75 protein-coding genes, 1 pseudogene and 1 riboswitch (1 of these 77 running past the window's edge) are annotated in these 115,343 nt (G+C 45.3%); of the genes and pseudogenes, 29 read left to right on the top strand and 47 right to left on the bottom strand.

The window, feature by feature from the left end; translation table 11 throughout:
• Both GV030_RS00380 and GV030_RS00375 read right to left on the bottom strand, forming a co-directional pair.
• A protein-coding gene (locus tag GV030_RS00380) for an amidohydrolase family protein (protein WP_159578675.1) crosses the window boundary here: on the bottom strand, positions 1-1,772 show its 5' portion. 1,270 nt of this gene lie to the left of the window's left edge; only the first 1,772 of its 3,042 coding nucleotides appear in the window; its start codon is at positions 1,770-1,772; its stop codon lies off the left edge, out of view.
• Between the two features lie 239 nt (positions 1,773-2,011).
• Positions 2,012-3,235 carry an acyl-CoA dehydrogenase family protein gene (locus GV030_RS00375; RefSeq protein ID WP_159578673.1) on the bottom strand — a complete coding sequence of 408 codons (1,224 nt, stop codon included), beginning with the start codon at positions 3,233-3,235 and terminating at the stop codon, positions 2,012-2,014.
• Positions 3,236-3,296: 61 nt separating this feature from the next.
• Here GV030_RS00375 and GV030_RS00370 point away from each other — a divergent pair, with 61 nt between their 5' ends.
• The 3 genes from GV030_RS00370 to GV030_RS00360 are packed head-to-tail and all read left to right on the top strand — an operon-like array spanning position 3,297 to position 6,463.
• On the top strand, positions 3,297-4,238 hold the full coding sequence (locus tag GV030_RS00370) for a tryptophan 2,3-dioxygenase family protein (RefSeq protein WP_159578671.1): 942 nt from the start codon (positions 3,297-3,299) through the stop codon (positions 4,236-4,238).
• Between the two features lie 20 nt (positions 4,239-4,258).
• Positions 4,259-6,091, top strand: a complete 1,833-nt coding sequence (locus tag GV030_RS00365; RefSeq protein ID WP_159578669.1) for a toxin-antitoxin system YwqK family antitoxin — start codon at positions 4,259-4,261, stop codon at positions 6,089-6,091.
• A complete protein-coding gene (locus tag GV030_RS00360) occupies positions 6,092-6,463 on the top strand; it encodes a CoA-binding protein (RefSeq protein ID WP_159578667.1) in 372 nt (123 codons plus the stop codon).
• On the opposite strand, the gene GV030_RS00355 is transcribed toward GV030_RS00360, so the two are convergent.
• Entirely contained in the window at positions 6,464-7,846 is a 1,383-nt protein-coding gene (locus tag GV030_RS00355; protein ID WP_159578665.1) for a hypothetical protein, read from the bottom strand. It abuts the gene before it with no gap.
• A gap of 100 nt (positions 7,847-7,946) precedes the next feature.
• Here GV030_RS00355 and gyrB point away from each other — a divergent pair, with 100 nt between their 5' ends.
• Both gyrB and GV030_RS00345 read left to right on the top strand, forming a co-directional pair.
• The gene (gene gyrB, locus GV030_RS00350) at positions 7,947-9,905 is read left to right on the top strand and encodes a DNA topoisomerase (ATP-hydrolyzing) subunit B (RefSeq protein ID WP_159578663.1); all 1,959 of its coding nucleotides are present in this window, start codon (positions 7,947-7,949) and stop codon (positions 9,903-9,905) included.
• Positions 9,906-10,116: 211 nt separating this feature from the next.
• Positions 10,117-12,003, top strand: a complete 1,887-nt coding sequence (locus GV030_RS00345; protein WP_159578661.1) for a M1 family metallopeptidase — start codon at positions 10,117-10,119, stop codon at positions 12,001-12,003.
• Positions 12,004-12,054: 51 nt separating this feature from the next.
• Here GV030_RS00345 and GV030_RS00340 read toward each other — a convergent pair whose 3' ends face one another.
• Positions 12,055-13,152 carry a DUF1573 domain-containing protein gene (locus tag GV030_RS00340; protein ID WP_159578659.1) on the bottom strand — a complete coding sequence of 366 codons (1,098 nt, stop codon included), beginning with the start codon at positions 13,150-13,152 and terminating at the stop codon, positions 12,055-12,057.
• Between the two features lie 80 nt (positions 13,153-13,232).
• On the opposite strand from GV030_RS00340, the gene trpS reads away from it, so the two are divergent.
• Positions 13,233-14,201 carry a tryptophan--tRNA ligase gene (gene trpS, locus GV030_RS00335; protein WP_159578657.1) on the top strand — a complete coding sequence of 323 codons (969 nt, stop codon included), beginning with the start codon at positions 13,233-13,235 and terminating at the stop codon, positions 14,199-14,201.
• Here trpS and GV030_RS00330 read toward each other — a convergent pair.
• Positions 14,190-14,618, bottom strand: a complete 429-nt coding sequence (locus GV030_RS00330) for a hypothetical protein (protein ID WP_159578655.1) — start codon at positions 14,616-14,618, stop codon at positions 14,190-14,192. The two genes, trpS and GV030_RS00330, sit on opposite strands and share 12 nt — an antisense overlap.
• A gap of 143 nt (positions 14,619-14,761) precedes the next feature.
• On the opposite strand from GV030_RS00330, the gene GV030_RS00325 reads away from it, so the two are divergent.
• From GV030_RS00325 to pgi, 3 genes are all read left to right on the top strand, one after another.
• Positions 14,762-16,486 (top strand): phospho-sugar mutase, encoded by a 1,725-nt coding sequence (locus GV030_RS00325; RefSeq protein WP_159578653.1) that lies wholly within the window; start codon positions 14,762-14,764, stop codon positions 16,484-16,486.
• A gap of 108 nt (positions 16,487-16,594) precedes the next feature.
• Complete coding sequence (locus tag GV030_RS00320; RefSeq protein ID WP_159578651.1) at positions 16,595-17,605, top strand: calcium/sodium antiporter; 1,011 nt, start codon at positions 16,595-16,597, stop codon at positions 17,603-17,605.
• 115 nt (positions 17,606-17,720) lie between these two features.
• Positions 17,721-19,376 carry a glucose-6-phosphate isomerase gene (gene pgi, locus GV030_RS00315; protein WP_159578649.1) on the top strand — a complete coding sequence of 552 codons (1,656 nt, stop codon included), beginning with the start codon at positions 17,721-17,723 and terminating at the stop codon, positions 19,374-19,376.
• On the opposite strand, the gene GV030_RS00310 is transcribed toward pgi, so the two are convergent.
• A complete protein-coding gene (locus GV030_RS00310) occupies positions 19,363-20,109 on the bottom strand; it encodes an RNA methyltransferase (RefSeq protein WP_159578647.1) in 747 nt (248 codons plus the stop codon). The two genes, pgi and GV030_RS00310, sit on opposite strands and share 14 nt — an antisense overlap.
• A gap of 14 nt (positions 20,110-20,123) precedes the next feature.
• On the opposite strand from GV030_RS00310, the gene GV030_RS00305 reads away from it, so the two are divergent.
• From GV030_RS00305 to GV030_RS00295, 3 genes are read left to right on the top strand one after another with little or no spacing between them, the layout of a single operon-like run.
• Entirely contained in the window at positions 20,124-22,583 is a 2,460-nt protein-coding gene (locus GV030_RS00305; RefSeq protein WP_159578645.1) for a BamA/TamA family outer membrane protein, read from the top strand.
• A 2-nt stretch (positions 22,584-22,585) separates the two neighbouring features.
• Positions 22,586-23,509 carry an oxygen-dependent coproporphyrinogen oxidase gene (gene hemF, locus GV030_RS00300; protein WP_159578643.1) on the top strand — a complete coding sequence of 308 codons (924 nt, stop codon included), beginning with the start codon at positions 22,586-22,588 and terminating at the stop codon, positions 23,507-23,509.
• Positions 23,502-24,062, top strand: coding sequence for a phosphatase PAP2 family protein (locus GV030_RS00295; RefSeq protein WP_159578641.1), 561 nt, complete (start codon positions 23,502-23,504; stop codon positions 24,060-24,062). The genes hemF and GV030_RS00295 overlap by 8 nt, the downstream gene beginning before the upstream one ends.
• On the opposite strand, the gene GV030_RS00290 is transcribed toward GV030_RS00295, so the two are convergent.
• Both GV030_RS00290 and GV030_RS00285 read right to left on the bottom strand, forming a co-directional pair.
• Positions 24,049-24,750, bottom strand: a complete 702-nt coding sequence (locus GV030_RS00290; RefSeq protein WP_159578639.1) for a LytTR family DNA-binding domain-containing protein — start codon at positions 24,748-24,750, stop codon at positions 24,049-24,051. The two genes, GV030_RS00295 and GV030_RS00290, sit on opposite strands and share 14 nt — an antisense overlap.
• A gap of 4 nt (positions 24,751-24,754) precedes the next feature.
• The gene (locus GV030_RS00285; protein WP_159578637.1) at positions 24,755-25,342 is read right to left on the bottom strand and encodes a riboflavin synthase; all 588 of its coding nucleotides are present in this window, start codon (positions 25,340-25,342) and stop codon (positions 24,755-24,757) included.
• A gap of 86 nt (positions 25,343-25,428) precedes the next feature.
• Here GV030_RS00285 and GV030_RS00280 point away from each other — a divergent pair, with 86 nt between their 5' ends.
• The 3 genes from GV030_RS00280 to GV030_RS00270 are packed head-to-tail and all read left to right on the top strand — an operon-like array spanning position 25,429 to position 27,101.
• Positions 25,429-26,052, top strand: coding sequence for a protein-L-isoaspartate(D-aspartate) O-methyltransferase (locus tag GV030_RS00280; RefSeq protein WP_159578635.1), 624 nt, complete (start codon positions 25,429-25,431; stop codon positions 26,050-26,052).
• Positions 26,053-26,055: 3 nt separating this feature from the next.
• A complete protein-coding gene (locus GV030_RS00275; RefSeq protein ID WP_159578633.1) occupies positions 26,056-26,574 on the top strand; it encodes an acyl-CoA thioesterase in 519 nt (172 codons plus the stop codon).
• Positions 26,574-27,101, top strand: coding sequence for a hypothetical protein (locus GV030_RS00270; protein ID WP_159578631.1), 528 nt, complete (start codon positions 26,574-26,576; stop codon positions 27,099-27,101). Before GV030_RS00275 ends, GV030_RS00270 begins: the two co-directional genes overlap by 1 nt.
• A 4-nt stretch (positions 27,102-27,105) precedes the next feature.
• On the opposite strand, the gene GV030_RS00265 is transcribed toward GV030_RS00270, so the two are convergent.
• From GV030_RS00265 to alaS, 3 genes are read right to left on the bottom strand one after another with little or no spacing between them, the layout of a single operon-like run.
• Positions 27,106-28,218, bottom strand: coding sequence for a TlpA disulfide reductase family protein (locus GV030_RS00265; protein WP_255465025.1), 1,113 nt, complete (start codon positions 28,216-28,218; stop codon positions 27,106-27,108).
• Between the two features lie 6 nt (positions 28,219-28,224).
• Positions 28,225-29,691, bottom strand: coding sequence for an Asp-tRNA(Asn)/Glu-tRNA(Gln) amidotransferase subunit GatB (gene gatB / locus GV030_RS00260; protein WP_159578629.1), 1,467 nt, complete (start codon positions 29,689-29,691; stop codon positions 28,225-28,227).
• A 6-nt stretch (positions 29,692-29,697) separates the two neighbouring features.
• Entirely contained in the window at positions 29,698-32,331 is a 2,634-nt protein-coding gene (gene alaS / locus GV030_RS00255) for an alanine--tRNA ligase (protein WP_159578627.1), read from the bottom strand.
• 128 nt (positions 32,332-32,459) lie between these two features.
• Here alaS and GV030_RS00250 point away from each other — a divergent pair, with 128 nt between their 5' ends.
• The 4 genes from GV030_RS00250 to dprA all read left to right on the top strand — a co-directional run bounded on the left by GV030_RS00250 (position 32,460) and on the right by dprA (position 36,227).
• Entirely contained in the window at positions 32,460-33,443 is a 984-nt protein-coding gene (locus GV030_RS00250; RefSeq protein WP_159578625.1) for a M23 family metallopeptidase, read from the top strand.
• Between the two features lie 124 nt (positions 33,444-33,567).
• Positions 33,568-34,776 (top strand): CapA family protein, encoded by a 1,209-nt coding sequence (locus GV030_RS00245; RefSeq protein ID WP_159578623.1) that lies wholly within the window; start codon positions 33,568-33,570, stop codon positions 34,774-34,776.
• Positions 34,777-34,787: 11 nt separating this feature from the next.
• A complete protein-coding gene (locus tag GV030_RS00240; RefSeq protein WP_159578621.1) occupies positions 34,788-35,126 on the top strand; it encodes a MerR family transcriptional regulator in 339 nt (112 codons plus the stop codon).
• Positions 35,127-35,129: 3 nt separating this feature from the next.
• The gene (gene dprA, locus GV030_RS00235) at positions 35,130-36,227 is read left to right on the top strand and encodes a DNA-processing protein DprA (protein WP_159578619.1); all 1,098 of its coding nucleotides are present in this window, start codon (positions 35,130-35,132) and stop codon (positions 36,225-36,227) included.
• Here dprA and GV030_RS00230 read toward each other — a convergent pair.
• The 6 genes and pseudogenes from GV030_RS00230 to GV030_RS00205 all read right to left on the bottom strand — a co-directional run bounded on the left by GV030_RS00230 (position 36,224) and on the right by GV030_RS00205 (position 44,042).
• Positions 36,224-38,020, bottom strand: a complete 1,797-nt coding sequence (locus GV030_RS00230) for an SLC13 family permease (protein ID WP_159578617.1) — start codon at positions 38,018-38,020, stop codon at positions 36,224-36,226. The two genes, dprA and GV030_RS00230, sit on opposite strands and share 4 nt — an antisense overlap.
• A 36-nt stretch (positions 38,021-38,056) precedes the next feature.
• Positions 38,057-38,902: a hydroxymethylglutaryl-CoA lyase gene (locus GV030_RS00225; protein WP_159578615.1), complete on the bottom strand. Its 846-nt coding sequence runs from the start codon at positions 38,900-38,902 to the stop codon at positions 38,057-38,059.
• Between the two features lie 27 nt (positions 38,903-38,929).
• Positions 38,930-39,886 (bottom strand): methylenetetrahydrofolate reductase [NAD(P)H], encoded by a 957-nt coding sequence (metF, locus tag GV030_RS00220; RefSeq protein WP_159578613.1) that lies wholly within the window; start codon positions 39,884-39,886, stop codon positions 38,930-38,932.
• A gap of 61 nt (positions 39,887-39,947) precedes the next feature.
• Positions 39,948-42,658: pseudogene (gene metH, locus GV030_RS00215) on the bottom strand (methionine synthase); the annotation flags it as partial.
• Positions 42,651-43,013: a four helix bundle protein gene (locus tag GV030_RS00210; protein WP_159578609.1), complete on the bottom strand. Its 363-nt coding sequence runs from the start codon at positions 43,011-43,013 to the stop codon at positions 42,651-42,653. The pseudogene metH and the gene GV030_RS00210, both read right to left, overlap by 8 nt.
• Before the next feature lie 15 nt (positions 43,014-43,028).
• Positions 43,029-44,042 carry a homocysteine S-methyltransferase family protein gene (locus tag GV030_RS00205; RefSeq protein ID WP_159578607.1) on the bottom strand — a complete coding sequence of 338 codons (1,014 nt, stop codon included), beginning with the start codon at positions 44,040-44,042 and terminating at the stop codon, positions 43,029-43,031.
• A gap of 49 nt (positions 44,043-44,091) precedes the next feature.
• A riboswitch (SAM riboswitch) is annotated at positions 44,092-44,209 on the bottom strand.
• Positions 44,210-44,295: 86 nt separating this feature from the next.
• Between GV030_RS00205 and GV030_RS00200 the strand changes: the two genes are divergently transcribed.
• The 6 genes from GV030_RS00200 to GV030_RS00175 all read left to right on the top strand — a co-directional run bounded on the left by GV030_RS00200 (position 44,296) and on the right by GV030_RS00175 (position 48,643).
• Complete coding sequence (locus GV030_RS00200; protein ID WP_159578605.1) at positions 44,296-45,201, top strand: Ppx/GppA phosphatase family protein; 906 nt, start codon at positions 44,296-44,298, stop codon at positions 45,199-45,201.
• A gap of 42 nt (positions 45,202-45,243) precedes the next feature.
• Positions 45,244-45,486, top strand: coding sequence for a hypothetical protein (locus GV030_RS00195; protein WP_159578603.1), 243 nt, complete (start codon positions 45,244-45,246; stop codon positions 45,484-45,486).
• 17 nt (positions 45,487-45,503) lie between these two features.
• On the top strand, positions 45,504-46,244 hold the full coding sequence (locus tag GV030_RS00190) for an NYN domain-containing protein (RefSeq protein ID WP_159578601.1): 741 nt from the start codon (positions 45,504-45,506) through the stop codon (positions 46,242-46,244).
• Positions 46,245-46,373: 129 nt separating this feature from the next.
• Positions 46,374-47,174: a hypothetical protein gene (locus tag GV030_RS00185; RefSeq protein WP_159578599.1), complete on the top strand. Its 801-nt coding sequence runs from the start codon at positions 46,374-46,376 to the stop codon at positions 47,172-47,174.
• A 228-nt stretch (positions 47,175-47,402) separates the two neighbouring features.
• Positions 47,403-48,167 (top strand): helix-turn-helix domain-containing protein, encoded by a 765-nt coding sequence (locus tag GV030_RS00180; RefSeq protein WP_159578597.1) that lies wholly within the window; start codon positions 47,403-47,405, stop codon positions 48,165-48,167.
• Positions 48,168-48,253: 86 nt separating this feature from the next.
• A complete protein-coding gene (locus GV030_RS00175; protein ID WP_159578595.1) occupies positions 48,254-48,643 on the top strand; it encodes a DUF1398 domain-containing protein in 390 nt (129 codons plus the stop codon).
• 320 nt (positions 48,644-48,963) lie between these two features.
• Here the strand turns inward: GV030_RS00175 and metG are convergent, their stop codons facing one another.
• Complete coding sequence (metG, locus tag GV030_RS00170) at positions 48,964-51,021, bottom strand: methionine--tRNA ligase (RefSeq protein ID WP_159578593.1); 2,058 nt, start codon at positions 51,019-51,021, stop codon at positions 48,964-48,966.
• A 189-nt stretch (positions 51,022-51,210) separates the two neighbouring features.
• Between metG and GV030_RS00165 the strand changes: the two genes are divergently transcribed.
• Entirely contained in the window at positions 51,211-53,061 is a 1,851-nt protein-coding gene (locus GV030_RS00165) for a peptidase M61 (protein WP_159578591.1), read from the top strand.
• Between the two features lie 62 nt (positions 53,062-53,123).
• Here GV030_RS00165 and GV030_RS00160 read toward each other — a convergent pair whose 3' ends face one another.
• Together GV030_RS00160 and GV030_RS00155 are read right to left on the bottom strand one after the other, a co-directional pair.
• The gene (locus GV030_RS00160; protein ID WP_159578589.1) at positions 53,124-53,585 is read right to left on the bottom strand and encodes a hypothetical protein; all 462 of its coding nucleotides are present in this window, start codon (positions 53,583-53,585) and stop codon (positions 53,124-53,126) included.
• A gap of 67 nt (positions 53,586-53,652) precedes the next feature.
• Positions 53,653-53,892, bottom strand: coding sequence for a hypothetical protein (locus GV030_RS00155; protein ID WP_159578587.1), 240 nt, complete (start codon positions 53,890-53,892; stop codon positions 53,653-53,655).
• Between the two features lie 92 nt (positions 53,893-53,984).
• Between GV030_RS00155 and GV030_RS00150 the strand changes: the two genes are divergently transcribed.
• Positions 53,985-54,263: a rhodanese-like domain-containing protein gene (locus GV030_RS00150; protein WP_159578585.1), complete on the top strand. Its 279-nt coding sequence runs from the start codon at positions 53,985-53,987 to the stop codon at positions 54,261-54,263.
• A gap of 49 nt (positions 54,264-54,312) precedes the next feature.
• On the opposite strand, the gene GV030_RS00145 is transcribed toward GV030_RS00150, so the two are convergent.
• From GV030_RS00145 to GV030_RS00120, 6 genes are all read right to left on the bottom strand, one after another.
• Positions 54,313-55,242: an SDR family oxidoreductase gene (locus GV030_RS00145; protein WP_159578583.1), complete on the bottom strand. Its 930-nt coding sequence runs from the start codon at positions 55,240-55,242 to the stop codon at positions 54,313-54,315.
• A gap of 56 nt (positions 55,243-55,298) precedes the next feature.
• Positions 55,299-55,715, bottom strand: a complete 417-nt coding sequence (locus GV030_RS00140) for a DUF6691 family protein (RefSeq protein WP_159578581.1) — start codon at positions 55,713-55,715, stop codon at positions 55,299-55,301.
• Positions 55,712-56,272: a YeeE/YedE family protein gene (locus GV030_RS00135; protein WP_159578579.1), complete on the bottom strand. Its 561-nt coding sequence runs from the start codon at positions 56,270-56,272 to the stop codon at positions 55,712-55,714. The genes GV030_RS00140 and GV030_RS00135 overlap by 4 nt, the downstream gene beginning before the upstream one ends.
• Before the next feature lie 71 nt (positions 56,273-56,343).
• A complete protein-coding gene (locus GV030_RS00130; protein ID WP_159578577.1) occupies positions 56,344-57,429 on the bottom strand; it encodes an SO2930 family diheme c-type cytochrome in 1,086 nt (361 codons plus the stop codon).
• A 2-nt stretch (positions 57,430-57,431) separates the two neighbouring features.
• Entirely contained in the window at positions 57,432-58,664 is a 1,233-nt protein-coding gene (locus GV030_RS00125; protein WP_159578575.1) for a parallel beta-helix domain-containing protein, read from the bottom strand.
• A 47-nt stretch (positions 58,665-58,711) separates the two neighbouring features.
• Positions 58,712-60,031, bottom strand: a complete 1,320-nt coding sequence (locus GV030_RS00120) for an AarF/ABC1/UbiB kinase family protein (RefSeq protein WP_159583526.1) — start codon at positions 60,029-60,031, stop codon at positions 58,712-58,714.
• Between the two features lie 100 nt (positions 60,032-60,131).
• On the opposite strand from GV030_RS00120, the gene GV030_RS00115 reads away from it, so the two are divergent.
• Positions 60,132-62,246 carry a prolyl oligopeptidase family serine peptidase gene (locus GV030_RS00115; RefSeq protein WP_159578573.1) on the top strand — a complete coding sequence of 705 codons (2,115 nt, stop codon included), beginning with the start codon at positions 60,132-60,134 and terminating at the stop codon, positions 62,244-62,246.
• A gap of 6 nt (positions 62,247-62,252) precedes the next feature.
• Here GV030_RS00115 and GV030_RS00110 read toward each other — a convergent pair whose 3' ends face one another.
• The 12 genes from GV030_RS00110 to GV030_RS00055 form a co-directional block, all read right to left on the bottom strand.
• Entirely contained in the window at positions 62,253-62,912 is a 660-nt protein-coding gene (locus GV030_RS00110) for a TetR family transcriptional regulator C-terminal domain-containing protein (protein WP_159578571.1), read from the bottom strand.
• 298 nt (positions 62,913-63,210) lie between these two features.
• Positions 63,211-70,023, bottom strand: a complete 6,813-nt coding sequence (locus GV030_RS00105) for a cadherin domain-containing protein (RefSeq protein ID WP_159578569.1) — start codon at positions 70,021-70,023, stop codon at positions 63,211-63,213.
• A 98-nt stretch (positions 70,024-70,121) separates the two neighbouring features.
• Positions 70,122-71,201 carry a TIGR03032 family protein gene (locus tag GV030_RS00100; protein WP_159578567.1) on the bottom strand — a complete coding sequence of 360 codons (1,080 nt, stop codon included), beginning with the start codon at positions 71,199-71,201 and terminating at the stop codon, positions 70,122-70,124.
• 83 nt (positions 71,202-71,284) lie between these two features.
• Positions 71,285-73,135 carry a T9SS type A sorting domain-containing protein gene (locus GV030_RS00095; protein WP_159578565.1) on the bottom strand — a complete coding sequence of 617 codons (1,851 nt, stop codon included), beginning with the start codon at positions 73,133-73,135 and terminating at the stop codon, positions 71,285-71,287.
• A gap of 18 nt (positions 73,136-73,153) precedes the next feature.
• On the bottom strand, positions 73,154-75,760 hold the full coding sequence (locus GV030_RS00090; protein ID WP_159578563.1) for a tail fiber domain-containing protein: 2,607 nt from the start codon (positions 75,758-75,760) through the stop codon (positions 73,154-73,156).
• A gap of 154 nt (positions 75,761-75,914) precedes the next feature.
• Positions 75,915-86,543 carry a leucine-rich repeat domain-containing protein gene (locus GV030_RS00085; protein WP_159578561.1) on the bottom strand — a complete coding sequence of 3,543 codons (10,629 nt, stop codon included), beginning with the start codon at positions 86,541-86,543 and terminating at the stop codon, positions 75,915-75,917.
• 153 nt (positions 86,544-86,696) lie between these two features.
• Positions 86,697-88,982: a beta-glucosidase BglX gene (bglX, locus tag GV030_RS00080; RefSeq protein WP_159578559.1), complete on the bottom strand. Its 2,286-nt coding sequence runs from the start codon at positions 88,980-88,982 to the stop codon at positions 86,697-86,699.
• Between the two features lie 4 nt (positions 88,983-88,986).
• On the bottom strand, positions 88,987-89,820 hold the full coding sequence (locus GV030_RS00075) for a family 16 glycosylhydrolase (RefSeq protein ID WP_159578557.1): 834 nt from the start codon (positions 89,818-89,820) through the stop codon (positions 88,987-88,989).
• Positions 89,821-89,836: 16 nt separating this feature from the next.
• Positions 89,837-91,036, bottom strand: a complete 1,200-nt coding sequence (locus tag GV030_RS00070; RefSeq protein WP_159578555.1) for a family 16 glycosylhydrolase — start codon at positions 91,034-91,036, stop codon at positions 89,837-89,839.
• An 80-nt stretch (positions 91,037-91,116) separates the two neighbouring features.
• Entirely contained in the window at positions 91,117-92,862 is a 1,746-nt protein-coding gene (locus tag GV030_RS21645) for a PKD domain-containing protein (protein WP_159578553.1), read from the bottom strand.
• Positions 92,863-92,901: 39 nt separating this feature from the next.
• Complete coding sequence (locus GV030_RS00060; protein WP_159578551.1) at positions 92,902-94,518, bottom strand: RagB/SusD family nutrient uptake outer membrane protein; 1,617 nt, start codon at positions 94,516-94,518, stop codon at positions 92,902-92,904.
• Between the two features lie 34 nt (positions 94,519-94,552).
• Positions 94,553-97,624, bottom strand: coding sequence for a TonB-dependent receptor (locus GV030_RS00055; protein ID WP_159578549.1), 3,072 nt, complete (start codon positions 97,622-97,624; stop codon positions 94,553-94,555).
• A 253-nt stretch (positions 97,625-97,877) separates the two neighbouring features.
• Here GV030_RS00055 and GV030_RS00050 point away from each other — a divergent pair, with 253 nt between their 5' ends.
• A complete protein-coding gene (locus GV030_RS00050; RefSeq protein ID WP_159578548.1) occupies positions 97,878-100,808 on the top strand; it encodes a triple tyrosine motif-containing protein in 2,931 nt (976 codons plus the stop codon).
• Between the two features lie 12 nt (positions 100,809-100,820).
• Here the strand turns inward: GV030_RS00050 and GV030_RS00045 are convergent, their stop codons facing one another.
• The 9 genes from GV030_RS00045 to GV030_RS00005 form a co-directional block, all read right to left on the bottom strand.
• Positions 100,821-101,237, bottom strand: a complete 417-nt coding sequence (locus GV030_RS00045) for a response regulator (protein ID WP_159578546.1) — start codon at positions 101,235-101,237, stop codon at positions 100,821-100,823.
• Positions 101,238-101,240: 3 nt separating this feature from the next.
• Positions 101,241-103,583, bottom strand: coding sequence for an ATP-binding protein (locus GV030_RS00040; RefSeq protein WP_159578545.1), 2,343 nt, complete (start codon positions 103,581-103,583; stop codon positions 101,241-101,243).
• Between the two features lie 90 nt (positions 103,584-103,673).
• Complete coding sequence (locus tag GV030_RS00035) at positions 103,674-104,600, bottom strand: type IX secretion system membrane protein PorP/SprF (protein WP_159578544.1); 927 nt, start codon at positions 104,598-104,600, stop codon at positions 103,674-103,676.
• Positions 104,601-104,742: 142 nt separating this feature from the next.
• Positions 104,743-105,564, bottom strand: coding sequence for a PAS domain-containing protein (locus GV030_RS00030; RefSeq protein ID WP_159578543.1), 822 nt, complete (start codon positions 105,562-105,564; stop codon positions 104,743-104,745).
• A 98-nt stretch (positions 105,565-105,662) separates the two neighbouring features.
• Entirely contained in the window at positions 105,663-106,361 is a 699-nt protein-coding gene (locus GV030_RS00025) for a LytTR family DNA-binding domain-containing protein (RefSeq protein WP_159578542.1), read from the bottom strand.
• Between the two features lie 10 nt (positions 106,362-106,371).
• A complete protein-coding gene (locus GV030_RS00020) occupies positions 106,372-106,737 on the bottom strand; it encodes a LytTR family DNA-binding domain-containing protein (RefSeq protein ID WP_159578541.1) in 366 nt (121 codons plus the stop codon).
• Positions 106,734-107,999 (bottom strand): Hpt domain-containing protein, encoded by a 1,266-nt coding sequence (locus tag GV030_RS00015; RefSeq protein WP_159578540.1) that lies wholly within the window; start codon positions 107,997-107,999, stop codon positions 106,734-106,736. Before GV030_RS00015 ends, GV030_RS00020 begins: the two co-directional genes overlap by 4 nt.
• Positions 108,000-108,098: 99 nt before the next feature.
• On the bottom strand, positions 108,099-112,097 hold the full coding sequence (locus GV030_RS00010; RefSeq protein WP_159578539.1) for a PAS domain S-box protein: 3,999 nt from the start codon (positions 112,095-112,097) through the stop codon (positions 108,099-108,101).
• Between the two features lie 775 nt (positions 112,098-112,872).
• Positions 112,873-115,343 (bottom strand): gliding motility-associated C-terminal domain-containing protein (locus GV030_RS00005; RefSeq protein WP_159578538.1); only part of this gene is annotated, 2,471 nt, incomplete at its 5' end.

Here is a 115,343-nt window from a genome sequence, read left to right as displayed (position 1 = left end):
ACCAGTACATCAGCACCTTCCAGCTTACCATCACCTTCCAGCGTCCATACAGTAGCATTTTTAAACAATATGGTTTCCTGTACTGGCTGCTCTGTCCAGCCATAGGCTACAAACGGATAAATCATCTTGCCTAAATCGGGAGTTTGGTCCTCCTCTTCCTCCTTGTCCTCAGCGTCTTTGTCCGCCTCTTTTTCATCAAGATCACCTACTCTGGCGGCTGACCATTTGGTCCAGCTACCATCCGCTAGCTGACCGGTACCCCCAAAGGCCCCCGGATCTACCCAGCCGGTGAGTCGGGTATTCGCTTCCTCCTCTTCTAACTTAAAGATTAGCGTAACGCGGTTTTCCTCTATTTTCAGCTTCACCTTCAGGTCTGTGGAGTCGTTGACCACCACCTTTGCGGAATGACTTCCAGCTTCACCAGAAATCTCAAGTGCATAGGAAGTATCTCCTACTTTCAAATTATATTTTCCGGCATAATCCGGTGTACTGAGATCCGAAATTTCATATTTCCTGCCTTGTACCCAGGTCTGATGAATCTTGGCTTTCTCTTCAAAAATGCTCTCTGATGCCACAAAGAAATTGGCCATCATACCCTGCTTCAATCCTCCTACCCTTTGTTGCATGTTGAAATACCTGGCCGGAGTGTAGGTGAGTGCTTTAAGTGCCTGGGTTTCTGACAGGCCATAAGTCACAGCCTTGCGGATGTTTTTCCAATAGTCATCAGTGTTTTTCAACCCTGAAGGTGTAAAGGAAAACTCAACCCCTGCCTTAGCCAGCATACTTGCATTGATCGGAGCCAGTTCCCAGTGCTTCATATCCTCCAGAGACACATCCAATGCCGCCATCGGGTCTTCCACATCATAAGCCTCAGGATAGGTAACAGGAATAATCAATGAAGCACCGGTCTTTTTGATTTCAGAAATCCGCTGATACTCATCTCCAGTGCCTTTGATGATGTATTGCACTCCAAACTCATCCCCGACTTGATCTGCGAGCAGCACTCTCAATTTACCTCCGTTGGCTTCAAATACCTGGGGCAAGCGCTGCACGTCGTTGAATGCTTTCAGCGAGAGATTGACCTGCTCTGCACTACCCTGCGTGCGATACCACGCGGCATCATAATAGGTTTGTCTGAGCAAGGCCACAACGCCCATAATGGAGCCGGGATACTCCTGCTTGGAAGTCCCCTTGCTAAATGAATAGTGTGCTGCTACTTTATCCGAAAGGACGGCATCCTGCACCGGTGCATCGGACAAGTTGGTAAACAGTGATGTCCCTCGCATGATTCCATCCGGACTAAAGGTGTTCACCGCTCCAAATCCCGCTTTTCTCAACCCCTCCGCTTCTTTCTCATTGAGGGCGAACTCTTCTGAGGCATTGTAGGTGGAGCGTATCGCATCGTTCCAGCCGTACGGCCCCTTGTTGCTGCTTTCATATTGTGGTTTCCCGCGACTCCTGGAGGTGAAGACCTCCGGCAATCCATAGTTTGAATAGGGATCGACTAAAGCCGGGTAAATATATTTTCCTTCCAAATTCACAGTAATGGCCCCTTTGGGAATGGATATACCCGTGCCTACCGCGGTGACTTTGCCATCTTTGATGATCAGCGTAGCATTCTCCAGCTTAGTCTGATAGTCTACAAAAATGGTAGCGTTGGTAAATGCATAATGCCCTGACCGCTCATCCGGAACCCCGTTTACAGGAAAAGTTTCCTGTGCGTAGATACCATGAAAAGCCAGCGCCAGGCAAAGCAAAATCAGTTTCTTCATAGCTTATTTAATTGAATTAGGTAAATGGAATGGCATATTAAGGAGAATATCGATGCTCCTAAGAATATTTTATATGAGCGGTTAATTTGTATTGCAAAGAAGACAATCCAGAAGCGCGGGCATTAAAATCAGTGATTAAATTCTGAAGATGCTTTTGAAGTCCTGGAATGAAGATGATACCACAAAATAAAGGCCACTTAACCAGCGGCCTTTATCAAAAGTCTTCTACTCGCAAAAGCTCATCCAAAAGCAGGGATGCCTGTGATCTCGGCTCCCAGGATCAACAAATGGATGTCATGTGTACCTTCATAGGTAACTACGGACTCCAGGTTCATCATGTGTCGCATCATCGGATACTCTCCGGTAATGCCCATACCACCATGAATCTGGCGAGCTTCTCTGGCAATTTCCAGCGCTACGGCCACATTGTTTCGCTTGGCCAATGAAATCTGGGCGGTAGTAGCTTTGCCCTCATCCATCATTTTACCCAGCTTCCAGTTGAGCAGCTGAGCCTTGGTAATCTCAGTCAGCATCTCAGAGAGCTTCTTTTGTATGAGCTGGAATGATCCGATCGGCTTACCAAACTGAATCCGCTCTGCGGCATACCTTCTGGCGGACTCATAGCAGTCCATAGCTGCACCGATGGCACCCCAGGCAATGCCGTACCTGGCTTTGTCCAGACAGCCCATAGGAGCACCCAATCCATCTTTGCCAGGCAGCATGTTTTCTTTGGGAACCTTTACATCACTAAATACGAGCTCGCCGGTACAGGATGCACGCAGCGACCACTTGCCGTGAGTCTCCGGCGTGGAAAAGCCCTCCATGCCACGCTCCACGATGAGTCCTTTGATCCTGCCGTCTTCATTCTTAGCCCAAACCACTGCGATATCCGCCTGAGGCGCATTTGAGATCCACATTTTAGCACCATTGAGCAAATAGTGATCGCCCATGTCCTTAAAGTGAGTCTCCATGCCACTTGGGTTGGAGCCATGATTGGGCTCTGTCAAGCCAAAGCAGCCTAGCATCTCTCCGGAAGCCAGCTTGGGCAAATATTTCTTTTTTTGTTCTTCGGATCCGTAAGCATAAATGGGGTGCATCACGAGTGATCCCTGTACTGAGGCTGTAGAGCGCATACCAGAGTCGCCACGCTCAATCTCCTGCATGATCAAACCATAGGAGATGTAATCCAGACCTCCACCACCGTAGGTTTCGGGGACCGTAGGGCCGAAGGCACCGATCTCTCCAAACTTCCGAACCATTTCACTTGGGAAATGATTCTTTTCGGTCCAATCTTCAATGTAAGGGGTGATTTCCTTCTTCACAAAATCTCTGATGGAAGATCTGATCAACTTATGCTCTTCGGTCAGTAAGTCGTCAATTTGGTAAAAATCAGGCGATTCAAATTCGTCTTTAAAATTGCGTTTTGTAGCCTGACCATTTGGGGTTAATGTGTCAGTTGACATAGGGTTGTTTTTGTTTTATCAGTTTTATTGGCTCAAATTTACAACAAAGCAGAACGAAAGAATGGGAAACAGAAACTTTAGTGAAGAGATTTTAACTCAACTGGAAAAACTAGAAGCTAAGTACGATGCAATGGGGCAGGATTTATCCGCTTATCTGGATGGGCTACTGCACTCAGACTACCTCACCTACTGGGATTACATCCGACTGGATACCCTGCTTAGCCTGCAAACTCCGAGGACCAGTTTTCCGGATGAGAAAATTTTTATTCTATACCATCAGATCACCGAACTCTACTTCAAACTCATCCTCAATGAGCAGGATCAGTTGATCATGTCTACCGAAACACCAGAACGAGATACTTACCTCAAAAGGGTGAAGCGAATGAATCGCTATTTTGATCACCTCATCGATTCTTTTGATGTGATGATCGATGGGATGGATCCTGAGCAATTTTTAAATTTCAGGATGTCACTCCTCCCCTCTTCGGGGTTTCAGTCCGGGCAATACCGTCTTGTAGAAATCGGCTCCACGGACTTTCACCTGCTGACCTGCTCAGACACAAGAGATACCTATGGTGATGAGAGTGATGTGAATGAAATTTACGAGCACCTCTACTGGAAAAAAGGAGCTACCGAATTAGCTACGGGTAAAAAGACCCTCACACTCAAGCAGTTTGAGAAAAAATACTCAGACACCTTTGTGTCCAGAGCCAGGGAAGTTCGCAAAACCAACCTCAGAAAGCTGTACCACGACTTTTTTGAGGGAGATCAGGAAATAGCTGAAGCCCTAAAAAACCTGGACCACAAAGCCAATGTACAGTGGCCATTGATGCACTATAAGTCTGCGGTGCGTTATCTACAGAAAGACCCCGAAGTGATCAAAGCTACGGGTGGCACCAACTGGCAGAAATATCTTCCTCCAAGAAGGCAACAGGTAATCTTTTACCCTGAGCTTTGGTCTGCGGAAGAGCTAGCACAATGGGGTACCCGCGAAAAGCTGTAACTTAGGTCTATCCTGATGTAATGAGATACCTCCCATGGATCATACTGTTCATAATTATCAGCCCCTTTTGCGCTCTGGGTCAGAAGACCTTCGAGAAAAAGACGTACTACGATGACCAAAAGACCAAATTAAAAGAGGTCATTACCCTGCTGAAAAAGGACAGCACCCTACATGGGTTTTATCACTCCATTTATGAAAACGGGTCGCTCGCAATCTTTGGACACTATAGTCATGGTGAGTCAGACAGCACCTGGATCTATTACTTCGAAAATGGACGGGAAAAGGCCAGAGGTCATTACCAGAAAAACCAACAAGTAGGCTTGTGGAAATATCACTATGAAAATGGTGAACCGAAGGCCGTTGGCTCCTACCAGAACAACATCAAACATGGCCAGTGGACCTACTACTTTGAAAACGGGGAAGAAAAAAGCACCGGCATCTACTACAACAATGACAAAGAGGGCATTTGGAATTACTTCTATGAGGATGGCTCACTGAAGGCTCAGGCCTTTTTTAACGGAGGAAAGGGAATCTACAAAGAATTTTACCCCAGCGGAAAACTAAAAACCGAGGGCCGCAATGAGTTTGATAAAAGTGAGGGCCTATGGACCTACTACTACGAGTCAGGTGAAGTGGAAGCGCGTGGAGAGTTTGTGAACGGACTCAGAAATGGTCTTTGGAAGTATTTTCACAAAAACGGTCAATTGGCTGCCGAAGGTGAGTTCTTGAAGGGTGAAAAATCCGGACCCTGGAAATATTATTTCCCCGATGGAAGCCTCAGTAGTGAGGGTGAAATGAACAGTAACCAAAAGGATGGTTTTTGGAAACTCTACTATCAAACAGGCGAAATCAAAGGAGAAGGCCGCTACGACCAGGGAACCGGAGAATATATTGAGTACTATGCCAGTGGTAAGCAAAAGGCTCGGGGAGCCATGCAGGAAGGCCGACGGGAAGGCCGATGGGTTTACTTCAGCGAAGAGGGACTGGAGGATGGCGCTGCAGTCTTCGAACAAGGCGAAGGGGCCTATACCGGCTATTACCCGGATGGTTCTCTGAAGATGACCGGCACGATCAAGGACGACCGCAGGGTGGGCGAATGGACGCTTTACAATCCGGATGGATCAGTGGCTGGCATCTACCGACCCGTGTACGAAGAACAAAGTCCTATTTTCCGAACCTCCAACGTCAAAGAAAGCGAGGATGTGAAAAAAGCCAGCGACAAACCGGAGTACCGATATAAAAACAAGAAAATCAGGTACTTCAACCCTCGTATCAACGAATACACAGGTTTTATATTAGGCACCAACCCGCTGTGGACGCTGGCTGGTCAATTGCCCATCTCTATGGAATACTACATACAGGAGAGGCTGGGATATGAAGCACAAATCGTCGCTCACAAAAAACCATTTTACAAGGACTTCTCTGACCGATATAACAAAGTGAGTACACTGGGTCTGGATATCCATTTGAAGCAAAAATTTTATCACGAAGATACAGATTTGGGCATGTTTTACTTTGGCCACCAGCTCTCAGCAGGCTATTTACAACACTATGTAAGCACACTAGACAGCCTCTCCGGCCCACCCATCAAGAAGCGGTTCACCTCAGAGCAAATGAGATTCGCCTATGGGTTCTTCATTGGTGATCGATGGATGCAAAGAGCATCTGATTCCGGACTTACCTTCGACCTGAACCTGGGGGTAGCCCTGGGAAGTAGAATTTTCTCCAATCATGCAGAAGCGCCATTTCGTTTTCTCTTCGATGAACTAAATCAGGATAAATTCTATTTACCTATCATTATCACACTCAATATCGGCTATGCCGGCCCAAAACGCAGAAGCACCAGTTTTTAAATGGACAAAAAGAAAACAGTGATCATAGGCGCCACGCCCAATCCCACCAGATACGCCTTTTTGGCGGCTGAGAGACTCACCAATCACCAACATCCAGTTGTGCCCGTGGGCATCAAACGAGGTGAAGTATTTGGAAAGGAAATCCTGGACCTAAGGGAAAAACCCTCAGTGGATGGAGTGGACACAATCACCCTTTACCTCAACCCCACGCATCAGCGTGAATGGGAAGAGTATATTCTAAGCCTGCAGCCAAAGAGAATCATTTTTAACCCAGGCACAGAAAACGATCGACTCGCTGCGAAAGCCGCCGATCAGGGCATTGAAACGCTGAACGCCTGCACCCTGGTGATGCTGAGTGCCAGCACCTTCTGATCATTCGACTTCCTGAGCATATATTCTGGGCACACAGATCACTCCGGCTTCCATCATCCGCACGATCATGGGTGCCAGGTGAGCATTGGCCTGTCCATCAATGGCTATAGGATTCTCCTGAAAAGTAAATAACCTGAGGCTGGGCAAGGCTTCCACTTCATCTGGAATGGTGGTGATTTGGTTATTGGATACATCCAGATCATTCAGATCTTCCATTTCCAGGAACTGACTGGGAAAATCCACCAGGTAATTGTCATTCACCCGGGCAACGGTAAGCTTTTTCAAATCGCTGACCGACTCAGGAAGAACACTCAAGCGGTTGTGATGCACATACATTTCGGTAAGGTTAGACAGCTTGCCTATGCTTTCAGGAAGGGAATAAATTCTATTGTTCGCCAGAAATAATACCTCCAGATTTTTGAATGCTCCCAATTCTTCCGGAATCATCTCCAACTCATTGTAATATAGGTCTATCACCTTCAAGTCCAACTCATAGAAATCCTCTGGTAGTGATTGGAGCTTATTTTTATACAATGACAGTTTCTCTAGTTTGCGCATGCGGGAGATCCCGGGCGGAAGGCTGGAGAGCTCATTTTCCTGCAACTGCAGTTCCTTTAGCCCCTGCATGTTATAAAAGGCAGGATCAATAGCCGTCAGTCGGGAATTATTGGCTTTAAAAACTTCTAAAAAGCTCAATTTCTCATACTTGCCATCAGACAACATCAAGGCATGAGATTTATTAAAAGACACCTGGTTCAGGAAACTCACTTTACTCAACCTACCAATGGGCACTTCTCTGAAAAAATTCTGATCAAGTACCAACTCATTCATCCCCTCCAGTTTTCTGATCCCATTCGGCAATCGCTCGAGAAGGTTATTGCTCAGATCAAGCTTCTTGAGATTTGGAATCCTCTGTATCCGCACCCATAAAAATCGTTCGAGATGATTGGCTCGCCAGTACACCCGCTCAAGATGCTGGAGCTTTCCCAGCTCCTTCGGCAGCTTCCTGATGTCATTATGATCAATGATGAGCACCTTAAGCTTGGTTGCCTCAAAGACAAATTCAGGAATTCTATCCAAACCTGCGTAGCTCAGGTCAATCTCCACCAATGTATCAATCCGGGTATTCGCCTGATAAGCCAACAACTTTTCTTGCCCCTCAGTTTGATGAGCCCGTCTGATGGCTACATTGGCCGAATCCACAGCGGCCCTCGGATCCTCGGCATACATTCGCTCAAAGATTTTTCTTCCCTGCTCAGCCCGTTGCCATCGCTCCATCAGCACCCGCTCTACGCTATCAAGTTCCGGATCTCTACCACCCTCCTGTGCTGCCAAAGGACATGATATCAGCCATGTAAGGAGACAAAACAAAATCAATCTCATAACTAAATATTTAGTTGATAAAACTAATACAGCAAAAGTCCAAATCCAAGGGGTCGGAGAAGCATATTTTATATATTTTTGGGGTTTGAAAAATTGAAATATGGAACAAAGAAAGTCATTGGCCAAAGGAGATTATTCAGCTAATAATATTCAGGTACTTGAGGGATTAGAAGCCGTAAGGAAAAGGCCAGCTATGTACATTGGAGATGTGGGCATCAGAGGCTTGCATCATTTGGTATGGGAGGTAGTTGATAACTCTATTGACGAAGCCCTGGCAGGATATTGTGATGACATCCATGTAGAAATTAATAAAGACAATTCCATAACCGTATCCGATAACGGACGAGGTATTCCTACAGATATACACGAAAAAGAACAAAGATCTGCCCTGGAGGTAGTAATGACCGTCCTACACGCAGGAGGTAAATTTGACAAAGACACTTATAAGGTTTCAGGCGGTCTGCACGGTGTGGGGGTTTCCTGTGTGAATGCACTCTCCACTCACCTGAAAGCCACCGTTCACAGAAACGGTATCATCTATCAGCAGGAGTACGAAAAAGGGATTCCAATGTACCCGGTGAAAGAAGTGGGCAAAACGGATATCAATGGGACCATTATCACCTTCATGCCGGACAGTAGCATCTTTACACATAGTGAATACAAATACGACACGGTAGCTTCCCGTTTGCGTGAGCTCTCATTCCTAAACTCAGGGATCAAACTCAACCTGGTAGACCATAGGGACCAGGACGAGAATGGAGCAGACCTCACCGACGAGTTCTTCTCTACAGGAGGACTAAAAGAATTCGTTCTGTACCTGGACAGCACAAGAGAGCGACTCATCCCTGAGCCTATCCACCTCAACAATGAAAAAGGTGAAATCCCGGTAGAAGTAGCACTGAACTACAACACTTCCTATACAGAAAATGTAGTCAGCTATGTCAATAATATTAATACCATCGAAGGTGGTACACACGTAGCTGGCTTTCGTCGGGCACTTACCAGAACCCTTAAGTCTTACGCTGATAAGTCAGGCCTTTTGGAAAAAGCCAAAGTAGAAATCACGGGGGATGATTTCCGTGAAGGCCTTACCGCCGTTATTTCCATCAAAGTGGCTGAGCCACAGTTTGAAGGACAAACTAAAACCAAGCTCGGAAACTCGGACGCCATGGGTGCTGTGGACACCAGCCTGAGTGAAGCATTGCAGGAGTACTTAGAAGAACATCCCAAAGAAGCAAAGCAAATCATCTCCAAGGTGATACTGGCTGCACAAGCCCGGCAGGCCGCCAGAAAAGCCCGTGAAATGGTACAGCGTAAAAATGTGCTGTCTGGCACAGGCCTGCCCGGAAAACTCGCTGACTGCTCCGATAAAGACCCTGCAGTATGTGAAATCTACCTGGTGGAGGGTGACTCTGCCGGTGGATCTGCCAAGCAAGGGAGAAACCGAAAGTTTCAGGCCATTCTTCCGCTTAGAGGAAAAATCCTCAATGTAGAGAAAGCGCAGGAGCACAAAATCTACGATAACGACGAAATCAAGAACATCATCACCGCTTTAGGTGTCAGATTTGGTATGGAGGATGACGCGCGAGCGCTCAACATGGAGAAATTGCGCTACCACAAAATCATCATCATGACGGATGCTGATATCGACGGTAGCCATATCAGAACCCTGATCCTTACTTTCTTTTTCAGATACATGCGTTCGCTGATAGAAAACGGATACCTCTACATTGCATTACCACCTCTTTATCTGATCAAAAAAGGTAAGCAAGAGCGATATGCCTGGACGGAAGATGATAGATTATCCATTATCAGAGAACTGGCCCCTGAAGGTAAAGAAGACTCTGTGAACGTACAGAGATATAAAGGTCTGGGAGAGATGAATCCTGAGCAACTATGGACAACGACAATGGATCCTGAATCACGAAGCCTAAAGCTCGTAACGATTGATTCTGCAGCTGAGGCAGATCACTTGTTCTCAATGCTCATGGGTGATGAGGTAGCCCCTAGAAGAGACTTCATCGAGAAAAACGCAAAATATGCTAAAGTAGATGTCTAAAACCTCTGCGATCTGAAACTCTCAACGACTACCTGGAAGATTGCTTGTATAAACTTCCATATCATCACAAAAGAGAAGAGGATCGCTGAGCCCAGGGCCAGAACAATTAGCATTACCAATTCGAAAACCTTATCCATTATTTTTTTAGTTGCTTATTAAAATAATATAAAAAACTCCAGACGATTACATTATTCGTAGAAAAGTTTTCCACATGAAATATAATTTTGTGAAGATCACAACATTCCTATCTTTTATTTTCCTTTTTTGCAAAATTTCAAGCGCTCAGGGCTATTGGCAGCAGCGAGTCAATTACGAAATTTCTATCGATTTCAACTCAAAGTCGCATCAGTACACGGGGGAGCAAACCTTAAAATATTACAATAACTCCCCAGATACCCTTTTCAACGTTTACTACCACCTGTACTTCAATGCCTTTCAGCCGAATAGCATGATGGACGTGAGGAGTAGAACCATCTCAGACCCGGATCCTAGAGTAGGTTCCCGCATTGCTCAACTGAGCGATGATGAAATAGGATACCTCAAAGTGATCTCTCTGGATCAATCTGGTACTGAACTCGCTTACCATGTATCTGAAACAGTACTCGAAGTGAATTTGAGTAAACCCATCCTACCAGGTGCTTCTGAAGTTTTCAACATGAAGTTTGAAGGACAGGTTCCCTTGCAAATCAGAAGAGCAGGTAGAGATAGTTTTGATGGCGTGGATTATTCCATGTCACAGTGGTTTCCCAAAATGGCCGAGTATGACAAGATGGGTTGGCACACCCATCCTTATGTAGGCCGTGAGTTCTATGCCCCTTGGGGAGATTATGAGGTCAATATCACCATGGACAAAGATTATGTGATCGCTGCTACAGGCATCCTCCAAAACCCTAATGAAATAGGCTACGGATATGAAGATACCGGGGTGAAAGTGAATAGAAAAGGTCAGAAAATCACCTGGCGCTTCAAAGCTGAAAATGTGCATGATTTTGTATGGGCGGCAGACAAGGATTACATTCAGACAACTGCTCAGGTGCCCGACGGGCCTCTGCTTCGTTTCTTTTACATCCCGAGCGAGGACACCAAGTATTGGGAAGAGCTTCCAGCCTATACCATTAAGACCTTCGAATACATGCAAAAGCGATTTGGAAAATATGGCTGGAGCGAATATGCGGTGATCCAGGGCGGAGATGGAGGCATGGAATACCCCATGGCCACGCTCATCGCCAATAGAAAAAACTCAAAGCTTCGCTCACTCAACTCCCTCATAGGGGTGATGATGCATGAAGTTGCTCATAGCTGGTATCAGGGCATGCTGGCTACCAACGAAAGTTACCTCCCATGGATGGATGAAGGATTTACCACGTTTGCGGATGAATACACAGAAAACTTTGTCTTAAATAAAGGCAGCAAGCAACCATTAGACTATTCGTACAAGAAGTATTTCAGATGGGTTGAGTTTGGTTATGAGGAGCCCATGTCCACCCACTCAGATCACTACAGCAGAAATAGTGCTTATTCTATAGGAACCTACACCAAGGGGGCCATTTCACTTGAGCAATTGGGGTACATTATAGGTGATGCCAATAGGGATGCCGGTCTGCTCCGATATCACCACGAATGGGCCTTCAAACATCCTGATATGAATGATTTTATTCGGGTAATGGAAAAACAAAGTGGTCTTTCCCTGCATTGGTATTACGATTACTGGATAGGCACCACCGAAACCATCGATTATGCCATCTCCTCTGTGTCCGAAGTAAAGAACGGGGTAAAAGTAGATCTGGAAAGGTTGGATAAAATGCCTATGCCCATTGACCTCACCATCACCAAAAAAGATGGAACTGAACTGGAGTACTACATCCCTCTGGGAATCATGCGTGGCGAAAAGCCTAAAGAAACTGCTAACGAAAGATTGGTAGGTGAAGATTGGGCTTGGACACATCCAACCTATTCTTTTAGTCTGGACATCCCCTATTCAGACATTGAAAAAATAGAAATTGACCCTTCGGGCAGAATGGCCGATGTAGATAAAACCAACAATGTAGTTATCCTAAGAAGAGTTCCTGAGAACACTCCTAAAAACATTAGCGAATAGAAATCAAGCAAAGTCTATTGGGAAGAGAAAGGCTCTCTTCCCAATAGACTTCTAATTCACATCAGCTTTGATACTGATCATCTGAGAAGGCGCCGACGGGTCATTGGAAAACACGGTGACCGTTTTATACTGTCGGCCCTGACGACCAGAGGTATCAAACCTCACCTCGAAGCTCACCGTCTCGCCGGGAGCGATGGTCTGTTTTTTCAACCGGGCAACAGTACATCCACAATTGGGCTTCACACTCCTGATCTCAAGATCTTCCATCCCATTGTTGGTTATCTTAAAATCGGTGATTGCCGTCACACCTTTATTCACACTCCCAAAATCATGCTGCGTCTTATCAAAGGAGAGCTTTGGAGCTTTTTTCATTTCTTCCTCGGTCCTGGGCGGAAAGTATTCTGAGATGGTGGCTATCACGTGAAGTTCTTTGACCTCATCTTCAGCTTCATCAGTATACAACCGAATATTATCTGACACGAAACCCAGATCAGCTTTTTTTACAGGATCAAAAGTGAGCCTGATCTCGCCCAGAGTCTTTGGCTCCAGCACCACCGGGTCAAACACCACCTGCACATGCCCGGGCAATGAGCTTTTGTCCTCAAGCCAGCGCACAGCACTGTCTCCTTCATTGTATACTTTGAAAGATTCTGTTACCACTTTTTCAGTAGTCACCCGTCCTATATTCAGGGCTTTATATTTCAGCCTGATCTGCCCCAGCAAAAGCGGCAATTCATCTTCCATAGTTGATGCTCTGGGCGAAACCATCCCTTCTATATATAAAGTAGCCGATGCTGAACCCGACCGCCCCGCTGAGTAGCTTACATTCAGCGACTTCTCAAATTTACCCGGTCGGTTCAAAGGGTCATACTCCGCCACCACAAAGCCGGTATCTCCTGGCATCAGAGCAGAGTCTGTCCAGTCCGGTGTAGTACAGCCGCACGATGCTTCCACATTCTTAATCTCCAAAGGATCAGCACCGGTATTCACAAAGAGAAACGCATACTTCACAGCCCCGCCCTCTTCGTGGATTTCACCAAAATCGTGTTTTTCTTTCAAAAACCGAATGTTTTGTCCTGCTAAAGCGGTTATTGTGAAATACGCACACAAGACCAACATCACTCCTACCCTCAATTTTCTATTCATCATCTAATTACCTGTTTTGCTATTTCCTTGTTTTAAAACCACACAAAGATTCAAATTATTTAGGTTTGCACAAAAAATCCGAAATGGCCAGAATATTAACAGGAATTCAGAGTTCAGGGAAACCACATTTGGGAAACCTATTGGGTGCAATAATACCAGCTATTGAGTTATCCAAGGACAATAAAAACGAGTCCTTTTTCTTTATCGCTGACCTCCACTCCCTGACTACCATTAAGGATGCCGAAACCCGGCGTGAAAATGTGAATGCCGTGGCAGCAGCCTGGATCGCATGCGGGTTTGATACGGAAAAGAACCTCTTTTACAGACAGTCGAGAGTGCCGGCAGTATGCGAGCTGGCCTGGTATCTCAACTGCTTTACACCTTTCCCGATGTTGGCCAACGCCCACTCCTTCAAGGACAAATCGGACCGACTGGCTGATGTCAATGCCGGGCTTTTCACCTACCCTGTGCTGATGGCCGCTGATATACTCCTGTATGACGCCAACATCGTACCTGTGGGCAAAGACCAAAAGCAACACCTGGAGATGGCCCGTGACATGGCCTCATCGTTCAATCACTCCTATGGTGACACTTTCGTACTTCCTGAGGCAAGAATAGACGATAACCTCATGACCATCCCTGGCACCGACGGTCAAAAAATGAGTAAATCGTACGGTAATATCCTTGACATCTTCTTGCCTGACAAGAAGCTCAGAAAGAGTGTGATGTCCATCATCACCGACAGCACTCCAATGGAAGAGCCTAAAAATCCTGATACCTGCAATGTCTTTGCGATCTACAAAACCATTGCTGATGAATCACAAATTAAGGAGATGCGTGCCAACTATGAAGGGGGAAACTATGGTTATGGACATGCCAAACAGGCACTTTTTGAACTGATCGTAGACAAATTTAAAGAGCCCAGGGAGCGTTTTGATTACTACCTCAACAACCTCCCCGAGCTGGAAGAACGTTTACAATCAGGAGAGAAACGTGCCGCGGAAATCGCACAATCTGTCCTGAGTCGTGTGAAAGTAAAATTAGGCTTCTAAAGGTTGTCTGGCCACCCAGACAGTCTCTTTGAAATCCGCATTCAGACCCTGAAGCACCAATCGCGTAGGGCCAGGTACCAATACTAGCTTGGCTTTGATCCCCGGGAAATCATCGGCTTCTACCTCTATGCCTTCTTCGGGATCAACATCATACACTTCATTCCCATTTTTTGGTTCATAGTGCGAAGCCAGATAAGATATCGGTTTCAAAACCTCATTATCCGGACAGTACTCATCATGCACATTGAAGAGCGCCTCTTCAATGTAGGCACCAAAGGTCATTTGAAAATCTTCCTCCAGTCTCCTTACCTCATCCTGAAGCTCCTGATAGGTGCTCCCTTCCTTTGCAAATTGAAAAAGTTGATTCTTCTTTTCAGCAATTTCAACAAATGCTTGATTAAGATTTTTTATATTCATACCCTCTATTATTTTACAGAAAATATTGAGATTGATTAAAGTGCAAATTTTAATACATTTTTAATTAATACAATACTTTATTGTAATTATTATATTTCTAAAAACTTTTCAAATACCAATATTATCAAATTGATAATTTAAACATGGAAGTAACAGCAAAGGCTCAAAAGTGGCTTGCAAGCCAAAAAGTAGATCAGGACACCAAAACCATCATTGAGAAGATGTTGGCAGATGCTGACCAAACTGAATTGACTGAGTGTTTTTATAAAGACCTTGAATTTGGCACCGGAGGGCTTAGAGGCCTGATGGGCACCGGATCCAACAGAATGAACAAATACACGGTGGGAATGGCCACCCAGGGACTTGCCAATTACCTCAATCAAACTTTTGCCGGAGAAGAAATCAGTGTGGCTATCGCCCATGATAGCCGAAATAACAGTCGCTTTTTTGCCGAAACCACGGCAGCTGTTTTCTCGGCCAATGGGATCAAAGTTTATCTCTTTGAAGCGCTTCGCCCAACTCCGGAACTCTCCTTTGCCATCAGACATCTGGGCTGTAAAAGTGGGGTGGTACTCACCGCCTCTCACAACCCTAAAGAATACAATGGATACAAAGCCTACTGGGACGACGGTGCCCAGATGGTACCCCCGCATGATGTGAATGTGATCACTGAAGTAGGTAAAATTTCCTCTATTGATGATGTGAATTTTGATGCCAACGCCTCACTCATACAGTCGATCGGCAATGAAGTGGATGAGCCCTACCTGGACATGATTCAGTCTCTTTCACTTTCACCTGAAGCCATTGCCCAGGAGAAGGACCTGAAGATTGTGTTTAGCGCGATCCATGGCACAGGCACCACCATGGTTCCCCCTATTTTGAAAAGGATGGGTTTTGAAAATGTAACGGAGGTGAAGGAACAAGCCATGGCTGATGGCAACTTTCCTACGGTGATCTACCCTAATCCTGAGGAAGCTGAGGCCCTGAGTCTGGCACTCAAAAAGGCCGAGGAAATAGATGCTGACCTGGTCATGGCTACAGACCCTGATGCCGACCGGGTGGGAATAGCAGTGAAGAATGACAAGAACGAATTTCAGCTACTCAACGGAAATCAGACCGGGTCTTTGCTGCTTTATTACTTACTGAGAAAGTGGAAAGAAAATGGCAAACTGAATGGCAAACAGTATGTCGTGAAGACCATTGTGACTACAGACCTTATAGAAAAAATCGCGGAAAAGTACAATGTAAAGCTCTATAACACCCTTACTGGCTTTAAATACATCGCCGAGGTGATCAGAGAACTGGAAGGAAAAGAGGAATTCATTGGTGGCGGAGAGGAAAGTTACGGTTACCTGATCGGAGATGCCGTGAGAGACAAAGATGCCATAGCCTCCTGTGCCATGATTGCGGAAATGGCAGCATGGGCCAAATCTGAAGGCACTTCATTGTACGAACTCCTTAAGAACATCCATAACGAGTTCGGACTTTATCAGGAGTCGTTGAAATCCATCACCAAAAAAGGAAAAACCGGAGCTGAAGAAATCAACGAGATGATGGTCAAATTCCGCCAGAATCCACCATCCATGCTCGCTCAATCGAAAGTGATGACTATGATCGACTACAAAGCAGGAACCTCAAAAGACCTGACCACCGGAAAAGAGGAAAAAATCAAGTTCCCGGCTTCCAATGTCTTGCAGTTCATTACGGCAGACGGTAGCAAAATATCCGTTCGCCCATCAGGTACAGAACCAAAAATCAAATTTTACTTCTCAGTAAACGAGCAAATTTCAGCTCCTGATAAGTATTACGAAACTATTGGTCTTTTGGATAAAAAGACCCAAATTGTAGTAAAAGACCTTGGTTTATAACTTTTTAGAGGTTGTTGCTTTAATCTTTTGATCTAGTTATCTTGCAAGGAATTTTGAAACGGATTCTATAAATATTTATATTCGTCTTAAACTAACCTAAAAACCGCCTTGACTGTATTTATCAATATTCTATTAGTAGCAGTGGGATTTGTTCTCCTAATCAAAGGAGCAGATTTTTTGGTGAATGGAGCTTCGTCCCTGGCTAAGAGATTCAATGTTTCAGATATTGCCATCGGCCTAACCGTGGTTGCCATGGGCACCTCAGCCCCAGAGTTGGTAGTCAATATCATATCCGGAACAGTAACAACGGATGAAGGCACGAATGACATAGTCTTTGGCAATATCATTGGATCCAATATCTTCAATGTCTTTTTGATATTAGGGATATCCAGTATCATATACCCTCTTACGGTACAACGAAATGCCCTTTGGAAGGAAATTCCCTACTCCCTTCTGGCTACTTTTATATTTTTCATTCTGGTCAATGATGTGCTCTTTTTTGGCGCTGAAAAAAACACACTGAACGTACTTGACGCCAGCATCCTCCTGGTCATGTTTATTCTGTTTCTGGTGTATATCTTCATGAACCTGACCAGAAATCCTGATGAGGGTGAGTTGGTAGAGGATATCGTCATTTTCGGAAGCGTAAAAACCACCATGATGATCTCTTTGGGGATTGCAGGATTGATCTTCGGAGGAAAGATGATCGTGGACAATGCAGTTGAAATTGCGAAAACTTTCAACGTAAGTGAAAAACTCATCGGATTGACCATACTGGCAGCTGGTACGTCTCTGCCAGAGTTAGCGACCTCAGCGGTTGCAGCTTTTCAAAAGAAATCCGATCTGGCGGTCGGGAACATTGTTGGTTCCAACATTTTCAACCTGCTGCTGGTGATCGGTGCCACGGGCCTTATTCACTCACCTCTTGGTTACCCTCCTTCACTTAACATGGATTTATACTTCTGTATGATCGGTACACTGATGCTTTTCATCTTCATGTTCACATTCGCTAAGTATAAGCTGGATCGCTCAGAGGGTGTGCTGTATCTGCTTGGTTTTATCGTGTACATGTATGTGCTTTTCGAAAGAGAAGGAATGGGATTTGGCATTTTCTTCTAATTTTCAGCAGGCTTTTTAGTGACAATTAATTAAATCGCACTCTTGGGAAGATTATGCGGTTGAATTTATTGTAAATGCTCTCCTTTCTTGTGAAGTTTACAAGAAAAACGAACAAATGCTATCAACCATAAATCCTGAAGAATCCAACTCCTGGAAAGCACTTACCAAACACTTTGATACTATAAAAGAAACCCACATGCGGACGCTCTTCGAGCAAGACCCGCATCGTTTTGAAACCTTCTCAAAAACCTTCGAGGATATCCTTCTCGACTTTTCCAAAAACAGAATTAACAGCAAAACCTTCACGTTACTTTGTGAGCTAGCTGAAGAAATGGGGCTTCAGGAAGCCAAAAAACAAATGTTCGGTGGTGAGCCGATCAACCTTACTGAAAACAGAGCGGTTCTCCATGTGGCGCTGAGAAACTGCGGTAAAAAACCCTACTATGTCAATGGTGAGAACATTACTCCTGCAGTAATGAGCGTGCTGGATCGCATGAAATCCTTCACCGAGCGACTCCACCAGGGTGACCTCAAGGGGTATACCGGCAAAAGGATTGAACACATTGTCAATATCGGAATTGGTGGGTCAGATCTGGGCCCATTTATGGTCACAGAATGTCTGAAACCTTACCAGAAAGCAGGTATTCAATCTCACTTTGTGTCCAATGTGGACAGCACGCACATAGTGAATGTGCTGAAAGCTGTAGACCCTGAGACTACACTGTTCATTATCGCCTCAAAGACCTTCACCACGCAAGAGACCATGACCAATGCCCTCTCAGCTAAAAAATGGTTTCTGGATGCGGCTAAGGATGAGAAATATGTAAAAGATCACTTCATTGCCATCTCTACCAACAAGGAGTCTGTTACCCAGTTTGGTATAGACGAGGCAAACATGTTTGAGTTCTGGGACTGGGTAGGTGGCCGGTATTCGCTATGGTCGGCCATCGGGATGCCGATAGCCTGCGCCATTGGTTTTGACCGGTTTTGGGAGCTTTTGGAGGGTGCTGAAGCTATGGACCAGCACTTCCTTAATACGCCTCATGAGGACAACTTGCCTACTATCCTGGCGCTTCTGGGCATATGGTATAACAACTTCTTTGGGGCCGAGACACAGGCCATTTTGCCCTATGACCAATACATGCACGCTTTTGCTCCGTACTTGCAGCAAGGTGACATGGAGAGTAATGGAAAATATGTGGGGAGAAACGGGCAAAAGGTGACTTATCAGACCGGACCCATCATTTGGGGTGAGCCCGGCACCAATGGTCAGCATGCCTTTTACCAGCTGATTCACCAGGGTACTAAGTTGATCCCCTGTGATTTTCTGGCTGCTGCCCAAAGTCAAAATCCACTGGACGACCATCACGAGAAATTGTTAGCCAATTTTTTCGCTCAAACAGAAGCGCTCCTGATGGGTAAATCCAGAGAGGCGGTAGAATCAGAGTTCAAGGCTGGTGGGGCTGATCAGGAGACCATAGACCTGCTCTCACCTTTTAAAGTATTTGAGGGTAACCGTCCGACTAACAGTATTCTCTACAAAAAGCTCACGCCGAGAACCCTGGGGTCGCTGATTGCCATGTATGAGCATAAAATATTCGTTCAGGGAATCATCTGGAATATCTTCAGTTTCGATCAGTGGGGCGTGGAACTTGGAAAACAGTTGGCTAAAGCCATTCTTCCTAAACTTTCCGGTGAGGAGAGCATTCATGATCATGACGCTTCTACTTCCGGACTCATCAATGCTTATAAGCAGCTCAGGAAAGATTAAACCTGAGGTGATGGCAGAGGATCCCCGTGGCAATGGCCACATTGAGTGACTCTGCCATCCCTACTTTCGGGATACTCACCTTGCCTGAGATCACCGCTTTCACCTCCGGACTCAGTCCATGGGATTCACTGCCCATGACCAGCATCACCGGCTCTTGTGTTGACCACCGTGAAGGAGCAATACCCTCCAGGTCTGCCCCAAATGAAGGAACAGGGGCGTCGGAGATAAATCTGGAGATATCAGTGTAAATTACCCTGACACGGGCAAACGACCCCATCGTAGCATTCACTACTTTAGGGTTATAAACATCCGCTGAATCCTGAGAGCAAATGAGGTACTTCAACCCGAACCAATCCATCGTACGAATGATCGTGCCCATATTACCAGGATCACTCACTCCATCCAGTACCACCAGATGATCGTTGAAAGGCACTTCGGCCAATTCCTGCTCGGGCATTTCCACCACTGCGAGACAATCATTGTTGGTCTGAAAGGTACCCAACTCCGTGAGCGTATTGGAATCCACTTTAATAATTACATCTTTAACAATAGTGGATGGCAATGTGTTGTTATGAAGGAAATCATTGGTGGCCAGAAGATACCTAACCGTATAATTTGACTCGATGGCCTCCAATACATTCTTTCTACCCTCTATGATAAAACACTTTTCCTTTGTGCGGTACTTTTTTATCTTCAGTGATTTGATGAATTTTGATTGTTTAATAGATACCATTGGGCGAGCTGGGTTTGAAAATTAAAATTCTCCTTCTATTTATTACTGTTTCCGTTTCTTCCTGTATAGGCACAAAGTACCTAAAAAAGGATGAGACGATCCTGTACAAACAGAACATTAAATCGGTGGGGCCCATTAATGAGGAATCTCTCCAGACTCAGCTGACCCAAACACCCAACTCACGACTCCTGGGCCTCCCTATCGCGCATCTCGTGCACGTCTACAAATGGGGTGAAAGCAACCTCGACTCTGCAAAACTGCTTCGCAAAAGAGAGCGAATCACCCTTAAGTACGACAAGAAAATAGCTGGAGCAAAGTCCGACTCGCGAAAGACCAAACTCACTTCCAAAAAAATACAAAAGACAGAAAAAATCGAGAAAACACTGCGTGAAGGTAATCAGCTCATGCGTTGGGGTGAGCAATTGGCAGTATTTGACAGTACACAACTGATCAATTCTACCATCAACCTTAGAAATTATCTCTTTTCCAAAGGGTATTTTAATGCTAAGATTTCCACGAACGTCACTCACAGAAATCAACGCACGTTTGTGACGTATAAAATTCTGGAAAGCAAGCCTTACACTATTGATTCCATTGTGTACAAGATCCAGGACAAGCAAGTCAAGAGCCTGTTCGAAGCTAACATCAATCAACAAAAAATGGTCGGTAAACAGTACGACCAAGAGCTCTTCGGCAAAGAAAGGGATCGGGTATACGACCTGATGTCCAACAATGGATATTATGACTTTAAGAAGCAGTACGTTCTGTTTGAGGTAGACTCCACCCAACTGGACGACAGAAGATTATTGATACGGGAAAACATAGCCAATCCGCCAGGCAAGTCCCAACACAGAACCTTCAGGATGGATTCAGTGATTTTCTCCAACGAAACAGCTTTGACCAATTCACAAAACAGGCAAACCGAGGAATACCATGATATCACCTATAGCTTCACCAACGACAAGTACCCGGAGCGACTGTTGAGCTGGAGAATTTTCCTGGAAAAGGACAGCCTTTACAGCAAACAAAACACCCTGGAAACCCAAAAACAGCTCTCCTACCTGGATATCTTCAAATTTGTAAACATCAACTACGATAGTAGTGGCGGAGAGTTTATTGCCAATATTTTCACCAGCCCATTGAAAAAATACCAGACTTCCACTGACATGGGATTGAGCGTATTGGAGCATGCTCAGGGGCCTCCCGGTCCGTTTTTTAATTTTAATGCGAAAAGCCGAAACGTTTTTGGAGGCCTGGAAATCATCCAACTGGATGGAAATGCCAGCATTCAGGGTATCAAGAGTGTTAGTGAAGACAATACCAACTACTCGCGGTTTCAGTATGGAGGCCAGCTTTCGGTTACCTTCCCTCAGTTCCTTTTTCCCATGCGGGAGTCTCAGAGGGCCGCCATTGGGCGGTACAACCCTAGGACGAAAATTGCTACTGGGGTTAATTTTGAGGACAGAAAAGATGAGTACACACGTACCACCTTCAATGGAAGTATGTCCTACATATGGCAGGTCAAGGAAAGCACCCAGTTCACCCTGAAACCCTTTGATCTCAGTTATATCAATTCCATAAATTCCGACAGCTTTACAGATACGCTGAAGGCCCTGGAAGACAGTGGTAATCAGTCGTTGGTGAGTTCATTTCAATCTTCATTTGTTAGTTTCACCTCATTCAGCACACAGTTCAATCAAAACAATTATGGTCTCGGTGGCCGCACCAATTCGGGACTTTGGCAGGGCTATATAGAAACCGGGGGAAACCTTCAAAGTATTCTGGGTAAAAAACCCCTCAGTAACTCATTTGACTCGCTGGAGTACTACCACTACGTGAAAGCCAGTGTGGATGTCCGCCGTACCAATCGCCTCAGCTCCAAATCATCGCTGGCTTACCGTCTCAATCTGGGAATGGCGTATGCCTACGGAAGCAATAAGGCACTGCCCTACGAGAAGTACTTCTTTGCCGGCGGAAGCAACAGCATTCGGGCCTGGCAGCCCAGACGTCTGGGACCAGGTGCCTATGCCGTATACAGCACCTCAGATGATGGCGGAGATATAGAGGTGAATAATAGCCGTGAACAGCCGGGAGACATCATCATGGAAGCAAGCGTGGAGTTTAGACGGGATCTGGTAGGGTTCATTGATTACGCCCTGTTTATCGATGCAGGAAACATCTGGCTGTGGAATAGTGAAACTGTCGAAAAGGAGACCGATGGCTACGGAAACGGCACCAATGATGATGGGGTCTTCCGGCTCAAAACTTTCCCTAAGGAGATCGCTGTGGGTGCGGGGTTTGGTCTGCGTTTCGACTTCTCCTTTTTGGTCCTCAGAACGGATATCGCTTACAAGATGGTGGATCCGGCTTATCCGATGGGCCAGCGCTTCATTTTAGGTGATTATCAGTTGAATGATTTGTGGGATTTTAAAAACCGGGCTGCGGTTAATATAGGGATAGGTTACCCCTTTTAGACATGGAACAACGGAAACAAGTTGAAAATTGGTTTAAAAACCTTCAGGATCAAATCTGTGCAGGACTCACCACGCTCGATGGAAAATCTCAATTCAGAGAGGACCTATGGGATCGTGCTGAAGGCGGTGGTGGACGCACCAGAGTGATAACCAATGGTAACCTCATAGAAAAAGGAGGTGTCAATTTCTCGGCCGTTCATGGACCTCTGCCCGAAAAAATCCAGAAGGGTCTGGCATTGTCTCCATCTGAATTTTATGCCACAGGGGTATCCATAGTCCTCCACCCTGTCAACCCATGGATGCCTATCATCCACATGAATGTACGATACTTCGAGACTACTCCTCTGGACCAAAATGAAAAAGGAACCTATTGGTTTGGTGGTGGCATAGACCTCACACCACACTACATCACCCCAGAAGACGGAGGATACTTTCACCATCAACTCAAGGCTGTATGTGATCAAACAGACCCTTCATTTTATCCTAGATTTAAACAATGGGCTGATGATTATTTCTACATCCGCCACCGCAAGGAGACGCGCGGAGTAGGTGGTATTTTCTATGACCGGCTACATCCAGAAACTGAAGAAAAGTCATTTAATACCTTGTGGGCTTTTCAGCAAAATGTAGGAAATGCCTTTCTCCCTCTCTATGAATATTATGCCCACAAGTATCGGGGAAAACCCTACGAAGAGACACACAAAAACTGGCAAATGGTCAGGCGTGGGCGCTATGTAGAGTTTAACCTGGTATGGGATAAGGGCACCAAGTTTGGCCTGGACACCGATGGTCGCACAGAATCCATTCTGATGAGCATGCCTCCACTGGCACAGTGGCACTATGACCATCAACCCCAGGCAAACTCACCCGAAGCTGAGACGCTCAAGTGGCTCAAAAAAGACATCAACTGGCTGGATCATGCTTGAATGGGTGCTGGAACTGGATGAGAAAATCTTTTTAACCCTGAATGGTCTGGGTTCACCCTACCTGGATACATTCATGATCTGGATGTCAGACAAGTACCTGTGGATTCCCCTGTACCTGTATTTGATTTTCAGGCTGTATCAGCAGGAAGGCAAGAAGCTCCTATGGCCTCTGATTACTCTTATCGTTGTGATCATTTGCACCGACCAAACCACTGCAGGATTTATGAAACCCTATTTCGAACGCCTGCGACCCTGCAAAGATCCGGCCCTGGAGGATCTGATCGTCATCATAGGTGAATGCCGTGGGAAGTTTGGTTTTGCTTCCGGGCATGCGGCCAACTCCTTTGGTCTAGCTGCCTTTTTCTATTTTAAGGAACGCTCTCTTTTCAGTAAGGGACTTCTGCTATGGGCCGCCATAGTAAGTTATAGCCGGGTATATCTGGGCGTTCATTACCCGGCTGATATTTTGGTAGGTATGCTGGTGGGAGTTTTCTGGGCTTATGTCCTGTATGCCACTATGAAATCCTTCCGGCTCAGGGCTAAAGCATATTGACCCTGGAAAGAAACTCATCCTTGTAAGAAGCACCTATCGGGATCACCTTATCACTAATGGAGATATTGAAATCCTCAATATTGCTGATCTTGCTCCTGTTGATGATGTAAGACCTGTGCACCCTGCTAAACATGCTCATAGGCAATCTCTTCTCGATTCCCTTCATAGTGTGATGCACAATGAATTTGCCCTTGAGTGTATTGAAGATCACATAGTCTGCCAGGGCCTCCACAAAAAACAAATTCTCAAAAGGGATTCGCACCAGTTTGGAGTCAGACTTCACAAAAATGTGATCCTCCATTTCAGCAAACTTCAGCTCTTTTTCGCGCTCCTCTCTGGCCTTTATCACCGATTTCAAAAACCGGGTATATTCTATTGGTTTGACGAGGTAATCAAGCACATTATCCTCAAAGGCCTCAATGGCGTACTCCTTTTTGGAAGTAATGAAAATAATCGGATAGGTATTCTTGAGTGACTTTGATAACTCAAGGCCAGTCATCTCTGGCATTTCCACATCAAGAAAAACAAGATCCACATCATTGTTTTTCTCTCCAACGAGTATGTTAGAGGCTTCTATGGTGTTATCCAGGACGTGCGTAAGATTGAGAAAGTCAGTTTGTTCTATAAATCTACTTACCAGCAAACGAGACATTTCGTCATCGTCTACAATCATACAGTTCAAGGTCATTTATTTAGGCCGGTTTGGTTTGTAACTTCTTTATATACTTCCCAATAATATCAAATTCAATGTTAACGATGCTCCCTTTTCTCAAATTTCGGAAGTTGGTATGATCAAAAGTATAGGGAATTATCCCAACACTAAAGAAATTTTCGAATATATCGAAACATGTCAGGCTCACACCATTGATGCAAACGCTCCCCTTCTCCACCATCACCTCTTCGGACGGCCCCAGTTCAAACCTGTAGATCCACGAACCATCCTTATCCTCTACCCGCTCCACCACAGCAGTGGTATCCACATGCCCTTGCACTATGTGTCCATCAAAACGGCCATTCATTTGCAGGCATCTTTCCAGGTTAATCTCATCACCCGGGCTCAAAGTCCCAAGGTTCGTTCTTTTCAAAGTCTCATCAATAGCTGTTACCCAGTGGGCACCATCCTGCACTTCAGTTACAGTGAGGCAAATGCCGTTATGATTAACACTTTGGTCTACTTTCAATTCATGACTGATGTCCGAAGAAATTTTCAGATGAAGATTCGTACCATCTCTTTTAGTTTCCTTAAGATTGCCAAGCGACTCGATGATTCCTGTAAACATGGGATTTTCTATGCGATGTCCGATTATATTTTTACATACTGGTTTACAATATTAGCTAATTGGAAGATAGTTACAGGCATAAAGGAATGCGGAAACTTCTGATAAAGGAAGTGGCCTCCAAAGGAATCACAGATGAACGGGTGTTGAATGCTATGATGAAGCTGCCCAGGCACTTTTTCTTTGACGAAATCTTTGTGACTCATGCCTACGAGGATAAAGCGTTTCCAATAGGTCAGGGACAGACCATTTCGCAGCCATACACAGTGGCCTTCCAGACGGAGCTTCTGGAGATCAAGGCCGGGGATAAGATTCTCGAGATTGGCACGGGCTCGGGCTACCAGGCCAGTATCCTACTGGAACTTGGCGCTGAAGTACATACCATAGAGTACAATAAGGTCCTCTACAACCAAACCCGAAAGTTTTTACCACGGCTAGGCTATCGGCCCCACTTCTATCAGGGAGATGGCTCACGTGGGCTTCCTGCACAGGCTCCCTTCGATGGAATCATCGTGACTGCTGGCGCACCATCAGTACCCCAGGACCTTATTCAGCAACTCAAAATCGGTGGAAAGCTGATCATCCCGGTTGGGGACGGAAAAACCCAGGAAATGTACAAATTCACCAAGGTCACCGAAAACAAAATTTCCAAAAAATCATTTAAGAATTTCAGCTTCGTACCTTTGCTGGGCGAACACGGCTGGAAAAAATAACCTATGAGCAAAAAGAAAAAACACTGCAGGGAATCCTTTGTGACCATGACTGAAATGGTCCTCCCCAATGACACCAACACCCTCAATAACCTCATGGGGGGAAGACTCATGCACTGGATGGATATCGTCTCAGCAATCGCCGCGCAGCGTCACAGCAATCGCATCGTAGTAACGGCCTCAGTAGACAATATTTCTTTTTCAAAAGCGATACAGCTCGGCAATGTAGTCACCTTAAATGCCTTTGTCACCAGAGCCTTCAATTCCTCCATGGAGGTATACATAGAGGTGACGGCTGAGGATGTGCCTTCTGGCAGGAAAATAGAAACCAACAAAGCTTTTTTCACTTTTGTGGCCGTAGATCAGATGGGGAAACCCATTGACGTACCAGAGATAGAACCAGAAACCGCCGATGAACAGGAACTGTATGAAGGAGCGCTCCGCAGAAGACAACTCAGACTGGTTCTGGGTAAGCGGATGAAACCTGAAGACGCCAACGAATTAAAATCAATTTTCAAACTGTAATGGAAGACGAGTATCTGCCCTTTTTCATCACTGAAGACCTCTACCTGCTGGACGAGATCATCCCTGAGTCTGTAAAAGAGACACCTCCAGCCCCTGTGGTGGAAGAAAAAGTGGAGACCCCAGCGGCAGTGGTGGAAGAAAAAGTGGAGACGCCAGCAACCGTGGTGGAGGAACCTCCCGCAGCCATCGTCCCACCTACCGTGCATGACCTGGCTATATGGTCACCTCCGCTTACTGCACAGGACAAAGAGCTTCTGGTGAAAATATTGGCTGCCATCAATGAAGATTTCGAAAAGGCCAACTTAATGGAAGGCATCAACGCTTATGAGCCACACTATCACAAGCTCCTTTGTTTTGGATACCAAAAAGAACTGGAATTGAAACTGGGAACCGCTGTGGCTTCTTATCAACCTACCAAAGTATCTGATAGGCAAATCCTGGTGTCAGCCGCTCCGGCAGATTTGCACGCAGATAAAAATGAAAAGGGCCGCTTATGGACGGCCCTTCAGGAAATGTTTTTAAAGTAGGCTATTAGCCAAATATTTCTTTCAACTTGGCTTCCAGCGAGGCTCCTCTCAGACCTTTGGCGATGATTTTACCATCCGGACCGATCAAATAAGTAGCTGGTATGGAGGTGATCTGATATTCAGCAGCAGCCACAGAGTTGAAGTACTTCAGGTCCGACACATGCACCCATGGCAATCCATCCTGCTCTATGGCCCCTACCCATGCAGCTTTGTTTCTATCCAAAGACACCCCGAGTATTTCAAAGTTTTCACCCTGATACTGCTGATAAAGTCTCACCACGTTGGGGTTTTCAGCCCGACAAGGTTTGCACCATGCAGCCCAAAAATCAACCAACACATATTTTCCACGTAAAGAGCTAAGCGTGACCACTTCTCCATCAGGATTGGGTAGTGAAATCTCAGGCGCTTCTGCCCCAATCGCCAGTTTTCTGAGGGCCGAAACCTTTTTGGTCAACTCTTCTGTAAACATATTGCCGGGAAGCTCGGCACTGAACTTCTGAGCTACACTGTCGTAAAAAGGGAAATGCTCCTCCACAGGCAATGACTCCAGCCCGTAATACGCAGCCAATGAAGGGGCGATCTTCCAGATAAATGTTTTCAGCTCCTTCTGACGCAGTTTCATCAGTGCAAAATACTCTTCTGTGAGCCTGGCAAGGGTCTGCTGATCATCCGCCATCCTCGCCTCAATGGCCTGCTGATTGAGTTCCTTCACGTCCGCCTGCTGATCACGCATCATCCCTTCCAGCTGTTGCACGTATTTGGTGTGCTTGGAGCCGGTCACGGAGACTTCTCCACCAGGGTTATTTCCTTCCAGCATGATCACCACTTCCTCTTCCGTGCCATCCAGCACCAGGTTCATCTGCTGGCGATTGTAAAAATTTAGTCGATAAAAAGTAGCCTCAGCCGGCTTCACATAAAACTCAAATGCTCCCGAAGGATCTACCTCAATGGTATCGATAGGTTTCAGTCCGGTAAACTCAAATTGATTGAGCACAACCAACTCACCTTTAATAGGATTTTCAACTTTTCCAGACACATTAATCCCATCTTCTCCAGATTTACCACATCCAAAAACGGACAAAATCAAGCCCAACACCAAGTACTTACTCTGACTCATAATCTTTTATTTGATTGTTTCTAACGACTCTCTTAACAGTCGGTTGGCCAACTTAGGATCTACCTTTCCATTGGTCTTCTTCATGACTTCTCCCATAAACATCCCGATGAGGCCTTTTTTACCCTTTCGGTACTCTGCCACTTTCTGAGGGCTATCGATCAGCACCTGATCAATCACCGGCTGAATGGAAGCTGTGTCCGATTCCTGAAAGATATTGAGTGTTTGGGCAGCTTCCAAGGGAGTAGCCCCAGGATTAGCCACCAGATACGGAAAAAGTTGTTGATTGGCAGCGGAAAAGCTCACCACTCCTTCATCTATCAGCTGAATGATTCCGGATAAATGACTGACCCTGATCACCGAACTTTCAATGGTATTTCCGGTTTCGTTCAGATAGGATTTGAATGGACCCATCACCCAGTTGGCGGCACCTTTGAAATTATTGGTTTGCTGACACAGTTCTTCGAAGAAATAGGCCATCTCCTTTTGATCGGTTAGCACCAAAGCATCTGATTCACTCAGACCATATTCCTTTTCAAACTTGCTTTTGAAATCAGAAGGTAACAAAGGCATTTCAGCCCTGATCTTCTCCAGCCAGTCGCTGGTCACTCTCAGCGGGCTCAGGTCAGGCTCCGGAAAGTATCGGTAATCATTCAACTCCTCTTTGGTGCGCATACCCGAGGAATCCCCCGTATTGGCATCAAAAGTCCTGGTCTCAGAAATAATCTCCTCTCCCGCCTCCAAAAGCGCTATTTGTCTATCCATTTCGTGGTAAATGGCGCGTACCACATTTTTAATGGAGTTCATGTTTTTCACTTCCACCTTTTTACCTAATTGGGTATCGGTGGTTCGCATCACGGATACATTGGCATCACAGCGGACAGAACCCTCTTCCATGTTGCCATCGCATATTCCCAGATAACGCACAAGCTTTCTCACTTCTGTCAGAAAAGCCCCTGCTTCTTCCGGTGTTTTGATCACCGGCTCGGTCACGATTTCTATCAGTGGCACACCCGCTCGGTTCAGATCTATGAGGGTATCGGTCTCACCTTCCAGGTGAATGGATTTTCCGGCATCTTCCTCCAGGTGTATTCTGTTCAGTACTACCTCTGAGTGTTGATTGCCATCATAGACCACCGGCACCGACCCACCTATGCAGATAGGAGTCTTATCCTGAGTGATTTGATAGCCCTTTGGAAGGTCCGGGTAGAAATAATTCTTTCGATCGAAAAACTGGTACTCGCTAATCTTACTCTTACAGGCCAGCCCCATCTTGATAGCATATTCCACAGCTTTGATGTTCAGCTTGGGCATCACACCAGGATGTCCCAGTGAGATGGTGCTCACGTTGGTATTGGGTGCATCCCCAAAGGAATTGCCATCTGACGAAAAAATCTTCGTCTCAGTATTCAGCTGTGCATGCACCTCCAGCCCTACTACAAGCTTGTATTTGGCTTTGACCTCTTCGGAAATCATTTGATCTCAACTTTTCAGTTTCTCATGAATAATTTTCTTCCCAATCTCAAGCGCTTGAGAGAGTCCGGCCAAATTCTTACCACCAGCAGTGGCATAAAATGGCTGACCTCCACCACCACCCTGAATTTCCTTCGCCATGGCTCGCACCATTTCAGAAGCATTGAGTCCAAGCTTTTGGACCAACGCGTCATCCAATATGACACTTAGCATTGGCTTTTCGTTCAGGTTGGCAGCTAAAACCGCTACCAGATTAGGAACTTCATTTTTGAGTTCAAATGAAAGTTGTTTGAGTACATTGGCATCAGGCAATTTTACTTCCTGGGTGATTACTTTGATGCCATCAATATCTTCTACTTTATTGATTAAATCCTTTTTCAGAGCGCTGCCCTGCTGCTGATTGAGCTCATCAATCTGCTTCTGAAGCTGATTTTTCTCCTCAATAAGAGATACAATCGCTTTCTTGGGATCGGCCGGGTTTTTAAGAAGTTCCTTTATTTCTTTAAGTATCTCCAATTCCTGATCCACGAAAGCTTCAGCCTTATCAGCCGTAATGGCTTCTATACGCCGTACACCGGCTGCTACAGAGCTCTCACTTACGATCTTAAACAAACCGATATGGCCAGTAGCTGGCACATGGGTACCTCCGCATAGCTCTACAGAATAATCCCGATCAAAAGTGATTACCCGCACAAACTCACCATATTTCTCCCCAAAGAGTGCCATAGCACCCAATGATTTGGCTTCTTCTATCGGAACATTGCGCCTTTCGTCCAGCGCTATATTTTCACGTATCCTTCTGTTTACAATCGCCTCTACTTTCGCAATTTCTTCTTCTGTCACCTTGGCGAAATGGGAGAAATCAAATCTCAAAACCTCTTCGTTCACCAGGGATCCCTTTTGTTGCACGTGTTCGCCAAGAACGCTTCTCAGTGCTGCATGAAGTAAATGCGTGGCGGAGTGATTGTTTTCGGTAAGCAGGCGCTTCTGCACATTCACTTTTGCCATAAAGGTGGCTGTGAGGTCTTTGGGCAGAGCCTTGGTGTAATGAACAATCAGGTCATTCTCCCTTTTGGTATCAAATACCGCAATGCGCTCTGCATCACTCTCTAAAACTCCCGAATCCCCTACCTGACCACCGCTCTCAGCGTAAAAAGGGGTCTGATCCAGCACAATCTGGTAGAAAGAACCTTTCTTTTGCTTTACTTCCCGATACCTGGTGATCCTGGATTCAGATTCCAGGTGTTCATAACCAAGAAAAACAGAAGCCTCGGCTTCAGAAATCACACTTATCCAATCCCCGGTAGACTGCTCTGCTGCACTTTTAGATCTTTCCTTTTGAATCAGCATTTCAGCCTGAAAAGCTTTTTCATCTACTGAGAAACCATTTTCTCTGGCAATCAATGAGGTAAGATCCAACGGAAATCCGTAGGTATCATATAGTTCAAAAGCCGTTTTCCCATCGATCACTTTGCCCTTGGTCTCAGCTTTGATGATTTCAAATCGTTTCAGCCCTTTTTCCAGTGTTCTGAGAAAAGATACTTCTTCCTCACGAATCACTTTGGCCACAAACACACGCTGCGCGTCCAACTCGGGAAAGGTATCTTTAAACTGATCCGCCAACTGCCCTACCAGGTCCGTGAGGAAAGGTTCTTTAAAATTTAAGAAAGTGTATCCGTAACGCACAGCTCTTCTAAGGATTCTGCGAATCACATATCCTGCCTTTGCATTGCCCGGCAGCTGTCCATCGGCGATGGTAAATGAAATAGCTCTGATGTGGTCAGAAATCACCCTTATGGCAATATCCACTTTCTGGTCTTCACCATAGGTCACACCGGCACGTTTCGCAATAGACTGGATAATTGGCTGAAAAACATCCGTGTCATAGTTGGATTGCTTTCCCTGAACAGCCATAGCCAGTCGTTCGAAGCCCATTCCGGTATCTACATGCTGCTGTGGTAGATTTTTAAGCGAACCATCAGCCAGTCTATTGAATTGCATGAAAACCAGGTTCCAGATTTCCACCACCAGTGGATGGTCATTATTGACAAGGTCTCTACCCGGTACTTTTTTTACTTCATCCTCTGAGCGCAGGTCAATGTGGATCTCGGAGCAGGGGCCACATGGACCCGTATCCCCCATTTCCCAGAAATTATCTTTCTTATTACCATTGAGAATACGGGATTCGGGTATCAGTGCTTTCCAGTATCCCCGTGCCTCCTCATCTGCTTCCAGTTGTTCTTTCTCATCTCCTTCAAAAACAGTGGCATACATGCGATCCTCCGGCAGGCCACATACATCAGTAAGAAACTCCCACGCCCATTCGATGGCTTCTTTCTTGAAGTAGTCCCCAAAGGACCAGTTGCCCAGCATCTCAAACATGGTATGATGATAGGTATCCAACCCTACTTCTTCCAGATCATTGTGCTTGCCCGACACACGCAAACACTTCTGAGTATCTGCCACACGGTTGGAATCAGGGGTCTTATTGCCCAGGAAATAGTCCTTAAACTGATTCATACCGGCGTTGGTAAACATCAGCGTAGGGTCGTTTTGTACGACTATGGGAGCGGAAGGAACTATTTTGTGGGACTTTGACTTAAAAAACTCGAGAAATTGAGCGCGGATATCTTTTGAATCCATGTAACTACTTGAATATTAAATGCTTACAGTTTTGCGTTTGGTTTTATTGGTATAAAAACCGTAATTTGCCGATTAGATTTGCTCTACCAGCCGAGCAAAACTAATTGAAAATAACCTAACATTGATCTATGGCCAGGATTAAGTATTATTATGACACAGAGTCATGTAGATACGAGCGGATAAGAGTTTCATCATGGGATATCCTATGGAATTCGCTTGGTTTTTTAATGCTAGCGATGCTTTTGGCGGGGGGTATAGTGTTTATCTATACCAAATATTTTGAGTCCCCTGAAGAGGCGCTTTTGAGAAAAGAAAACGAGGAGCTCAGAATGTACTACGAGCTCCTAAGCAAGGAAGTAACAGATGCCAATCAGATGTTGGCCTCCCTGCAGGAAAGAGATGACAACATCTACCGGGTCATCATGGGTGCAGAGCCTATTGCCGATGAAATCAGAAAAGCTGGATTTGGTGGAGCTAACCGCTACAGAAACATTCTGGAGCAGGGTCTTGAGCGTGAAGAGCTGGTACTTGAAAACTACCAGCGCATTGATCAGCTCAAAAAACAAATGTACATCCAGACCAAATCCTACGATGAGGTGATGAATCTGGCTTTGGACAAAGAGTTGATGCTGGCTTCTATGCCCGCCATTCAGCCTGTATCCAATGAAGACCTTAAGCGACTATCAAGTGGATTTGGATACCGAATGGATCCAATCCTGAAAACACGACGACCACACCACGGAGTAGACTTCTCTTTGCCTAAAGGAAACCCTGTCTATGCTACTGGAGATGGAGTGGTCAAGTTTACCAAAACCAGCTTTAGCGGTTACGGTAAGCAAATTGAAATCGACCATGGATTTGGATACACCACCAAATATGCTCACCTCAATGAGTTTGTGGTGAAAACAGGCCAGAAAGTGAAGCGTGGTGAGTTAATCGCTTACTCTGGAAATACTGGTAAGTCTACCGCTCCACACCTTCATTATGAAGTAAAAATTGACGGTAAGCCCGTGAATCCGGTACATTACTTCTACAAAGATCTGGACTCTGAAGAATATGAAGAAGTACTCCGATTGGCCTCTATAGAAAACCAGGCCATGGGTTCTTACTAAGCATAAAAACATTCGAACTTGAAAGCGATGATCCATCATCGCTTTTTTTATGTCTAAAACTTGTGGAAAACTACTTTCCATAGACAAGATTATCCTCTTACTTTTGTAGGCTAATCCCAATCGAATGAGGCAGCTCAGCGGATCACTTCTTACGTTCTCAATTTTACTGTTTTTGCTTACCAACTGTAAAGTCAGTCAGCAAACCACTGCCCCACCTCCACCCGACCAGCATACCGTGAGATTAGCGTTGGATTCCATTCCTCTGGAAAAAGAGACTTTTCTGATCACACAGGCGGGAGACACCCTTGACACGCTCTTTCAGGAAGTAGACATCTCCATCGAACGCCTCTTACCGGATACAGTCACCATCATGGCGGTGGGAGACATCATGATGGGTACCCAATTCCCCAACAAGAGCTACCTGCCTTTAAACAACGGTGAATACCTTTGGGATGACACCCGGGACCTCCTCGCATCTGCCGACATCACCTTTGGCAACCTCGAAGGCACCTTATTGGATGGCGAAGGTGACCCCAAAGAATGCAACAACCCCGATGCCTGCTATCTATTCAAAATGCCCACCCGACTGGCCACCAATCTCGTTGATTGCGGATTTGATCTGCTAAGCGTTGCCAATAACCACGCGAATGACTTTGGGCCTGTAGGTAGAAAAGCTACGCGAAAAACCCTGGATTCCCTCGGGCTGACCTCCGCTGGCTCTACAGAGTACCCATATACCGTAGCCAAAATAGGAGACCTGAAAGTGGGGTTTGTGGCCTTTGCTCCAAATAAGGGAACCCTCACCTTCTATAACGTGGAATACGCAAGATCCATCGTGACCATGCTGGACTCCCTGAGTGATCTGGTGATTATCTCTATTCATGGTGGTGCGGAGGGTGCCAAGAATATGCACGTGACCAGAGCCCGAGAATTCTATTTTGGGGAAGACCGTGGCAACATTTATGAGTTTAGTCACGCGATGATTGATGCAGGTGCCGATTTGGTATTGGGGCATGGACCACATGTGGTCAGAGCTATTGAAGTTTATAAAGACAGATTAATTGCCTACTCACTGGGTAATTTTTTGACTTATGGACGTTTTAACCTGAAAGGTGCCAATGGGGAATCCCCCTTACTGGAGGTACAAACCAAATCCAACGGCGAGTTCATTGGTGGGAGAATCCATTCCTTCTACCAATCCTATAGCCGGGGCCCCTTGAAAGACGAGCGAAAGCAGGTCATGAAGAACATTCAAAAATTATCTCGGGAAGATTTCCCCGAAAATGAAATATTGATTGATGATGAAGGTAGAATTATCTATATTCAAAACTGAAAATTTTCACCGTGCCATATAAGGAAAAAGAAATAGAAAAAAAGTACTTCACGATAGGAGAAGTAGCCGATGAACTCGGGGTGGCTACTTCACTCATCCGCTTTTGGGAAGGTGAATTTGATATTATCAAACCAAAGAAAAACCGAAAAGGCAATCGCCAATTCACCAAAGAGGACATCAAAAATGTGAAGCTCATTTATTACCTGGTAAAGGAGAAGGGTTTTACACTACAAGGAGCACGTGATTTCATCAAAAACGATGTGGAGGCCGCTACTAACAAGGTGGAGCTCATCGAATCACTCAAGAAAGTACGGTCATTTTTAGTTACTCTTAAGCAGCAGCTGGACTAATGTATGAACGAGAAGCTGTATCAGGTAGCACTGGAATTCATTCCCGGCATTGGTGATGTCAATGCCAAAAACCTGATCGCTTACTGTGGATCTGCCTCAGCGGTGTTCACCGCCAAAATCAGTCACCTAAAAAAAATCCCAGGAATTGGCCCCAAAACAATCGATCTACTAAGCAGTGCGCAACCGCTCCATGAAGCCGAGCGGGTGATCAAAGAAGCCTCAAAAAAGGGAATCGACATTCATCATTTTACGGATTCCTCCTACCCGGAGAAGCTCAAGCAAACGATAGATTCACCAAACATCATTTATTCAAAAGGCACCATCAACTCCTGGAGTAAGGTACTGGCGATCGTGGGCACCCGCAATGCCACCGATTATGGCCGCACGATCACTGAACGTATTATAGAAGACGCCAGAGACCTTGGATTAGTAGTTGTGAGTGGTCTTGCTTACGGCATTGACATCACTGCGCACCGGGCCGCGCTCAAGGCCAATATCCCAACAATCGGGGTGCTGGCCGGGGGTCTTGACCGAATCTATCCAGCCTCTCACAAAAAGCCGGCAGAAGAAATGCTCGAAAACGGCGGGCTTATCTCAGAAAACCCTCCTGGGATACAGGCTGAAGCCCATTTTTTTCCTGCCCGAAACAGAATCATCGCTGGCATGAGTGATGCAGTGGTGGTGATCGAAGCGGCCAGAAAAGGTGGCGCTTTGATTACGGCAAACATCGCCGACTCCTACAACCGCACCGTTTTTGCCGTGCCCGGTGACCTGGAAAACAGGTTTTCCGAGGGCTGTAACTATCTCATCCGAAATCAGAAAGCCCTCATCTACACCGGAGTAGATGATTTGAAATATCACCTCAACTGGGACACTGAGAAGCCCAATGCGGAAAGGCCAGTCAAACATGATTTCTCCAAACTGCCGGAAGGTGATCAAAAATTACTTAGCACATTGAGTGACCATCCTGCCGGTCTGGCCGTGGACGAAATAGCCTGGCGCACCCAAACTCCCATCAACCAGCTGGCAGGAAACCTGCTCAACCTGGAGTTTCAGGGCCTGATTAAGTCGCTTCCAGGTAAAAAGTATAAGCTCTCTTAAAATCCGTAAAACAATGGAATGAGGAAAGTGGCCAGAATCCAAAACAGGATGTTAAGCCATAGCCCTATCCGGAAAAAATCCCTGAATTTGTACTGACCGGCTGTGTAAACCATCGTATTGGTGTGGTACCCAATGGGGGTCATAAAACTGGCAGACGCGGCAATCATCACCGCGATCAGGAATGGATATGGACTCAACTCCAGCTTATCAGCAGTAGTGATGGCTATTGGTGCAATCAACGCTGCAGCGGCATTGTTACTCATAATCTCCGTGAGCATAGACGTGATAAAGTACATGCAGGAAACGATGGCTATTGGCCCCCAACCGCCCAACTGATCCACAAAGACACTGGCGATCATATCTGCCAAACCACTGTTGTGCATTGCCACACCCAGACTAAGTGCGCCGGCCAAAAGGAAAATGATCTTCCACTCAATAGAGGCATAAAGCTCCCGCATATTGATGGTCTTGCTCAGAACCAGTACCATGGCACCAAGAATGGTCGAGATGGCAATTGGAAGTACATTGAAAGACGCCAGGGCCACTACTCCTGCAATCACCGAAAGTACGGTAATAAACTTCTTGCGATTAAAATCAATAATACCCTCCTCAGAAAGCACAATAAAAGGGCTATTTTGACTCATTTCCTCTCGTTTTAGGCTTTGAACCCGGTGCATTTTGATCTCTGTAAGAATGATGTCTCCAGCATTCAGAATCACACTATGCAAATTTTCGTGAACCACTTTCTCACTATGGAGAATGGCTAAAGGAACCGCCCGGTACCTCCTCCTGAAATCCATTTCCCTTAAGTTTTTCCCCACAAATTCGGAACCAGAAGTAATGATCAGTTCCAATATGGAAGTATCCCCCTTTTGCAGCTCGTTCTCATTGATTCGTAGGGCCGAGGTATTAAAACTCACCTTCAACCGATCCTTCAGCGCTTTTATCTTCTCCACATCACAGCGGATCTTGAGGATATCCCCTGATTTGATTTCAAAATCACCAGCTGGCAGAGTGAAAAGATTCCCGTTCCTTCGTACTTCAATCACATCTATTTCCAGATCCTTTGCCAGGATTGAGTCCATGATGCGCTGCCCGACAAACTCTGAATCCTTCAGAATCTCTATCTCCGTCAAATAGTCCCTTACCGCAAATCGCTCAGAAGGATCAGACTCTGAAATCCTGTCGGGAAGCAGGCGCTTACCGAAAAAGTAGATGTAAATAGACCCAACTAACAAAAAGGTAATACCAATGGGTGCGCTCAGAAACATTGAAAATGGCTCCAAGCCACTCTTTTCAGCAATGCCACTCACGAGTACGTTGGTGGAAGTACCAATGAGCGTACACATGCCACCGAAAATGGAGGCATACGAAAGAGGAATCAATAACTTAGAAGGGCTGATCCCAGATATTTTACCAATACTCACCATCACAGGAATGAACATGGCAACAATGGGGGTATTGTTAACGAAAGCTGATACGATCCCTATGAACACCATCATGATGAGGATCCCCAGGTTGAAATTTCGCTTAAAAATGGGCCCCAGATAAGGTCCAATTCGCTGAAGGGAACCGGTTTTGAGCAAGGCATAGCTCAGCACAAACATAAAGGCTACCGTGATGGTGGCCGGGTTACTAAAACCGGCAAGGCCCTCCTCCGCACTGATCACTCCTGACATGGTGAGGGCCATCATAATCAGAATAGCCACAAGGTCTATGGAGAGCCACTCCGTAGCGAAAAGCACGATCGCCACCACGATCACTATCAATACAATAATTGCGTCTATTCCCATGCTGCTAAAAAATCAGATCTTAAAATTGTCTATTAACTAGTGAAATACCTCATTAGAGATCAAAAGAGACTCGGCCATCGCCTCATCGTTGATGGCTATCTCCGCACTCAATTCACTGAGCACCTTCAGTATGTTTTCTGTGGCCATGTTTCCTACCAGGTCGTCCTTAGCCATGGGGCAACCACCGAACCCACGTAGCGCTCCATCTATACGCCTACACCCCGATTCATAGGCCGCCACTATTTTCTCCCTGGCTGTCGCCGGGTTGGAGTGCAGATGAGCTCCAAACTCAATGTGAGGAAATTTGGGAATCAGCGTTTGGTACAAAGTGGATATCCCCTCAGGTGTGGAAACCCCTACTGTATCTGCCAGGGAGATGATCCCTACTTCCATCTCATCCAACTGATCCACAAACTGCCCGACAAAATCCATCTCGTACGGATCTCCATACGGGTTACCAAACCCCATAGACAAGTACACCACCAACGTCTTTCCATCCATTTGGCAGATCTCCTGTATCTCCGCCAGGTTATCGAAAGCATCATCTATGGACCTGTTGGTATTTCGCTGTTGAAAAGTCTCCGAAAGTGAAAGCGGATACCCCAAATACTGAATTTCCTCATAATCAGCCACCTGCTCAGCTCCCCTCACATTGGCCACGATAGCCAGTAGTTTAGAGGAAGACTCACTCAGATGCAGGCCCTGAAGCACCTCTGCCGTATCCTTCATCTGAGGGATGGCCTTGGGTGATACAAAACTCCCAAAATCGATGGTATCAAACCCTACCCGCAATAGTTGATTGATGTACTTGATTTTAAGTGCTGTAGGCACAAAGTCTGTTAGACCTTGCATGGCATCTCTGGGGCATTCGATGATTTTCATGGGGTAGTTTTTATGAGCAAATATACCTTAGAATAATGCCTTGGCAATTCGATAGACTGAGTCTGACTTGCCCATAGAATAATAATGAAGCACCGGCACACCTTTTTCCATCAGTTCTTTTGACTGCTGAATGCCCCATTCTATTCCCACTTCCTTCACCGCTTTGTTGTCCTTACATTTCTCTATCTCATTGTAAAGATCATCAGGTATGTCTATGTGGAAAATGCTTGGCAAAGCAGTCATGTGACTCTTGGTGGTAATGGGCTTGAGACCAGGTATGATCGGCACATTGATCCCGGCTGCCCGACATTTGTCCACAAACTCAAAATATTTACTGTTTTCAAAAAACATCTGAGTCACAATGTACTCAGCCCCTCTGTCCACCTTTTGCTTCAGGTATTTCAGGTCTGACCTCAGATTAGGAGCTTCAAAGTGCTTTTCCGGATAGCCAGCCACTCCGATACAAAAACTAGTGGGCACAGCATTTTGGAGTTCTTCGTCGAGGTACCTGGCTTCATTCATTCCCATCACCTGATCCACCAGGTCAATGGCGTAAGCGTTGCCATCGGGCTCTGGCCTGAAGGTTTTTTCCTCTGCAATAGAGTCTCCCCTCAACACCAGTACATTGTCTATCCCAAGGAAATTAAGATCAATGAGGGCGTTTTCTGTTTCCTCCTTGGTAAATCCCCCACAAATGATGTGTGGCACCGGATCCACATTGTACCTGTTTTTGATCGCTGCGCATATCCCTACCGTTCCAGGTCGCTTTCTGATGGTCTTCTTTTCCAACAGCCCATTTTCCCGGTTTTTATAAACAAACTCCTCCCGGTGATAGGTCACATCTATAAATGGAGGTTTGAATTCCATCAATGGATCTATGTGTGCAAAAAGTGAATCAATACTATCTCCCTTCTTTGGGGGGATGATTTCGAGTGAAAACAAAGTGCTTTCCGTGGAAGCTTTGATATGTTCGGTTACTTTCATTTTTCTATATAAAAAAGCCAATTAAAACCTGGCTAACGATAATTTATTCTACTCAGAGTAATTAATAATTATAGCCCAAATTGGGTGCAAGCCAGCGCTCCACTACAGACAGCTCCATCTGTTTGCGTCGGGCATAGTCTTCCATCTGATCCTTATATATTTTGCCAAGTCCAAAATATTTTGACTCTGGATGGGAAAAGTAAAATCCACTGACGGAAGCTGCCGGGAACATAGCCATACTCTCCGTGAGCTCCACGCCTATGCTCTCTTCTGCTTTTAGTAAGCCAAAAAGCGGTGGCTTTTCGGTATGATCCGGGCAGGCAGGATAACCCGGCGCAGGTCGGATCCCCTGGTAAGTCTCCTTGATCAGATCATCATTCTGCAACTGCTCATCCTTGGCATATCCCCAGAGTTCTTTCCGCACTTTTTCATGCATCATTTCAGCCAGGGCTTCCGCAAATCTATCCGCCACAGCCTTGATCATGATGGACGAATAATCGTCATGATCTGCCTCATACTTTTCCGCAATTTCTTTGGCGCCAAACACGGACACGGCAAAACCACCAAGGTAATCCTGCTGGCCGGTTTCCTTTGGAGCTATGAAATCTGACAAGCTGATATTCGGCAGGTTGGAGCCCTTCTGTCCCTGCTGTCGCAAAAAGTGGAAGGTCTCCTGCAACTCGCCTGACTCATCATAAATCTCCACATCATCCCCCACTGCATTGGCAGGAAATAAACCTACCACGGCACTTGCACGAAGCTCCCCATTAGCAATCACCTGATCAATCATCGCGTTGGCTTCATTATAAAGCTTCCTGGCCTCCTTGCCAATGGTCTGGTTTTCGAAAATCTGCGGGTATTTTCCTTTCAGCATCCAGGTGGAAAAGAAAGGTGTCCAATCAATGTATTTCCTGATATCGGACAGGCTGACATTTTCAAAAACCTGAAGCCCGGTATGATTTGGAACCGGAACCTGATAGGATTTCCAATCTATTTTCACCTTATTGGCCCTGGCCGCTTCATAGGTAATTCGTGCTTTTTCGGACTGACGACTCTCGTGACTGACCCTCAGCTCCTGATACTCTTCTACCGTTTTCTGCACCAGTGCATCTCTTTTCTCTCCCAGCAGGTCCGAGGCTACCCCCACACTTTTGGAGGCATCCAACACATGAATCACCGGGCCAGAATATTTGGGTGCAATTTTCACGGCAGTATGAATCCTGCTGGTGGTAGCCCCACCTATGAGCAATGGTTTCTTGATCCCTCTGCGCTCCATCTCAGCGGAGACATGTACCATCTCGTCCAGCGAAGGGGTAATCAATCCACTAAGGCCAATAATGTCTGCATTCTGCTTCTCTGCTTCGTCCAGAATGCGCTCTGCAGGCACCATCACCCCCAAATCCACGATATCATAATTGTTGCATCCCAGAACAACGCCCACGATGTTTTTCCCAATGTCGTGCACATCGCCTTTCACGGTAGCCAGCAGGATCTTTCCCTTGCTGGTCTTGGTATCACCGGAGCGCTCCTTCTCTTTTTCCAGATAGGGAATCAGATAAGCCACGGACTTCTTCATTACCCGGGCGCTTTTCACCACCTGAGGCAAAAACATCTTACCCGAACCGAAGAGATCTCCCACCACATTCATACCATCCATCAGCGGACCTTCTATCACGTGCAAAGGCTTATCATATTGCTGTCGGGCCTCCTCAGTATCTTCTTCTATATAGTCCACAATCCCTTTGACCAGTGCATGCTTCAGCCGCTCCTGCACCGATTGTTCACGCCAGGCATTGTCTTCCACTTTCACTTTACCCTGACCCTTTACGTTTTCGGCAAGTGTCAGCAACCGCTCCGTAGCATCCGGCCGGCGATTGAGCAGTACATCTTCTACATGCTCCAGCAGGTCTTTCGGGATTTCATCATAGACCTCTATCAAGCCGGCATTGACAATGCCCATGTCCATACCATGTTTGATACCATGATAAAGAAATGCCGAATGCATGGCTTCCCGCACCACATTATTACCTCTGAAGGAGAATGAGACATTGCTCACTCCGCCACTTACCTTGGCTCCGGGCAGGTTTTCCTTGATCCATTTGGTGGCGTTGAAAAAATCCACCGCGTAGTTGTTATGTTCTTCAATACCCGTAGCTACCGGGAAAATATTCGGATCAAAAATGATGTCCTCTCGGGCAAAGCCCACGGTATCTACCAGCAGGTCATAGCAGCGCTTGCAGATGCTGATTCGGCGCTCGTAGGTATCGGCCTGACCTGCTTCATCGAAGGCCATGACCACTACTGCAGCACCATATTGTCGTATTTTGTTGGCTTGTCGCAAAAACGGCTCTTCCCCTTCTTTCAAACTAATGGAGTTCACCACGCCCTTGCCCTGAATGCACTGCAATCCTGCCTCTATGATCTCCCATTTGGAGGAGTCTATCATTATCGGAATTCTGGAGATCTCTGGCTCAGAAGCAATGAGGTTGAGGAATTTTACCATGGCCGCTTTACCATCCAACATGCCCTCGTCCATATTGACATCCAGGATCTGCGCACCACTGCGTACCTGATCGAGTGCTACATCCAGCGCTTCGTCATATTTATCCTCCAGGATCAATCGCTTGAAACGAGCCGAACCTGTAATATTGGTTCGCTCGCCCACGTTCACAAAGTTCGTCTCAGCAGTGATGATCAAAGGCTCAAGGCCTGAGAGTTTTAGTGGTTTAATATTCATCCGTTATCTGTATTCAGTATCCAGTTATCAGTTTGTTTCATTCAATGATTTCCGGAAAGACTGAATCATTTTTGTAAGTATTAATAATTCTTGATATAAGGCATCAAACTGATCGGTAGTGATTAATTGCCTGGCTCTGGCCAAGTAGATACATCCCACCACCTCAACGCAAGACCTCAGCGAGATCGCCAGAAATCTCTTAAACTCCTTCTTCGTTTGACCTGTACTCCCCTCTGCAATATTCAGGGAAACAGAATCCGCCGCTCTCTTCATTTGACTTGTTAAGGCAAATCGCTCCTCAACCGGAAAACACTTGGTCAATGCATTCACGTTCTGCGACAACTCCAGTGCTTTCTGCCAGATTTTCAGGTTTTCAAATATGAATGACATGAAACCGCCGACTGATTACTGAAAACTGAGATCTGAAGTCATTTGCTTCCTCGGCTCATACCTTCCAGCCACTTCGGCGATGGCCCTGATGTGATCGGGAGTGGTACCACAGCACCCACCCAAAATATTCACTAACCCCTCTTGCAAGTACTCTTCTACCTGGGCAGCCATTTCCTCGGCGCTCTCATCATATTCCCCAAACTCATTGGGCAGTCCGGCATTCGGGTGAGCGCTTACCAGAAAATCAGATTTCTCAGCAAGGGTCTGCAGATAAGGGCGCAGTTGCTTGGCACCCAGCGCACAGTTCAAACCAATACTGAGCAAAGGCATATGAGAAACCGAAATCAAAAAGGCCTCTGTGGTCTGACCAGAAAGGGTCCTCCCCGAAGCATCAGTGATCGTACCCGACACCATGATCGGCACCCGCACACCCCTTTCTCTGACTACCTCATCTATGGCCATGAGTGCGGCTTTGGCATTCAGCGTGTCAAAAACAGTTTCTACCAACAGCGCATCCGCACCACCGTCCAGAAGTCCTTTGACCTGCTCTATGTAGGCTTCTTTCAACCCTTCAAAGGTCACTGCACGGAAACCCGGGTCGTTGACATCCGGTGAGAGTGAGGCGGTTCTGTTCGTTGGCCCGATAGACCCTGCCACAAATCTGGGCTTGTGAGGCTCCTTAGCGGTGAATTCATCCGCTACCTCCCGCGCAATCTTCGCACTCTCATAGTTGAGTTGGTAAGCCAGGTGCTCCAGCTGATAATCTGCCTGGGCAATGGTAGTGCTGCTGAATGTGTTGGTCTCGGCAATGTCTGCACCTGCTGCAAAGTAGGCTGCGTGTATTTCCTTGATCACATCCGGTCGGGTGATGGAAAGCAGGTCATTGTTGCCCTTCAGGGATGAGGGATGATTCTGGAGCGACTCATTTCTAAAATCCTCCTCTTCCAGCTTATACCGCTGGATCATGGTGCCCATGGCACCATCCAAAATCAATATTCTCTCCTGAGCTATTTCTTCTAGCTTGTTCATATCCAAAGATTAAAACCATTTATTCAGGAGAAAGGTACCGGAGTGGATTACTTTATCTCTTCCAGACAATGCCTGGATGGGAGTTGGCACCGAAATCCTGATCAGATGACCAGAAAAGGTTGCCAAGGCTTCATAGGGCCCAATCCCTCTGCCTTTCTCGATAAATGTGGTGGCAAATATAGGGGGAGATTAACACAATAAAAACATTTGCAATTAGGTTCTCATCCACCCAAAGGAGTATTTTTACTCCCCAATGAAATTTGCTGCAATAGACATAGGCTCCAATGCCATCCGCTTACAGGTCACCAAAGTAATCGAATACGAACAGCTCATTACCTTCAAAAAACTCCAGTATGTGAGGTTTCCACTCAGACTTGGTCATGACGTGTTTACCAACAAAATGATCAGTCCGGTGAATCAGGAGAAGTTCGTGAAACTGATGACCGCCTACAAAAACCTGATAGACCTCTATGGAGTGGATCACTATTTTGGCTGTGCCACCTCTGCCATACGCGAGTCTGCCAACGGAAAAGCACTTACCGAAAGGGTGCTGAATGAGGTGGGCTTAAAAATCAACATCATCAGTGGTGTGAAAGAAGCCGAAATGATCAATGAAGTGATTAGTCTGGATCTGGATGACAAAACCTACCTGCATGTGGATGTGGGTGGCGGTAGCACCGAGCTCAATTTCTATTATAAACAGAAGAAAGTGGCTTCCAAATCCTTCAAAATTGGATCAGTGAGGCGGCTGGAGCATCACGACTCACCCAGGGCCTGGAAGGAGATAGAGCGCTGGGTAAAAGATGAACTCAAAGACCATAAGGAGAAAGTCACAGCCATAGGTACAGGAGGAAACATCAACAAAATATATGAGCTCTCGCCTGTTTCCAAAAAAAGGAAAATCTCGCTGGAAAGCATCATGAAAGTACAGGACTACCTCGGTAACCTCACTCTGGATGAGCGCCTGAATCGGCTGCAACTGAACCCCGACCGGGCCGATGTAATCATCCCTGCTTCGGAAATCTATGTGCACGCCATGAAGGCTGCCAGAGCCAGGTCCATGCTGGTGCCCGATATTGGGTTGAAAGACGGAATCAACTATTACCTTTTTGAGAAGTACTACCCCAGTCGCGGAAAGATTTTTGTGAAAAACTCATGATCTGAAAATCCCTACATTTGCCGATCTAAAAATCGCACAATCATGACAATCATAGAAGCTATTGGCTGGCTGGGTGCCGGCTCACTCCTGGTAGGTTTTGTACTGAACATCTTTCAGAAAATCGCCGCTGGCTCCTTCCCTTATTTACTCCTCAACCTGGGCGGCTCGGCACTCCTGCTTTACAATGCCTACATGAACGGCGCCTATCCCTTCGTGGTGGTCAACCTTTTTTGGGTCGTTTTTTCGGGCATTAAACTCTTCCAGCTATCCTTTAGCAAATCATAAAGCCGTAGCTTTATAAGATGGACAAAGATCATAACCTGGCAGTACTCATAGACGGGGACAATATCCCCTCAGCTTATGTAAAGGAAATGATGGAGGAGATCGCCAAGTATGGCAACCCCACTATCAAACGGATTTATGGCGACTGGACCAAGCCCAACCTTTCCAAATGGAAAAACATGCTGCTGGAAAACGCCATCACGCCCATCCAGCAGTATGCCTACACCACTGGCAAGAATGCTACCGACTCGGCCATGATCATTGATGCCATGGACATCCTGTACTCCGGAAAGGTCAATGGCTTCTGTTTGGTCTCCAGTGATAGTGACTTTACCCGACTGGCTACCCGGCTGAGAGAGGCCGGCATGACGGTGATAGGGATCGGCGAAAAGAAAACTCCCAACCCATTTATAGTGGCCTGTGATCGGTTTATCTACATTGAGATCCTCAAGAAAGCCGAAAAAACCACTCAAGACCCTAAAGGCAAGCCTGCTAAAAAGGATGAGGATGACAAAATCACGCCTAAAGTGATCAGCCTGATCAGTGCCACCATCTCCGACTGTGCCGATGATGATGGGTGGGCCTTCTTGGGCGATGTGGGTGGTCTGCTTCAGAAAAAGCAGCCCAATTTTGACTCCAGAAACTTCGGATTCCAGAAGCTCACTCCTATGATCAAATCGATCAATAAGTTTGAAATAGAGCAGCGCGAAAACCAACGCGGCGGGAAGTACAAACTGGTCTATGTGAGGAATAAGGATTAAGGTATGGGTGAATCCTCCTTCATTAAAAATCATTGATCATTATGTACAAACGAGTTTCTCTACCTCGGCGCTCCATATGAAAACACGCTACACAATTCTTCTTCTAATCACTATTAGATAGATCAGGTTATGAAAAAAATGCTGGTTGGAATATTTGTCTACTTCTTGTTCCAAATTTCCGGGGATTGTCAAAAATGTGCTGACATAAAGCTTAAGAACTCCGATGTATTCTTAAATGTATCCATCGCTGCAACTTCCAGTACACAATTCTACACCAATGAAGGAAGTGACTTTAAGTTCGAAGCTATTGATTCAGTGATTTTATTCTTTGAACCATCAGAATCCCTTGTAAGCCATTTAGAAAACAAAGGTGTTTCATTCACAATTAAAAGAATGAGTTTGGAGGAAATCGAGGAGGTTACAGGAGAAAACATAAAAACCAGTTTGGACTGGATAATTCTCACTAGCGGTGATTCCTTGCACGGATATATTGAAGAAAAATCAAATGGGATAATATTTAGGAATCCAATAGAATCAGACTTTAGGAAAATATCAAATACTGATATTATAAGCTATAAAAATAATGAAGTTATATATGAAAATTTTAGAGGAATGAAAGCCCTAGAAATACGTGGAAATGTGAGCCTTTATATTGATACCTTAAGAGCAACATATGTCCATTTCTCCCCATATGGGGCGAGGGCCAAACCAACAACAAGCATTTACTATTTTGTGAAAAGGGAGAATGAAGAAGAGTTAATGTTGTTATCAATTAAGGGTAAAATATGGCTGAATAGCACCTTCAAAAAAACAGCTACTAATTATTTTAAAGAATGTCCAGACTTGGTTGATAGAATCAATCGAGGGTGGTACACTAAAAATCATATTGTGGAAATAGTACAATTCTACAACACAAGATGCTCAAAATAGCAACCGTATTATGGTAAGTTCCCTGTGATCTTGTTCCATAAAAATGATAGAGCCTATCCTTTGACATAAAACATCCTCAGTTTGAACAGGCCATATGGGATGTGATTCCCGCCTACACAGGAATGACTACCTATGAAAACTATACCTCTCCGGTTTATCATGGTTTCATCACCCGGCCCATAAATGCCCCTTGACTCGTAATGGTTATTCTGCTAGCTTGGTAGTCCCATGAAGTTTGACAGACATCCTCCGACCGAAAGGCTAAAACCCTACATCAAGTATTTTGTGGTGTCGGAGAATGAATTGGGCAGTGAGTACAAGGTTTTTCCTTCTTCAGGGTTGGTGATCGGGTTTCAATACAAAGGGCGACTTTCAGCAATGAATGGCAAGCAGGAAGACCGACTCAGCACCTCAGGTATTACGGGCATATCAAAGAGTTATAAAACCTTTAAAAACACCCCTAACATTGGAACCATCCTGGTTTATTTCACTGAAACAGGGTTTACGCATTTTGCTTCACATCCGACGAACGAATTGTACAACTTAAGCCTGTCTTTGGCGGACATTTTTGATCAGGGAGTCACCAAAGAAGTCGAAGAAAAGCTGTTTTTAGCCACTACAGACCTGCAGCGCATTCAGATAGTTGAAGCGTTTTTGCTCTCGCAATTAAAAGACATTCAGGCAGATCGCTTAATTGTAGAAGCGGTAAAACTCCTCTACCAAAGCCAGGGAACCATTCGCATTCAGGAGCTGCTTGAAAAACTGCATATCAGTCAGAGTGCATTTGAAAAGCGCTTTCGAAAAGTAGTAGGAACAACACCCAAAAAATTCGCATCAATCATTCGGTTCAATGCGGTGCTTGACAGCCTGAATGAGGCCAAATCGCTCACCGAAATCTGCTACGAGCATCATTTCTTCGATCAGGCTCACTTCATCAAAGACTTCAGGCTCTTCACGGGGGATACGCCCGAACAGTTTAAGCGCTCCCTGTAAAACAACGACTTTTTACAATTACCAAAATTCCCCCGCTCCCACCTTTGTCGCTCAAATCGAAACGATCAATCAAAAACCAAAGTGCAATGTTTACAATAGAACAACTCAAAGCCGCCCACAGCAAAGTCAAATCAGGAGCCGACTTCCCTACGTATATTCAGGAAATCAAACTATTAGGTGTAACCCACTACGTGGCTTATGTAGGCGATGGGCACATCGACTATCACGGACCCAACCATTATGCGGTGAAAGTACCCCCTAAGTACAACCCATTGCCCATTGCAGACAGCCCCAACTATGAATCCTTTAAAGACGGATTAGCGGCTCACCAGCAAGGCCAAACAGATTTCCTCACGTTCATTAGGATGTGTGCCCAATTTGGTATTGAAAAATGGGCCATCAATATCGACACCATGACCTGTACTTATTTTGATCAAGCCGGTATTGAAGTTCTGGTGGAAGATATCCCTCATTAAAAACAAACTCGTTTTGATTTATCCAGCTAGACAACCACCGTATACCCTAAGCTCCGTCACAGGCCAGACAAAGTCATGTGTGATTCCGCCAATGCGGTACTTTTCCTATAAACAACACGTCGTTTTCAGTAAAACAACGTTACAGTTTTGAATCTTAGATACGTATTTTTTTCCAATAGCGCAGCACCCATCCATCCAATGCTGATAAGTTAGAAAGAAATACCGCAGCATTCCCAGTCAGTAACCCCACCAATAAACAAGAAAGCCCCTACCAGCACTTGCAGTCCGGTAGGGGCTTTCTCTAACGCTGCTATTGCCCTTTAGGCTATGCCGGCACCATTCTCTGCGTCTTTGTCAGGACTCACTGCCTTGAGCGAACCGTCCGCATTTTCGGCAAAAAGGAGCATGCCCTGAGACTCGATGCCCATGATCTTCCGGGGTGCGAGATTTGACATCACCACCACCTTCCGGCCTATCATTTCTTCTGCAGTGAAATGCTTAGCTACTCCACTCACAATCGTCCGCACATCCAAGCCCGTATCTACCGTGAACTTCAGCAGCTTATTGGATTTCTCCACCTTCTCGGCGGTCTTGATCTCCCCTACCCGCAGGTCCATTTTCATGAAGTCATCAAATACCACCTCATCTTTGGCCGGAGCCACTTTGGGCACCTCGTTGGCTGCCTCATTTGCTTTCTTTGTATCCATTAGTTTTTGTACTTGTGCTTCTACTGTTTCATCTTCTATTTTATCAAAAAGCAACACGCCTTCATTGATCTGCTGACCGTCGGCCATCAGTCCCAAACCGCCAGCCATAGACCAGGCCACTTCCGTCTGGTTAAGCATCTTTCTCAGCTTATCGGAGGTGAAGGGGAGAAAAGGCTCAGATAAGATGGCCAGACTCCCAGCCAGCTGCAGGGCGATGTTCATGATGGTCTCCACCCGGCTCTGGTCTGTCTTGATCAGCTTCCATGGTTCTGTGTCGGCCAGGTATTTATTGCCTTCACGGGCCAGGTCCATCAAGTGGGTGGAGGCTTCTCTAAACCTGAACTGCTCCAGTGACTTTTCTATTTTCTCAGGGTAAGTCCGAATGGCAGCAATCACTTCTTCATCCCGCTCGGTGAGCTCATTTCGTGAAGGGATTTTACCATCAAAATATTTGTGCGTAAGCACTACAGCACGGTTGATGAAGTTGCCAAAAATGGCCACCAGCTCACTGTTGTTACGGGTCTGGAAGTCCTTCCAGGTGAAGTCATTGTCTTTGGTCTCCGGCGCATTGGCGGTCAGTACATACCTCAGCACATCCTGTTTGTCAGGAAATTCCTCCAGATACTCATGCAGCCACACCGCCCAATTTCTGGAGGTGGAAATCTTGTTGGACTCCAGGTTCAGAAATTCATTGGCTGGCACATTGTCTGGCAGTATATAGTCTCCATCTGCTTTGAGCAATGCGGGGAAGATCACACAATGAAATACGATGTTGTCTTTACCAATAAAGTGAATGAGCCGGGTATCCTCATTTTTCCAATAGTCCTCCCAGTTTTTCCCCACTGAGGCTGCCCAGTCCTTGGTGGCAGAGATGTACCCTATCGGGGCATCAAACCATACATATAGCACCTTACCTTCTGCCCCTTCCAACGGCACGGGAATCCCCCAATCCAGATCCCGGGTCATTGGCCTTGGTCGCAGGCCATTGTCCAGCCAGCTCTTGCACTGACCCGCCACATTGGATTTCCACTCGGGGTGCTCCTCCACTATCCAGTGTCTCAGCCATTCCTCGTACTGATCCAGTGGAAAATACCAGTGTTTGGTCTCCTTCATTACCGGCGATTCGCCGCTCAGCATCGACTTGGGATTGATCAGCTCCGCCGGGCTCAACGTTGAGCCACAGTTCTCACACTGATCACCGTAAGCCTCCGGGAAGCTACAGGTAGGGCAAGTTCCCTTGATGTATCGATCCGCCAAAAATTGCTTGGCTTTTGGGTCATAGAACTGCTCAGAAGACTGCTCTACAAATTTGCCATGGTCATTCAGTTTCTTAAAGAAATCCGAGGCTGTTTTATGATGTGTTGCTGAGCTGGTGCGAGAGTAGATATCGAAACTAATCCCAAATTGCTCAAATGACTTTTTGATCTGCTCGTGGTACTTGTCTACCACCTGCTGAGGAGTCACTCCTTCTTTGCGCGCCCTCAACTCTATAGCCACTCCGTGCTCATCGGAGCCACAAATGAAAGCCACATCGCGACCTTTCAATCTCAAAAAACGTGCATAAATATCTGCGGGCACATATACCCCGGCCAGATGACCAATATGCACCGGACCATTGGCGTAAGGCAGCGCAGAGGTGATCGTATATCTTTTAAATTCCTTGTTTGACATGTTTGTAAGTAGAATTGACCGCAAATATAGAAAGATTCAAGAGGGAGCGTAAGCTAAAAAGATTAATCCTTTGTGTATAGATCAACCCACCTACCATTTGTCAGTAGGCCTAACCATTGGCATAAAACATCCCTAAGAATGCCTCAAAATTATATTTCTTTGCGCCACTCTAAAATCAAAAGAACAACTATGAAAAAGTCTGTGATAGCGGCGTTGATGCTACTGACGCTGAGCTGGTCATACGCCCAGTCTGAAAAGTACAAAGTGGAGATAGACCTTACGGCCACTGCCAATGATCAGGTCCCAGTGACCATCTACACCCCCTCGTCAGATGCTGAATACCTGGAGTATCACATGGCCAAAGTGGTGCCGGGTACTTATAGCATCTCCGATTTCGGAAGATTCGTCTCCGATTTCAAAGCCTTCGACAAAGAAGGAAACTCCCTGCAGGTAGACACCCTTTCTATCAACCGGTGGAAAATAGCCAACGGTGGTCAGTTACATAAGATTACTTATCTGGTAGATGACACCTGGGATAAGTTTGATGGGTACGGAGACAATATCGTATTTGAACCCGGCGGCACCAACATCAATGCCGAAGAGAAAGTCTTTGTGTTGAATACTTTTGGGTTTATCGGTTATCTGGATGGGTTGAAATTTTCTCCCTATGAGGTGAGCATTACCCACGGAGAAAACACCTTTGGGGCCACCGCACTGAGAAAGAAAACAGTCAACGCAACTGAAGACCTCTTCTTTGCAGACGACTTTAATTTTCTCGCAGATGGCCCTATCATGTACAGTGTACCGGATACCATCTCCCGAAAAATCGCCAATGCCAATGTGCTGGTTTCTGTGTTTTCGCCTAACAAGGCCCTCTCTGCTGCTGAGGTTATGGACAAGATCTATGACCTGATGGAAGCACAAAGTAAGTACCTGGGTGGGCAACTGCCGGTAGACAGATACGCCTACCTCATCTACCTCAACGATGATGGCACCCTATCCGGTGCGATGGGCGCACTGGAGCACAGCTACTCGTCTGTATATTCACTTCCTGAAGCGGGCGCTGATAGGATTGGTCAAACGGTAAGAGACGTGGCGGCCCATGAGTTTTTTCACATCGTCACACCCTTGAATATCCATTCTAAGGAAATCGGTGAGTTCAACTACATAGAGCCTGAAATGTCCAAGCACCTTTGGCTATATGAAGGCGTGACAGAATACAGCTCCATGCATGTGCAAGTGAAATACAACCTCTACGGGCCAGAGACCTTCATGGAGGAGATTCAGGACAAACTCCGGACCGCCGACCGTTTCCCTAATGTTTCCTTCACAGAAATGAGTGAGCGAATCCTGGAACCGGAATTTGAAAGAATGTACACCAACGTGTATTACAAAGGTGCACTGATCGGGATGTGCCTCGACCTCTACCTCATCAAGTACTCTGATGGTGAAAAAGACCTGCAGTGGCTTATGAGAGAGCTGGCCAAAAAGTACGGTATGCAGGTGTCTTTTGAAGATGACGAGTTGTTCGGCGTAATAGAGGCACTTACTTACCCTGAGGTGGGTGAGTTTCTAAGGACTTATGTAAGTGGCGACACGCCATTGCCAATAGCAGAAGTACTCAGCTGGGCTGGCATAGAATACATTGCAGAGAAACCTGGCAGTGAAATCACTTTTGGTGATATTGGGATCACCCTTACCGAAGAAAGAGAAATCATGGTGGATGACCTTTCGGAAGCCAATGCTTTCGCCAAAGATCTTGGCTATCAGGTGGGCGACGTGATCACTGAATTCAATGGTCAGGCTTTTGAACTGTCAGCAGTGCGTAAGATCATCAGTGATTTCAAAGCCAACACTACTCCGGGCACCAAGGTGACCGTGGTGGTAAAACGTGAGAAAAATGGTAAAGTGAAGAGCAAAAAGCTCAAAGCCAAGGCACTGCAAATCGAGACAATGGATCAGCACTTCCTTGAGTTTGTAGAAGAGCCCACTGAAAGTCAGTATAAAGTCCTTCAATCCTGGATTGTAGCGGGCGAGTAATCCTTATTGATTTGACTGAAAAAGGGGAATATGAAAGCATTCATATTCCCCTTTTTTTTGTCTCAATTTTTGTAAGTCAACTGAATACCCGAGCCATTAGAAATGTAGCCCACGGCTCCCTCCCTATTCACCCGAAAGCGAATGACAAGCTCTTTTGCATGATCCTGAAGATAACCCGCAATGTTTTCCGTCTTTCGGGTATGCATCACATACCCGATCACCGACTCCACCCTGGTCAGCGGTATAGCTTGCTGGCCCTTGACGTCATAGAGTTCAGCCTCCAGCACATCGCCTCCTCTGGTGATCCGGACGGAATAACTCATGACTGCACTTTCTATCGGTAATCCGGCCAGGTCCACATTCACAGGGGTGCAGTAAACCCAGTCTGTGGTGGAATTGTACTGATCACAAAAACAGTTGATGAATTCGGTATGTGGTTTTGGCATATCATCAGCCACCGGGCCATTGATGGCACCACAAGACATTAGGAAAACAAACAGAAGGGAATAGGTCGGTGTTTTCATACTGCTTTGATATACGAGTAGAACCCCTAAAGCAGATTTTTTGTTCACGACCTAAGATATGGCACCACTAGCCAGGGAGCAAATAGCGAAATCCCCGATAAATCAAAAGTGTAAAAAACAGCAACCAGGGTGTTCCGTGCAGGAGCAAGTCAAAATAATCCATAGGCTGCATGCCTGCAGCTCCACCCAAAACCCATTGGACTTTGCCCCAAACATGAGGCTCCGGCACAAAAGGAGCTAGCCCCAAAGTCAGTGATAACAGACCGGACGTGCGAAGGAGTTGATTGCTTTCAAGTAATTTTTTCATAAGCCAAAGTTAACTGTACCACTCAGGAGCTTAAGTAACCATTGTTACCAAACATGATACTCAGAGCCTCTTCCTTTGCAATAAAAAACAAAATGAATATTTCAGAACTTATGGCTCAGGGAGCTACCGTGATAGATGTGAGAACCCCTGGCGAATTTCAAGGTGGAAATGTGGTAGGCTCCATCAACATCCCCCTCAATGAAATCCCACAGCGGGTACAGGAAATAAAAGAGATCAAAGGAACCGTACTATTGTGCTGTGCCAGTGGCAATCGCAGTGGTCAGGCCCATACCTATCTCAGGCATCAGGGAGTTGATTGTGAAAATGCCGGCTCCTGGCTAGATGTAAACAGACTGAAAGCAATGGCATAACCATCATGGAAAAATGTGACCGGCTGGAGATACTCCAGCCAGTCTTTACTTATCTCCTAAACTTCATCTTGCGCATGCCATTCAGGTATGCCCACATCATTTTGATCTTTGAGCCTCCTTTTCTGGACATCTCCATCGCATCCCAAAGTTCTTCAGGCACCTGGTCCAGTTGATTCATCTCTCCGGCACCTTTGAGCCACTCGCCTCCGTCTATGGTCACTACTTCACCATTCACATAGGCCGAATAATCCGACACCAGATAAGCAGCCAGGTTGGCCAGCTCCTGATGCACGCCTACCCTGCCTACAGGTACTTTGTTGGCTGGATCAAATTTCTCCTTCAGCCCGCCTGGTAGCAATCGGTCCCATGCTCCTTTGGTAGGAAATGGCCCTGGCGCGATGGCATTGGCTCTGATGCCATAGTGTGCCCACTCCACAGCCAATGATCTCGTCATGGCCAGTACACCGGCTTTGGCGCAAGCCGAAGGCACCACATAGCCCGAACCTGTCCACGCGTAAGTCGTGACTATACTGAGAATGTTTCCCGGATGTTTGTCAGCAATCCAGTCTTTGCCGAGTGCCAGGGTGAAATTGTAAGAGCCTTTGAGCACAATATCCACCACCGTATCAAATGCCCTGTGAGAAAGACGCTCTGTGGGGCTGATAAAGTTGCCTGCCGCATTATTGAGCAACACGTCTATGTGGCCAAACTGAGCCTTCGAGTCTGCAATGGCCTTTTCGACCTGATCATATTCGCGTACATCGCAAGCCAGCGGAAGCACCGGGTTTCCCGTTTGATCAGAGATTTCTTTGGCTGTTTCCTCCAGCACATCCAGTTTTCGGCTGGTGATAATGAGGTTGGCTCCCAACTCCGAAAAATAGGTGCCCATGGATTTGCCCAATCCGGTACCTCCACCAGTGACGAGGATCGTCTTTCCTTTCAGTGCGCCCTCTCGCAGCATGCCTTCAGTGTATTTCATATCATTTTTGGGTTTAGTCTCCGAAAGATAACCAAAAATGATTGACACTAATTGCCCTACCTCTGCGGAAGCTTATCCATCACCAGACCATACACAAAGGTGCCCAGCACTGCCGCCAGAAAAACGACACCAAAAGCCATAAATCCATTTCCGATGAGAATGTATATAGGACCGGGACACGCACCGGTCAGTGCCCAACCAAAACCAAAGATGGTTCCGCCAATCAGCGGAGGCCAAAACCTTTTAGCCTTCTCCTGTATCACAATAGGGTTACCGGAAATATCCTTGATATTGAATCTTTTGATTATTTGGACAGCAATAATCCCCAGCACCACCGCCGAGCCAATCACCCCGTACATATGAAAGGATTCGAACCGGAACATTTCATAAATCCGATACCACGAGATCACTTCTGCCTTGGTCAATACAATGCCAAAAAACACTCCTGCTAATAAAAATCTGAACCTGCTCATAGTATGCCGGGTAAAATCAAGTGTGTAACAATAAGGCCGCCAATAAAGAAGCCAACCACAGCTACCAGCGAGGGCCACTGGAGATTGCTCAAGCCACTGATGGCGTGACCTGAGGTGCAGCCATCAGCATAACGAGTGCCAAAGCCTACCATGAAACCGCCCAGCACCATGAAGATCAAGCCCTGCCCCGTCAGGAGGTTTTGAAGATTGAAAATCTCTCTGGGAAGAAACTCCGCTCCGGCATTGTCGATACCGTAAGTCTGCAAAGAGGCCACCGTAGCGGGATTGAGCGCGATAGCCTGCTCCGGAGCCATATACGAGGAAGCGATGTACCCACCAATGATGGCCCCAGCCGCAAAAAACAGGTTCCACGAAGCTGACTTCCAGTCGAACCGAAAAAAGTCACTCCAGCGACCAGCCCCGCCTATAGAACAGACCGTTTTGAGTGTGGATGATATCCCGAAGCTTTTGCCAAACAGAAGCATCAATACCATTACCAGTGTGATCAATGGCCCAGCCACATACCAGGGCCATGGTGCCGTTATCAATTCTTTCATAGATTTTTCAAGTTTTTGAAAATTCAGAACATCACTGGCGGATGAAAAGGTTTGCTAAGGTAAAAATTAACTCATAAATGTCGCTCAGCCTCCATTTGAGTGATCCATTGGCGAATGAGTTCAATCCCTTCCTCATGTCTCATTTTACGACCCACCTCCGGCATCATTACCCCGGGATCCAGTGACTCAATGCGATGAACCAGGATCGATTGATCCGGCTGACCGGGCACAATACCGTAGGTCAGTCCTCCGGAACCTCTCCCTGCGGCCACCGGAGGTTTGTTGATACCCAGCTTATAGCTGTCCGTTTCGGTGTAGGTCAGGTAAAGACCGGTGTTCTTTGCAGGCCCCTCCGCACGGTGACAATGTGCACAGTTGGTCTCCAACCAGGCACGGGCACGCAAATCAAGCGCACCGGTGCGCTCGTCATCCCATACGGGTAGTTTCGGTCGGTGATGTGTATCGGGTAAACCGGAGAGTATCCCAGCCTCTGCCCAGTGATCCAGCTGATTCGCCAGGCCTGCCTCATAGGTATAATCCCGATTGAGCTGCCGCGCCGAGGGACCGATGGGCGCCATCTGACCAGAGCGCTCATGGCAGCTCTTGCACTGCACAAGATTGGGCACCGAATAGTTTACTCTTTTTAGAATTCCAGACTCGTCAGTCCATGATACCGGCACAGTCTTGCCAGCTATTTCCAAAAAGGCTTCTGACTGTTCATCGTTCCAAACATAGGTGAGCGCATTCCAACCTTGAGACTCATGTATCAGCAATCGCGTTTCAATAATCCTTGGCTCTCCATCGGTCTTTCTCAAATCGTTCGCGTAATAAAAAATCTTAATTAGAATGGTTCCCACCGGAAAATTCATGACCTCCATGGAATCATAAATGGCCATGGTACCATCCTGTATTTTAACGAACCTTGCCTTTTGAGCATAGTCTGAAAAAAGTGGAGAATTGAGGTCATACGGAAGCACACCTGCAGCCGGGGACAGCTCCTTGAGTGGCCTCGAAAACAGGCCCCAATCGGAGAGCTTTTCTGGCTGATCCAGCCCCACTGTACCCACCAGGTTTACCTCTTCTATCACCTTCTTTTTGGGTGTGGAATCACAACCCATAAAAACAACCACCAATAAGAGTAAGCTGATAATTTTCATCTCTAAAAAATAGGATCAACGAAGTTTCCCACACAGCTGAACCGCCCCAGGTCGGTGGTGAGATTTTCAAAATCATTCGCAGCATCCAGGTTGGCGAACTTCACATCTTCCTGCTCCACACACAGCGCAAAGTCAGACCCATCCGGGGAGATTCCGTCCCAAGCAATATCGGGTGTAACAAATGGGAATTTCATAGTAAACAGCAAGCCGAAATCATTCTTCCACGTAGGAAACCAGAAGCTATTCTTGTAGACATTATTGTGTATGTAAACTTCATTAGGATAAGGATCGTAGCCTACATCCTTTTTGGACTTTTCTATGTTTTCGTTCAACTGTGACTCCTCAGCTGTAGCCATTGCTTCCACCAGGTCATAGCTGGCTATGGCCGTACCTATAGTCCGATTGTCTGCGATGAGGTTATCGAAAATCTCAATGTTTCGGGTGGCCAAAAGCATGACACCAGTGCCGGGAGGAACGGTAGCCACCACATTGCCTTTCGGTGCAAAATTTCTGAAATTATTCTCATAGATGTTATTGCTAAACACCCTCGTGGTGTGGCCATATTGGGTAAGGCCGGGGAGATCAAAAACAAGGACCCCACCAGTGTTGTCATGGGCATGATTTCCATAGATTTCCACCCATCGGGAATTCTCACTTTCTATGCCTGCCACGTTGTAGTAGGCTTCGTTGTTTCTGATGATCACACTGTCTGATTGCCCTACATAAATCCCCGCATCGGAGGCCCCGATAGCAATACAATTTTCTACCAGCACATTGCTGGATAGGACGGGGTAAAATGCATAGGCCCCGTTAGATTCCTCTGGGGTACCAGTCCACTGCGACTTAACGTTTCGGATGGTAATTCCCCTGGTATCTGTGACCTTGATATTATCACCCTTGGCATTCTCTATTGTGAAATTTTCAATGATAATGCTAACTCCATTAGCAATTTTAAGGCCTTCAGCACCCTCTTCCTGCATCTCAAAAGAGAGAATTGTTTTATCTATACCTTGCCCCTTGATAGTCAGGTATTTATTACCATCCACCAAAAGTGATTTTGTAAACATAAAGTGGCCTTCTGGCAGTTCTATGACCGCACTATCTCCAGCTGTGATGAGCTGAGTTTGCAAATCTCGCTCAATAGATTGCCATTTTTCGCCCAGCTCCAAAACACTGGGATTATCACATGAAATGAGGGCCATGGCCAATGCAAAAATCAGGTATGTTGTCTTCATTCTCAAAAGATAGCTAAACCCTAAGGATAAATGAAATGACCACCGAATTACTTCAACCAATCAGGTTTACTCGTACGGATTTTGGCTCCCAGCATATTGAGAAGCTGGTACAATCCAAAGTATGTGCGATTGATATAAAGACCGTGTCTCGAACCTCTGGCATGTCTGGAGTTTCGAAGCTCCTTCATACTTCCCAGTCGTTCACTGAGTTCGTAAATTTTCTTAAAATATGCATCATCCGAGAAGTCGAAAAAATCAGTATGAAAGGGGCGACCAAGAAGTCCCATCATCTCCTTAAATAGGGATACATAGAGTTGTTTCTCTTTATCAGAGTCGTCAGCATAAATGAAGCTCAAATCATAAAGAACCGGTACCAATTCCAGATCGTCCTGAAGAAGGCATTTATTCATCAATTTGAAATAGGCCGTATAGAAATCCTCCGGGATTTCTTTTACACATCCAAAGTCGATGATACCTAAAGTTCCATCGGGCCGCATTAGGAAATTTCCGGGATGCGGGTCCGCATGAACGGCCTTGATATGATGGATCTGATGATGGTAGAATTCCCACATAGCCTGCCCTATCTGATCCCTGATTTCCTGTGTAGGATTGGTGGTCAGAAACTCGCGAATGTGCTGCCCCTCCAGCCAGTCCATGGTGATGATGCGAGCAGCAGAGTGCTCTTCATAATACTGCGGGAACAACAAGTTTGGTATCGCCTGACAAGCCTCAGAAATCCGCTTGGATCGGGAGACCTCTAGCTCATAATCGGTTTCTTCCAGCAGTTTACCTTCTACCTCATCCATATACTGATCCAGCTCTCGCTCGTTCAGTCCAAAGAGCCGGAGAGCAAATGGTTTGACCAGCTTCAGGTCTGACCGGACGCTATCTGATATGCCCGGATACTGGATCTTTACAGCAAGTGTTTTATCTCCCAAAGTGGCCTTATGCACCTGACCAATAGATGCTGCATTTACAGCGCTTTTGGAGAAGGAATTAAACCGTTCCGTCGGTGCCATTCCAAAGTATTTCTGAAAGGTCTTTACTACCAAAGGATAAGACAATGGCGGTGCGCTATACTGACTCATGGCAAACTTATCCTGGTAGGCTGTTGGTAATAAATTCTTATCCATGGACAGCATCTGAGCTACCTTCAGGGCGCTGCCCTTAAGCTCACTGAGTGATTCATAAATATCCTCTGCATTGTCCTGATCCAGCTGCTCACGGGAGGCATTTTTATCCATGATCTTTCGTCCATAGTGCTTCACATAGTTTCCTCCAACCTTGGCGCCTGTTTTCACAAATTTGGCAGCCCTTGACACCTTACCCACCGGAATTCTTCCTTGCTCTTTCATATCTCTGTTAATTGCAGGTAGAACTTACCGTGTATCTAAAAGGTTGGATTATTTTGAAATAAAGTTTGAGGGAATCTACCTTACTTAACTGTTTGAAAAGAAAATGCTTAACATGCTCAGACTACCCTACCTGCCGTCACTTCTACTCTCATCAATTATCCTGACCTCTTTTTCTATCAATAGTCAAAGCCTGGAATACCCGCCAACAATCAAGCGACCTACCATCAATGAATATCATGGATACCAGGTAATGGATGAATACCAATGGCTGGAGGAGATCGACCGGCCAGAGGTACGGATATGGGTGGAGGCGCAGAATGACGTATCTCAAAAGCATCTGAGGAAGCTTGCCAACCGGAACAATACCATCAATATGCTCAATGAATATATGTTGCAGAAAAAACGATGGAATACTTACGCCAATATCAACTTTAGCAGCAACCATGAATCCAATTATCGTCTCTTCTATGATGATGACCTCTCTGCTCCCAGCATTTACTATCGCGAGCGATCCTTTAACGACTATCGGGTACTGGTTGATCCCAAATTCATTTCAAATAACGACCGAATCGTTATCGAGAATTTCGCGCCATCGAAGGACGATCGATACCTGGCCTACCTCTACAGTAGGAATGGAAGTGACTGGCGAGAGATCAAAATTCAATCTACGGAGGGAAGTGTTTCTCCACCAGAAATTCTGACTGGGGTTAAATTCTCAAACGTCAGCTGGCTAAACAATGGGTTTTTCTATAAAAAGTACCAGCAAGGTGCTATCACAGATCAGACCTTGGATTCGGAAGTCTACTACCACCGACTTTTCACAGAGCAGGAAGATGACTCCTTAGTTTTCAAAACCAATTCACCCTATGATGACTTTCAACTGTCTGGCACCTATCAGCAGGACATGTACGTACTAGAAATTCACAACCCAATCAAGAACCAGTATAGTTATCTCTATTTTGATCCGACCAGTGATATAAAGGCTTTCAGGCCTCTGCATTATAAGGTCAATTATTCCCTTGAGTTTATCGATTTCAAGCATGGGCATTTGTTTATGGAAGCCACCATCCATAACAAATCACAAATTATCGCCTTCACGGCTCAGAAACCCCTGGAGATTAGAAGGGTCACGCCCGAGTATGAAGACGCCCAGATCACGGGATATGAGCTCATGGATGACAAAATAGTCGTTTCCTATCAGGCATTGAGTAAGCCATTTATGACCGTGGTGGATTTGGAAGGAAACATTCTCAAGGAGGTAGACCTACCCGGGGGTGTTTCTGTCTCCAATATGAGCTACCAAAAGGCTTCAGGAGATTTCATTTTCCTGCTACAGTCCTTTACCATACCGCCTGTAGTGTGCAAGCTTGATCTTAACAACTATGACTACAGTGTGGTGGAGCGTACAGGAGTCAATTTCGATTTTCAATCCTTCAAATTCTCCACCCAATACTTCCCATCCAAAGATGGCACTATGATTCCGATCTTCATCGTCTATAAGAACGAACTCAAAAAAGACGGAAAGACTCCATTTCTTCTCTCTGCCTATGGTGGTTTTGGTGTGATCAGCAACCCTCACTATGATCCAGGGATTATTTATTTTATCGAACAAGGAGGAGCTTTTGCCTTTGTGCACGCACGTGGGGGCGGCGAACTGGGATTCGATTGGTGGAAAAATGGCAGGCTCGATCAAAAGCAAAACACCTTTGATGATGTGATTGCAGCAGCTGAATACCTGATTGATGAAAAGCATACCCAACCTGCAAAGTTGGGCTTCATAGGCAGCTCCAACGGCGGGCTCGTGGCAGGGGCCGTACTCACTCAGCGTCCTGAACTGTTCGGAGCGGTGGTGATAAAAGTTGGCGTGTTGGACATGCTCCGCTACGAACGTTTTACTGTTGGTCCGAAATGGGTAAAGGAGTTTGGGTCAGCCTCGGACTCCTTACAGTTTCTCAACCTGGCCTCCTACTCTCCCTATCATAACCTAAAAGAGGGTATTGAATATCCACCCACCTTGTTGGTGACAGCCCATACCGACGACCGGGTACCACCACTTCATTCCTTCAAATTTGCAGCTGCTTTGCAAGGCCTTTCAGGTAGTAATCCGGCGCTATTGTGGACACAACAAGGCACAGGCCACTCTGGAGCCGCTAATGTTTCCGAGAAAGTAGAAAACAAAGCCTTTGTCTATGGATTCCTTCATGAGCACTTACTCAGGAAGGATTGATGGGTTTTACTTGTTTTGGAAAAGAAACTTTGCAAAATCAAGCATCGAATCCAAAGGCCCTTTGCCTACCAGATCGAAGGCCAGGTTAACAGACTTCTCAATGGCCGCATCTGTCTTTTCAAAATCGGAGCTATCATCATTGACCCAAAACCGGGTAATAAACAGAAAGTGAAGCCAAAAGGCTTTTTCGTACTGATTGGTAAATGGCCGTTCGGCTACTTCCGTGGTATCCTTTCCTTCGGTAACTAAATCATTCACATAAGACTTAAAATGTGGCTGTACCCCCTCCAGAAAATAAGGGTTAAGTTCCTTTCTGCTGATCTCCTCGAAGCGCTTCAGCACGAAGCTTCGATTATTTTTGAGAATTTCCAGCCAGGTAAAATAAAAACCCAGGAGTTTCTCCCTCACGGTGTACTCTGCGTAGGCTGGATCTTCTTCTATGGTTTTGATGGTTTGTGCAAACCAGTCACTCCAAATGGTTCGTTCCAGTGCTTTGAAAGAATTAAAGTATGAGTAAAACTGTGCCTCAGTGCTTTTCAGATCCTTTGCAAAAGCAAAAACTGAAGCCGGATTGGAGCCGTGCGTAAGTACGTGATCCATATAAGCCAATTTGAAGTCCTCCTGGCTTAATGACTTTTTTCTTGTTTTGGTGGCTGTCTTTTCCATAAAAGGATAAACCTGAAGCACTCGAAATTGTTGGGGAGATTAAAAAAAACAATTTGAAAATAAAAAAGCCTCCCAAGAATGAGAGGCTTTTAACCAGCGGTGAACAGATACAGAAGTATTCTCTGAATTGTTAAGGCTAAGATAAAGGAGTGTGCCTCCGGTGACAATACCCTATTTATGGTATTTTTCGATCCCCTGTTTTAGGTTATGTGTCCTAAATGAGCCAAAACAGCCTTTTTTAAAACAAAAGGTCCCGAAAGCCAGCGCTCTCGGGACCTCAATATTGAACATATTACCTTTATTTTTTACCTACTTTTATCTGCTGCCTGAAAGTGCCGGACTCATCTGTGAAGACGATGAAATAGACCCCACTTGAAAAAGTAGTCAAATCTATCTCAGTGCTCTGAACGCCCATAGCCGGATTAAGGGCCTGTTCGAACAGTTTTACACCCGATACATCCAAAACCTCCATTTTGAGATCATTAAGTTTTCTGTAAACGAAAAACTCTGCCTTCAGTACGCCAGCCGTAGGGTTGGGGTATAGCTGGAGATCTTTCAAATAAGGCTTCATGGTGTAAAGCACCTCAGTGGCCTCTACAACGATGCCATTTTCTGTAATGGTCGCTCTCAGTTGGAATTTTTGATTCTCCTTGTCTCCACCGATGATAAACTCGATATCTGAATTAGGATCCATAGGCACCCCGGGATACTGAATATTCAACAAGTATTTCCCTTCAGGAATACCTTCGAAATTGAAGACGCCTTCATCATCGGACTCCACATAGGCATACAGTTCGTAAATATCCTCTTCTGTCCTTCCAGCCCTCACAAATCGCCTCATCGAACAACCAGCTCGCTTCACCTTTCTTCGGGAATCTATACGATCATCTTCCCCTCCTATCACGTCCTGAAAGTCAGACTCAAGGGTTCCCACAAAAGAGGCACCACCCGGTGTAGGCGTCTTCTCATCATAAAACACCATCTGAATGTCTATTCCCTCAGCTTCTTCATAGAGGAAGAGCGTGTCTGCCTTGTCCCAATCACTCGTGCTCACATAATAAGTCTGTAATACGTCCGGAAAGACTGTTCGATTGGGCTTAACCAAGAGAACAAAGTCTCCAAGCACCACATCCTCAATCACATAAGTCCCATCAGAAGCCAGCGCGGCACTGTCTGTGATCTGGAAAGGCCCATCAAAAATCCTGAAGATATCCACTTGTCCATTGTTCAGCACAGTTCCCTGGGAGTTGGCAAATACCTTCCCAAAAACATCCGTTGCAGCCCATATGGAAAATCGTCTGGTATTCAATGTCAAATCAGGAAGCAATGGATTTTTGACTTCCAGAGAATAACGCCCCATGCTATTGATATCAATGTCATTGATCATATGAGTCATGGAGGTGGCACCAGGGATACTCACATCCTCCAAATACCACTGATAACTATTCCCTGCATTGGTTTTCACCTCGGCGATAGACACCTGATAATCCTCTCCCGCTGGAATTGTATCCTGTCTGGCCACACCATAGCGTTTCTGAGGTGCGTAAGTATATGATGTTAAACTCACATTTTTCAAGAGGTCTGTAATACCTAACCGGTTGTTGGATAGGTTGAGTGATGGATTCCCGGAAGATGAAACATTGGGGAAGCCATTAATCTCATTGCCACTCAAATCAATCACCGTCAATCCGGTTAAATCAGCAAATGACTCAGGAACACTACCAACAATATTGTTATTAGGCAACCTTAGACCTGTTACACGACCTCCGGTGACCTCCACACCGGACCAGCTGGCAGATACAGTATTGGCACTGCTCCAATTGGCGCTAGCTGTCCAGTTGGCACCATTGGTGGCAGCAAAGAACTCAAGAAGTGCGGTCTTATCCCGCTCAAGAGTAGTCACCCTCACTGAAATTTCCGCACCTGCGGACAGCTCTCCATCGGACACATTAATCGTCAGGCTGAAATCAGGGTTGACATCAAAATCAATCGCTGATGAATTACTAACGGACAAATTACCCGTGCTGGCATTGATGGCAAAAGCGTTGCTCACGTTACCATCTACAATCGTATATGTCAATGCATCCTCATCAGGATCTGTTGCTTCGATCACTCCCAAAGAAGCACCGCTAGCGCTGCCCTGCTCAACTCTGAAAACCTGATCTTCAATCTGAGGTGATTCATTGATATCAAGTATGCTCACCGTAATGATGGCCGTGGTGCTTTCGGTCTGATTAGTAGCTTCCACTGTGAAGGACATTTCAGAAGCCTCTTCAAAGTTGAAGGCCGAAGCGTCGTTTACCACCAACTCATTTCCATTGACAATGGACACCAGTCCATTGTCATTCCCGGCTGTTATCTTAATCTCTAAAGGAAGTTCCCCAGGATCTGTAGCCTCAATCACCCCGATCAGTGCTCCCGCTTCTGGGTTTTCCGGGATTTCAAAAGTTTGGTTGGCTATCATTGGTGCAGTAGACTCATTGAGATCGTTGATATTGATGGTGACCGTAGCCTTGGTATCAAATTCACCATCCGACACTTGTACTTCGATAGAGATGCTTTCCTGCAACTCAAAATCGAATAGCGCACTGTCCGCTACTGTTAATACACCTGTCTCCGCATCGATCGTCATTGCCCCATCGTCTCCCGAGGATATTGTAAAGGTAAGCGCGTCGCTTTCCGGGTCACTACCCAGCACAGTACCTATCACGGCACCAGTTGGCGAATTTTCGTCTATTGAGAAACTCTGGTTGGATATTTCAGGGGCCTCGTTGAGGTCATTGATATTGATGGTGACTATAGCTGTTGCATCAAATTCACCATCTGAAACCTGAACCTCTATTGAGATACTTTCCTGCAACTCAAAATCGAATAGTGCACTGTCTGCCACCGTTAATACACCAGTCTCAGAATCGATCAGTATTGCCCCATCGTCTCCTGAGGATATTGTAAAGGTAAGCGCGTCGCTTTCAGGATCGCTACCTAGTACGGTGCCTATCACGGTGCCATTTGCCGAATTTTCGTCTATTGAGAAACTCTGATCAGATATTTCAGGGGCTTCTTGGAGATCGTTCAAGTTAATAGTGGCAGTTGATGTGACTGTAAATACACCATCGGAAGCCTCTATGCTAAAGACGAACTGCGGGGTAGATTCGAAATCCAGTAGTGAACTATTTGCCACTGAGAACTCTCCATTTACTTCATCAAAGCTAAAGGCCATGCTTTCATTTCCCGAGATAATGGTAAAGGTAACGGCATCCTCTTCCGGATCGGTAGCTATTAATGTCCCGGCAGAGATCCCGTTTGCTATGTTTTCATTAATGGAAAAAACCTGATCGGTGAAAACCGGAGCTTCATTGACATTATTCAAGTCTATGGTGACTGAATTGCTGGATGAATTGTTTAAGTCTGCAACCATCACCTCCAGGACAAACTGGGTATTTGACTCATAGTCAAGCGCCGAGGAATCATTCACAGATAATGCACCTGTAGACGGATCCAGAGCAAACGCCCCACTTTCATTTCCAGACATTATTTGAAATAAAATATTGTCCTCCTCTGGATCAGTAGCTTCCAAAGTGCCCACAAGTGTACCGGACGCCACATTTTCATCGATCGCAAAGCTATAAGGCGCTAGGGACGGAGCCTCATTGATATCGTTAATATCTATGGTCACTGTACTCATGACACTATTGGTGCCATCAGAGACAGATACTTCCAGGATATATTCAGCCACAGTTTCAAAATCCAACTGAGTGGAATCCAATACACTGATCATTCCCGATGAAGGATCAATGGCAAACACAGCTGATTCATTGCCAGAGGTAATGCTGTAGGCCATGGCATCCTCATCAGGGTCAGTAGCGTCTACAGTACCCACCTCTGTTCCATTAGGCACATTTTCATCCACCGAAAAAGTGTAATCAATTACTGTGGGAGCATAATTAAAATCACTCACATCAATGGTGATGATGCCAGATACAGAGGAAGTGCCATCCGATACATCCACATTAAGCACATATTGTGGTGTTGTGGCAAAATCTAACTGAGTGGAATCCAGTACTGAGATTTCTCCAGAATTAGAGCCAATCTCAAATGCTCCGCTTTCGTTTCCAGAGGAAATGGTGAACAGCAGGGTGCCCGACTCAGGATCAACAGCTGCCACCGTACCTACCACCTCCGCATTGGATGCGCCCTCGGAAACGGTAAAACCCTGATCTGTCACAATCGGCGCTTCATCGATATCCACCAAATTAATGGTGATAGTATTGGAAGATGTATTATAACCGTCTGACACATCTACTCCCAGGCTAAACACCGCAGTGGTTTCATAGTCAAGGGCGGCAGAATCCAATACGGTCAGGATCCCTGCACCACTAAGTGAAAATGTGCCACTTTCATTCCCTGAAGAAATGGCAAATGAAATAGGTTTTCCTTCCGGATCACTGGCAATAACTGTCCCCACCCCTGAGCCATTGGGACTGTTTTCGTTAATGGTGAAAGTCTGAGCTGATATAATAGGCGCCAGATTTGGCAATTGATTAAAAAGGAACCTTACCCGCCCATATTCCGGACTTTCGGTCACAAACAAATCAATGTCTCCGTCTCCATCCACATCTCCAACGGCGATGCGATGGGAAGAATAAGGCGCCGGCATCACTTCCACAAAACCACTACCGGTGTTCTCCATGAAAGTATCGCCATAATCCGAACTTGCGAAAACAATATCCTGATCACCGTCATTGTCAAAATCTGCAAAATTCGCATCTGTAATCCCTGCCTTATTGGACAACACAACATCCTGGACCACCCAGGAAAAAGCAAGGGTATCTGATCCATTATAAGCAATTCTTTGCTCATAGGAACCAGGCCAATTAAATGCGATCAATAATTCATAATCTCCATCACCATCGAAATCAGCGGTATCCAGTGCCACTACAGAACTTCCTCCGTCAGTTACATCTTGCTTCTGAGTAAAAAAAGTGGCATCTCCATTGGTGTTCTCAAAAACGCTCACACCAGAGTACCCTGTTCCAATAACCACATCATTGACTCCATTATTGTCCACATCAAAGATCAGAATACTTTCAACTTCAGAATTAGCCACTGAGGTCTCAGAAATAGTGGTTGGAGAAAAATTACCACTTACAAAATCATGGATTTGCAGATACTTGGATGAATAGTCTTCCTGGCTGACAATGGCCAGCTCCAACTCTGGATCTGCATCCAGGTTAGCCAGAGCCATTACATGAATCTCAAAAGAGTATGAGGACATTAATACTTCCACTGGAGCCAATGGAGAAAATTTACCGTTGGAAAACTCAAATGGATAAACAGATGTGTAATAATACTCATCCCCCATATGAGGCTCTCCGGCAAAAACCAAGTCCAGGTCACCATCATTATCAATATCTCCAATGGCCACCAGAGGAGAAGCGAATCCCAGGGAGTCTGAAAGATTTTGTGATAAGGTGAAATTACCTGACCCGTCGTTAACCAAAAACTGGCCGATTTCATTACCAATGGCATCCAGGTCGCCATCACCATCCACATCCACCAGCTCAAAATTATATGCCCAAATGGGCTGAACCAGATGGTTAGTCACCACATTAAAGTTTCCACTTTCTACATCAAACTGAAATGCCTCTAATTCGTTAGTTGCGATCAGGTCATCATCCCCATCGTTATCAAAATCTCCTGCGACAAAATCCTCGAAAGTACCGACACTGGCAGAAAGAGTGGCTAATGAAGTTGAGAATGCATTTGTCCCAAAATCAAACACCTCTGTGATCTCCGAATAGGGACTAAAAATTTCAGTGCTCTGTACCAGCAGTTCTAAATCGGCATCATCATCAAAATTGGCCACCGAAAATCCGTTTAATGAGCCATTGACCACCACCGCATTAATCGGCCCAAAAGATCCAGAGCCATTATTTAGGCTTACCCCTACCCGATCATTATTAGGGTGATCAATATCAAGGCCCACTATCACATCCAGATCACCGTCATTGTCTACATCGGCTATTTTAATGTCATGAAAGAAACTGTCGGAGTACCAAATATTCAAATTTATATCAAACCTGGTGACCACCGAAGTGCCAAACCCACCAGATCCATCATTCAAAAACACCTCAAAGGCCTCGTAATAGGAAGCATTGTAATAGTTGGCCCCAAAATAGCTATCCGGCATGGTCAGTATATCCATGTCACCATCACCATCAAAATCCCCAAGTCGTACCACGTCAGAATTCGTGCTGTAGGTTTGGTGATAAAATGACCTTGGAAGTGTCGCTCTGCTGAAGCCAGTTCCCGTGTTGACCAAAAACTCATATTTAAACGATCCGGTACCATACCATGGAGCGGTCAATACATCCAGATCACCGTCATTGTCCATATCTCCAATCTGCAGCGTACGGATGTAATTGGAATCATCAAAAATGATCGAATCTCCCTGGAAAGTTCCAGAGCCATCATTCTCCAGAAAACGAATACGAGAACTGGAATATCCCTTGATATCTTCAAGAATTAATAAATCAAAATCGCCATCTGAATCCACGGTATCAGCCACTGCTGCCCGAAATCTGGCATCGGAGGCCGGGGTGAAATGAAACCGTTCGAAATTAGCAGAACCGTCATTTACGTAAAGGGCATGCTCGGTATAACCAAACCCCACAAAATCAATATCTCCATCATTATCAAAATCGGCAGCTATCTTCTCTTTCAGCACCAGTCCATCACCCAAATACGGACCTGCACTCAGATCGGATGCAGTATCCCCCTGCACCATCATGTTGGGAGCCATTTGGTACTCTACCAGATCATTTCTCCTGTGATACCATGAGTTGTAGTCTGTATAAGAACCTCTGGCTTTGGATTTGAAAGAGGCGGCTGTGGTAATAATCCCAAAAGCAGCTGCCAGCGCCCAGTGACGAAGGCTTAAGCTGGAATGGATTCCCAGCTGACGCTCCAGCTTTCGCAAACGATCCACCAACAGGTGAGCCGATCGGTCGGAAGTGGCTTGAGCTGACTTTAGTTTTTTCAGAAATCTGCTTTTCAGTTTTTGATAAGCGGATTTCCTACGGTTTTGAAGACAATTGGCGAGTGATTTCAAAATAGTTATATTTTTACTAAGAATAATCCTAAAATTGGGCGAAATTTACGCATAATTTCGCATTAATACAATTATGGGAAAGGCCATCCCGGTAATCTTCATGATTTCTTATCATCGGCCTCTGTCCAAAAGACCTGGTCGGACGTAACAATGGTCTGCTGATGCACGCCTTTATCCATGTTAAGTACATTTGGCCTCAAAGTATTGCGCAGTGCTTTTACCTCAAACAATTCCTCTACGGTGTTATTATATACGATAAATCCAACCTGCTGACCTGATGGTATATAGATGATACTGACGCCACAATGGACGGACTCTTTGGCGATAGGTGCTTCCTTAAATAAGGAACTGCCCTGCCGGAGGCGGGACATGGCCACGAAAAGATAATCACCAACCCGATCCATTCCCCTCAGGAAACCATTCAGCTTGGTCAATACATCATACTTACCAGTCTGAGGATCTACTTTTACCACTTCACCGGTAGCTGATAATAGCATAAACAACCCGTCAGGATATAGTCTTGGACTGTGGGGAACAGGTAGATCGTTCATGATGATTTCATTGCTCTCTACATCCATCAGAATGCCCGAAGTAAGCATCCCCTCCTTCCATCCACGTGGTGTGTTGGTGGCTCCCAGGGCCGTTACGTATTTGGGTTGTTCATTTTCCAGTGCCATCCCATTGAGGTGACACCTGTCTTCGGGCATTAATTCGGAAACAAAATGGGGTTTCCATACCGGTTTGAAGCTAAACTCGTCGCTGTTCACCATCAGGCAACAAAACAGTGTGTTGACGGCAATCAGTTTGTCCTTTGCCCAGCTCAGATCATGGATGTCCAACGTACCCGTATTATAACTTACACGAGGTACATAAAGCGCATCGTAGGTATTGGGGTTGGGTTTGTAATTTGCTGCCAGCCCAGGCGCATTAGAGGTAACCAATAGCTGATCCCTTGTAGCAATGGCCCACTTATTGCCGCTAATGGCCATCCCCATGGGTCGATTAAAATTTCGAGGCAACTGCACCAGACTATCCTGATCCTTGGGTGAGAAAATAATCACCTTACCAGTCTGGTAAGTGCTAATGGCTAAGGAGCATTTCAGCCCTTGTAAAAGCTCTGGAACATTAGGGCTAAAACGATAACTAAATGGAGGTGGTACATTAGGCGATTCTTCCATGCCGCCAAGATAAAAAAAACGCCCCGATAGTTATCGGGGCGGCAGTTAAAATTACAACCTAAAATAAAAATAGACTGAAACAGTTATTTCCTACCCACCTTCACTTGCTGCCGGAATGTACCTCCTTCATCCGTAAATATGAGAAAGTAAACCCCTGCCTCATAGGTGGTCAGGTCAACCCGGGCTGTTTGAATTCCCATCTTTGGGCTCAACTCCTGTTCCATGAGCTTCACCCCCTTCACATCCACCACTTCCACCTTCAAATCATTCAGCTTTCTGTATACCAGAAAATCGATGGAAAGTACTCCCTCAGTAGGGTTTGGGTACAGTCTGATATCTTTCAAGTAGGGCTTCAGTGAGTATAAAACCTCATTAGCTTCCACCTGTATCCCCTGATCCGTTATCGTTGCCACGAGTGAGAATCTCTGATTCTCCTTATCGCCGCCCACAACAAACTCAATATCTGAATTGGAATCCATGGGTACACCTGGATATTGAATATTTAACAGGTACTTGCCCTCCTCAACTCCTTCAAAATTGAACCTTCCTTCATCATCGGATTCGACATAAGCATATAGTTCATAGATATCCTCCTCGATCCCCCTACCACTCCTCACAAAACGACGCATCGAACAAGCCGCCCGCTTTACTTTCCGTCTCGCATATATCCTACCGTCCTCCTCATCCACGATCGTCTCATCCAGCTCTGAAAAGAGCTCTCCATCGAAATTAGCTCCTGTCGGCACCGGAGTAACCTGAGGTTTGAATATCATATCAATGTCAATGTCATCCGCTTGCTCTCTCAAAAAGAGCGTATCTGCATCGATCCAGTCATTATTACTGATATAATAAGTCTGCAATACATTCGGGAAAGTCTCGGGGTTATTTTTCACCAACAATATGAAATCTCCGAGCACTACGTCTTCAATTACATAATTACCCTCCGAGTCTATTACCGAGCTATCGGACAAGGTGAATGGTCCATCAAAAATTCGATAAATTTCAACCTGACCATCAGTCAGTAAGTTGCCCTGATCATCAGCATAGACCTTCCCATAGATATCTGTAGCCGCCCATATGTTTTGATTTCGAGTCTCAATCTCCAAATCGGGCAAAGCCGGATTGGTTACCTTCAGCCGGTATGCGCCCATGTTGCTGTAGTCAATATCGGTCAGCATCAGGCTCGTTTTATTTGCACCCGCCACCTCTACAGCCTCATCCGGTTTGGGGAAATCATCAAAAAGCCACTGATAGACATTCCCTTTACCCGGAACAGTGGCAACCAGCTGGTAAGCTTGTCCGGCCTCTACGGTATCACTTTTAGTAAAACCATAGCGCTTTTGCGGAGCATAGCTGTAATCTGCTATGTTCTTGTTTTTAATCAGGCTCTCAAATCCCAATCGATTTTCCTCCACCTTTAATGTCTCCAGGTTGGGCATTCCCGAGAGGTCAGGCAATTTTCTGATCTGATTATTAGAAAAATCTATATGTTCTAATTTTGCCAGGTTTTTGATCAACTCGGGCACTTCATTCTGCAAGTTGTTAGAAGGCAGCATAAGTGCAGAAACCCGCTGATTGGTGATTGTAACTCCAGCCCACTCACCAATATTTTCGGATACTAACCATCCCTCGTTGGTAACCCAGTCAGCCCCCCCGAGTGTTTCATACAGTGCCGCCAAAACTGCCGCATCCTTTTCCAAACCGAAAGAAAGAATAATGTATTTTCCTGGCATAAAACCTGAATACACAGCCTGGTTACCCCCGAGTGCTAGCTCACTACTGGCGGAAGGGTCCCCTGATACTGCCAGTGTACTGAAATTACCTCCGGTGGCCACACCGCCCCCAAGAGACTGCACATGCGCTGTATTGGCAAACTGGGAAAACCCAAAATGACCAATACCTATGAATAATATGATGTTTAAAAATCGTTTCATATTCATCCTGTACTTCTCCTATCGGTTCTGACCGATTGTTGTAGCTTCAGACTCTTTCGTTGGGCTTAAGAGTAGTTCCCTGATAGATGCTATCTCCGATCTGAGCTGTTCTATTTCGGATGATTTTGATGATGCTGCAGACAGCTCTGCCTTCATTTTAGCATTCTCATCTGCCAACATGTTCACCTTTTTATCCAATTCCTTGATGGCCTCCACCAGCGATGATACTAATACCGCATAATTGACAGCTTTGTATCCATCTTCATTTGTTGTAACCATTTCAGGATATATCTCTTGCACTTCCTGCGCGATAAAACCAATGTGCTGTTCATTCGAAGGGTCACTTTTCCACTCAAAGGTCACCCCACGAAGAGATTTGATTTTCTCAAGGGAGTTCATCTGCGTCTGTATATTATCTTTTAGTCTCTGATCCGAAGTTTGCACCACAGTCTGTCCGGAAATAGTCCCTGAGACATCAATGTCCCCACTCCCCCAAAGATTAACATAGGTGGAGTCACTGTCATGAACAGCTATATGACTCTGAGCTACAGGATTGCTATCGGCAGAGAAATCAGTACCTCCGTACATTCTAATACCACTGCCTGGCACGGAGGATAAGAGCGTAATCTCTCCGCCCTGTACACCATCAGTGGCGGATGATTCTATAGTCACCATATTAGTAGCATCTGCCGAGCTAAGGGTGAATTGCGCTCCGTTATTGCTACCGTTGCTACTCAGACTCACGGTCTGAAATGAGGCTCCATCAACCGTATTGAACATATTAATCGCACCAGCATCATAAGTACCATCCGAAAATACGTCTAGTCCAATGTTTGGAAGTGCCCAGGAACCTCCATCAGATTTCGATCCCAACAATTCCATTTTCGCAAGGTCATTATTTTCCCACTGTTTACCCCCCATGATCACGTTTGGTGTATTGGTACCAAAGAGTATCATTTCACCACTCACGCCTGAAGGGTCTGTACCTCCCGCATCATTATTCGCCCCAACCCGCATAATTCCCTTCACGTTATTATCAACATCTCCTAAAGGCCCTAGTAACTCCAATCTGCCAGCCGTACCCAGAGAGCCTACTGAATCTACCTGGAGCACTGCTCTTACGTCCCAATTGCGATCATTGCCACCATGGAGCTCCAAAAATCCCAGGTCCTGCTCACTCACTCCCAAAGAAATAGCAGCACTTTGACCATTTATGGCACGGGTACTCGAATTCATATTGAAATAAGGAACCTCACTGCTTTGTCCATTCAAACTGGCACCGAACTCCACCAAGGTCGTAAACGGATCTTCTGATGACCCCTCCATGATGAAGTAGGGTAGCCCATTGTTCCATGAGGCCATTCCTGTGTAGGTAGCGCCAGTAAAAACCCCACTCTGATCATAACCGGCCAATTGCATAAAGCCACCGGTGTTGCCCTGGTTACCAAACCATCCTGCTACCTTATGATTAGCATCGTAGGTATAAAGGTTACCCACCCCTTTGGTATTCACAAACAAGCGAGCTCCCTGATTTCTTAAAGAGTCATATAAACCGATATATCCACCATATCCTGAATAGGAACTTCCTACAATCACTTTCGTGGAATCGTTGGCTCCATAAAGCACGAGACTACCAGCATTGGTCGGTTCATATATATTGAGGTGGGTTCTCAATTTTCCCTCGGCATTCAAAAGTTTGATATCTGTAGCTTCAATGGAATCTGGAACTCCAGTAGATGAACCTCCAGAAAAAGGCTCGCCATTGACCATCAATTCTCCATTGACATTCACATTACCATCAAACCAACCGGCCCAGTTCTCCACGCCTGCCTCAGCTATACCATGAACACCATAGTTAATCCCCGGGCCCAAAGCACGGCCTAATACTCCTTGGTTTAGGATGGTATCGGAGCCATTGTTCACTTCAGCCCAACCAGCTACTCCTATGTTATCAACTCCCTGGGCTCCATACGCGCGGCCCCAAACCCCGGTATTGCCCCAGATGTTGTCTCTAGCATACCCAACAGCACCATTGTTATATGAGCCCGTACCATAGCCCTCCGAGCCATCTCCAGCACCTCTGGCTATCCCGAAGGTACCCCAGTTAGTGGCCCCTTCTCCATTGGCGTAACCATATACAGCATAATTGCTTCCAGCTCCTGTGGCTTGCCCATAGAGGGCATAAGAATCATCATCCATCTCCGCGATCACTTCTGCAGCTGCAAAACTCGATCCCGCGGATCCTGATCTGTTGACAGTCAGGGCAGGCTGATCAGTGGTCCCATCATATGTGTCCGTAAATACTTTCTGCTTATAGGGTTGATAGATGGTAATGGGGCTTAAACTTATCTCTCCTACGGATATGATCAAGCTTGCTTCATCGGAAGATTCAAACAGGTCGTCTGGTAGAGGTGTGATGCTCCCCAGTACCACACTGTAAAAACCATCGAGAATAGACACACTCGAATGTGTTTCAGTCCATTCGGTAGATTCAAAACTAAATGTAAGGTCCTTCGTACCTGTAACAGGCTCATCATTTTCAGTGAGTTTTCCCTGAAAAGGAATCTTCTGACCATAGGATGAAAGTGTAAAACATAAGGCAAATACTAGTGACAGATATTTCATAATTACGCGTTGTATATATTAAAGAACAAATGTAATTATGCCATTATGAAGATGCAGTACCTAAAAATAGGTAGTTCTCTCCTATCAGGTGCCTGAATAAAAAAAACGTCCTCTCAGGTTCTGAGAGGACGTTTACTGTTCCGAAGGTTCGAAACTATTTCTTGCCGATCTTCACCTGCTGCCTAAACGTTCCGGCCTCATCGGTAAAGACTATGAAGTATACTCCTGTGGGATAGGTAGTCAAATCTACTCTGGTGCTTTGAACTCCCATTTTAGGGTTAAGCGCCTGCTCCCATAGCTTAATACCTTTCACATCCACTACTTCCATCTTCAGATCATTGAGTTTTCGGTAAACCAGAAAGTCCGCTGTGAGTATGCTTTCAGTAGGGTTTGGATACAACCTTACATCTTTAATATATGGTTTCAGAGAGTATAAGACTTCAGTAGCTTCCACCTCAATTCCATTCTCCGTAATCACAGCAGTAAGCGTAAATAACTGATTTTCCTTATCTCCTCCTACTATAAACTCAATATCTGAACTCGGGTCCATCGGAACTCCGGGGTATTCAATGTTCAGCAGGTATTTACCTTCTTCTACACCCTCGAAGTTAAACCTTCCTTCGTCGTCCGATTCCACATAAGCGTAGAGTTCATAAATGTCCTCCTGGACACCTCTTCCACTCCTCACAAACCTACGCATGGAACAAGCCGCTCGCTTAACTTTTCGTCGAGCATTGACTCTGGAGCCTTCTTCATCAACAATTCCCTGATCTTCAATATCAGTAAACAGCTCTCCTACGAAATCCGCACCGGTTTCAATAATTGTAGGATCCTGATAAAAGATCATCTGGATATCAACTCCCTCTATCCTTTCTCTCACCTCTATGGTGGTGGCATCAGCATACAGCTCAGCCTGCTCATAATAGGTAGGAATGGTATTTGGGAAGATGCTTCGAACGGGTCTGGCCAAGGCAATGAAATCTCCCAAAACCACATTACTGAATCCATATAATCCGGTAGCATCCACCTCTGTGGTATCCTCTGAAACAAATGGCCCAGCTGGAGTTCTTCTGTAGATAATTACCTGACCATCCGTGAGCAAAGTATTGCTATTGTCGGCAAAGACGGTCCCGAAGATATCAGTACTTGCCATGATGTTCTTATTTCTACTAGTAATGGTGAGATCAGGTACCTGAGGATGAGTAACCTCAACCCTGTAAGTTCCCATTTTACTGTAGTCAATACTCTCTATCTGGAGTACTCTGGAATTGGCTCCAGTGATATTGGCAACATCATTGTTATAAGGCTGTCCCGGGATATAAGCCCCAAATTTCCATTGGTACTGAAGGCCTGTGCCACTCATTTGGATACCCAACTGAAGGTTTTCACCTGCCTGAATGGTGTCATAAACGGTCTCGTCATACCTGCGCTGAGGAACATAATTAAATGTAGCTGTATTCTTCAGTCCCAGGTTTGGAATGATGTCTTTAAATGCCAACCTGTTATTGCTAATGTCAACCGCGGTAATAGAAGGCCACTTGGAGACATTCGGGAAAGACCTTAGGTAGTTACCTTTCAAATTCAAAGTAACCAGACCGCTCAAATCAGCAAACGATGGTGGTACATTACCCTCCAGTATTCTGCTCTGATCACCGTCAGTCAGGTCTGTATCAATCTCCGCAGGCAAAGACAGAGCGGTAACCCTATTCTCCTCTACAGTCACACCTTCCCAACTACTGGAAACATCTCCTGTCCAGGTGGTCAGATCGAATTTGAAAGCGCCTTTATCCACAGCATCTTTAAATGCTAATAAAGCTTGTCTGTCCCGCTCAAGTGAAGATAGTTTCAGATTAAATGGCCTGGTTACCAGCTTCACATCCGGGAAGCTTTCATTGGTAATCTCCAAAATATATTCACCTTCGTTAGGAGTATCAGGACTCGCAATCAACACTGAGCTCTCAAAAACATCAATGCCATCACTGGATTCGAGCACCTCGCCATTAAACTTCCAGGTATAGCTATTTGAGGCTCCTCCTATTTCGAAGAAGATCTCAATCCCGACCCCAACATTGTGAAGTGAGTCTACTCTGGCAAAAAGAGAATCCTGAGGGTTAACCAAAAGCCTTCCATCCTGGATCAAACTCGCGTTCAACTCAAACCCTTCGAAATCAAGCGAATTATTCCTTACATAAATGGTATCAGCAGAATTAGAAGCGAAATCGGGAAGAGCGGTGAACCTGTTTCTGTCAGCGTTTAGATAATAAATGGTATCCAACTCAGCCAATGGACTCAATGAGCCAGAAAAGAGGTTATTACTAATATCTATGTACTGAATACCTGTAAGCGCAGACAAGCTCGCAGGCAGATCCCCTGAAAACTCATTATTCTGAACCTTCAACTGCAACAGCTCACTAAGCCCTCCGAGAGTAGCGGGAAGTGACTCTGTGAAGTGGTTGTCATTCACATAAAGTACTTGCAAACTTGCCATGCCTCCCAATCCTTCAGGTAGAGGTCCTTCAAAATCATTGTGATCCAAACGCAATACTTGCAAATTGGTCAACGTACCAATATTGGCTGGCACAAAACCGATGAAGCCATTGTTATGGATCTCAAATTGTCTCAATTCAGATAAGCTACCTAAAGTAGCAGGTAGTTCTCCCAGGAAGTTATTGTTGTACAAATCCAGGTTTTGAAGATTGACCAAAGACCCCACAGAAGCTGGTATGGTTCCTTGCAGTTGATTATCATTCAACGAAAGGTTATAAAGAGTGGTCATATTACCCAGTGCTTCCGGAATTTTTCCGGTTAGTTGGTTTCCACTAAGATCCAGCACCTCCAACGCAGTAAGGTTGGTAATCTCTGTAGGAATCGTTCCAACCAGGTTGTTATCATTAAGAATCAGTGAAACCAGCCTTCCATTGTCATCAAAGTTAGCTCCTTCCCATGCGAGTGGAGATCCTTCCAACCAGCCTTCATTCTTAATCCAACCAGCACCAGCAGTACCATTATAGAGTGCTACCAGGGCTGTAGAATCGCCCTCATTTACTGTAGGTCCGGATGCCACTGGAACCTCCACCATGGTCATGAACTTATTTGGAGTAACATTCAGTGCATAGGTGGTAAGACCCGATGGCCAATCCACGGCAATACTATCAACCACCGTGGCGGTTCCTATTCCGAATTCTGTTCGCAAACTATTACCACTGCTAATACCATTTTGAGAAGTCACGGCCTGAACCTGCCAGGTATTGTTCGCCTTCACCCTTACTCGTCCACCAATACCGGATCTATTGGATTCAATTCCCTTCAGCTTTACGCTAATCCAGTTGTTGGTTTTCACATTGTTCACATAGATATAGTTGTGTCCATTGAAATCCTGATTAGGCAAGAAAATATCCAATGCACCATCTCCATTCACATCAGCCAGTGAAACGTGCGAGAAAATGTTGGTAGCCGGGAATGCCTGCTCATCTACATCTACCAGGTCAAAAGTGAGATTACCGGCATTATAGAGAATATAAGCCCTATCTTCTATGGTCCAGACCAGATCTTGCCAACCATCATTATTCATGTCACCACTGGTGTATCCTCTACCAAATTGAACATCATCTTCTCCATCATAGTCATTGGTCAGCGCAGTAATATGCAAAAACTCAAAACCACCACTCTGATCATTGAGGTACATACCAAGTGCCTCTGTATTTCGGTCGCCAGTGATCAAATCAAGGAAACCGTCATTATTGAAATCTGCCCAGGTGTAGCCCCGACTTCTTACAAAATCGTTAGAAATGGTGTTCTCCACATAGAATAGCTGACCGGTGCCATCGTTCACAAAGAGCATGTTCTGCTGGTCTCCTGTGAAATAGATATCCTGATCACCATCATTATCAAAATCAACATTGCTCACTGTCCAGATAAGTATTGGCAAGTCAGGAAGCAAACCATCAGGAGATTCTAATGTAGCTGACAGAGCCAGAGCGCCGGCACCATCATTGGTAAAGACAAAACCTGCAGAAGTAACGAGATCAAGGTTTCCGTCATTATCCAGATCCACCCAAACACCCGATTCTGATCCAAAATCTGTCGTAGTGGTAGCCACAACGGCGTTCGTTTTCACAAAACTCTTGCTTCCGGTATTTCTATAAACTCTATCTCCTTCTCCATTAAATGGCACGAAGAGGTCCGTAAACCCGTCATTGTCATAGTCTCCCCATGATGCAGATCTGGTAAATCCGATTTCCGTAGTGGCTATCGTCCCTATGATCTTTTTGAAAGTACCATTTCCCGTGTTTTCATAAAGGAAATTCGCTGCAAGCTCAAATGCATTTGTGACATAAAGGTCATCATCGCCATCTCCATCAAAATCTGCCCATGACCCGCCATAACTCGTTCTGGTAATATCTTCTGTCACTGCGTTGGAAACAGGTTCAAATAGCGATGCTTTATGAATGATATTAGCTTCTTCTGAAGGATATGAAGTAAGATTACCTGCCTTAGCAATCACCCTGTAGTAGTAGTGTCTACCGTCTAGTGTATTGACATCTGCATATTTTAGCTGATTGGTTACGGTATCTACATTCGCAAAATTGGTGGCATCACCTTCTGACCTTTGAATGACAAATTCGCTGGCGCCATCAGAAGAGTTCCAGGTAAGCCCTATTGAGGCACTGCTCATTAGATAAGCAGTAACATTTTCAGGCTCATACAATTCGTAAAGCTCATTTTCGGGAGCATCCCCTATCACGTAGAATTTAGATATTACATGAAGGTTGTTTCCAAAATCCTTCCATTCCAAATAAAGGGTGTCATTCTCATACACTGCACTGACCTCAGATACTTGTCCGTATTCAGAATAGCCACTCAAATTATCACACTTCTCCCTAAAGAAACCAAGCTCCTCATGATAGCCCCAGAATTGATCATACCAGCCCGCTGTCATATCCGACACATTGAAGGTGGCGTAGCTCCATGATTCATAAATAAACACAGAGTCCCTGGTGCTCGTGATTCCTTCATAATCACCCAAGCCAGTACTCACACCAGCCCAAACCTTATCCAAAGGAACTACAGGGTTACAATTACCTGTCTCCAGGACATTTGAGTAACCACTCTCAGCTCCGAAAGTAGGATAACCTGCTTTTGCTCTATAATAGTAAGTGCCTGGTGAAACCGCATCGAAATACCAGCCGGTAAAACCTATGGTATCAATCACGTCAAAATTCACCCCATCAGTACCTCTCTCCAGAACGATATAGTCCGCAAATCCCGGATTAATCACTTCTACAAAAAGGTAATCCCTACCTATTTCCGTATAAAAATCACTTAACATCGGTGGATCAATCCCATCGGCTCCTGAATCACCAATTTCTATAGCATCAACTGAACCATTGGTCACAGCAAAGTCTATCTGATTCACCGAAAAACTTGTTTTCGGAAATTTCAGCTGGTTTTCATGTTGATAAATTTCCCGATAAACAGGTACTACAAGTTTTTCACCACCAGTGCCATGAAGGGTCATTGTGGTGACATTTAGTTCACCGCCAGGAGAATGAAGTCTCACATAATCGATGGCAATGGCACTGTCTGAATAATACATTTTCAAGGTGTCCAAATCGGGCTCAATGGCATTATGCCACCAGCTATCATAGAGCCACCATTCCCAGCCTTCACCCTCCATAATAGGTGGTGTATCGGGTGCTCCCACTCCGCCTATGTCAGATCCCGAGCTACTCGCCTCAATAGGACTAGCCGACATGGAGGATGCAAATCTTCTTTCATATGGATCTACAACCAACTGGCTAGAAAGGAAGCGATAATCACCGTTTTTATAGCCCGAATTTCTTACGACAGCCATATACTTGGTCTGATCCCAGTCTGAATCTATGGTAAAGGTGAATGTAGAATCAGTACCAGTATACCCAAACTCAAAATAATAGGGCTCATAGGAATTCTTATCTGCCTTATACCAGTAAAACTCGTCATTGGGGTCCTGACGCTCAGCATGAAGCGTAACTGTACCACCCACCGTGGCATCACCCGTGAAGTAAATATCCCGTGTGCTTTCCTGAGGAGCATAAGTATAATCTGAATATACAGTGTTACCCGAGGCACGTGCTAAATCTTCATAATCAAACTGATTATATTCAAAGTTCACATGATAAGCATACATCAGTGCGGTATCCAGTCCTGCCGGAAGATCCTCCAGATGGTTTCTGTCCAACCCAAGAGCACCCCACTGGACCTGATTAAAACTCTCAGGCACTGCTCCGGTCAGGCGGTTGTTATCCAAGAAGAGCTCATTAAGATTGCCTATTTGGCCAATTTCTGAAGGGATAGCACCTGACAGTAAGTTTCCGGAAAACCCAATATAGCCTAATTGAGAAGCGTTACCGATTTCCAGAGGTATGCTTCCCGATAGGTTGTTGTATGCCAGGTCAATAAAATTAAGGTTGGGTAATGAAAAGATTTCAGCTGGAATGCCCCCCGCAAGGTTTCCTCCGTATATCGAAATGAAAGACAAAGCATCCAAACCTGACAGGGCAGTTCCGGATAAGCTACCTTCCAGCCCATACAGGCTAAGTCCATATACCCTGCCCCCGTAAGCTTCTACCCCTTCCCAGGTTTCCACCGGACCCTCTAGCCAATTATACAATCGCTCGGATGAGTTGTCTATAGTATTGTAAAATGCAACCAAAGCTGAAGAATCTGCCTCCAATACTGCTTCCACTACCTGTACTTCCACAGGTGGAGTGTAAAGCTGTAACCCTGCCAGAGATGAGATCACGTCGTGATAGAGATATGCTTCATAGTACCCATCTGAATGTGGATTGGTGACTGAATCTATAGTGAATGTAGTACCAGAGCCCACATAGGACCCATTATGAAACCAATCAATATAGGTAATGCTATCAGGTGTAATATCTACACTGAGATTAAGTGACTCTCCTACGGACAATTGAATGTAGTCAGAAGAGACTGGCAAAGGCTGTTGATAAGAGACATCAAAGAATCCCTGATTGTTTTCAAAATAAGAGACCAGTGGAGTGAGGTCTGCAAAGTCCAGACGGTTATTATATCCTATCAAGGTCTCTAATAAGCTGGCATTTTCCAACACCGAAATATCATCTATCTCGTTGTTATGAAAGTAGATATACTTCATTTGATCCACGTTCATATCTGCAGGAAGCCCACCAGTAATAGAATTATTTCCAATATTGAGGTATTCAAGACTCAGGGCAGATAACTCTGCCGGCACCTCAGTTATCTGCATATAAGCCAGGGTCAACCTCTTCAACTGGTTGAACTCCCAAATCACAGCAGGAAGTCCAGCAGAAAAATCTCCACCACTCATATTGAGGCTCTCAAGATTCGTCAGGCCCGACAAGCTGGAAGGCAAAGTGGTCAGAGCAAGCGGGCTGTTGTAGAGAAATAGCGATTTCAGACTGGTAATCCCGGCAATATTCTCCAGCCCTCCTGTAAAAGGTGTACCGGACAAGTTCAAAAACGACAATTTAGACAGGGATGCCATTGAAGCAGGGATATCTCCTCTCACTTTTGGCATATTACTGATCCACAAGGCTTCTAGCTCAGTCAATGATCCTATTTCATTTGGAATAGCTCCTCTAAATCCGGCACCAGCCATTTCCAGTACTTTGAGTTTCGTAAGACTGAAAACCTCTACGGGAATTTTGGTTTCGTAATTGTTTCCCCCAATCCAAAGGGTATCCATGTTGGTGAGAAGACTAATAGATGGCGAAATTTTAGTAATCCCTGTAATGTCCAAATCCAAATAATGGAGGTTGGTAAGAGAATACAACTCCCCGGGTATGGATTGTAGGCCAGGATTATAGTATAAACTTAACCACTCCAGGGCGTCCAAATCCCCAATAGAAGGAGGTAAGCCACGTTGCATATTTTTATCATACAAATCTAATTTGGTCACCCTCCCATCTTTCAGAAATACACCTTCCCACATCGCCACCGGCGACTTCAGCCAATTGTTGGCGTTGTACCAGTCCCTGCCACGGGTGGCCTTGTATATATCCACCAGGGCAAGCGAATCGCCTGGGGATACGGGTGCCGAAATCCAATAGGTCTGATCCCCACTATACAAATGGAGACCCGTCTGATTGGTGACGGAATCATTATAAATTTCGCACCAGTAGGTACCAGCGGATTCACGATTCAGATTTGAAATCACCAGTACTGAAGTATCACCTGCGTTCAGCCACTCTCCGTTGAAGTACCACTGATAGTGATTCTGGCTTCCACCAACAGTAGCATCAATTAATACCTCCGTTCCCTCAGATACAATCTCAAAAGTAGGTTCCGGGATATACTGAGGTCCTAAATTGAACCCGGCGTAGGTCTGCATTAACGGCTCAAAGTCATCAAACTCAAAGTAATTGTTATACGCCCAAACACCCGACAAAGAGTATAGTCCACTCAAATCGGGAAGACTGGTGAGTTGGTTATTGTCTATCCATAACTCCTGCAAAAACTCCAGATTATTCAATGACGCAGGAACGGCTCCAACAAAGCCATTTCGAGAGATACTGAAGAGGGACATTTCCGTCCAGCTACCGATAGCAGTTGGCAGCTCCCCGTCGAACAGGTTATCGTCAAGCACCAGTTCCGCCAGATGAGTCAGACTAGAGTAAGATTCAGGAATAGTGCCTGAAAGCTGATTACGATAGGCATAAAAATAAACGAGGGATGTGTCCCCACTTAATTCCGCGGGCAAAGAACCGCTAATTTCATTGAACTCGATAGACAATGAAACCAGGCCTGGGAAGTTTCCAATACCTGAGGAGAGTGCGGTGATTCCATTTCCACCTAATCTTAACTGGTATAAAGACTCTGTTCCTGAAGTCACGGGGAATTCTCCTGTAATCTGATTATAGCCAACATCAATTTGCTGAATGGCAGGTAACTCGAAAAGTTCGGCAGGTAGTGAACCACTTAACTGGTTATTATCCACCCACAGGTAATTCAAATTTGTTAGCGATCCAATTTCCGGTGGGATACTCCCACTGATTTGATTTGACCCGATAGAAAGTTCATGAATATTGGTTAATCCTGAAACACCATCGAGTGTTCCTGTGAGTTGATTGTCATAAATAACCAATGATTGCAAAGTGCTTAACCCAAAGAAATCGGAAATATCAGTGGTCAGGAAGTTGTGCCAAAGACCAATGTATTCCAATTTCGGTAAGCTTCCTATCCCTGTAGGCAGCGACGTAAGTTGATTGTTGTGAGCATACAAATAACGAAGCGAATCCAGGCTTCCGATAGCTTCCGGAAGTTCGGTCAGTTGGTTTTGACCTAAATTCAATTCTCTTAGTTTGGTAAGACTGCCGATCTCAGAAGGAACAGATGTGATTTGATTACCATCCAGATATAAAACCTCCAGGTTCGCCAGATTACCAATGGATGTAGGAAGGCTTTGAAGAGCGTTACCCCATAGCCATAAGTATCCAAGATTGGTAAGGTTGCCCAACTCACCTGGAATGCTACTTAATTGATGTCCTCCCAGATCCAGACTGTTAATCTGAGTAAGCGTCCACAGACTTGTGGGCAGATCAGTCATTCCATCTGTAACAAAATAACCTTCGTTATCATAAGTTCTATTCCAAATACTTAAACCATCCAGGTTTGTAAGATTACCAATTGTACCAGGCAGTGAGGTGAAGAAATTACCTCCTATATCAAGGTAACTTAGCTTGGTCAGGTTGCCTATTTCTGCTGGCAGATCCCCGGTAATCGAATTATAACCCAAATTCAAATAAGACAATGAATCCAAATCACCGATAGAAGCTGGTAAAGCACCCGAAAGATTATTATCATATAGGGTCAATCCTGTCACAAACACCACTGTTTTGAAGGTGGAGCTTGTATCTCCTACCTCTTCGTATTCGTAACTAGCCCAGTCAACACCTGCCCAGGTATTGACGGGGCCGGATAGCCAGTTGGAATTATCGTACCAGAAATCCCCATTCAACGCAAAGTATAAATCCACCAAAGCCAGTGAATCGGAAGTCACCGTAGAGTCAGCTTGAAAACTGATGCGTTCGGCTTGTCTGGAATCCCTGGTGACCCTTTGTTGGGATCTTTCTCTGGCCTGTCGCTTCAGTTCTTCTTCCCGATCTGCCCATGTACCCATATTATGAGATTGAGAGCCTCCAGTAAGAGATTGATACCATGAGTCATCCTTGGTGCTAGTGGGTTTAACCTCAGCCGCTTTGGTGTTGCGCACTGAGGTTCGTTCATTAGCCGAACCAAAGCCATTTTCTATGAGTCTTTTTTGATCATCAATATTTTTTTGGTGGATGGAAAGTTTAAGGGCTTTTAGATCTTCATCTTCTAAAAAAACATCGCCAGACTCCTTTAAATCCTCCGCCGATTTTGGGGTCACCCGCTCAAATGAAGGCTGTCCCACATCCTGCATTGGTTTTTGCTTTTTCTCATTGAACTCCTTAATAACACGTTCTAGCGCCAGCTCGCGGTATTCAATAGACTTATCAGTATTTTCAAGGGCCATTTTCTCCTCAATCTTCTGGGCAGAGGTCTGCTCCTGAGCCTTGGGAGTTGACTGTGCCACATTGGTAGTATTGGCAGAAGGATTAGCCGTCAGGTCCGTCCTGTGTTCCTCCGTTTTTTTACTCAGTTGTTCCTTATAGGTGGAAATTTCAGATTCAGTAGCCTTCCTTATCTCCTGAGCACCCAACACATTAGCAATCAGGGATAAAACTACAATCGATGCGGTGATAATCTTGGTCTTCATAGAAATGCTGTTCGGTAAATTCTTTGTAAAGTACTAAGTACCTTAAAAATATTTATAATAGCAACCCCCTATTTTAGGTATTCTTTAGGAACCAAACCACCTGAATTTCACCAAATTATCCTCACAAACAATGGACAAGCAGCTGCTGAGTGCTCAGAATGAGAGGGTTACCCCTATAGACTGTAAATCTCTGGAGTTTCCTCCTATCATTACATCGAACACACCATCTTCTGCGTAGAAGTCATAGTTTTTATGATAAAAACCAAAGTCCTCCTCTGATAGGTCGAAAGTAACTTTTCTGGTCTCTCCTGCTGATACCTCCATTTGCTGAAAATCCACCAGTCGCTTGACGGGTTGTGTCACAGTGGCCACGACATCCCGAACGTAAACCTGAACCGTCTCCGTTCCATCTATTTTGGATGAATTGGTAACATCCACGGTGACGGTCGCTCCTTTCTCCTTTGGGGTAACGGAAAAGTTGGAATATTCAAACGTGGAATAACTCAACCCAAACCCAAATGGAAGCAAAGATTCTGTGGGTGCATCTGTGTAGTGCGACCAAAAGACAAGCCCACTATCAAAGTCATTAGTAACAGGTCTTCCTGTATTCTTGCGGTCGTAGTGCAGAGGCTCCTGACCTACATGGTGAGGGAATGATACCGGAAGCTTACCTGAAGGGTTATAATCTCCAAAAATCACATCAGCAATGGCATTGCCTGCCTCAGACCCGGCGAACCATGCTTCGATAATTGCCGGGGCCTGATCCATAACCTCAGGAATAGCCAATGGCCTGCCGTTCATCAATACCACAATCACGTTTTTATTGACTTTTAAAACCTCCATTAACAGCTGCTGCTGATTTCCTTTGAGTGCAATGTCAGCCTGACTCCTGCCCTCACCTGTCTGAAAACAATCTTCACCAACAGCCATGATCACCACTTCGGAGGATTTGGCTAACCTGATGGCTTCAGCAAACCCGCTTTCGTCCCCTGGCTGAATATCCAACTCATGGATAAAGTCCCTTGTGCCCGTGGAAAGAATATACCCTTCTGCGAAAGCCACTTTTGACTGATCACTCACCGCACTTTGTACACCCTCCAATAAAGAAACAGCAGAATTAGTGACTGCCTGACCTCTCCAGTTTCCAAGAGGAATATCCTTACTACCAGCGAGTTGCCCTATCACTGCAACGGAATTCACTTCTTTAGATAAGGGAAGAATATTGTTTTCATTTTTAAACAAAACCATTGTTTTTCGAGCAATTTCCCTGGCGCCCTGCAAATTTTCCACAGCCAGCAAGGTTTCCTTCTCTCTTTGCTCATCACAGTACCGATAAGGATCCTCAAACAGGCCCAGTGCATACTTCAATTTCAAAATTCGTTTTACGGCATCATCCAGCGCCACTATATCTACCTTACCCTCTGTTATAAGCCCTTCCAACTCTCGTTCGTATGCGCGAGATTCCATGTCCATATCACTACCGGCATTCATTGCCAGCTCCGCAGCATGCTTATTATCCCGTGCAAACCCATGAGTCACCATCTCTCCTATGGATCCCCAATCAGAGACCATGAACCCCTCAAATCCCCAGGCCCCCTTAAGAATGTCACGCTGTAAGAACGTGCTCCCTGTGGCCGGAACTCCGTTAATTTCATTGAATGCATTCATAAAAGTAGCCACACCTGCATCAGATGCGGCCTTGAACGGTGGAAAAACAACATTGTACAATGTCTGATCCGATATATCCACGGTATTGTAGTCTCTGCCTGCTTCTGCAAAACCATAGGCCGCAAAATGCTTAGCGCAAGCGGCTATGGAAACAGGATCAGCCAGGCTTTTTCCCTGATATCCCTGCACCCACGCTCTGGCCATCACTGAGCTCAAGTAGGGGTCTTCTCCTGCGCTTTCCATGATTCGCCCCCATCGGGCATCCCGGCTCACATCTATCATTGGTGAGAACGTCCAGTGTTGGCCTGCGGAAGCGGCCTCCCTAGCAGCTATTTCCGCCCCCTGGCGGGCAGCATCATCACTCCAGCTGGCAGCTTGTGCCAGCGGCACAGGAAGCATGGTCTTGTACCCATGTATGACATCATATCCAAAAAGCAGTGGTATCCCTAAGCGGCTATTTTCGACGGCCATTTTCTGAGCTTCTCTGGTAGCTTTCGCAGAAAGCACGTTGATCATGGCTCCTACCATCCCATTCTTGATTTGCTCAGCCTTCTCCTGACTGCTATTGTCAGCAGGAATAGGACCTGTAAATTCCCATGTACCATTATACATGTTGGTTTGACCGATTTTCTCCGCTAGCGTCATCAGCGACATGAGGCTATCCACTTTGTAAGAAATGGTCTTGTCCGAAATGGTATTGGTTTCGGTAGCAGGTGTGCAACTACCGAAAATAATGGAAATGATTATCGCCAGGCTTAGGTATTTTGTCATGTGCTTATTGGTAAATTTTTACAAAATCTATTTCAAGGGTCTGAGGCCAGATACTGTCTTCGATACCATATTTCCCACCCCAATTTCCTCCTACAGCCAGGTTGAAAATAAGGTGAAACGGCTGATCAAAAGGCCATCCTTCGTAGCCTTCATCCCCCTTGTGAATGGTATAATAAGGTTCTGAATCGATGGACCAGGTCATGGACTCTTCCGACCACTCAAAACCATAGTCATGAAAGGTTTCATGAGCATCCGGCAAGGCTATACTGTCCACCTTTTGTGTACCTATGAGATGGTTATACTTCTTGGAATGGATGGTGCCGTAAATCATTCCCTGATTGTAGCCTACATGCTCCATAATGTCAATTTCTCCATCCAGAGGCCATTTTCTTTCTCCATCCATGGTAGGCAGCATCCATATAGCTGGCCAGGTCCCACGCCCATAAGGAACCTTTGCCCGCACCAGCACTTTACCGTACTTCCAATCACCCTTGCCCTTAGTCACGATCTTCGCACTCGAATAGCCACCATTGCCCAAGGTATCCTTTAAGGCCTGAATGATCAGCTTGCCGTCTTCGATTCTTAAGTTTTTCTCCCGGTCAGAATAATACTGCAGCTCATTGTTTCCAAAACCACAAAAATCAGGACATCCATCGCCGATCGTAGCGGTCCACTTCTCATCATCAAGTACAGGATCTGTAAAGTCATCCTCCCACACCAATTCCAATCTCTTTTCCTCAGGTTGTTCTGAAAGGCTTCCACTCTTCACTTGCGAGCAACTGTATAAGGTCAGAGAGGTAATAAGTACCCCAGGTATCCACTTTAATAAATTAATCATTTTACTGTATTAGTTTCTATTGTGTCTGAAAGACGCGAATGTAGTCCACAATCATGTATTGTGGGAAAACAGTACTCGTATTAGGACTTCCCGGCCAATTTCCCCCTACGGCCACATTAAATATGAAAAAGAAGTCATTTCTAAACTCAGAAAGATCTGCCGGGGTGGTGTCTATCACATGAAATTCGACTCCATCGAGTAGCCACGTGATAGAACTTTCATTCCAGATAACAGAAAATACATGATATTCATCTGCGAATATTCCGGAGCTTAACTTCTTGCTTCCCCCATAGTTGGCATACCCATTGGCGCCGCTCCAGTGAGCAGTTCCGTGTGTAGTATTGTCCCGATTGTTCCCTCCAATCAACTCCATAATGTCAATTTCACCACAAGCCGGCCAGCTTACCTGATCAATGTTAGCACCCAGCATCCACAATGCAGGCCAGATACCCTGACCAAAGGGCAACACGGCTCTGATATCCACCCGTCCATACTTAAATTCCTGTTTGTTCTTGGTGATGATTCTCGATGATGTATAGTGGTACCCTCCTCTTGATTCCTTCCTGGCAGTAATCACCAGGTTGCCATCCACCATAGAGGTATTCTCATTTGTATAATATTCCAGTTCATTATTTCCCCACCCACTATGGCCGTTGCCAATCTCGTAGGTCCAATCTTCGGTATTGAGAGATTCCTGATCGAACTCATCCTGCCATACAAGATTCCAACCGTCATAACTCTCTGGTGAGGTGTACCCCTGAGTTGGGATCACAAGCTCGTTGGGTGGCGGTGTAGTGTCAAAGTTTTTGATGACGATCAACGCCGAACTATCATTCATTACGGCATTTGCCGGATCAAAAAGACGTATCGAAAAGGACTCATCGTCTTCCATTTTTTCATCGCTAAATATGGTTAGCGTGATGCTTTCACGCACAGAACCAGCTTGAAAAATAAGCTGTCCGGTGATATGCTTAAAGTCTTGGTCAGCCACAGCTGATCCTTCCACGGTTTCGTATGAAACAACAACCAGGTCAGCTGAAACTTCAGAAAGTGTAACATCCAGGGTGATGCTAAAATCTTCCTTTCTTTCGGAAATTTCTAGATCATTGATCGAGATACCGGGTAATTGAGGTGAGGGCTCACCTTCGTTGGAATCACAACTAAGAAGTGATAAAATGAGCAATGAGGGTAAGAAGCTTTTTTTTAAAAAGTGCATTTATTCTATTTTCTAATGAAAAGGGTAAAAAAATCGGGTGTTTCAAAAACACCCGATTTTGAAGTAAATATGAAGAAGTATTACTGCGCTTCCAAAATCATTGTCCACCAGGCTGTTCCGTTCTGCTCTGCAGAGATGTCCACAGCTACATCCACTCGCTCTACTGTACCGTCGTTAAAGTAGGAGAAGATTTTGTAGGTGGTAGCTCCCTGGAGTGCAGCGTCTGAGCCATTGTACTCTCCACCATTATATCCTTTATTAAATCCAAGGAAGGCGCCAGTACCTGTGACGGTAACAGATGCTCGATCTGTGTCTGTAGCGTCAGTGGTGGCAAAGGTGTAACCAGTGCTGGTCACGAAACCTGCATAAACTCCACCGATATCCCCATCATTCACACATCCGGCAGGATCCACACCCATAAAGCCTTCGCCATACATTGCCCCTTTGGAGTCAAAGGTAAAGGAGCCATCTGTTGCAAATATAAACTCATCATCATACTGGCAAGCACGAGCAGTGGCATCATCGGCGGAGCTGGCAAACCACTCTCCACTTCCAATAGCCGGGCCTACTCTGAAAGCTCCAGCCACAGGGGCAAGTGTCCATACTTTACCCTCAGCAGACGCCCATATTTCAGATGAATAAGTAGCTGCACTTACAGAAACCGTTTGTGTTACGCTTGAAGTCAAACCATTGTCATCTTTGGCAGTAAGTGTTACATCGTAATCACCAGCTTCTGCATAAGTGTGTACCGGATTTTCATCTGTAGAAGTACCACCATCGCCGAAATCCCACGCATAGCTTGTCGCATTGGCTGATGAGTTGGTGAAGGTCACTACCAGATTTTCAGCGGCTGATGAAAATGCTGCTCTAGGCTCAGCTGAAGGAATTGGAGGCATCAAAGAAGCATCATCATAATGCACAAGGAAGAAACTCCAGTAGACATCCCCTCCGTCTACTTGCATAGCCAGCTGCAGTGAATCCACATCATCATGATCCACCAATTTAATGATTGAGTAAACAATCTTATTTTGAGGGCTTTGCGCAGTACCTATATCACCAGCATTGGTCTTATTGGCCAAACCTATGTAAACACCATCGCCTGAAATAGTCAATGTATTACTGCTCAACTCAAATGTATAATCTCCACCACTCTTGTAAGCGCTCATATCGATGCTTCCCTCAGACATCCAATCCACAGTAGACTCACTGTTACACACATCTGGCACGGTATTATTCCATCCGCCATTGCCAGTTCCGTCTGTAAAGAGGGTTCCATTCGTGTTTTTGTCAAAGGAAAGGTCCGCACGGTTAAATGTATACTCATCATCCAAAATACAAGGACGATCACCATGTGGGGTCACACCACCGAAACTCCACCACTGGGTATCACCGCCAGCTGGCCCTATACCCAATACTACTCCCTCTCTCTGAAGAATCCATGTTTTGGATTCCACACCTGCCAATTTAGTCAGTTCTTCGTCCGGATCAGATAGGGTAATTGACTGAGTTCTTGTAGCTGATTCACCAGCATCATTGGTGGCTGTAAGCTTTACCTCATAAGTATCTGCTGCTGCATAGGAGTGTACCGGATTTTCCTCGTTAGATGTCTCGCCATCACCAAAATCCCATGCATAAGTTGTGGCGTTTTGAGAGAAATTTGTAAAAGTTACTTCCAGGAAGTTAGTCTCGCCAAGTTCGAACTGAAAACTCGCAACCACTTCTTTGGGCTCTGGCTCGTCTTCATTACATGAGGCCAGAAAAACAAGTGTAAGCGCACTCATTAAAAGCCATCCATTTCGGATATAATTTTTCATTTGCTTCTTCATTAGATTTAAGTTTAGATTAATTGATTTGGGTTCTTTTAATTATTGGAAAAGTTCGTTTTCTGGATAGGTGGAGATCTGATGTGCCACACTGGTTTCTTCCAGCGCCACAGGAATCCACACTTTTTGAGGATCCAGATTGCCAGAACGAATCGGATCACCACTGAAAAGATCTGATGTAGCTCTACCACTCCTGACCAGGTCATACCAGCGATCACCTTCGCCTGCCAGCTCAGCTCTGCGCTCATACCAAATCAGATCCAGCAATGTCCAGTTTTGCTCAGTCATGATGGTCTGCCCAGTCTTGAAACTCCCGGTATTATCACCGGGGCCTGCAGCACGCTCACGCACCATATCTATATAGGTAAGTGCATTCCCATCAGAGCCTGATCCTCTGTGCATTGCTTCTGCCAGCATGAGGAGAACGTCAGCATATCTGATGGCATAGGTATTCGCATCCTTAGTCAGGTTAGGGTCTCCCCCATTCACGTTATTGCCATTGTATGCTTTGTAGTTTGAGAATTTTTGCTGCCAGAAACCCGTATGATCCTGAGGGTTGACCTGGGTAATGTCTACTACAACACCGCAATCCGCCGCTCCGGCGTCTGCCACCTCCTGAGTAAGCTCTGGTATCGACACAATAGCCACATCTCTCCTATATTGATCATCCGGAAGAAAATGGTCATTCAAATCCTGAGTAGGTAACATGAACCCCCACCCGGCTGCATACTCAGGATGACCAGAACACAGCCCGCGAATTCCGCATAGCTGCAATATTCCATTCGCTTCGATGCCTTCAAACCAGCCCCAATCCCCAGGCCATAGGTTCGTATGCTGAATCTCCAAAACAGATTCTATTGGATTTTTGGTGCCGTAATCAAACAAAGTAGAAAAGTCGTCCACTAAGGCATATTGACCTGAATTCACAACTTCCTGGAGATACTGGGCAGCCAGGTCAAATTTGGCAGGATCGTCACCATCCAAATCAGCCCAATACAGGTACACTTTGCCCAACAACGCCTGCGCAGTACCCCTTGATGCTCTTCCAACCTCCACATCTGATAATGTAGTGGGCAATACATCTATGGCAGCCTTCAGGTCATCGGTAATGGCCGTCATCATCTCGGTCATAGTGCTTCGCTCCAGATTGATATCATCTGGTGTTAGCAGCTCCGTGACTACTGGCAAAGGTCCAAAATGTCTGAAAAGTTCAAAGTGATAATATGCTCTCAAAAACTTAGCCTCGGCTTTGTAGCGCTCCACCTCAGGAGTGGCCAGTTCAGTCTGAAGAATCACCAGGTTGGCTCTGAAAACACCAATATAGTGCTTACGATAGATCGGCTGCAGCAGGGTATTGGTGTTGGTTTCCCTAAAATCATCCAGCTCCTGCCACGCAGGCTGGTCATTGTCTGAAGGATCCCCGCCAGCATTGGCATTGTCCGATCTGATCTCACCAAACATCACAGGTGAAACCCACTGACCAAAGGCCATAGACCACCCTATGGGGTCGTACGCCGCGATGAGGGCCGCATAAACCTGTTCATTGGTAGAATAGAAATTCTCTGACAGGTATTGATTCACTGGCTTCACCTCTAAGGTCTCCTCACTACAAGCGACACAGAGTATGAGGGCGATAATAATTATTTTGAATGCTTTCATGTTTTTAAATTTTCTTAACCCGTAGTTCATTGAATTACATGGTGATTTTCACTCCCGCACCAATGGTCTTGTTAGATGGATAATACCCCTTGTCTATTCCAGAGTCAAGAATCCATCCGTTGGTACCGATCTCAGGATCGAATCCGGTGTAATTGGTAACCGTTAGCAGGTTGTTTCCAGAGAGGTACACCCGCACACCAGTCAGCTTAATTTTCTCCAAAATGGATGCTGGAATATTGTAGCCTATCTGGATGTTTCTCAAGCGAAGAAATGAGCCATCTTCCACATAGAAATCAGAAGGTCGCTGGTTACCATTTGGATCATTGGAGACCAATCTTGGGTATTTAGTACTGTGGTTCTCCTCAGTCCATCTGTCCAGCCAAAAGGTTTGATAATTGGTAAAAGTGATGTCAGATCGCTCATAGGTACGGAAGATGTCATGACCTATTTGAGTGGAGAATAGCGCACTGAAATCGAATCCTTTGTAATTGGCAGAAAAGCTAAGCCCTAAGATGTGATCTGGCCATGGAGATCCGATAGAGGTAATGTCATCCGTATTGATCACCCCATCTTTGTTCACGTCAGCAAAAATCAAATCTCCAGGTGATGCGTCAGACTGCAATACATCCCCGCTGCTGCTCAGGTGTGAAAACACATCCGCTTCACTCTGGAAAATACCCAGGGTTTTGTATCCCACGAAGTGGCCAACAGGTTCGCCTTCAGACATTCTGGTGATGGCAGCGTTCCGCACTGGCCAGCTCCACCCGTTGATGTAGGTAGATGAACCAGGTACTTCATTTACAGTGTTCTTAAAGGTGGTGTAGTTTAAGCGGGTGTTCAATGTAAGTCCACCAATTCTTTGCTTATATGCTACTGACGCTTCCAATCCTTTATTTTGAATCTCTCCAAGATTAGATAGAGGGAAATCCGTCACACCCAGGTACCCTGGCACAATTTCATTGCCCAAAAGATCCCTAGTGGTTTTGACGTAATAATCAAATTCTGCTGATAGCTGATCATTGAAGAGTTTTATTTCCAAACCCACATCGAACTGCACACTCTCCTCCCATTTCAGATTAGGGTTAGGAACAGTGGCCAAAGCGGATCCACGATTGAGTGCATGATCTACACCCAGCGCATAGCTGAAAGCGTTCACTACTTGAGAGGAATAGCCCAGATCACCTATCCTGTCATTACCATTCACACCCCAGCTCGACCTGATTTTCAGGAAACTGATGGGACTCGTGGGGAAGAAATTTTCATCAGAAATCACCCAACCAGCAGACATAGAAGGAAAGAACCCCCAGCGGTTGTTGGCTCCAAACCGACTCGATCCATCGCGTCTAAGAGTAACACTGAAGAGGTACTTATCACGGTAATCGTAAATCACACGACCGTAGTAGCTCAATAATCTATAATCCACACTGGCCCGGCCAAAAGCCAAATCACTGGTATCCTGACCTGCGTCTATGTACTGAAACTGATCATTGAACTTAGCCGCATCGGGAATATTCAGTGTGGAACCTCCTGCTGTGCGGAATTCCGATCCCAAATAAGAAGTTCCCAGTACCACGTTCAGAGAGTGATTACCCAAATCTTTGGTATAGTTGGCGTAATTTTCAAACTGAATTCTTTGCCCAAATCCATATCCCTGTGAAATACTATTGTTCACACTAAAGAAAGATGGGTGATAATTGTAGTCTGGAGTAAAGGATCGGTAATCATACCAGCTAAAATCAATACCCAGATCACTTTGAAAGGTCAGTCCCTTGATGGGTTCAAACTTTATGTATGCATTGCCCTGAATCTGATCCGCATGCCCGGAATTGTCCGCTAAGAACAGGCGACTCAATGGATTGATGTATTCCTTCTGCACCCAATTAGACTGAGCAAAACCATATTCTGCATCAGCGTCGTATACATCGGTGGTAGGGTCATACGCAAAGGCATCGGCCACCATCGTTCCAAAAGCATTGTTCACTCCCAGGTTTTGATTTTCGGTACGGTTGAGGTAGAAATTCTGACCTACGGTGAAGTAATCATTCACCTTCTTAGTGCTATTCAGTCGGATGGCATATCGCTTATAGTTTGATTTATCACCTCCGATCACCCCTTGCTGATCCCAGTAGTCGAGCGATATGTATGAATTATTCAGCGTAGCTGTCAGGCGATGGTTGATCATAGTCGCCTGATCAGTGATCACATCCATCCAGTTGGTATTTGCAGTGGCATCCCCGGCATTTGGAAAGCCAAGTGCATCTAAAGCGGCTGTTCTATTGCTATTGGCGAACTTTTCACGTGTAAGCTCGATATACTGCTCGGAGTTGAGCATTTCGGGCATTTTCCATGGATTAGAAAATGAAGTGAATCCCTCATAAGAAAGCACTCCAGTGCCATCCTTACCTTTTTTAGTAGTAATAATGATCACTCCGTTGGCAGCTCTCGCCCCATAGATCGCCGTAGATGCAGCATCTTTCAATACATCCACCGACTCGATATCCGATGGATTGAGATTATCAATACCGCTTACTGTAAGACCATCCACCACGTATAGTGGAGAATTGTCACCATTGGTGCTGATACCACGAATGAAAACAGACTTACTAGATCCTGGCTGTCCGGAAGACTCACCGGCAATCACTCCAGAAACCTGGCCGTCGATAGCGGAAAGCACGTTGGCTACTTTATATCCTTCAATGTCCTTGGCGTCTACCTTGGAGATGGAGCCCGTGGCTACCCGCTTCTGCTGAACACCATACCCGATCACCACAACCTCACTGAGTTCTGATAGCGAAATGTCCAGAGACACATTGATCACGGACTGAGCTCCTACTTTGATCTCTTTAGATTCAAAGCCTACAAAGGAGACGATGATAACCGGATCATCCCCCGTGATGGTCAGTTGATACTTCCCATCGATATCTGTAATGGTACCATTGCTGGTACCTTTCTCCAGAATGGTAGCACCTGGCATCTCTGAGCCATCACCACCGTCTGTCACGGTGCCGGAGATTACTCTACCCTGAGCTGAGGCTGTAAACACAGCGGCACACAGCATCAGAAGAGTGAAAAATCCTCGAAATTGAATGATTTGTAAAATTCCCATCTAATCGACTTTATTAATTGTGTTTTTAATAATTAAACGATGACGTTTCTGAAGCCTTTTGCTTGAAAACGTTTGCACAATTTATCCGAAAGGGTCTCTCACAAGTCGAAAACACAATACATCAATACTACATCACACTACATTTTACACCTCATCAATACCACAACAATGGGATACAAAAAATGCCTTTGGAAGGAAATAATGGGTTTTTTACACTTTTCCTATTTATATTCATTTTCATAGATAACACAACATGCTCCAGAAGTACAGTTTATTTAAGAATCAAACCTCCATTCACTACTCACATTTACTTGTGATCGGTCTTTTTTTGGGAAATATTGCAATATCTCAACCTGATCATTATAGATTTTCCAAAATACCGCTCACCAACACCTATAATACTGACGATTATCAAGGGGGCATTCAAAACTGGGACATCAGCAGGGATAGCAGGGGTTTTATTTATGTCGCCAACAATTTTGGCTTGCTCGAATACGATGGAAATAGCTGGAGAAGGTATCTGATAGAAAACAACACCAGAGCTCGCTCTGTCTTTGTGGATGCTGACAACCGCATCTATATTGGTGGTCAAAATCAGATCGGATACTTCGAAGCAGATGCCAAGGGTAACCTGGTATTCGAAAGCCTCCTAGGTCTTCTGGATGAACATGATCGAAATCTGGAAGACATCTGGAAGATCGTCAAGTACGAAAACAATATTTTCTTCTGTTCTTATCTCGGTCTGGTGGTATATGATGGAAAAACTGTTCGTAAACTCCATCATGAGGTGGACTATGATCTTGTTTTCCAGGTAGCCAATGGGCTCTATGCATCTTCCCTTTCCTCCGGTTTAGCCAAATGGAATGGAAAGAGTTTCTCTATCATACCAGGTAGCCATGTCCTCCAAGATCATGAAATAACCGCAATTGTCCCCTACCAGAACAATAGCCTCTTGATCTTCCAAAAGAATGGAACTGTCTATCATTACAGAGATGGGATCTTTAGAAGATGGAACCTGCCCATTACCGATTTTCTATCCAATTCTCTGATTAACAAAGCCATTTTACTGGAAAACAGCAACATTGCCATTGGTACTCAGAATAACGGGATCGTCATTCTTTCTCAAAATGGTGCTGTTATTAACCACCTTACCAAAGGAAAAGGCCTCACCAATCGTACGGTTCTAGCCCTGCATGAGGATCAATTCAATAACCTCTGGGTAGGGCTGAACAACGGCATCTGCATGGTAGAACTGGCATCCCCTTTTTCTGTGATTAATGAACAGTCCGGCTTACCCGGCACTGGATACTGCGCCACCCTCCATGACAACAAACTCTACCTCGGCACCAGCAATGGGCTATTTTATCAGGGGGCCAATCCAAACCCAATTACTGAATTAGCCGATTATCAACTAGTAAAAAACTCTGGCGGGCAAGTATACAACGTTCAAAGCATCAACACGGACCTGCTCCTGGCTCATCATGCAGGGGCTTTTCTGGTGGAAGATGACCTGGCCACCCAGTTTTATGACCACACCGGAACCTGGAAGTTTGAAAACTCCATCGGAGATAACCGAATACTGGCCGGCACCTACGACGGCTTTGTGATTTTCAAAAAAGTGGATGGCCAATACCAGGTAGAAAATGAATTGGAGGAATTTAGTGAATCAAGCAGGGTGTTTGAATTTGCGGGAGACTCTATGCTCTTTATGACCCATGGCTACAAAGGGATTTTCAAAATTGACTTTAATAAAGAAAAAGATCGCATTAGAAACATATCCTTTTACGGGAAAAACAAAGGCCTGCCTTCTAACATCCTTATCAACGTGTTCGGTCTGGGGGGCAACAAACTTGTATTTCCTGCAGAAACGGGAATTTATAATTATGATGCCCAGCAAGACACCTTTGTGAGTGACCCGGAAATGGGACAGTACTTTCCCAAAGAAGCTCACATTACCGCCATGGCCCATGACCTCAGTGGGAATGTCTTTTTTCTCAATGATATGGAGCTAGGCTATCTGGAGCGCACTCAATATGGGAGTTACATCAAACACACAGCTGCTTTTACTAAAATAAAACCACTGCTTTCTGATGACCTGGAGAACATTCATGTGATTGACCATCAAAATGTTTTTTTTGGTGCGAAAGAAGGATTTGTTCATTTCAACCCCAGCATGAAGTACCTGAGAGATCAGCCCTTTAGGACATTCATTAGGAGCATAGAAGCTACGACAGACGAAGATCGCATGATCTATGGTGGGACCGGTCAACTGGCCTCAGATGAACCTGTTTCACTGTCAGCTTATTTTTCATCGCTTAAGTTTCGGTTTGCATCACCTTACTATGACGGTCAGGATCAGATACTCTTTCAGTACCAGCTGGAGAATTTTGAAAAAGACTGGTCTGAGTGGAATACTGCGACAGAAAAAGAATATACCAATCTTTCTGAAGGATTATACACCTTTAGAGTACGAGCCAAAAACGTCTTTGGGGATATCAGTGATGAAGCAAGCTTTCAGCTGAAGGTATATCCACCCTGGTACCGCTCTAAGCTTGCTTACGGGTTTTATGGGCTCGGTCTCCTCGTAGTTTTCGGTGCCTCTATGCTTGTGCTTAGCATGAGGCACAGCTATGAAAAGAAGAAGCTTACACTCAAGCAAAAGCGCGAGCTCTTACGAAAAGAAAATGAGATCGTGGAGGTGTCCAAAAAATCAGAAGAACAGATCAGTAAGCTTAGAAATGACAAGCTTCGTTCGGAAATCGATCACAAGAACCGTGAATTGGCCACTACCACCATGCACCTCATCAATAAAAATGAGTTTATGCTTCAGATTAGGAATGCCATCAAAGAAACTTCAAAGTCCGGATCGAAAGACAACTTCAAAAAGATCATCAGAGATATCGACCGAAACCTCTCTGAAGATGAAGGTTGGGAACAGTTTACCAAGCATTTTGATCAGGTTCATGGGGACTTCCTTTCCAACATCAAGAAGGATAACCCTACGCTTACCCCTCAGGAGATCAAACTATGTGCCTACCTGAGAATGAATATGAGCTCGAAGGAGATTGCTAACTTATTAAATATCTCAGTGAGAGGGGTGGAAATCAGCCGCTACAGGCTCAGGAAAAAACTAGACATCAGCAGAGACACCAATCTGGTAGATTACATGCTCGAGTACTCGTAGGGTCGTTGTTTGTTAACGAAAATGGGGGAAATTGGCCTTCAATATCTCCAACAGGCTTTCTTCATCCAGGTATTTATTGGCAAAAGCGCCCACATTGGGGTCACTCTCGGCCTTCACCCTATCATCGGGGTTGAGCGAAGTAGTGAGCATCACCACCACAATTTGCGCTTTCTGATCCTCTGAAAGCTTGTTATACTCTTCTAAAAAGCCCCATCCATCCATACCTGGCATGTTGATATCCAACAAAATAAGATTGGGTCGTGGGTGCTGTCCATTCACAGAAGACCTCAGGAAATCCAGGGCGTCATTTCCTGTCAAAGAAGCTTCGACACGGTCCGCACATTCCATTTTCTTAATCAAACGCTCGTGAAAGAAATTACAATCCTCATCATCATCCACAAGAAGAATACAATCGATTTTCGGTTTCATCTTTTACTCGTTAATATCTATTGTAAAATAAAACACACTACCGATACCCGGTTCTGACTCCACCCATATCTTACCATTGTGAAGCTCAACTATCTTTCTGCAATGTGAAAGCCCGATACCGGTGCCCTCATACAGCCTTCTGGAGTGGAGTCTTTTGAACATCACAAAAACCTCTTCAATATATTCAGGCTCTATACCAATTCCATTATCTCTAACCAAAAACATCCACCCGCTCCCATATTTTTTCCGCTCTATTTCTACAACAGGCAGGCGATCCGGGTGATGAAATTTAATGCCATTGGTGATCAGATTCTGAAACAATAACTCAATTTCAATCGGGTACCCCTTAATTCTTGGCAATTTAGACACTTTTACTGTGGCCTGACTATTCACAATCAAAGAATCCAGGCTTTCCAGCACATTTTTGACCGCCTCATTTAAATCCACTTGTTCCAGACTCTTCTGCCTGCTCAGCCTTGCATAATCCAGAAGCCCACCTATAAGCAGTTCCATCCTGTTCAAAGCATTCAAAATGGTATTTGAATACCTCTTGGAACCCTCACCCAATTTTTCTCCGTAATCCTCAAACAGAATATTAAGATAGTTCTTTATGGTCAAAACAGGCTCCCTCAAGTCGTGAGATGCAACATAAGCAAACTGTTCCATCTCGGCGCTTTTGGACTCCAGTATGGCATAATTCTTTAGCTTTTCCTCGTTCTCTTTTCGCTCGGTAATATCCACACTGACCCCCAGCAGGCCAGTCACATTCCCCTCCGAATTCTTAATTGGTATTTTGGAGGTCAGAAACCAATGCTTATTATTCTCTCCAAGGTCCATACTGGTCTCTCTGGACAAAATAGGAATCCCCGTCTTCATCACTTCCACATCTTCCTTTCTGGAGATATCAGCAGACTCCTTTGGAAACAACTCATGATCAGTTTTCCCTATCACCGTAGAGGAATTATCCAAGCCCATCAATTCCAACTCACTTCGGTTGATCATTGTTTTCCTAGAGAGCAAATCCTTGGTATATATGTTAATTGGAATGTTATCAATTAGGGTTTGAAGGAAAATACTCTCCTCAGATATTTTAATTTCAGCCCGTTTTCGCACATCTATGTCCTGAAAGGTACCGCGCAGCCTGATCACCTTATCATCCCTGAGAATCGGAGTACCGATGGCTCTAATCCATCTGTCCTCACCCGTAGCAGTGACTATCATCAATTCCACATCATAGGGTTTCCCCGTTGCAATGCATTCCTGCACTGTAGCTTCAATTCTGGATCGATGAGCACCCTCCTTAAAGAAGTTGATTCCTGTAGTCAGATCAGGCTCAAAATCAATTGGCACTTCATGAATTTCCCTGGTCATTTCTGACCAGGTCACTTTTCCAGCCTCCAAATCTACCTCCCACGTTCCAATTCTTGCTGCACTGGTAGTTGCATTCAAAAGCTCCATTTTATCCTTCAAAAGTGCCGTTCGTTCTGCTACGGTTTTCTCGAGATTGGCATTGGAATCTCGCAATGCCCTCACCGCTTCGGATCTCTTAATATCTGTCCTATTGAGCTCCATAGCGATCATGGAGATGAATGTCAGAGCAATGATCAGAATTGACATCCCAAAAAGTGTCAGGCCTGTCTCTGGACTGATCTCCCCTGTCTCCCAGTATTTTATCACCAGATAACCCAAAACAAGTATCAAACTCCCCATGAGTGGAAACATGCGTTTCGCAAGAAGATTGCCAGGCTTTTTACCAATCAAAAGCGCGGTGAAGCCCAATGAAGGATGAATCAATGAAGAGGCTATTGAACTCAGGAAGAATAAGGCTGAAGTATGGATGGCCATGGACGAAATGAACATGAGCTTTCCTTCTCCTGAAATTCCGTAGACAAAACCAATCATCGCAAAGAAGGAGATCACCGTCACGGAGTGGAGTAGGTATTGGCTCATTTTGCGCCACTCAACTGAATCAGCATAGATGACAAGATGAGCCAGGCCCATCAACGCAAAACAGAGGGCGGTTCCTGCAGACATGAGCCCCGGCACAAGCAACACGTCAAGACCCACTTCCAGGTCAGTAAGATTTTCTATAAATGATATGGATGCGACAAACAGCAGGACACCTCCCAAAAGAATCTTGAAGAGCTTCTTTCTATAAAGAGTGCAAAGGAGTACCCCCCCTAAAAGAAAGAAACACAGGGCCGTATTGAACTTCATAGAAGGCCATGATTGGACAATAATCTGAACCAACTCTATACCCCGCAGCCAGCCATACATCACCACCAGAGCGGTCAGGATGGTCAGATACGACACACTCCTGTAGATTAAGGAAAACTGGTAAATCATCTATTTCATTTTTACCATAGCAGCATTTGTAATATACAATGCCATCAACCGGATATCAAAACTGTAAGATGAGCAAAAACTTTACCTTTTCTAAAAATATCGAGGGGTTACGATCTTCGACTTGGAGAATACAAATCGGTAATTGAGCATAATCTCATGTGATCCTGTAGTTGCCTGACTTAGTTCTGAAAGGGTGTAGTCATAAGCATATCCCAACTTGAACTGTGCAGAGAGTTGAATATCCAGCAAAAGACTGAGTGCGTCGAAAGATCTGTAAGAAACACCAATCCATAGCTTATCATCAAGGATCAAGTTGGCATTAAAATCGAATTCTATAGGAGCTCCATCGACAGATTTCACCAATATACTGGGCTTCAATTTCACCAGCGGAGATAAGTCCACCAAAAAGCCGAATGTACCAAAGAAGTGTGGCACTTCCACTGAACTAAATCCATCACTATTATTGGCATCACCCTCTCCTGCCCAGGAGTTTTTGAGTGCTGTGGGCACAGATATACCGGCATAATAGCGTTTCCCATAGAGATAGAGCCCCAATCCAAAGTTTGGCAATAGCGCCGAGCCATTGTATTGAAGATTGGGATCATTAGCGCCGATCTCATCATAATTCACTTTAGAAGAGGTCAACCCTCCCTGAAGCCCCATAGAAAGTATGGCATTGCGCATCTCAATTCTATAGGCATATGACAAGTTCAAAGTATTTCTATTGGTCACTCCTATCTGATCATTAGAAAAAACTGCACCTATGGCAATATTTCTATCGGGAATCGGTGAATGAATTGAAAAAGTATGCGTGACGGGTGCCCCATCAATGCCTACCCATTGAATCCTGGAAAGCGCCGTAGCACTAATGGACTCATGGCTTCCTGCGTATGCAGGATTGAGCACCAATCCATTAAACATATACTGTGTAAACATCGGTCGCTGTTGGGCATTTGACGTCAGGTTCAACAAGAATAAAAGAGATCCGAAAAAGGTAATTGTTCGCAACAAGTTCATAGGTACGAAGCTACTCTCAATGCAGGGTATTCAGTCCCAAATTTCGACCACAGTGGGTACTTTCAGGTTAGAAATAGTTAATTCAACGGTAATCTGGCATTTGTTGCCGCTGAGATGCACTTAACTTTCTTTGAGTGGCACTTTATGATAAGTTCAATTCGGAAATTTCCTGACAAATTCCAGTCATTCTCAAAAGACCGTCATCCAAAAAAACCTTCCCGTGCTCTTTAAATTTTTTCACCCCGGATTTGCATATTACACGGTATTGAGTGTGATATTGGCCTCTTTCTGCAATCGCCCGATTGAGTAGTCCCCGCACTCGAGCCTCATCATCGGGGTGTATTATATCAAAAAACGTTTCGCCATCTCCCGTGAAGTCAGACTCGTCAAATTCGAAAAGCCGAAACATTTGATCATTCCACTCCAGTCGGTTATTTTGCTCCATCCAATGCCAAAATCCAATCTGACCAGTCTCGATGGCCATTTCCAATAGCTGCCTGCTCTTTCTATAGTCATCCTCAAGTTTCTTCTTGTGGGTGATGACTTCAGTGGACATGATAACCCCACCTATAACTCCGAATTTGTCAAACCATGGAAGCATCTCCCACTTAAGCCAAATCACATTTCCATCCTCTTTTATCAGTCGGTCCTCCTCATTGCGCAGCTTTTCACCCTTCAAGGCTCTTTGGTGATAAGACTCCCATTTGTGCTTGTCTGTCGCTCCTGAGAAAACATCATAGTAACTTGAACCTGTAATATCATTCTCAGACAGATCATAGTCTCTGTACCACCTGTCACTCACTACCAGAAATTTCATCTCCCGATCAAACAAAGCAATGGCTCCGGGGGCATACTTTACAAATACAGATAGTAGGTTTTGAGCGTGCTTCCTGTCCGATATCTCCTTGATGAGCTCATTGGAAAGTATATCGGAGCGTCCATCTATGTGTTTTTTATCTGTCATTTTTTCCATAATGTTCTCATTCTCTAAAATAGATAAACACAAATAGTCGCTCAGGGAACGACATTCTTACACCATGGTTGGAAAAAATGGTCGAGGAATTATAAAGTCTTTATGCTTTCCAGCAGATGGGATCTGTAAGAAGCACTCACAGGGATGATTTTATCCTCTATCTGAAGATTTCCCTGATCTATATTTTTAATCTTATCAATACGCACTATGAAAGAGCGATGCACTCTCACAAATTCACTTTCGGGGAGGCTTTCTTCTGTATCTTTCAATTTACCGTACACCACATGAGTCCTTTCTTTCGTATGGATCTTCACATAATCTCCGTAAGCTTCCACATAAAGAATTTCCTTCAGATTCAGATTAATGAGGAGTGATTCTGATTTCACAAAAAGATTCTTAGAATCAGAAGAGATAGGCTCCTTGTCATCAATGTTCGATTTGGCTTTGGTGACGGCTTTAAGAAACCGGCCAAAATTCTCTATTGGTTTAACCAAATAATCTGCTACATCAAACTCAAACGCCTTCACGGCAAACTTCTCCTGAGAGGTCACCAGAATAACCTGAGGTTTTGACTGGAGACTTGCTAAAATCTCCATGCCTGTTAGGTCTGGCATTTGAACATCCAGAAAAACGATGTCCGGCTTCAATTCGACAATAGCCGCTGCGCCTTTGATTGAGTTTTGATAGGTACCTACCAACTTCAGAAAATCCGTTTTTTCAACAAGTGAAGAAACAATCTTCAAAGCCACCATATCATCATCTATTGCAATACATGTAAGCCGTTCCATTAAATCAAATCTAATAAGTTTTCATTGCTTGATCTACCGCTTTTGTAAACATTTCTAAACTTTCTACAGGCTTGTAGAGGTACTCTGAAATCCGATCACTGAATATTTCGGATTTATAATTCCGCTCTGTGGTAACCACAATGATTTTAGGCATATAATCCAGCACCTCCAAAACTTCATATCCATCCAAACCAGGCATCATCAAATCCAGAAAAACAAGATCCGGCTTGTGTTTGGTAATCGATACTGCTCCATCAGCTGATCCCGAACACTCTTCTACGAGAATGAGCCTCTCATCTTGCCGAATCAATCCTTTTAGGATAGCTCTTGAGGCAAAATCATCATCTATTACTACGCACCTGATTTGCTTGATCATACTTTATACTTTTTTAAATTCTCCAGCGCTTCGTTAGCACTTCTAATAAAATCTTTGAGTTTCTCCTCCAGCCCGGCAAGGTCCTGACCAGTGGTAATCTCCTCGATATGCTGTAGCGATTCAGCTATATCCTTTCGTTGAAGGCTCGAAAAATTGGGTTTCATCTTATGGGCAACCCTCCCGATCAACTCCCAGTCTTCCTGAGCTATGGCTTTCTCAAAATCATCCATATCCATAGCAAGTGAAACGAGTATGGTTTGAAAAATATCCTTGACCAGTGAGAGATCTCCCCCGGTAATTCCGAAGAGGTATGGAAATTCCTTCTTACTCAAGGTCAAATTGGCCACCTGAACCGGCTCATGGTAGGCTACTGCACGGCAATCAAACAATAACTGCAGCGTCATTTCAGCAGAAATCCCAAATTCACCTTCATTTTCCATGGCCTTTACTATATCCCCATAGACATTGCTGTCTGGGGATCCTGATATTTCAACTTCTAATTGTTCTTCTTTGGGGAGATAGTTAAAATTCACCTGTACATGTCCACTTTTCTGATCTGTCAGCAGGAACCCCAAAACCTGAAAAACCACCTGAAGAATACCTAAACGGTCACCAATCAAAAACTTGGATTCGAATCCCACCACAGAGGCAAGCTTAAGCCCCCTTGATTCCATCATACTTTCAAAACACATCTCTACCGCTACACTAATATGTTCTACCCGAAAAGGCACTTCCTCACTTGGAAAATTGATCTGTGAATGATGCACTCCGTGAATGAACCGATCAAAATAAGCCATAATGAGCCCCCTGGCAGGTGACTTACCTTCTCCACCTTTGTCTGAAAGGGATAATTCTTTCAGAATATCCAGCGGAGTGGATATTTTTAAGATAAACTCATGCAATTTTTCTTCACTTTCTTCATCTTCGACGAAGGTGACCGAACGCGTGCGATCTTCCAGAAAAAAGATGATCTGATCCTCATTGGATCCCGTGGAAGAGAGACTCAAGTGTAAATCGTAAATAGCTTCTGTACCCTCCAGATTTAGACGAACACCATGTATATACAGGTCTTCATTCAATGCCAGCTGGTCCCTGAGGGAGGGATTTTGCAAAAATGAATTAGAATCAAACAGGTCATATCCAACAGGAATCGGTACCAGGGTATTGCATGATGCCAAGACTTTGCCATCAAAAGATGCCAAAAGAATCTGAGTGGAACCTTTAAGGTGTTGGTACTTTATCTCTTCGAGTGTTAATGGCATCTCCTGGTTTTTTGTTCAAAAATACCGCTTAAAAACTCCTGAAGAGTGGATACTCGGTGAGTGTTGCTCAATGTATGTTCAGTACCCCTCATTCCCAGTTCAGCTTCCCCTATCATGACGAGCAGTCAAAGTATGTATCAATTCATAAAGAGCAGCAGGAATTCTTTTGAGATCAGCCGCAGATTGCTCATCATTGAGCGCCTGAAGCAGTGGTGTTAAATCTGGCATGATCTCACCTTTGTTAAGCTTTGTAAGTTCTTCAATACTGGCATGTCTCATATCACGATCTTCCTGTTCCAAGGCGCTATGCAGATCACCAAGCAATCTGTGAAATTCGGATGAATAATATCTGTAGAGTTCCTCTTTGAATTCCTCATCTCCGAGGCTCATCTGTGTGATCGCTTCATGACTCAGTACATCCCTGGTTACCACAGGCGTTTCATACTCAAGTCGAATGGATTCACTCGTGATTTTGGCATAAAGTTCGTCTGGATCAAATGGTTTGCTAATGTATCCGCTCATTCCGGCAGTGATTGCCTTCTCCTGCACTCCCAGCAATACAGAGGCTGTCAGTGCATAAATTGGAATATCCTTTAGTTGCGGATTTTTCATTTTCCTGATTTCTCTGGTTGCTTCAAAACCGTCCATTACGGGCATTTGAATATCCATGAGAATCATGCTGTAATTCTTCTTACTTGCCATTTGAATGGCTTCAAGTCCATTTTCAGCGAAATCATACTTAAAACCCCACCTATCTAGAAATTTGGCAAGTATCTCCCGGTTTGTTTTGTGATCTTCCGCCACTAGTAAACGAATTCCGGTATTCGAACTTTCAGGTGCTACAGCACTTATCTCCGAATAATCCTGCTGGAGGGACTTCAAAGAACCAATGGGCAACTTCAGGTCAAAAGTAAAAACAGACCCCTCTCCCTCTTCACTTTCTACAGTCACGTCCGAACCCATGATTTTAAGGAGCTCTCTGGTGATGGCTAAGCCCAGCCCCGTGCCACCAAATTTTCTAGCCACGTTGGTACTCGCTTGGGTGAAATTTTCGAAAATGGCATCAATCTTATCTTTAGGAATACCAATTCCTGTATCTGTCACCGTAAAGCCCAGGATAACCTCCTTCCCTAATCGTTTCTTCTCCTCAATTTTAAACTTCACAATGCCTTCCTCCGTGAATTTGATGGCATTTCCCAACAGGTTTGTGAGGATTTGGGTGATCCTAACAGAGTCGCCAACAAAGTTTTCGGGTAAGCCATTTTGATAATCAAACAAGAACACCAGCCCCTTCTCATTAGCCCTTATCAGCATGGTCTGATAAACATTCATGGCCACCTCTTTCAGATTAAAATCAATCAGTTCCAGCTCCATTTTACCCGCTTCGATTTTATTAAAATCCAAAATATCGTTGATTAATACCAGGAGATTAGAACTAGAAAACTTCAACAGCTTTAAATTTTCCAACTGGTCGGCCCGGGGGTTTTCATACAGCATGATGTTCGAAATACCAATGATGGCATTCATTGGAGTTCTGATCTCATGGCTCATAGAGGACAAGAAAAATTCTTTCGCTTGTGATGCTTTCTCGGCTTCATTCTTCGCGAGTTTCAGCTCTTCTTCCTGTGTGATTTGCCTCGTGATATCTTCGGTGAAAACTATGATCCCGCCAATTTCTTTGTTAGAAGTATACCACGGCCGCACTTCCCATTTCAGCCAGCGAGTCTGGCCGCCCATCTCAAAAAGCTCCCTTTCCTTTCGGGATTCCTTGCCCTGAAGGCCTGATTCATAGGCCTCCTTCCAAGAATCAGGTATGTTGTTAAATATCTCATAATGATTCGCTCCGATGAGATCACGGTCTCCCAACTGATAATCCACCTTCCACTGACTACTCACGGCCAGGTAGGTCAGATTCTCATCCAACATGGCAATGGCTGCAGGGGCTGAGTGAACAAACGCGCGAAGTACATCCTGCTCGGAGCGCAATCGCTTCTCGTATAACTGCTTTTCAATATTAAATCCTATCCAGCCCGCCAGAATATCCACAAAGTCCGTTTCATTGGAATCGAAAAATTCTCCACGCTGTTCGGTAGAGCCAAAACTTATCGTACCATAGCGAACTCCATTTACCGAGATACTTGCACCTATAAAGGAACTTACCTTGAAAGCTTTAAAGCTACTGACTTCTTTGAAATCTGACTGGCTCACGTTCTCGATGGCCAGTGTTCTTCCATAATCGTAGATTAACTGACTAAAAGTATTTTCGAATGGGAACCTATCTCCCTCCTTGATCGGTACAGGCTCTGAGGAATAATACTTTTTAATCGTCACAAAGCCCTTTTCTACCTGACCGATAATCCCGGAAGGCATTTTGAGGTACTCACATGAGATTTTCAAGGCCTCTCCAATCTGCTGATCCATTGTCAGACTTGTATTGGAAAAGATGATATTAAGAAGCTGCAATCCCTCCCGATACCTATCTGCATTTCTTAGTATTTTCTTTTCGTAGGAGATGTCCCTTGCAAATACAGAAACCCCGGTGATAATTCCTTCCTGATTCCTTATGGGATTAAAAAACTTCTGAAAATACCGCCTCACTCCATTATGAGTCAGCTGGTATTCGATATTGAACTTTTTCCCGTCAAGGGATTTTCTATAATGCTGAAGCAGGTCTTGAAACATTTTATCACCAACATCCAGACCACTTTCACCAATTTCAGGTTCACGACCAACCAGCCATTTGATCAATGCTTTATAAGCACCATTGGCTATCTTATATCGAAATTTTCTATCCACCGACCAGATGGCGTCCTCTGTATTTTCTATGAGGGCTTCAATGTTCTCCTTACTCTTCTGAACTTGTAGCTCATTGAACCTTCGTTTAGAAATATCTCTGGATGAAGTCTGAAAGGACACTACTTCCCCGTCAATCACAATAGGTTTGGTGTACGACTCCAACCACAGGTAATTCCCAGCACTTGTTTTCATGCGATATTGAACCCCTCCTATTTCTTTTCCCTTGAGCGTTTGGGCATGAGGATTCTCCCTTAGGCGATCCCTATCTTCGGGGTGCATGAAATCGTACGGATTCCGACCGATCATTTCCTCCTGATCAAACCCTAAAAGATCTTTTACCGATGAGGACACATAGATGTATGTACCGTCGGGTTCATGCAGACAAATGAGATCTTTTGAGTTTTCTGAAAGCAGTCGAAATACGCGCTGTTGCTCATGCAATTCTGTAACGTCCCTTGCCACGGCCATCACACGAGAGAGTTTCCCATGTTGGTCAAAATCTATGACCACATTCTGACCAATCATTCGCTCCTCTCCCTGGCGTGTGATCATTGGAAATTCATAATAGCTTTTGGACTGCTTTTTGGTCCTCTGCTCATTGTAAAAAGCTATCATTTCTGATCTGGCATTTTCCTTAACGAGCGTCAAATAGGACATCTGAGACAATTCTTGATCACTGTACCCGCTGAGCTTCTGAAGCTTGATGTTCGAAAACTTAAAGTACCCATTTGAGTCCAGCTCATAGATCATATCATCCATGTGGTTGACCAAGTCCTGAAACTTCTGTTGACTCTTTATCAACTCGATGTTTTTACTACGCACGTTCAGAATAGCCATCACATGCTGGGCAAGAGTTCTCAGTGCCTCCTTCTGACCTATCGAAAGCTGATTGGGTTTATGATCTATCACACACAGTGTACCCAATGCATGCCCCTCCGGATCCACCAGAGGCACACCGGCATAGAACCTCACTAAAGGTTCCCCTACGGCCAAAGGATTATCATGAAAGCGTTCATCTTCATAGGCATCGTGCACCTCCAGAATCTCTTTGGGGTCATTGATCGCATGAGCGCAGTAAGCTACTTCTCTCGAGGTGTACTCTACATCGAGTCCATGATGTGATTTAAACCATTGCCGACCTTCGTCTATGAATGTAATGAGAGAGATGGGTACCTGACAAATCTCACTGGCCAATTTGGTAATATTATCGAACTCTTCTTCCGGGAGGGTATCGAGAATCTCCAGTTCACGTAGTGCTTCCAGTCGGCTTTGCTCGTTGGCAGGTATTTCAGGTATTCTCATTCAATAGTCTTCGCTAAAGATTAAAGATAATGAGCACCGTACAATTAGGGCAATATTAATAGATATATATAAAAAAAGCCTTCTGATAAATCAGAAGGCTCCATTAGTCCCAACCATAGATCATATCCAACCATGAATCTATACCTCAAAAGTAAGGGTTGTTCTTACCCCAAATTGATCCACTCGTTGAGTGGCAGCTATTACTCGTTGAGTCATTCAAAGCATTAGGTGAAGTGCCTGAGTCAGCCGTTTCTGGTCTCCAAACATTGCCGAATGAGCATAAAAAAAGCCTTCCGATAAATCAGAAGGCTCCATTAGTCCCAACCATAGATCATATCCAACCATGAATCTATACCTCAAAAGTAAGGTTTGTTCTTACCCCAAAATTATCCACTCGTTGAGTGGCAGGTTTTATTCGTTGAGTATCTTAAAGGATAAGGTAGAGTGCACGACTCCAGTCATTTCTGGTTTCCCAACATTGTCAAACCAGCATAAAAAAAGCCTCCCGATAAATCGGAAGGCTCCATTAGTCCCAACCATAGATCATATCCAACCATGAATCTATACCTCAAAAGTAAGGTTTGTTCTTACCCCAAAATCATCCACTCGTTGAGTGGCAGCTATTACTCGTTGAGTCATTCAAAGCATTGGGTGAAGTGCCTGAGTCAGCCGTTTCTGGTCTCCAAACATTGTCAAATGAGTATAAAAAAAGCCTCCCGATAAAAAATCAGAAGGCTTTATTGGTCGATCTTAACATCAACTCACTTCGGTCATTTTATCTGTTCACGACCACAAAACCTGAAATCGGATCACTACCGTCCCCAAGTTGAATCAGGTAGTAGTAGGTACCAGAAGGTACATTATTGTCACTTCCTATTCTCAAACCAGAGTTGACATCACTCTTCCATACATTATTCTGGTTGTCATATCCTTTGATTTCAAATACCTTATTTCCCCATCTATTGAAAATCTGAACAGTGTTATTCGGATAATTCTCAATGTCTTTGATGTAAAAGAAGTCATTGATACCATCGCCATCAGGCGTAAACCCTCTACGAGGCTCTACTTTTGGACATCGGTCTGTATCCAGATAGTTTGGAGTGCCATCCCCATCACAGTCATCGTTGGTAGGATCACCGTCTCTATCGCCATCTTCATCTTTTGTATCTATTCCATCACCATCGTCATCTGTATCCAAAAAATCAGGGATACCATCGCCATCAGTATCATCATTGGTAGGATCCCCGTCACCATTCACATCTTCATCTGAATCCAGTACCCCGTCTCCATCTGTATCGCAACTATCTGAATCCAGGAAGTTTGGAGTGCCATCAGCATCACAATCATCGTTGTATGGATTACCATCGCCATCTGTGTCTTCCGCCGCATCATTCAGACCATCTCCGTCTGAGTCGCAGGGATCAGCATCCAGATAGTTTGGTGTGCCATCAGCATCACAGTCATCATTGGTAGGGTCTCCATCGCCATCCAGGTCCTCATCCTCATCCAGGATGCCGTCTCCGTCAGAATCACAGCTATCCACATCCTGGAAGTTTGGAGTACCATCGGCATCACAATCATCATTATATGGATTACCGTCTCCGTCCGTGTCTTCTTCTTCATCGTTCAGGCCGTCTCCGTCTGTATCACATGGGTCAGCGTCAAGGTAGTTTGGTGTACCATCAGCATCACAGTCATCGTTGGTAGGGTCTCCATCGCCATCCAGGTCCTCATCCTCATCCAGGATACCGTCCCCATCCGTATCACAGCTATCCGAATCCTGGAAGTTTGGCGTACCATCCTCGTCACAATCATCGTTGTATGGATTACCATCTCCGTTGGTGTCTTCTTCTTCATCGTTCAGACCATCTCCGTCTGTGTCGCATGGATCAGCGTCCAGATAGTTTGGCGTGCCATCAGCATCACAGTCGTCATCGGTAGGATCACCATCTCCATCAGTGTCTTCATCCAATGTCAAGACACCATCGCCATCATCATCTGTGTCCAGATAATCAGGTGTACCATCACCATCTGAATCATCATTGGTAGGATCGCCATCGCCATCAATGTCTTCTTCTACGTCCGTTACACCGTCACCGTCGGTATCGGTGCCATCGTCGCAAGTGTCTGCATCCTGGAAGTTTGGAGTACCATCCTGGTCACAATCATCGTTGTATGGATTACCGTCTCCGTCTGTGTCTTCCTCGCTATCATCCAGGCCATCTCCATCTGTATCACATGGATCAGCGTCCAGGTAGTTTGGTGTACCATCAGCATCACAGTCATCGTTGGCAAGATCTCCATCTCCATCCGTGTCTTCGTCCTCTGTCAAGACACCATCGCCATCATCATCGGTGTCCAGGTAATCAGGTGTACCATCACCATCTGAATCATCATTGGTAGGATCGCCATCGCCATCAATGTCTTCTTCTACGTCCGTTACACCGTCACCGTCGGTATCGGTGCCATCGTCGCAAGTGTCTGCATCCTGGAAGTTTGGAGTACCATCCTGGTCACAATCATCGTTGTATGGATTACCGTCTCCGTCTGTGTCTTCCTCGCTATCATCCAGGCCGTCTCCATCTGTATCACAGGGATCAGCGTCCAGATAGTTTGGCGTACCATCAGCATCACAGTCGTCATTTGTAGGGTCTCCATCTCCATCAGTGTCTTCATCCTCTGTCAGGATACCATCGCCATCATCATCTGTGTCCAGATAATCCGGAGTACCGTCACCATCGGAATCATCATTGGTAGAATCACCATCGCCATCAATGTCTTCTTCTACGTCCGTTACACCGTCACCGTCGGTATCGGTGCCATCGTCGCAAGTGTCTGCATCCTGGAAGTTTGGAGTACCATCCTCGTCACAATCATCGTTGTATGGATTACCGTCTCCGTCTGTGTCTTCCTCGCTATCATCCAGGCCGTCTCCGTCTGTATCACAGGGATCAGCGTCCAGGTAGTTTGGTGTACCATCAGCATCACAGTCATCGTTGGCAAGATCTCCATCTCCATCCGTGTCTTCGTCTTCATCCAGAATACCGTCTCCATCTGTATCCACTCCCTCCAGAATGATGGTTAATTCTCCATCTGTAGCATCACTGGTGCTGTTGCCAGCGGCATCGGTTACCGTAGCGGTCACCGAATAAGTGTTTTCCGTCAACGCATTGCCTGCAGGGATCGTCAGGCTCCAGGTGCCATCTCCATTGTCAACCAGGTTGCCATCACCAGCAGTGTAGGTGA

The sequence above is a fragment of the Marinoscillum sp. 108 genome (genome assembly GCF_902506655.1).
Taxonomy (GTDB): domain Bacteria; phylum Bacteroidota; class Bacteroidia; order Cytophagales; family Cyclobacteriaceae; genus Marinoscillum; species Marinoscillum luteum.
This window is presented reverse-complemented; position numbering and strand designations above follow the sequence as displayed.

Excerpts from the sequence above, each read along its gene's own strand:
- GV030_RS00045 (WP_159578546.1), bottom strand. The coding sequence starts at position 101,237 with ATGAAACCGAAAATCGATTGTATTCTTCTTGTGGATGATGATGAGGAT.
- GV030_RS00250 (WP_159578625.1), top strand. The coding sequence starts at position 32,460 with ATGGCCAGGATTAAGTATTATTATGACACAGAGTCATGTAGATACGAG.
- GV030_RS00180 (WP_159578597.1), top strand. The coding sequence starts at position 47,403 with ATGAAGTTTGACAGACATCCTCCGACCGAAAGGCTAAAACCCTACATC.
- bglX (WP_159578559.1), bottom strand. The coding sequence starts at position 88,982 with ATGACAAAATACCTAAGCCTGGCGATAATCATTTCCATTATTTTCGGT.
- GV030_RS00325 (WP_159578653.1), top strand. The coding sequence starts at position 14,762 with ATGGAAGTAACAGCAAAGGCTCAAAAGTGGCTTGCAAGCCAAAAAGTA.
- GV030_RS00345 (WP_159578661.1), top strand. The coding sequence starts at position 10,117 with ATGAAATATAATTTTGTGAAGATCACAACATTCCTATCTTTTATTTTC.
- GV030_RS00030 (WP_159578543.1), bottom strand. The coding sequence starts at position 105,564 with ATGACAGATAAAAAACACATAGATGGACGCTCCGATATACTTTCCAAT.
- GV030_RS00165 (WP_159578591.1), top strand. The coding sequence starts at position 51,211 with ATGAAAAAGTCTGTGATAGCGGCGTTGATGCTACTGACGCTGAGCTGG.
- GV030_RS00355 (WP_159578665.1), bottom strand. The coding sequence starts at position 7,846 with ATGAGATTGATTTTGTTTTGTCTCCTTACATGGCTGATATCATGTCCT.
- GV030_RS00340 (WP_159578659.1), bottom strand. The coding sequence starts at position 13,152 with ATGATGAATAGAAAATTGAGGGTAGGAGTGATGTTGGTCTTGTGTGCG.
- GV030_RS00020 (WP_159578541.1), bottom strand. The coding sequence starts at position 106,737 with ATGATCAAGCAAATCAGGTGCGTAGTAATAGATGATGATTTTGCCTCA.
- pgi (WP_159578649.1), top strand. The coding sequence starts at position 17,721 with ATGCTATCAACCATAAATCCTGAAGAATCCAACTCCTGGAAAGCACTT.
- GV030_RS00055 (WP_159578549.1), bottom strand. The coding sequence starts at position 97,624 with ATGGGAATTTTACAAATCATTCAATTTCGAGGATTTTTCACTCTTCTG.
- GV030_RS00225 (WP_159578615.1), bottom strand. The coding sequence starts at position 38,902 with ATGAAAATCATCGAATGCCCCAGAGATGCCATGCAAGGTCTAACAGAC.
- GV030_RS00130 (WP_159578577.1), bottom strand. The coding sequence starts at position 57,429 with ATGAAAATTATCAGCTTACTCTTATTGGTGGTTGTTTTTATGGGTTGT.
- GV030_RS00330 (WP_159578655.1), bottom strand. The coding sequence starts at position 14,618 with ATGAATATAAAAAATCTTAATCAAGCATTTGTTGAAATTGCTGAAAAG.
- GV030_RS00085 (WP_159578561.1), bottom strand. The coding sequence starts at position 86,543 with ATGAAGACCAAGATTATCACCGCATCGATTGTAGTTTTATCCCTGATT.
- GV030_RS00310 (WP_159578647.1), bottom strand. The coding sequence starts at position 20,109 with ATGGTATCTATTAAACAATCAAAATTCATCAAATCACTGAAGATAAAA.
- GV030_RS00290 (WP_159578639.1), bottom strand. The coding sequence starts at position 24,750 with ATGACCTTGAACTGTATGATTGTAGACGATGACGAAATGTCTCGTTTG.
- gyrB (WP_159578663.1), top strand. The coding sequence starts at position 7,947 with ATGGAACAAAGAAAGTCATTGGCCAAAGGAGATTATTCAGCTAATAAT.
- GV030_RS00360 (WP_159578667.1), top strand. The coding sequence starts at position 6,092 with ATGGACAAAAAGAAAACAGTGATCATAGGCGCCACGCCCAATCCCACC.
- metF (WP_159578613.1), bottom strand. The coding sequence starts at position 39,886 with ATGAAAGTAACCGAACATATCAAAGCTTCCACGGAAAGCACTTTGTTT.
- GV030_RS00205 (WP_159578607.1), bottom strand. The coding sequence starts at position 44,042 with ATGAACAAGCTAGAAGAAATAGCTCAGGAGAGAATATTGATTTTGGAT.
- GV030_RS00115 (WP_159578573.1), top strand. The coding sequence starts at position 60,132 with ATGCTCAGACTACCCTACCTGCCGTCACTTCTACTCTCATCAATTATC.
- GV030_RS00280 (WP_159578635.1), top strand. The coding sequence starts at position 25,429 with ATGCGGAAACTTCTGATAAAGGAAGTGGCCTCCAAAGGAATCACAGAT.
- GV030_RS00050 (WP_159578548.1), top strand. The coding sequence starts at position 97,878 with ATGCTCCAGAAGTACAGTTTATTTAAGAATCAAACCTCCATTCACTAC.
- GV030_RS00125 (WP_159578575.1), bottom strand. The coding sequence starts at position 58,664 with ATGAAGACAACATACCTGATTTTTGCATTGGCCATGGCCCTCATTTCA.
- alaS (WP_159578627.1), bottom strand. The coding sequence starts at position 32,331 with ATGGATTCAAAAGATATCCGCGCTCAATTTCTCGAGTTTTTTAAGTCA.
- GV030_RS00265 (WP_255465025.1), bottom strand. The coding sequence starts at position 28,218 with ATGAGTCAGAGTAAGTACTTGGTGTTGGGCTTGATTTTGTCCGTTTTT.
- GV030_RS00375 (WP_159578673.1), bottom strand. The coding sequence starts at position 3,235 with ATGTCAACTGACACATTAACCCCAAATGGTCAGGCTACAAAACGCAAT.
- GV030_RS00090 (WP_159578563.1), bottom strand. The coding sequence starts at position 75,760 with ATGAAATATCTGTCACTAGTATTTGCCTTATGTTTTACACTTTCATCC.
- GV030_RS00200 (WP_159578605.1), top strand. The coding sequence starts at position 44,296 with ATGAAATTTGCTGCAATAGACATAGGCTCCAATGCCATCCGCTTACAG.
- GV030_RS00070 (WP_159578555.1), bottom strand. The coding sequence starts at position 91,036 with ATGCACTTTTTAAAAAAAAGCTTCTTACCCTCATTGCTCATTTTATCA.
- GV030_RS00060 (WP_159578551.1), bottom strand. The coding sequence starts at position 94,518 with ATGAAAGCATTCAAAATAATTATTATCGCCCTCATACTCTGTGTCGCT.
- GV030_RS00075 (WP_159578557.1), bottom strand. The coding sequence starts at position 89,820 with ATGATTAATTTATTAAAGTGGATACCTGGGGTACTTATTACCTCTCTG.
- GV030_RS00035 (WP_159578544.1), bottom strand. The coding sequence starts at position 104,600 with ATGAACTTGTTGCGAACAATTACCTTTTTCGGATCTCTTTTATTCTTG.
- GV030_RS00175 (WP_159578595.1), top strand. The coding sequence starts at position 48,254 with ATGTTTACAATAGAACAACTCAAAGCCGCCCACAGCAAAGTCAAATCA.
- GV030_RS00135 (WP_159578579.1), bottom strand. The coding sequence starts at position 56,272 with ATGAAAGAATTGATAACGGCACCATGGCCCTGGTATGTGGCTGGGCCA.
- GV030_RS00190 (WP_159578601.1), top strand. The coding sequence starts at position 45,504 with ATGGACAAAGATCATAACCTGGCAGTACTCATAGACGGGGACAATATC.
- GV030_RS00275 (WP_159578633.1), top strand. The coding sequence starts at position 26,056 with ATGAGCAAAAAGAAAAAACACTGCAGGGAATCCTTTGTGACCATGACT.
- dprA (WP_159578619.1), top strand. The coding sequence starts at position 35,130 with ATGAACGAGAAGCTGTATCAGGTAGCACTGGAATTCATTCCCGGCATT.
- GV030_RS21645 (WP_159578553.1), bottom strand. The coding sequence starts at position 92,862 with ATGAAGAAGCAAATGAAAAATTATATCCGAAATGGATGGCTTTTAATG.
- GV030_RS00185 (WP_159578599.1), top strand. The coding sequence starts at position 46,374 with ATGAAAAAAATGCTGGTTGGAATATTTGTCTACTTCTTGTTCCAAATT.
- GV030_RS00245 (WP_159578623.1), top strand. The coding sequence starts at position 33,568 with ATGAGGCAGCTCAGCGGATCACTTCTTACGTTCTCAATTTTACTGTTT.
- GV030_RS00110 (WP_159578571.1), bottom strand. The coding sequence starts at position 62,912 with ATGGAAAAGACAGCCACCAAAACAAGAAAAAAGTCATTAAGCCAGGAG.
- GV030_RS00010 (WP_159578539.1), bottom strand. The coding sequence starts at position 112,097 with ATGAGAATACCTGAAATACCTGCCAACGAGCAAAGCCGACTGGAAGCA.
- GV030_RS00160 (WP_159578589.1), bottom strand. The coding sequence starts at position 53,585 with ATGAAAACACCGACCTATTCCCTTCTGTTTGTTTTCCTAATGTCTTGT.
- gatB (WP_159578629.1), bottom strand. The coding sequence starts at position 29,691 with ATGATTTCCGAAGAGGTCAAAGCCAAATACAAGCTTGTAGTAGGGCTG.
- GV030_RS00370 (WP_159578671.1), top strand. The coding sequence starts at position 3,297 with ATGGGAAACAGAAACTTTAGTGAAGAGATTTTAACTCAACTGGAAAAA.
- GV030_RS00015 (WP_159578540.1), bottom strand. The coding sequence starts at position 107,999 with ATGCCATTAACACTCGAAGAGATAAAGTACCAACACCTTAAAGGTTCC.
- GV030_RS00150 (WP_159578585.1), top strand. The coding sequence starts at position 53,985 with ATGAATATTTCAGAACTTATGGCTCAGGGAGCTACCGTGATAGATGTG.
- GV030_RS00270 (WP_159578631.1), top strand. The coding sequence starts at position 26,574 with ATGGAAGACGAGTATCTGCCCTTTTTCATCACTGAAGACCTCTACCTG.
- GV030_RS00025 (WP_159578542.1), bottom strand. The coding sequence starts at position 106,361 with ATGGAACGGCTTACATGTATTGCAATAGATGATGATATGGTGGCTTTG.
- GV030_RS00095 (WP_159578565.1), bottom strand. The coding sequence starts at position 73,135 with ATGAAACGATTTTTAAACATCATATTATTCATAGGTATTGGTCATTTT.
- trpS (WP_159578657.1), top strand. The coding sequence starts at position 13,233 with ATGGCCAGAATATTAACAGGAATTCAGAGTTCAGGGAAACCACATTTG.
- GV030_RS00140 (WP_159578581.1), bottom strand. The coding sequence starts at position 55,715 with ATGAGCAGGTTCAGATTTTTATTAGCAGGAGTGTTTTTTGGCATTGTA.
- hemF (WP_159578643.1), top strand. The coding sequence starts at position 22,586 with ATGGAACAACGGAAACAAGTTGAAAATTGGTTTAAAAACCTTCAGGAT.
- metG (WP_159578593.1), bottom strand. The coding sequence starts at position 51,021 with ATGTCAAACAAGGAATTTAAAAGATATACGATCACCTCTGCGCTGCCT.
- GV030_RS00155 (WP_159578587.1), bottom strand. The coding sequence starts at position 53,892 with ATGAAAAAATTACTTGAAAGCAATCAACTCCTTCGCACGTCCGGTCTG.
- GV030_RS00100 (WP_159578567.1), bottom strand. The coding sequence starts at position 71,201 with ATGGAAGAATCGCCTAATGTACCACCTCCATTTAGTTATCGTTTTAGC.
- GV030_RS00040 (WP_159578545.1), bottom strand. The coding sequence starts at position 103,583 with ATGATTTACCAGTTTTCCTTAATCTACAGGAGTGTGTCGTATCTGACC.
- GV030_RS00365 (WP_159578669.1), top strand. The coding sequence starts at position 4,259 with ATGAGATACCTCCCATGGATCATACTGTTCATAATTATCAGCCCCTTT.
- GV030_RS00195 (WP_159578603.1), top strand. The coding sequence starts at position 45,244 with ATGACAATCATAGAAGCTATTGGCTGGCTGGGTGCCGGCTCACTCCTG.
- GV030_RS00295 (WP_159578641.1), top strand. The coding sequence starts at position 23,502 with ATGCTTGAATGGGTGCTGGAACTGGATGAGAAAATCTTTTTAACCCTG.
- GV030_RS00230 (WP_159578617.1), bottom strand. The coding sequence starts at position 38,020 with ATGGGAATAGACGCAATTATTGTATTGATAGTGATCGTGGTGGCGATC.
- GV030_RS00210 (WP_159578609.1), bottom strand. The coding sequence starts at position 43,013 with ATGTCATTCATATTTGAAAACCTGAAAATCTGGCAGAAAGCACTGGAG.
- GV030_RS00285 (WP_159578637.1), bottom strand. The coding sequence starts at position 25,342 with ATGTTTACAGGAATCATCGAGTCGCTTGGCAATCTTAAGGAAACTAAA.
- GV030_RS00145 (WP_159578583.1), bottom strand. The coding sequence starts at position 55,242 with ATGAAATACACTGAAGGCATGCTGCGAGAGGGCGCACTGAAAGGAAAG.